At 45.1% G+C, this 115343-nt stretch carries 104 protein-coding genes and 3 pseudogenes (2 of these 107 running past the window's edge); 45 read left to right on the top strand and 62 right to left on the bottom strand.

The genetic code is table 11. The features are described from left to right. Nucleotides 1-1471, top strand: the 3' portion of a protein-coding gene (locus ACVA6Q_RS04490; protein ID WP_353499358.1) for an ATP-dependent endonuclease. 209 nt of this gene lie to the left of the window's left edge; only the last 1471 of its 1680 coding nucleotides appear in the window; the start codon falls outside the window, past its left edge; the stop codon is at nucleotides 1469-1471. Between the two features lie 79 nt (nucleotides 1472-1550). Here ACVA6Q_RS04490 and ACVA6Q_RS04485 read toward each other — a convergent pair whose 3' ends face one another. Both ACVA6Q_RS04485 and ACVA6Q_RS04480 read right to left on the bottom strand, forming a co-directional pair. Further along, nucleotides 1551-2063 (bottom strand): DUF1097 domain-containing protein, encoded by a 513-nt coding sequence (locus ACVA6Q_RS04485; RefSeq protein WP_353499359.1) that lies wholly within the window; start codon nucleotides 2061-2063, stop codon nucleotides 1551-1553. Between the two features lie 126 nt (nucleotides 2064-2189). Then, entirely contained in the window at nucleotides 2190-3095 is a 906-nt protein-coding gene (locus ACVA6Q_RS04480) for a LysR substrate-binding domain-containing protein (protein ID WP_353499360.1), read from the bottom strand. Nucleotides 3096-3489: 394 nt separating this feature from the next. On the opposite strand from ACVA6Q_RS04480, the gene focA reads away from it, so the two are divergent. Next, nucleotides 3490-4938, top strand: coding sequence for a formate transporter FocA (gene focA, locus ACVA6Q_RS04475; RefSeq protein ID WP_446646668.1), 1449 nt, complete (start codon nucleotides 3490-3492; stop codon nucleotides 4936-4938). A 156-nt stretch (nucleotides 4939-5094) separates the two neighbouring features. Here the strand turns inward: focA and ACVA6Q_RS04470 are convergent, their stop codons facing one another. The 4 genes from ACVA6Q_RS04470 to ACVA6Q_RS04455 form a co-directional block, all read right to left on the bottom strand. Next, nucleotides 5095-6177 carry a YadA C-terminal domain-containing protein gene (locus ACVA6Q_RS04470; protein WP_446646667.1) on the bottom strand — a complete coding sequence of 361 codons (1083 nt, stop codon included), beginning with the start codon at nucleotides 6175-6177 and terminating at the stop codon, nucleotides 5095-5097. 332 nt (nucleotides 6178-6509) lie between these two features. Then, nucleotides 6510-7079: a YceI family protein gene (locus ACVA6Q_RS04465; protein WP_418642943.1), complete on the bottom strand. Its 570-nt coding sequence runs from the start codon at nucleotides 7077-7079 to the stop codon at nucleotides 6510-6512. Further along, complete coding sequence (locus ACVA6Q_RS04460; RefSeq protein WP_446646666.1) at nucleotides 7076-7618, bottom strand: cytochrome b; 543 nt, start codon at nucleotides 7616-7618, stop codon at nucleotides 7076-7078. The genes ACVA6Q_RS04465 and ACVA6Q_RS04460 overlap by 4 nt, the downstream gene beginning before the upstream one ends. A gap of 169 nt (nucleotides 7619-7787) precedes the next feature. Continuing rightward, the gene (locus tag ACVA6Q_RS04455) at nucleotides 7788-8024 is read right to left on the bottom strand and encodes a DUF2164 domain-containing protein (RefSeq protein ID WP_353499365.1); all 237 of its coding nucleotides are present in this window, start codon (nucleotides 8022-8024) and stop codon (nucleotides 7788-7790) included. 198 nt (nucleotides 8025-8222) lie between these two features. Here ACVA6Q_RS04455 and ACVA6Q_RS04450 point away from each other — a divergent pair, with 198 nt between their 5' ends. The 4 genes from ACVA6Q_RS04450 to ACVA6Q_RS04435 all read left to right on the top strand — a co-directional run bounded on the left by ACVA6Q_RS04450 (nucleotide 8223) and on the right by ACVA6Q_RS04435 (nucleotide 11548). Then, nucleotides 8223-8867 carry a helix-turn-helix domain-containing protein gene (locus tag ACVA6Q_RS04450; protein ID WP_446646665.1) on the top strand — a complete coding sequence of 215 codons (645 nt, stop codon included), beginning with the start codon at nucleotides 8223-8225 and terminating at the stop codon, nucleotides 8865-8867. 58 nt (nucleotides 8868-8925) lie between these two features. Next, on the top strand, nucleotides 8926-9558 hold the full coding sequence (locus tag ACVA6Q_RS04445; protein WP_446646664.1) for a hypothetical protein: 633 nt from the start codon (nucleotides 8926-8928) through the stop codon (nucleotides 9556-9558). Between the two features lie 109 nt (nucleotides 9559-9667). Beyond that, nucleotides 9668-10456 (top strand): lipase family protein, encoded by a 789-nt coding sequence (locus ACVA6Q_RS04440; protein ID WP_353499368.1) that lies wholly within the window; start codon nucleotides 9668-9670, stop codon nucleotides 10454-10456. Nucleotides 10457-10756: 300 nt separating this feature from the next. Beyond that, a complete protein-coding gene (locus ACVA6Q_RS04435; protein WP_353499369.1) occupies nucleotides 10757-11548 on the top strand; it encodes an EAL domain-containing protein in 792 nt (263 codons plus the stop codon). On the opposite strand, the gene ACVA6Q_RS04430 is transcribed toward ACVA6Q_RS04435, so the two are convergent. Further along, nucleotides 11545-12369: a hypothetical protein gene (locus ACVA6Q_RS04430; protein ID WP_353499370.1), complete on the bottom strand. Its 825-nt coding sequence runs from the start codon at nucleotides 12367-12369 to the stop codon at nucleotides 11545-11547. The two genes, ACVA6Q_RS04435 and ACVA6Q_RS04430, sit on opposite strands and share 4 nt — an antisense overlap. Before the next feature lie 136 nt (nucleotides 12370-12505). Between ACVA6Q_RS04430 and ACVA6Q_RS04425 the strand changes: the two genes are divergently transcribed. The 3 genes from ACVA6Q_RS04425 to ACVA6Q_RS04415 are packed head-to-tail and all read left to right on the top strand — an operon-like array spanning nucleotide 12506 to nucleotide 13996. After that, nucleotides 12506-13198, top strand: coding sequence for an AzlC family ABC transporter permease (locus ACVA6Q_RS04425; protein ID WP_353499371.1), 693 nt, complete (start codon nucleotides 12506-12508; stop codon nucleotides 13196-13198). Beyond that, nucleotides 13195-13515: an AzlD domain-containing protein gene (locus ACVA6Q_RS04420; RefSeq protein WP_353499373.1), complete on the top strand. Its 321-nt coding sequence runs from the start codon at nucleotides 13195-13197 to the stop codon at nucleotides 13513-13515. The genes ACVA6Q_RS04425 and ACVA6Q_RS04420 overlap by 4 nt, the downstream gene beginning before the upstream one ends. Nucleotides 13516-13528: 13 nt before the next feature. After that, complete coding sequence (locus tag ACVA6Q_RS04415) at nucleotides 13529-13996, top strand: DUF3429 domain-containing protein (protein ID WP_353499374.1); 468 nt, start codon at nucleotides 13529-13531, stop codon at nucleotides 13994-13996. On the opposite strand, the gene ACVA6Q_RS04410 is transcribed toward ACVA6Q_RS04415, so the two are convergent. Both ACVA6Q_RS04410 and ACVA6Q_RS04405 read right to left on the bottom strand, forming a co-directional pair. Further along, nucleotides 13989-14387, bottom strand: a complete 399-nt coding sequence (locus ACVA6Q_RS04410) for a nitrous oxide-stimulated promoter family protein (RefSeq protein ID WP_353499375.1) — start codon at nucleotides 14385-14387, stop codon at nucleotides 13989-13991. The genes ACVA6Q_RS04415 and ACVA6Q_RS04410 overlap by 8 nt on opposite strands. A gap of 28 nt (nucleotides 14388-14415) precedes the next feature. Next, nucleotides 14416-14898: a LabA-like NYN domain-containing protein gene (locus ACVA6Q_RS04405; protein WP_446646663.1), complete on the bottom strand. Its 483-nt coding sequence runs from the start codon at nucleotides 14896-14898 to the stop codon at nucleotides 14416-14418. A gap of 128 nt (nucleotides 14899-15026) precedes the next feature. Between ACVA6Q_RS04405 and ACVA6Q_RS04400 the strand changes: the two genes are divergently transcribed. Next, entirely contained in the window at nucleotides 15027-15548 is a 522-nt protein-coding gene (locus tag ACVA6Q_RS04400; RefSeq protein WP_418642941.1) for a DUF4174 domain-containing protein, read from the top strand. Between the two features lie 25 nt (nucleotides 15549-15573). Here the strand turns inward: ACVA6Q_RS04400 and ACVA6Q_RS04395 are convergent, their stop codons facing one another. Beyond that, nucleotides 15574-16233, bottom strand: coding sequence for a potassium channel family protein (locus ACVA6Q_RS04395; protein WP_353499378.1), 660 nt, complete (start codon nucleotides 16231-16233; stop codon nucleotides 15574-15576). A 20-nt stretch (nucleotides 16234-16253) separates the two neighbouring features. Beyond that, nucleotides 16254-16772, bottom strand: a complete 519-nt coding sequence (locus ACVA6Q_RS04390; RefSeq protein WP_446646662.1) for an NUDIX hydrolase — start codon at nucleotides 16770-16772, stop codon at nucleotides 16254-16256. Between the two features lie 182 nt (nucleotides 16773-16954). Here ACVA6Q_RS04390 and ACVA6Q_RS04385 point away from each other — a divergent pair, with 182 nt between their 5' ends. Both ACVA6Q_RS04385 and ACVA6Q_RS04380 read left to right on the top strand, forming a co-directional pair. Continuing rightward, on the top strand, nucleotides 16955-18412 hold the full coding sequence (locus ACVA6Q_RS04385) for a DUF3943 domain-containing protein (protein WP_353499380.1): 1458 nt from the start codon (nucleotides 16955-16957) through the stop codon (nucleotides 18410-18412). A gap of 156 nt (nucleotides 18413-18568) precedes the next feature. Then, nucleotides 18569-18823: a putative hemolysin gene (locus ACVA6Q_RS04380; RefSeq protein WP_353499381.1), complete on the top strand. Its 255-nt coding sequence runs from the start codon at nucleotides 18569-18571 to the stop codon at nucleotides 18821-18823. 131 nt (nucleotides 18824-18954) lie between these two features. Here the strand turns inward: ACVA6Q_RS04380 and ACVA6Q_RS04375 are convergent, their stop codons facing one another. Then, the gene (locus ACVA6Q_RS04375; RefSeq protein WP_446646661.1) at nucleotides 18955-20043 is read right to left on the bottom strand and encodes a beta-ketoacyl-ACP synthase 3; all 1089 of its coding nucleotides are present in this window, start codon (nucleotides 20041-20043) and stop codon (nucleotides 18955-18957) included. Between the two features lie 215 nt (nucleotides 20044-20258). Between ACVA6Q_RS04375 and trxC the strand changes: the two genes are divergently transcribed. After that, complete coding sequence (gene trxC / locus ACVA6Q_RS04370) at nucleotides 20259-20696, top strand: thioredoxin TrxC (RefSeq protein ID WP_446646660.1); 438 nt, start codon at nucleotides 20259-20261, stop codon at nucleotides 20694-20696. 29 nt (nucleotides 20697-20725) lie between these two features. Here trxC and ACVA6Q_RS04365 read toward each other — a convergent pair whose 3' ends face one another. After that, nucleotides 20726-21646 (bottom strand): AraC family transcriptional regulator, encoded by a 921-nt coding sequence (locus ACVA6Q_RS04365; RefSeq protein ID WP_353499384.1) that lies wholly within the window; start codon nucleotides 21644-21646, stop codon nucleotides 20726-20728. 117 nt (nucleotides 21647-21763) lie between these two features. Between ACVA6Q_RS04365 and ACVA6Q_RS04360 the strand changes: the two genes are divergently transcribed. After that, complete coding sequence (locus ACVA6Q_RS04360) at nucleotides 21764-23146, top strand: MATE family efflux transporter (protein ID WP_446646659.1); 1383 nt, start codon at nucleotides 21764-21766, stop codon at nucleotides 23144-23146. Between the two features lie 61 nt (nucleotides 23147-23207). Here the strand turns inward: ACVA6Q_RS04360 and ACVA6Q_RS04355 are convergent, their stop codons facing one another. The 4 genes from ACVA6Q_RS04355 to ACVA6Q_RS04340 all read right to left on the bottom strand — a co-directional run bounded on the left by ACVA6Q_RS04355 (nucleotide 23208) and on the right by ACVA6Q_RS04340 (nucleotide 28938). Then, entirely contained in the window at nucleotides 23208-24125 is a 918-nt protein-coding gene (locus tag ACVA6Q_RS04355) for an alpha/beta fold hydrolase (RefSeq protein WP_446646658.1), read from the bottom strand. Between the two features lie 178 nt (nucleotides 24126-24303). Next, nucleotides 24304-27531 (bottom strand): response regulator, encoded by a 3228-nt coding sequence (locus ACVA6Q_RS04350; protein ID WP_446646657.1) that lies wholly within the window; start codon nucleotides 27529-27531, stop codon nucleotides 24304-24306. A gap of 135 nt (nucleotides 27532-27666) precedes the next feature. After that, nucleotides 27667-28533, bottom strand: coding sequence for a YdcF family protein (locus tag ACVA6Q_RS04345; protein ID WP_446646656.1), 867 nt, complete (start codon nucleotides 28531-28533; stop codon nucleotides 27667-27669). 6 nt (nucleotides 28534-28539) lie between these two features. Then, on the bottom strand, nucleotides 28540-28938 hold the full coding sequence (locus ACVA6Q_RS04340; protein WP_353499389.1) for an OsmC family protein: 399 nt from the start codon (nucleotides 28936-28938) through the stop codon (nucleotides 28540-28542). 127 nt (nucleotides 28939-29065) lie between these two features. On the opposite strand from ACVA6Q_RS04340, the gene msrB reads away from it, so the two are divergent. Both msrB and ACVA6Q_RS04330 read left to right on the top strand, forming a co-directional pair. Next, on the top strand, nucleotides 29066-30199 hold the full coding sequence (gene msrB / locus ACVA6Q_RS04335; protein WP_446646655.1) for a peptide-methionine (R)-S-oxide reductase MsrB: 1134 nt from the start codon (nucleotides 29066-29068) through the stop codon (nucleotides 30197-30199). A gap of 191 nt (nucleotides 30200-30390) precedes the next feature. Next, nucleotides 30391-31488 (top strand): mechanosensitive ion channel family protein, encoded by a 1098-nt coding sequence (locus ACVA6Q_RS04330; RefSeq protein WP_446646654.1) that lies wholly within the window; start codon nucleotides 30391-30393, stop codon nucleotides 31486-31488. 97 nt (nucleotides 31489-31585) lie between these two features. Here ACVA6Q_RS04330 and ACVA6Q_RS04325 read toward each other — a convergent pair whose 3' ends face one another. Next, entirely contained in the window at nucleotides 31586-32425 is an 840-nt protein-coding gene (locus tag ACVA6Q_RS04325; protein WP_446646653.1) for an isopenicillin N synthase family dioxygenase, read from the bottom strand. Nucleotides 32426-32623: 198 nt separating this feature from the next. On the opposite strand from ACVA6Q_RS04325, the gene ACVA6Q_RS04320 reads away from it, so the two are divergent. Further along, entirely contained in the window at nucleotides 32624-33232 is a 609-nt protein-coding gene (locus tag ACVA6Q_RS04320) for a DUF2238 domain-containing protein (protein ID WP_446646652.1), read from the top strand. Here ACVA6Q_RS04320 and cutA read toward each other — a convergent pair. From cutA to ACVA6Q_RS04295, 5 genes are all read right to left on the bottom strand, one after another. Further along, complete coding sequence (gene cutA / locus ACVA6Q_RS04315; protein WP_112462632.1) at nucleotides 33222-33542, bottom strand: divalent-cation tolerance protein CutA; 321 nt, start codon at nucleotides 33540-33542, stop codon at nucleotides 33222-33224. The genes ACVA6Q_RS04320 and cutA overlap by 11 nt on opposite strands. Before the next feature lie 10 nt (nucleotides 33543-33552). Next, a complete protein-coding gene (locus ACVA6Q_RS04310) occupies nucleotides 33553-33804 on the bottom strand; it encodes a hypothetical protein (protein ID WP_353499393.1) in 252 nt (83 codons plus the stop codon). Nucleotides 33805-33806: 2 nt separating this feature from the next. Next, nucleotides 33807-35546, bottom strand: coding sequence for an SgrR family transcriptional regulator (locus ACVA6Q_RS04305; protein ID WP_446646651.1), 1740 nt, complete (start codon nucleotides 35544-35546; stop codon nucleotides 33807-33809). A gap of 63 nt (nucleotides 35547-35609) precedes the next feature. Continuing rightward, on the bottom strand, nucleotides 35610-35843 hold the full coding sequence (locus ACVA6Q_RS04300; protein WP_446646650.1) for a DUF3389 family protein: 234 nt from the start codon (nucleotides 35841-35843) through the stop codon (nucleotides 35610-35612). Next, on the bottom strand, nucleotides 35843-36274 hold the full coding sequence (locus ACVA6Q_RS04295) for a hotdog fold thioesterase (protein ID WP_042495708.1): 432 nt from the start codon (nucleotides 36272-36274) through the stop codon (nucleotides 35843-35845). The genes ACVA6Q_RS04300 and ACVA6Q_RS04295 overlap by 1 nt, the downstream gene beginning before the upstream one ends. Nucleotides 36275-36369: 95 nt before the next feature. On the opposite strand from ACVA6Q_RS04295, the gene ACVA6Q_RS04290 reads away from it, so the two are divergent. The 4 genes from ACVA6Q_RS04290 (at nucleotide 36370) to ACVA6Q_RS04275 (ending at nucleotide 41817) form a co-directional block, all read left to right on the top strand. After that, nucleotides 36370-37158 (top strand): M48 family metallopeptidase, encoded by a 789-nt coding sequence (locus ACVA6Q_RS04290; RefSeq protein ID WP_353499396.1) that lies wholly within the window; start codon nucleotides 36370-36372, stop codon nucleotides 37156-37158. Between the two features lie 235 nt (nucleotides 37159-37393). Further along, nucleotides 37394-38644, top strand: coding sequence for an outer membrane protein transport protein (locus ACVA6Q_RS04285; protein WP_446646649.1), 1251 nt, complete (start codon nucleotides 37394-37396; stop codon nucleotides 38642-38644). 22 nt (nucleotides 38645-38666) lie between these two features. Further along, nucleotides 38667-41072 carry a VolA/Pla-1 family phospholipase gene (locus tag ACVA6Q_RS04280; RefSeq protein WP_446646648.1) on the top strand — a complete coding sequence of 802 codons (2406 nt, stop codon included), beginning with the start codon at nucleotides 38667-38669 and terminating at the stop codon, nucleotides 41070-41072. Nucleotides 41073-41250: 178 nt separating this feature from the next. Continuing rightward, complete coding sequence (locus ACVA6Q_RS04275) at nucleotides 41251-41817, top strand: PhnA domain-containing protein (protein WP_446646647.1); 567 nt, start codon at nucleotides 41251-41253, stop codon at nucleotides 41815-41817. Between the two features lie 83 nt (nucleotides 41818-41900). Here the strand turns inward: ACVA6Q_RS04275 and ACVA6Q_RS04270 are convergent, their stop codons facing one another. Next, nucleotides 41901-42839: an endonuclease/exonuclease/phosphatase family protein gene (locus tag ACVA6Q_RS04270; protein WP_446646646.1), complete on the bottom strand. Its 939-nt coding sequence runs from the start codon at nucleotides 42837-42839 to the stop codon at nucleotides 41901-41903. 499 nt (nucleotides 42840-43338) lie between these two features. Here ACVA6Q_RS04270 and ACVA6Q_RS04265 point away from each other — a divergent pair, with 499 nt between their 5' ends. Both ACVA6Q_RS04265 and ACVA6Q_RS04260 read left to right on the top strand, forming a co-directional pair. Next, a complete protein-coding gene (locus ACVA6Q_RS04265; RefSeq protein ID WP_446646645.1) occupies nucleotides 43339-44574 on the top strand; it encodes an aromatic amino acid transport family protein in 1236 nt (411 codons plus the stop codon). Nucleotides 44575-44719: 145 nt separating this feature from the next. Continuing rightward, nucleotides 44720-46156, top strand: coding sequence for a methyl-accepting chemotaxis protein (locus tag ACVA6Q_RS04260; protein WP_446646644.1), 1437 nt, complete (start codon nucleotides 44720-44722; stop codon nucleotides 46154-46156). Nucleotides 46157-46637: 481 nt separating this feature from the next. Here the strand turns inward: ACVA6Q_RS04260 and ACVA6Q_RS04255 are convergent, their stop codons facing one another. Both ACVA6Q_RS04255 and ACVA6Q_RS04250 read right to left on the bottom strand, forming a co-directional pair. After that, entirely contained in the window at nucleotides 46638-47288 is a 651-nt protein-coding gene (locus ACVA6Q_RS04255; protein WP_353499403.1) for an HAD-IA family hydrolase, read from the bottom strand. A gap of 125 nt (nucleotides 47289-47413) precedes the next feature. Next, nucleotides 47414-47914, bottom strand: coding sequence for a hypothetical protein (locus ACVA6Q_RS04250; protein ID WP_446646643.1), 501 nt, complete (start codon nucleotides 47912-47914; stop codon nucleotides 47414-47416). A gap of 72 nt (nucleotides 47915-47986) precedes the next feature. On the opposite strand from ACVA6Q_RS04250, the gene ACVA6Q_RS04245 reads away from it, so the two are divergent. Beyond that, complete coding sequence (locus tag ACVA6Q_RS04245; protein WP_446646642.1) at nucleotides 47987-48463, top strand: CreA family protein; 477 nt, start codon at nucleotides 47987-47989, stop codon at nucleotides 48461-48463. Between the two features lie 41 nt (nucleotides 48464-48504). On the opposite strand, the gene ACVA6Q_RS04240 is transcribed toward ACVA6Q_RS04245, so the two are convergent. After that, nucleotides 48505-49452 carry a sensor domain-containing diguanylate cyclase gene (locus tag ACVA6Q_RS04240; protein WP_446646641.1) on the bottom strand — a complete coding sequence of 316 codons (948 nt, stop codon included), beginning with the start codon at nucleotides 49450-49452 and terminating at the stop codon, nucleotides 48505-48507. Nucleotides 49453-49659: 207 nt separating this feature from the next. Between ACVA6Q_RS04240 and ACVA6Q_RS04235 the strand changes: the two genes are divergently transcribed. Next, the gene (locus ACVA6Q_RS04235) at nucleotides 49660-50967 is read left to right on the top strand and encodes an inosine/guanosine kinase (RefSeq protein WP_446647180.1); all 1308 of its coding nucleotides are present in this window, start codon (nucleotides 49660-49662) and stop codon (nucleotides 50965-50967) included. Nucleotides 50968-51132: 165 nt separating this feature from the next. Then, nucleotides 51133-52881, top strand: a complete 1749-nt coding sequence (locus ACVA6Q_RS04230) for a formate--tetrahydrofolate ligase (RefSeq protein ID WP_446646640.1) — start codon at nucleotides 51133-51135, stop codon at nucleotides 52879-52881. A gap of 69 nt (nucleotides 52882-52950) precedes the next feature. Here ACVA6Q_RS04230 and ACVA6Q_RS04225 read toward each other — a convergent pair whose 3' ends face one another. Next, nucleotides 52951-53589 (bottom strand): OmpA family protein, encoded by a 639-nt coding sequence (locus ACVA6Q_RS04225; protein WP_446646639.1) that lies wholly within the window; start codon nucleotides 53587-53589, stop codon nucleotides 52951-52953. Between the two features lie 144 nt (nucleotides 53590-53733). Between ACVA6Q_RS04225 and ACVA6Q_RS04220 the strand changes: the two genes are divergently transcribed. Then, nucleotides 53734-54357 (top strand): thiol:disulfide interchange protein DsbA/DsbL, encoded by a 624-nt coding sequence (locus tag ACVA6Q_RS04220; protein ID WP_353499409.1) that lies wholly within the window; start codon nucleotides 53734-53736, stop codon nucleotides 54355-54357. Nucleotides 54358-54368: 11 nt separating this feature from the next. Beyond that, the gene (locus tag ACVA6Q_RS04215; protein WP_446646638.1) at nucleotides 54369-54842 is read left to right on the top strand and encodes an FKBP-type peptidyl-prolyl cis-trans isomerase; all 474 of its coding nucleotides are present in this window, start codon (nucleotides 54369-54371) and stop codon (nucleotides 54840-54842) included. A 73-nt stretch (nucleotides 54843-54915) separates the two neighbouring features. On the opposite strand, the gene ACVA6Q_RS04210 is transcribed toward ACVA6Q_RS04215, so the two are convergent. Beyond that, on the bottom strand, nucleotides 54916-55509 hold the full coding sequence (locus ACVA6Q_RS04210) for a beta-phosphoglucomutase family hydrolase (RefSeq protein ID WP_446646637.1): 594 nt from the start codon (nucleotides 55507-55509) through the stop codon (nucleotides 54916-54918). A gap of 290 nt (nucleotides 55510-55799) precedes the next feature. On the opposite strand from ACVA6Q_RS04210, the gene ACVA6Q_RS04205 reads away from it, so the two are divergent. Together ACVA6Q_RS04205 and ACVA6Q_RS04200 are read left to right on the top strand one after the other, a co-directional pair. Then, nucleotides 55800-57545, top strand: a complete 1746-nt coding sequence (locus ACVA6Q_RS04205) for a methyl-accepting chemotaxis protein (RefSeq protein ID WP_446646636.1) — start codon at nucleotides 55800-55802, stop codon at nucleotides 57543-57545. A 161-nt stretch (nucleotides 57546-57706) separates the two neighbouring features. Beyond that, nucleotides 57707-58498, top strand: coding sequence for an SDR family NAD(P)-dependent oxidoreductase (locus tag ACVA6Q_RS04200; protein WP_446646635.1), 792 nt, complete (start codon nucleotides 57707-57709; stop codon nucleotides 58496-58498). Nucleotides 58499-58522: 24 nt separating this feature from the next. Here ACVA6Q_RS04200 and ACVA6Q_RS04195 read toward each other — a convergent pair. From ACVA6Q_RS04195 to ACVA6Q_RS04185, 3 genes and pseudogenes are all read right to left on the bottom strand, one after another. Further along, nucleotides 58523-59367: pseudogene (locus ACVA6Q_RS04195) on the bottom strand (LysR family transcriptional regulator). Nucleotides 59368-59385: 18 nt separating this feature from the next. Further along, the gene (gene helD, locus ACVA6Q_RS04190; protein ID WP_446647179.1) at nucleotides 59386-61446 is read right to left on the bottom strand and encodes a DNA helicase IV; all 2061 of its coding nucleotides are present in this window, start codon (nucleotides 61444-61446) and stop codon (nucleotides 59386-59388) included. A 151-nt stretch (nucleotides 61447-61597) separates the two neighbouring features. Continuing rightward, a complete protein-coding gene (locus tag ACVA6Q_RS04185) occupies nucleotides 61598-63172 on the bottom strand; it encodes an arylsulfatase (RefSeq protein ID WP_418643006.1) in 1575 nt (524 codons plus the stop codon). Between the two features lie 303 nt (nucleotides 63173-63475). Here ACVA6Q_RS04185 and ACVA6Q_RS04180 point away from each other — a divergent pair, with 303 nt between their 5' ends. Continuing rightward, a complete protein-coding gene (locus tag ACVA6Q_RS04180) occupies nucleotides 63476-65041 on the top strand; it encodes an arylsulfatase (RefSeq protein WP_353499416.1) in 1566 nt (521 codons plus the stop codon). 99 nt (nucleotides 65042-65140) lie between these two features. Here the strand turns inward: ACVA6Q_RS04180 and ACVA6Q_RS04175 are convergent, their stop codons facing one another. The 4 genes from ACVA6Q_RS04175 to ACVA6Q_RS04160 form a co-directional block, all read right to left on the bottom strand. Next, nucleotides 65141-65386: a DUF3297 family protein gene (locus tag ACVA6Q_RS04175; protein ID WP_234496870.1), complete on the bottom strand. Its 246-nt coding sequence runs from the start codon at nucleotides 65384-65386 to the stop codon at nucleotides 65141-65143. A gap of 160 nt (nucleotides 65387-65546) precedes the next feature. After that, the gene (locus ACVA6Q_RS04170; RefSeq protein WP_353499418.1) at nucleotides 65547-65786 is read right to left on the bottom strand and encodes a hypothetical protein; all 240 of its coding nucleotides are present in this window, start codon (nucleotides 65784-65786) and stop codon (nucleotides 65547-65549) included. A 162-nt stretch (nucleotides 65787-65948) separates the two neighbouring features. After that, nucleotides 65949-67232: a peptidoglycan DD-metalloendopeptidase family protein gene (locus ACVA6Q_RS04165; protein WP_446646634.1), complete on the bottom strand. Its 1284-nt coding sequence runs from the start codon at nucleotides 67230-67232 to the stop codon at nucleotides 65949-65951. Between the two features lie 198 nt (nucleotides 67233-67430). Continuing rightward, on the bottom strand, nucleotides 67431-68339 hold the full coding sequence (locus ACVA6Q_RS04160) for an aldo/keto reductase (protein ID WP_418642931.1): 909 nt from the start codon (nucleotides 68337-68339) through the stop codon (nucleotides 67431-67433). Nucleotides 68340-68435: 96 nt separating this feature from the next. On the opposite strand from ACVA6Q_RS04160, the gene ACVA6Q_RS04155 reads away from it, so the two are divergent. The 5 genes from ACVA6Q_RS04155 (at nucleotide 68436) to ACVA6Q_RS04135 (ending at nucleotide 73953) form a co-directional block, all read left to right on the top strand. Then, nucleotides 68436-68831: an XRE family transcriptional regulator gene (locus ACVA6Q_RS04155; protein WP_446646633.1), complete on the top strand. Its 396-nt coding sequence runs from the start codon at nucleotides 68436-68438 to the stop codon at nucleotides 68829-68831. Between the two features lie 350 nt (nucleotides 68832-69181). Beyond that, nucleotides 69182-70438: a porin gene (locus ACVA6Q_RS04150; RefSeq protein ID WP_446646632.1), complete on the top strand. Its 1257-nt coding sequence runs from the start codon at nucleotides 69182-69184 to the stop codon at nucleotides 70436-70438. 414 nt (nucleotides 70439-70852) lie between these two features. Further along, the gene (locus tag ACVA6Q_RS04145; protein ID WP_446646631.1) at nucleotides 70853-72067 is read left to right on the top strand and encodes a porin; all 1215 of its coding nucleotides are present in this window, start codon (nucleotides 70853-70855) and stop codon (nucleotides 72065-72067) included. A 161-nt stretch (nucleotides 72068-72228) separates the two neighbouring features. Beyond that, complete coding sequence (locus tag ACVA6Q_RS04140) at nucleotides 72229-72675, top strand: exoribonuclease R (RefSeq protein ID WP_446646630.1); 447 nt, start codon at nucleotides 72229-72231, stop codon at nucleotides 72673-72675. Nucleotides 72676-72798: 123 nt separating this feature from the next. Next, the gene (locus ACVA6Q_RS04135) at nucleotides 72799-73953 is read left to right on the top strand and encodes a hypothetical protein (RefSeq protein WP_446646629.1); all 1155 of its coding nucleotides are present in this window, start codon (nucleotides 72799-72801) and stop codon (nucleotides 73951-73953) included. 52 nt (nucleotides 73954-74005) lie between these two features. Here the strand turns inward: ACVA6Q_RS04135 and ACVA6Q_RS04130 are convergent, their stop codons facing one another. Further along, nucleotides 74006-74386: an STAS/SEC14 domain-containing protein gene (locus ACVA6Q_RS04130; protein ID WP_353499426.1), complete on the bottom strand. Its 381-nt coding sequence runs from the start codon at nucleotides 74384-74386 to the stop codon at nucleotides 74006-74008. A 271-nt stretch (nucleotides 74387-74657) separates the two neighbouring features. Between ACVA6Q_RS04130 and ACVA6Q_RS04125 the strand changes: the two genes are divergently transcribed. Continuing rightward, nucleotides 74658-75041 (top strand): hypothetical protein, encoded by a 384-nt coding sequence (locus tag ACVA6Q_RS04125; protein WP_446646628.1) that lies wholly within the window; start codon nucleotides 74658-74660, stop codon nucleotides 75039-75041. Nucleotides 75042-75148: 107 nt separating this feature from the next. Here the strand turns inward: ACVA6Q_RS04125 and ACVA6Q_RS04120 are convergent, their stop codons facing one another. The 6 genes from ACVA6Q_RS04120 to ACVA6Q_RS04095 all read right to left on the bottom strand — a co-directional run bounded on the left by ACVA6Q_RS04120 (nucleotide 75149) and on the right by ACVA6Q_RS04095 (nucleotide 81595). Then, nucleotides 75149-76192: a GMP reductase gene (locus tag ACVA6Q_RS04120; RefSeq protein WP_353499428.1), complete on the bottom strand. Its 1044-nt coding sequence runs from the start codon at nucleotides 76190-76192 to the stop codon at nucleotides 75149-75151. A gap of 458 nt (nucleotides 76193-76650) precedes the next feature. Next, nucleotides 76651-78177: an NAD(P)H-hydrate dehydratase gene (locus ACVA6Q_RS04115; protein WP_446646627.1), complete on the bottom strand. Its 1527-nt coding sequence runs from the start codon at nucleotides 78175-78177 to the stop codon at nucleotides 76651-76653. 125 nt (nucleotides 78178-78302) lie between these two features. Then, a complete protein-coding gene (locus ACVA6Q_RS04110; RefSeq protein ID WP_353500208.1) occupies nucleotides 78303-78542 on the bottom strand; it encodes a hypothetical protein in 240 nt (79 codons plus the stop codon). 19 nt (nucleotides 78543-78561) lie between these two features. Further along, nucleotides 78562-79470, bottom strand: a complete 909-nt coding sequence (locus ACVA6Q_RS04105; RefSeq protein ID WP_446646626.1) for a DUF6279 family lipoprotein — start codon at nucleotides 79468-79470, stop codon at nucleotides 78562-78564. 122 nt (nucleotides 79471-79592) lie between these two features. Next, nucleotides 79593-80474 (bottom strand): 6-pyruvoyl trahydropterin synthase family protein, encoded by an 882-nt coding sequence (locus ACVA6Q_RS04100; RefSeq protein ID WP_446646625.1) that lies wholly within the window; start codon nucleotides 80472-80474, stop codon nucleotides 79593-79595. Nucleotides 80475-80608: 134 nt separating this feature from the next. Then, nucleotides 80609-81595 carry a cytochrome-c peroxidase gene (locus ACVA6Q_RS04095; protein ID WP_446646624.1) on the bottom strand — a complete coding sequence of 329 codons (987 nt, stop codon included), beginning with the start codon at nucleotides 81593-81595 and terminating at the stop codon, nucleotides 80609-80611. Between the two features lie 508 nt (nucleotides 81596-82103). On the opposite strand from ACVA6Q_RS04095, the gene ACVA6Q_RS04090 reads away from it, so the two are divergent. The 3 genes from ACVA6Q_RS04090 (at nucleotide 82104) to ACVA6Q_RS04080 (ending at nucleotide 84575) form a co-directional block, all read left to right on the top strand. Further along, on the top strand, nucleotides 82104-82496 hold the full coding sequence (locus ACVA6Q_RS04090) for a glycine zipper family protein (RefSeq protein WP_446646623.1): 393 nt from the start codon (nucleotides 82104-82106) through the stop codon (nucleotides 82494-82496). Between the two features lie 93 nt (nucleotides 82497-82589). After that, nucleotides 82590-83420, top strand: coding sequence for a LysR family transcriptional regulator (locus ACVA6Q_RS04085; RefSeq protein ID WP_446646622.1), 831 nt, complete (start codon nucleotides 82590-82592; stop codon nucleotides 83418-83420). A gap of 141 nt (nucleotides 83421-83561) precedes the next feature. Further along, nucleotides 83562-84575 (top strand): OmpA family protein, encoded by a 1014-nt coding sequence (locus ACVA6Q_RS04080; protein WP_446646621.1) that lies wholly within the window; start codon nucleotides 83562-83564, stop codon nucleotides 84573-84575. 63 nt (nucleotides 84576-84638) lie between these two features. Here the strand turns inward: ACVA6Q_RS04080 and ACVA6Q_RS04075 are convergent, their stop codons facing one another. Continuing rightward, nucleotides 84639-85907: an O-acetylhomoserine aminocarboxypropyltransferase/cysteine synthase family protein gene (locus ACVA6Q_RS04075; protein WP_446646620.1), complete on the bottom strand. Its 1269-nt coding sequence runs from the start codon at nucleotides 85905-85907 to the stop codon at nucleotides 84639-84641. 154 nt (nucleotides 85908-86061) lie between these two features. On the opposite strand from ACVA6Q_RS04075, the gene ACVA6Q_RS04070 reads away from it, so the two are divergent. Beyond that, nucleotides 86062-87030: an ADP-ribosylglycohydrolase family protein gene (locus ACVA6Q_RS04070; protein ID WP_446647178.1), complete on the top strand. Its 969-nt coding sequence runs from the start codon at nucleotides 86062-86064 to the stop codon at nucleotides 87028-87030. Between the two features lie 81 nt (nucleotides 87031-87111). On the opposite strand, the gene yqfB is transcribed toward ACVA6Q_RS04070, so the two are convergent. From yqfB to ACVA6Q_RS04005, 13 genes and pseudogenes are all read right to left on the bottom strand, one after another. Continuing rightward, nucleotides 87112-87420 carry a N(4)-acetylcytidine aminohydrolase gene (gene yqfB, locus ACVA6Q_RS04065; protein ID WP_446646619.1) on the bottom strand — a complete coding sequence of 103 codons (309 nt, stop codon included), beginning with the start codon at nucleotides 87418-87420 and terminating at the stop codon, nucleotides 87112-87114. A gap of 12 nt (nucleotides 87421-87432) precedes the next feature. Continuing rightward, nucleotides 87433-87978, bottom strand: a pseudogene (locus tag ACVA6Q_RS04060) (SbcC/MukB-like Walker B domain-containing protein); the annotation flags it as partial. Nucleotides 87979-88928: 950 nt separating this feature from the next. After that, nucleotides 88929-90480, bottom strand: a pseudogene (locus ACVA6Q_RS04055) (AAA family ATPase); the annotation flags it as partial. A 4-nt stretch (nucleotides 90481-90484) separates the two neighbouring features. After that, on the bottom strand, nucleotides 90485-91633 hold the full coding sequence (locus ACVA6Q_RS04050) for an exonuclease SbcCD subunit D (protein WP_446646618.1): 1149 nt from the start codon (nucleotides 91631-91633) through the stop codon (nucleotides 90485-90487). 107 nt (nucleotides 91634-91740) lie between these two features. Continuing rightward, nucleotides 91741-93033 (bottom strand): ATP-binding protein, encoded by a 1293-nt coding sequence (locus ACVA6Q_RS04045; protein WP_446646617.1) that lies wholly within the window; start codon nucleotides 93031-93033, stop codon nucleotides 91741-91743. Between the two features lie 11 nt (nucleotides 93034-93044). Next, the gene (locus tag ACVA6Q_RS04040) at nucleotides 93045-93749 is read right to left on the bottom strand and encodes a response regulator (protein WP_353499441.1); all 705 of its coding nucleotides are present in this window, start codon (nucleotides 93747-93749) and stop codon (nucleotides 93045-93047) included. A 323-nt stretch (nucleotides 93750-94072) separates the two neighbouring features. Further along, nucleotides 94073-97228, bottom strand: coding sequence for an efflux RND transporter permease subunit (locus tag ACVA6Q_RS04035; protein ID WP_353499442.1), 3156 nt, complete (start codon nucleotides 97226-97228; stop codon nucleotides 94073-94075). A 3-nt stretch (nucleotides 97229-97231) separates the two neighbouring features. After that, complete coding sequence (locus ACVA6Q_RS04030) at nucleotides 97232-98365, bottom strand: efflux RND transporter periplasmic adaptor subunit (protein ID WP_446646616.1); 1134 nt, start codon at nucleotides 98363-98365, stop codon at nucleotides 97232-97234. Between the two features lie 128 nt (nucleotides 98366-98493). Next, the gene (locus ACVA6Q_RS04025; RefSeq protein WP_446646615.1) at nucleotides 98494-99345 is read right to left on the bottom strand and encodes a mechanosensitive ion channel family protein; all 852 of its coding nucleotides are present in this window, start codon (nucleotides 99343-99345) and stop codon (nucleotides 98494-98496) included. Between the two features lie 30 nt (nucleotides 99346-99375). Then, a complete protein-coding gene (gene pepT / locus ACVA6Q_RS04020; protein WP_353499445.1) occupies nucleotides 99376-100599 on the bottom strand; it encodes a peptidase T in 1224 nt (407 codons plus the stop codon). A 510-nt stretch (nucleotides 100600-101109) separates the two neighbouring features. Then, nucleotides 101110-101301, bottom strand: a complete 192-nt coding sequence (locus ACVA6Q_RS04015) for a hypothetical protein (RefSeq protein WP_353499447.1) — start codon at nucleotides 101299-101301, stop codon at nucleotides 101110-101112. 289 nt (nucleotides 101302-101590) lie between these two features. Further along, nucleotides 101591-102538, bottom strand: coding sequence for a TerC/Alx family metal homeostasis membrane protein (locus ACVA6Q_RS04010; protein WP_446646614.1), 948 nt, complete (start codon nucleotides 102536-102538; stop codon nucleotides 101591-101593). 545 nt (nucleotides 102539-103083) lie between these two features. Further along, the gene (locus tag ACVA6Q_RS04005; RefSeq protein WP_446646613.1) at nucleotides 103084-103635 is read right to left on the bottom strand and encodes a hypothetical protein; all 552 of its coding nucleotides are present in this window, start codon (nucleotides 103633-103635) and stop codon (nucleotides 103084-103086) included. A 197-nt stretch (nucleotides 103636-103832) separates the two neighbouring features. Between ACVA6Q_RS04005 and ACVA6Q_RS04000 the strand changes: the two genes are divergently transcribed. Beyond that, the gene (locus ACVA6Q_RS04000) at nucleotides 103833-105887 is read left to right on the top strand and encodes an alpha-amylase (protein WP_446646612.1); all 2055 of its coding nucleotides are present in this window, start codon (nucleotides 103833-103835) and stop codon (nucleotides 105885-105887) included. A gap of 399 nt (nucleotides 105888-106286) precedes the next feature. Here the strand turns inward: ACVA6Q_RS04000 and ACVA6Q_RS03995 are convergent, their stop codons facing one another. Beyond that, a complete protein-coding gene (locus ACVA6Q_RS03995; RefSeq protein WP_446646611.1) occupies nucleotides 106287-107261 on the bottom strand; it encodes a LysR family transcriptional regulator in 975 nt (324 codons plus the stop codon). Between the two features lie 162 nt (nucleotides 107262-107423). Then, a complete protein-coding gene (locus tag ACVA6Q_RS03990; protein ID WP_446646610.1) occupies nucleotides 107424-108665 on the bottom strand; it encodes a DUF1254 domain-containing protein in 1242 nt (413 codons plus the stop codon). 399 nt (nucleotides 108666-109064) lie between these two features. On the opposite strand from ACVA6Q_RS03990, the gene ACVA6Q_RS03985 reads away from it, so the two are divergent. After that, nucleotides 109065-109784, top strand: coding sequence for a hypothetical protein (locus tag ACVA6Q_RS03985; protein ID WP_446646609.1), 720 nt, complete (start codon nucleotides 109065-109067; stop codon nucleotides 109782-109784). A gap of 48 nt (nucleotides 109785-109832) precedes the next feature. After that, the gene (locus ACVA6Q_RS03980) at nucleotides 109833-110189 is read left to right on the top strand and encodes a hypothetical protein (protein WP_446646608.1); all 357 of its coding nucleotides are present in this window, start codon (nucleotides 109833-109835) and stop codon (nucleotides 110187-110189) included. Nucleotides 110190-110630: 441 nt separating this feature from the next. On the opposite strand, the gene gltS is transcribed toward ACVA6Q_RS03980, so the two are convergent. From gltS to ACVA6Q_RS03965, 3 genes are all read right to left on the bottom strand, one after another. Further along, on the bottom strand, nucleotides 110631-111857 hold the full coding sequence (gltS, locus tag ACVA6Q_RS03975) for a sodium/glutamate symporter (RefSeq protein ID WP_446646607.1): 1227 nt from the start codon (nucleotides 111855-111857) through the stop codon (nucleotides 110631-110633). A 111-nt stretch (nucleotides 111858-111968) separates the two neighbouring features. Further along, nucleotides 111969-112994, bottom strand: coding sequence for a hypothetical protein (locus ACVA6Q_RS03970; RefSeq protein ID WP_446646606.1), 1026 nt, complete (start codon nucleotides 112992-112994; stop codon nucleotides 111969-111971). Nucleotides 112995-113027: 33 nt separating this feature from the next. Next, entirely contained in the window at nucleotides 113028-114380 is a 1353-nt protein-coding gene (locus tag ACVA6Q_RS03965) for an anaerobic sulfatase maturase (protein WP_446647177.1), read from the bottom strand. Between the two features lie 199 nt (nucleotides 114381-114579). On the opposite strand from ACVA6Q_RS03965, the gene ACVA6Q_RS03960 reads away from it, so the two are divergent. Next, nucleotides 114580-115343, top strand: partial view of a formylglycine-generating enzyme family protein gene (locus ACVA6Q_RS03960; RefSeq protein ID WP_446646605.1) — the 5' portion only. It continues 46 nt past the right edge of the window; 764 of the gene's 810 nt are visible here — the first part of the coding sequence; the start codon lies at nucleotides 114580-114582; its stop codon lies off the right edge, out of view.

The following is a 115343-nucleotide window of genomic DNA, read 5'->3' as shown; positions in this document are numbered from 1 at the left end:
AACACAACATCTACAGATTGTACTTTCTTTTGTTTCTACTGAACGTAACGAAACCTTGTCGGGACGCTACAGAAAACTCAAACCGATTTGGTTTCAAGACGAAGATGGCACAAATCGCTTCTATTACCGCATCAGTGCAACGCTTGATGGCTATGACATCACTCAGAAATACAATTTCCTAGACCCTGAAGGCGCTCCACTGATGCTGCATCATTCGGAAAAAATTGCACAAGAACTCATGACGTTGCATCCGGTCATACGATTGCGCGACTCACGCCGCTTGTACCAACAGGAAGGCTTAAACAATGGTAATCCCGTCGCTGCAAGCAGCATTAACGGCAATGGCAACGGAAATGGCTTGAACGCTCGTTCTGAAAAACGGATCAATAATACGGTTAGACGCTTAATGGCCATTCCTGGTCACGTCAATAAGGGGGAAATTAAAAGCAGTCTTACATCGATGAAAGCTCTAGTAGAGCATTACTTTTCATTCAAAAGTCATTCACGTAAGACGACCAAAGGACAACGCGACGGAGTGTTTTTCTCTCGCCCTAACAGTGAACAAAATCTTGCCCAGGTCATAGACGAAACCAAAAACCATCAAACACGACTCCTGTTACTTGGTTTGCTTAATGCCTACCTCCAAGCTAAAGGACCGAATGAACTACGCCGCTGTGCGCGTCCGATACTCATAATAGAGGATCCTGAAGGCCGCTTGCATCCTACTCATTTAGCTCGCGCTTGGAGCTTGTTGCAAATGTTGCCGATGCAAAAAATACTGACGACTAACAGTAGCGATTTACTGGGTGCCGTTCCTTTGCCATCTATCAGACGCTTAGTGAGGCAATCTGACAAAACCATCACCAAATCCCTGGCTACCAATAGTCTCACCAAAGATGAACTTCGTAGAGTCGGCTTTCATATTCGATTTCATCGTTCCCGAGCCCTATTTGCGCGTTGTTGGCTACTGGTTGAGGGTGAAACGGAAGTATGGCTGTTCAATGAACTTGCCAACCAATGTGGATATAACTTAGCAGCCGAGGGAGTACAAATCATTGAGTTTGCCCAATCAGGGCTAAGATCGCTCATCAAGGTCGCAAAAGCCTTTGGTATTGACTGGCATGTGGTTACCGATGGTGATGCAGCAGGTAAGAAATACGCGGCAACCGTACTTCATCAACTGGACGGCGAGCATCCACGTCATCACCTAACCGAGCTACCGGACAGAGATATTGAGCACTATCTCTACGTTCATGGATTTGAAATTTTCTTTAGGGATCTTATCAAAATCCCTCATGACCACCCTATCCCTCCTAAAAAAGTGGTGGCGCGAGTGCTCAAGAAGTTTGCTAAGCCTGACTTGGCGCTAGCTATCGTCGCAGAGTGTGAAGAGAAAGGTGTCGACAGTATTCCTGTTTTAATACGGTGGATCTTAAGAAGAGTTATCACAATGGCTAACGGCAACACTTAATCGGTGATGAGTTTAGAGCTAAGAAAAAGACCCTATCAGAAATTCTGATAGGGTCTTTTCAATAGAATACAGGCGTTAATCAATCATTCGCCAATGCCGTCTTAGTGTTGCTCGCCTTTGAATTACTGGTGTCCGAACCACTATTACTAAGCTGTTTGTGCAGCCAAAGGCCGCTCGCTTTCATTGCATAACCAAACAAGCCACCCAATACCAAAGATGGAACCACGAGTTGCCAAGCGCCATCAGCGGCAAATGTGGCACATGCACCTATAAAAGTGCCAGGGATATACTGAAGCCACGCTCGTTTAGCTTGAATACACATGAAAAATGACACCAAAGCGGTCATTACGTACCCAGCGATTTCCATATTGATCAGTGACGAGCCATGAATGATGACCATTGCCCAAACGACGCCCGACATATTAGTCAGTAAGCTTTGCGCAAGCCCCGTTACACCATCTTTTGGTGACGCAAAGTAACTGGTGCATCCAAGGAAACCAGCCCAGGACAACAGCCCCAATGACAAGGCTGCCCACCCCCAAATACCGGAAAGAATGCCTGTTGTAACAGAAATAGCGATTAACGGACTCATATCGTCGACCAATAATTGATTCAATTTCAATCTAAGGTAACGAATATAGACTCATATTTAAGCGATCAAAATCACAACAAAAGACATTGCGTACATTTCATTACATCAAAAAAGTGATCAAAATCACTAAAACACTGATGGTTTGCCCTTCATCATTCTTAATCCCTCACGTTTAACACATTCCACAAGCGGGTTTTCCGTCATGTCAGCGCGCCAAATAAAGGACAGAGTTCGCTCCATTTCCAGCTCAGGTACATTTAATGCGACCAGTTGACCGGATTCTACAAATCGCTCGACATCCAAGTAAGGCAAACACGTTAAGTACTGACCATTGGCCACCATACTTCTCAGTACAGGCACGTGTTCATACTCTCGCCATACATCCAAATCGGCAATAAGATGATGAATTGAACTATCAAAGATCTTTCTCGTCCCTGAACCGTGCTCTCTCAATACCCAGCGCGCTTGCTCTAACTGAGCCAAACTGACACGCTCTCTGCGAGCAAACGGATGATGCGCTGAAGCAACGACGGTTAAGTGGTCTCGACACCAGATTTCTTGGTGAATGCGATTGTCATCGCAGCGCCCTTCGATGATGCCAAGGTCGTATTTATAATCTAAAACGCCTTCGATAACAGAATCTGTACTCTTTACCCCGAGCGAAATACGCATCTCTGGAAAATCGTTATCAATAACGCTGATAAGGTCTGGAACCAAATGTTCAGCTGGCGTTTGGCTGGCACCCAACTTTAACTCACCGCTCAACAAGTGTTGTTCATAAAAACCCATTTCGATTTGCTGAGCATCTTGCAACAAGCGCTTGGCTTTCGGTCTTAACCAAACACCCCAATGGGTTAATGCCATTTGCTTGCCCTGCCTTTCAAACAACGGCCTACCAAGCATTTTTTCTAGCTGTGCCAATGACATACTCGTTGCGGATTGTGTCAAAGCCAATTTGTCAGCAGCTTGACTCACGCTTCCCGTATCCGCTACGGCATCAAAAACGGCAAGTTGTTTTAATGAATATCGCATCCGTTTTCCTTTCACCACTTAAATCTTAAAACACTGTGTTTCATAGCAAATCCTGAACTGTTTCAATCAGTTTCTCTTATGTTGAGGTTTCAACGAAAAATTACTGTTGTTTTTTTCATCGATTGAGAATCTCAACACTCGCTAATCTCTCACCAAAAAACAGTACGTTATGAACTTTAGGCCTTATTCTACCTTGTGCAGACAAGTTATCAATATTTCTGATTTAGATTTTAAATATTATCAATTTTACCACTACCCTCCAATGCCCTTAATCTAGATTCGAACACAGCACGGGGCTCTGTTCTCGCACTTTTATCTCAATCACTTTTGTTTCAATCAAGTAGGGGGACATGAAATGGGCGATTCACACACTAACGAGGTTAAGGAGTAAGGAATGGCATCGGCTAGCTCCGAAAACAATCTGCTCTTCTCGCCATTGGAAATGATGGCAGAAGCTGAAAAGTTCGCATTAAGTAAAGCTAAAAAAACCAGTGGAATGACAATGAGCTTAGCCATTATGGCAGGCGCCTTTATCGGCTTGGCATTTCTTTTCTACATCACGGTAACGACGGGAAGTGCAGATGCGGGATGGGGCTTAAGCAGGCTAGCAGGCGGTCTTGCATTCAGTATGGGGTTGATTCTCATCGTGATATGCGGTGGCGAATTGTTTACCAGCTCGGTGCTCTCGAGCATCTCTTGGGCAAATAAACAAATTAGCTTTAGCAAAATGCTTTCAATTTGGGGAAAGGTTTACGTTGGAAACTTCATTGGTGCGATGTTCTTGCTTTTGATTGTCTCTGCCGCAGGGCTTTACCAAATGGACAATGGCCAATGGGGACTCAATGCTCTGCATATTGCACAGCATAAATTGCATCACACATGGGTACAGGCTTTCGCTCTGGGCGTTCTATGTAACCTATTGGTTTGTCTCGCAATTTGGCTGACTTTTAGCAGCGCAAACGCGATGACCAAAGCCGCAATGACGGTTTTACCAGTCGCAATGTTTGTCAGTAGTGGTTTTGAACACTGCGTTGCAAACATGTTTATGGTGCCACTGGGCATTGTGATTCAAAACTTTGCAGGCGCTGAATTCTGGGCAGCAACGGGCACAACCCAAGCGCAGTTTAGCGACCTAACACCGGTTCACTTTTTAACGAACAACCTTATACCAGTCACGCTAGGAAACATTGTCGGTGGTTCGGTTTTGGTAGGACTTGCCAACTGGAGCATCTACCGCAGACCACAACTAAAAGCAGCAAACGTAACTGCAATTACACAAACCACTGAACTTACGTCAGTAAAGGAGACGCAAATGAACAACAACATCATCGTAAAAGACATCATGAACACTCAACCAGTAACACTAAGCGTAGAAATGCCAACAGCTGTTGCTCTAGATACACTTTTGGATCACAACCTAACAAGTGCACCAGTGACGGACATCGAAGGTCGTTTGGTTGGTTTCTTCTCTGTACACGATGTGATGGTTGATTTGTGGTGCCAAGACTACATCCCTGAGCAAGGTCAGAAAGTGGTCGACCTAATGAGCCGTGATGTTGTTGCTATCAATGCGTCAGAAAAGTTGGTCGACGTGGCTGAGTTTCTTTGTATCGATAAAGAGCAGTTGTATCCAGTAAGTTCAATGGGCATCGCGACAAGCTTCACGACTCTTTCCCTAGAAGAACGTGCTAAAGCGATGAAAGTAAACAAACCACACGTGTTGCCTGTATTAGAAAATGGTGTCTTGGTTGGCGTTTTATCAAGAGCTGAAGTAATGAAAAGTGTCCGCCCTATCTACGGCGAGCGCTTGAATGTTGTTGAACGTGAGCTTGAATCTGCGTAATACAACACACCCTTTTTTGGCTAGGAAATAAGTCGTTTGGCCGAAAAAAGCCCCGGTGTAAAAACCGGGGCAACTTAGTTATAAGCCATTTATATAGTTTTGACGCGTGACGTTGTGTTGCGTTTAGTTCATATTCGCTGAGATAACCAATGACAATTACTTAAAACGGTAATGTACGCCAGCACCTGCAGATAGTTGAGATTTAGAGCGTTTGCCTGCAGTTTCGTAGTTTACTGTTGTCGATGCAGACCAGTTTTGAGAAAACTGATAAGCGCCACCAAGAGCTAGAGCTTGTTTAGAGCCTGCAGCACCAATACCGACTCCCATCGCAAATTCGCCAGCGTTTTGAACCATTGGACGTGCGTTAGTTACAGCATGAGAAGTTGCTACAACACCATCCATACGGTCTTCAAGGTCTAGCATCTTGTCGCCCATCTTCTTCATTTCAGTTTCAAGGCCAGCAATCTTCTTGCTGTTAGAGTTAATCTTACCATCTAGCGTGTTATACGCAGTATCAGCCTGTTTACCAACTTCGTTATAGATGCTGTGCATGTCATCGATAGTTACTGGCGCTTTTGGATCTGGTAGTGGTGCAGGATCGTTGTTTTGCTTTTCTTCAACCTTAACCTTCACTTGACCTTCGCTGTGAGAATCAACTGAAATGTGAGTTTCTTTACCATTTTCGTCGAAGCCAATAATCTTAGCGCCGCCATCTTTAGTAGTAGTGATCTGACCTACTTGTTCACCAGTGCTGTTATTGAAAACTTGACCGTCATCATTAACAGTAAGATTGTTTTCATCTAGATGCTTACGAGTAGCATCTACTACGTCAGCAGCATCAAATACATCGTAATCAGGGTTTGGATTATCTTCGATAACTGTGTTGCGGCCCGGATCAACTGGAAGCTCTTTAGCTTCTGGACGCTTGCCATCGATGTGGGTAATGCTTCCATCTTTGTCCACACGAACTTCGTAAGAATGACGCTCACCATTTTTACCAGCAGGTTCGTTTTGATCAACGACAACGTACTCACCAGAACCATTGTTTTTGATTGTAGCAATGTGGTGGCCGCCTTTAGTGTAAAGGTCAGTATTACCATACTTACCCTCTACAGGTTTAACGTCATGGGAAGCTAAATACTTTTGCACATCTTCAATAGAACCAAATGAGTTAGTAGCAGCCAATGCTGGCGTAGCGAAAACAGAAGTAAGTGCAAGTGCGATAAATGTCTTTTTCATAAAATAGGTTTCTTCGTATCAATAAGGAAAATAGGAATTTGTTATCTGGCGACTCTCCTTTCGCCTTATTCAAACGCGCAGTCATCCATTGAAGATGACTACGTGTTTCTGCATGCCCCCCATTACTGCCCGGTGCTTGCATCCGTCGTGCTCGCTTCGAACACGGAGCGCATCCTATTGATAAAAAAGTTTCGTGAGTAACCTATTGATGTTTGAATTACTTAGATAAGCGTTAGATATGAAATTAGGGCCTGAAGTCAATTGGTTGAATTTACGGAATAAAAAAAGCCCCAAGATTCTACTCGGGGCTTGATTGGAAGTGATTGTCGAAACTACTTCTGAACACCTTCTACATGCAGCTCCATGTCAACGTAGCTTGATGCGCCCATGACTGGGATTTTGAAGTCAGCCAATTCTAGGCGAGTAGTACCGTTGAAGCCTGCACGTTTTCCGCCCCAAGGGTCTTGACCCGCACCAATGAATTCCGCTTCAATAGTAATAGGCTGTGTTACGCCATGTAGAGTAAGCTCACCCATTACATCTAGCTTGCCATCGCCATTGTCTTTTACGCTTGTGCTCTTAAATGTTGCTTCTTTGAATTTACCTGCATCGATAAAGTCAGAGCTACGAATGTGCTTGTCACGCTCGGCGTGGTTTGAATCAAGGCTTGTTGTATCAACGACAACGTTCACTGATGACGCTTCGACGTTTGCTGGGTCGTAGCTAAAATCACCAGAAAATGTGTTAAAACGGCCTTTGATAAAGCTATAACCTAAGTGGCTCACTTTGAAGTTGATTGAAGCGTGAGCACCTTTAGTGTCGATAGCGTAGTCTGCAGCGTTTGCACCTAGTGGCAATAGCATTGCCGCGGCCATTCCAGTAGCGATTAGTGTCTTTTTCATTTCGAAACTCCTAACATTTTCCGAAGAGTGTTGTCTTTGTTTATAAAGTGATGTTTCAACGCAGCTAGTGCATGACCAGCAGCGGCAAGTATGACGAACCAAGCAGCATAGAAATGCACTTCGCCCGCAATGTCTGATTGATTTGGGAATAGTTCCCCCAAACCTGGCACAGTAAACCAGTTAAAAACGTCTATTCCGCGACCGTCTGAGGTTGAGATGAGATAGCCACTCGCAAAAATAACTAACAAGGCAACGTACATAGCGATGTGACCAACTCTCGCACCCACTTTTTCAAACTGATTGCCTTCGACTTTTGGTGCTACAGTGATGTGTTTCCAAACCAATCTAAATACCGTCGCCATCGCAAGCAAAATACCCACCGAACGGTGCCAGTCCGGGGCTGTTTTGTACCACTGACTGTAATAAGTCAGGTCAACCATCCACAGACCTACAGCAAACATGCCTATCACCACGATAGCAGAGAGCCAATGTAATGCTCTTGCTACAGGGTTGTAGTTTTTTACTTCTTTTACCGCCATCGTTAATTCCATGATTCCGCGTGAATTACCCGTTATGTTAACAACTCATCAACCTATAGGACACAGTATTTACTTAAATTGACAGTTTAACGACAACACTCCATTGATGAAGTCATTCAATATTTTTGAACATGTTGAAGCTTCCTTATTCGATGCACACGCTGTGAAGCTATAAGTCATCCGGCATCTCAATTTCGTAAAGCTCATCTGCAATATCGGCAACACGTCGATCCAACACGCCCTTCGCATCTTCGAGTCCTTGGTTGTAAAAGGCGGGTCCAAGTTTTTTTATCAAAAAGTCCAACAGGAATTCGGCATCAAATTGTCCCAATTCAGCTTCCAACTCGCGCTCAAAGTAGTCTTGTAGCTCTGATACAATTGCCGCCCTTTTCTTAGTATCAAACATGCTTAGCCTCGTTTTTTGTTACAAATTTGATTACCAGTTTGGAGGATAACGTAATGATTTCAAACCTAAATGGTAAATTTACATAATGGATCACACACCAAACCTCTAGCACGCATCTCATTTTCAAACATTATTGTATCTCTTGGTTTCATTTCTGATACCCATAAACTACACTATGAGCGAACATATGGAGGAATCATGGATTACGGCTATCAAGAGCGCATAGTAGCGCTGCTCAAGGCAAACAAAATCACCAACCACGAACTTGCGGAAGCCATCGGCAAAGGAAAAGCCACCATTGGTCGATATCTAACAAAAGGCCCTACACGGACATACCCATCCATAGAAGATTTATCGCTAATCGCCTCCTACTTTAATGTGCAACCTCACTGGCTGTGCTTTGGCGTCGGCAATCAAAACACCGACCCGAGTGAACTCAACATGGCTGCAAGCAGCAGTGCGACTATGTTGTCGGTATACAGCCGAGCAGAAGTAAGCGAACTCCTTGAGACAGGCACAGCAGCGAGTAAAGGCTCTATACCCGTCCCTCCTGAATATAAAAACTGTTTTGCTGTGTTGTATCCAGTTGGCGGGGGCGTTTCCTACAAATGGGACTGTGTAGCGTTGGTAAATCGCGAGTTAGAGTGGATCAATGACGATATCGTTCTGGCTCGCTTACCGGGTAATCCACACCCAGACTTTTTTACTTTGGTTAAGGTCGGTACCACTATTCATGTCTGGTATGGTGACGACACGTCGAAGAACGCAATACATCAGGTTCAAGACGATGAAATTGAGATTTTAGGCGTAGTACGTTGGGGCACTTGGGAAAAACGGATTTAGGAAGCCAGTATGGCCTGAGTTCAAATCAGGTCATTCGTGCAAAGACAAGGAATGAGTCATGCTTCTCGACACAGTGGTACAGAGTTTTAAACGGTTCCAAACCGATTGTCAGGCGCTATGTCTTCAGCACTATCCTGCCGTACACAATGGCGGCTTAACGAGTCGCCACCTCTCTGCAGCTTTCGCTCGGCGACTTAAAGCAGACATAGAGCAGCATGCACTTGATGTGAGTATCGCTCCACTCGATGAAGAAGGTAATAGCCAGTTACGTTGCGCCTATCGCGTTTGTACACCTTATGGCACCATTTGGGTATTGGCGTATCACTTTGTAAACGGAAATCAAACCAGTCGCGAGCATGTCTTTTCTTTAGTTCAAGAATGGTTGGCGGAATATCAATACGCCGTCCAAAAGCGCGATCTTTTGGTCGTACTCGCCGATCACTGGCTGAGCCGGTGCCATCAGAGTCGCTCGTTGATTAACTGGTGGAGTGATGAGCTCCCTGAAGACGACAGCCATTACTTAAAACAAGGTGTCAAACTGCTCGGTTCTGACACATCTATGAGCCAAGAACTATCTCAGCGCTGTCAACTGTATCCAAGTTACCTGACCTACCTGCATCCGTTAACCAAACCTTGCTCCGGTGAGCCGGTGATGAAATACGTCCAGCTTTACGCTGTAGCAACACTCTAACTCGCCTGCTCTGCGAGTTATCCACCAACTTTACCTTCGCTCCATTTGTCATTAAAGCTTCATCAAAACTTTTCATAGTGGTTTTACCCATTTGCTCGCTACAAAGATCGTGAAAAGTTTAAAACGCTATCAATACGAAAAGTATGCCGTACTTTGCAATCTCGCTTACCCAAGAGTGTTTAAGCAAACACGATATGGTTTTGACCCTAATGGGCAACGCATAGTGGCAAATCGCTATGGTAAAACTGTGGTGCGAATATTGTGGAGTAAAGACAAAGAAGAAGCCGTCATCGTAATAAAAGGCTCGCATAGCCTGACCGATTGGCTGCTCACATTTGCTATGTGGCAACGCCATTGCAAAGCATTTGGCTTGAATTATCGAATCCACGCTGGTTTTCATTACATACTCAACCAAGAGAGCCAACCCACTCATAAAAAAGATCGCCTTGGCATTAGCTTGTTCGAACGAACCATTGAAATTGCTTCGGCGCTCATTGAAAGTGGTAAACGCGTGACTATCACCGGTCATTCTTCTGGTGGCGCTATCGGCTGTGTCATTGCTGATGCACTGGAACAAAAATACCCAAAATCAATAAAGCGGATCGTTACATTTGGTCAACCAGCTATAGGTAACCATAGCTTTAAAAGGCGTTTTCGGCTCGCTCACAAAACCTATCGAGTCTGCTGTGACTTGGATGTGGTAACCTTCTTACCTCCACTCCCTTTGCTGTATTGGCATGTGGGCAAGGTATTATGGCTCTACAACGGTCGAATCTATGAAAACACTCCTACTCTAGTTCGTCTCGGTCGCTCTTTAGTATCATGGATTATTCGACCGTTTTCTTATCACTTAATGAGCAAATATATTCGCAATAAAGACTTCTTTGATGAAAGGTAAAGTGAGAGCGAGTTCAAACTTTCGGTATAAAGCCGACTGTAACTTAGTGAAATCTCAATTACCCTCATTTTCTAAGCAAACTTGATCTAACTCACTCATCGCACCGATAAAAACTGTAACCATCTAATTTATCAACCTTTATGTCCCAATTTTGAATAATAAACTGTACAGATAATCGCCAGAGGTTAGATTTACTAGAAATTTAAGTGATACCGGTCGAGACTTCTATTCACCGAACAGATTTGACTTGTTTGGCAACCATGACAAGATGTGGAACATAATTAATCGTTTTGTTAGACCATGCTTTTAACCGAAAAACACCAGTTCAACCAATGTATCCGTATCGACGATACCGGCTGTTGCATTGCTCAGTACAAAGACCTGACGCTGAAAAGTGTGTTTCAACCTATTTTTAACGCAGACAATGCCATTATTGGCATGGAAGCACTGGTCAGGTTGGTGGATCTCAATGGTGATCCCATCCCACCTAATCTTTATTTTCAAAACGATCAGATTACCCTGGCAGATCAGCTCAACGTAGATAGATTGAGCCGCGCTATCCATCTTCGAAACTTCAGCATGTCGCAATATCGAGAGCGTCTGATATTCCTTAACTTCTTACCAATTTCTAGCGAACGTCTTGCTGCGGAAGGGATACGTTCTTCGTTATTGATGTCACGTCTAAAGGCATTGCAGCTTGATAGCCGGCGTGTGGTAGTTGAACTCGTAGAGCTCACAGCATTTAGCCCTAAATCTCTAGCTTCTGCTGCAAAACACTTAAATGAAGAAGACTTTTTAATTGCCATTGACGACTTTGGCTGCAAAGAATCCAGCCCAGAACGCGTTGCTCAAGTTAAGCCCAATATCTTAAAGCTCGACAGGCAATTGCTGGTTGATTATATGGGTGGCAACCCTCAGTCACTGCTGAGCGGGATTAAACTGGCAAAAGCGTGTAACGCGAAAACCGTGATTGAAGGCGTTGAGACCGCAGCGCAGCTTGAGGCCATGAAAGCGCTTGATATAGATTTTTACCAAGGGTATCACCTCGCGATGCCGCAAACGCTCTACCCCCGTCTTAAATTAGTCAGCTAGAAACGTTTACCCAACATGAAGGTAAAACCTTCGCGAGTTTTGCCACTTTGAGCCATTAATGACGCTTCCCAATTGTCAGTGAACTCTTTTTGCATACCCACCATGGTCGACCAGCGACTTGACGTTTGCGTCGCGCTAAAGCGGATATCACCCAGCTGACCTTTAAGCTGGCGCTGATAGTCTTGATATTGACCTCCCACCACAATGCGCCAGCCACTGTCACCAATATTGAACCCGATCAGCGGCGTCACCACCAACGCATCTAGACTAACCCCAACACCCGATACCGACGTTGACACGTATTGAGCATCAATGGTTGTGAAGAACTGTTTATGACCATAGGCCAGTGTTGTGCCAACCGCTGTGATAGTTGAAGACGTTGCCATACCGTTTACTTCAAGGCGGGCTAAATTACCATTTGAAAAATCGCTAACGCCAATGGAAATATCCGAAGAGGTCACCGCTTTTCCTATCATGGCGTTAAAGCCCCAAAATGGCAGTATCCAGACGTCACCACGTAAGGCAACAATGCTCGTGGTATTCGTTGTATTGCTGCTACCATCGGGGAGAATGTCATCAACAGGTTCGCCATCGATTTTAAAATCCCCCAATTGCATCAAATCTTCTTGCTGATGGGTAAACAGTGACAAGCCAACTGGTTTTGGCAGTTTAATACCCATATCCCTAACCCTGTCACCAAAGAAAGGCAAAGTACGACCGTAATCTTCGTCCTTAACACCCGTATCATCATTCGATATAACCGGTGACACGTAACTTACAGAGAGCAAGAGAATATAAAAGGGAACTAGGGCTCGTTTCATTGGTTGGAATTCAATTTAAAACAGGGAGCGCGATACTATCAGGGAGTCACGAACAAAAATAATTCTGATTTTGTATGCAAACAACCTTGAAAATCACTGATTTAAATACAACTTAATCAGTTCAAGGAGAGAGTTTATGGAATCATCATCAAGTTATTTCTCGCGAGCACTACAAGGATGCATTGCGATGTTACCGCTGAGTTTAGCGGTTGTACCGTGGGGATTTTTGGCAGGCTCATTTGCTATCGACTCCGGGTTAACGCCTATGGAAGGACAAGCGATGAGCGCGATTTTATTTGCTGGTGCCGCGCAGCTTGTCGCGATGGGAATGATAAAATCCGGTGCCACACTGCTCACTATGGTCGTTACCATCTTTTTTATCACATCACGCCATTTTCTTTATAGTTTGTCGATGCGTAACCACATTGTCGGTCTGCCGATTCGCTGGCGTTTAGCTCTTGGATTTCTGCTTACCGATGAACTATTTGCCCTCTGCGGTCACCATAAACCAGAGAAGTTTGATCGCTGGTACGCGCTCGGTGCAGGTCTTTCCTTCTATATTATTTGGAACATCGCAACTCTGGTTGGCATCGTCATTGGTGCGCAGATCCCTAACTTACAGCAGTACGGGCTTGAGTTTGCGGTAGCCGCGACATTTATTGCTATTGTCGTACCAAACATCACGACACTGCCGATTTTTCTCGCTGCTGCTTCTGCCCTAATCTGTTCAGTTATCTTCGCAGCAATGGGCATCGAACTTGGGCTGGTGATATCGAGTATTGTCGGTATGACGGTTGGGTATTTAAGTGAGGAGAAGCTAAAACGATGACTTACTTAATCATTGTGGTGCTGACAGCCATCGTATTTTTGAGCCGCTATTTGTTTCTAGAACCCAAAGTTCCGCTTCGTATTAGTAGCAGCGCGCAGCGATTTTTAGCCTACGCTAGCCCAGCAGTTTTAACAGCGATTTGGGGACCAATTGTATTTTTGCCTCACGGTGAGCTGGCATTGGAAGATAACCTGCCTTATCTACTCGCCGCGACCTTTGCCATTGTCTTAGCTCGGATTATTAAAGACGTATTAATCACGACCATAGTTAGCATCTTAGTGTTTCTCGTCTTAAACTTGTGGGTATTCAACCACTAATCGCTGAGATGTTATGGAAAACTCATCGCCTAACAGAAGCATCACTTTAATGACGTGGCTTGGCTATCTTGGTCTTATCCCATTTGGTCTTTGCATCGCTACATTCACCCCAGAGGCTACCTTTGTGGGTGCGAACACGAGAATGTTATTCCTTTCTTACAGCGCCATCATTTTGAGTTTTCTATGTGGCATATTGTGGTCGCATGCGCTGACTCACTCTTCGCATAAACTGTCGTTTCCCATTCTCACGCTCAGTAACCTGATTTGTTTAATGGCGTGGCTGGTGATTGTCATCACTCCTGAGCAGTTTCGATTAGGCATAGTCGTCGCGCTTGCTGGCTACGTTTGTGTCTGGTTAGTTGAGAGAATCAAGCTCAATGCGCTAGGGAATGAGTTTCCAAAGGCTTACCAACGACTAAGAAGCCATCTCACCGTTGGGGTTGCGGTAGCGCATATCATTGCTTTCGCCGGCGCTATTTAAGCTTGTCTTTTTGCTTGGCTTTTCGAAGAGCACGGTTCGAGCTACCTGCCTCAGGTTTAGACGGAACATCACGTCGCTCGTGAATGAGGTGGCGTATAGACAAGATTGGATGCGGCAATAACATCCTGGGACCTGCGTAACGCATCACCGCCTTCATCTGCTGTTTTTGCTCCGGCTTATAGCAATGGATTGGACATTTATTACACGTTGGCTTACTTTCTCCATAAGGGCAGCGATCAAGTTTTATTTCTGCGTAAGTGAGTAACGCTTTACAGCTATCACATAGCGCCTTGGAGCCATGCTGCTGTTTGCAATAAATTTCCATCATAGCTTTGACGGTTTTAAACTCGGTTTCTAACGCACCAACTAAAATGTCACTGGCTTTTTTCATAGCAACCTTTTCCGCGAGAGAGCCTAAGCTAACGCGTACCAATTAAAAACGGTTCTTCTATCGCAACAAACTCATTTGCCGCTTCAATTAAGTGATTCGCAGTCAAACTCGCGACTCCAACAACCGTAACCCGAGAGCCGAAGCGTTGCTGAATGCGATCCACTAAAACTTCAAAGTCCCCATCACCGGAAAGTAAAATAACATTTTCGACATCACGTGCCACTTCAAACACATCGAGCGCAATTCCAACATCCCAATCCCCTTTGGCACTGCCGTCAGAACGTTGGATAAAGGGTTTCAACTGAACATCAAAACCGATCCCACGCAAAATATGGTGAAACTGTCTCTGTTTTGGATCGTGGGAAGCAATGGCATAGGCTCTGGCTGATTCAATATTAAATCGTTCACTGGCCCAAGCCCAAAATGCGTTGTAGTCAAAGCGTGCACCAAACGCTTGCCTGGTGGTGTAGTAGACATTTTGTACGTCCACAAAAATAGCTGCTGAATTCATAGTATTGCTTGTCCTTTTATGATGTTGGCAGTGTAACAAAAATATTGTCCGCAAGTGGAACTTAGTGAGACGAATCTCAGTAGCTAAACTTAACGTATAACCTTTTGGTTGTTTGCTTGGAGGCAATTATGAAAGGCATAGGTATCGTAGCCCTTGCGGCACTGTTTAGCGCCACAGCGTGTGGCTACCCAGAATACGCTAAAAAACACGGTAGTGATGTTGACACTCACGGTAGTTACCACAATGACCAGCAAGACGCCGAGTATCATAGTGGCGGCTACTACCAAGGACTATCACACCGTAGCGTTATGTATTTTGCACCCAGCAAGGATGTGCTTGTCGATGAGTTCCTGTTGGGGACACTCATCAATGAATGCGCTCTCGATGAACGAGATGTTGTGACCATGGTGATCACCAAAGACGGCTTTTCATCACCTAGCTGGGTAAAAGACACGTTTGATTACAGCAAGCTGGTTAAAATGTACGACATTCGAGAGGGTGACCATACTGCCGTTTTGATTGGCAAAGATGGGACAGAGAAATTGCGTTGGGGGCCAACCACCAATTGGATTCAAATCAAAAAAACGATTGATGAAATGCCAATGCGAAGAGCAGAAATGGCTCGAGCAGCAAGCCGCTGCTCGATATAGCAAAATCTATTGAATCTAGAGATCGCTACGGAGTCTCTTTTTGAGCGAGATGACTGCTCACTAAGCTCGCAACCATAATGGCAAGGTAAAAACTACCCGTAATCGACTCTAAGAACACGAAGAAACGCGGGATGGCTAGAGCCGGGGAAATATCACCATAACCGACTGTAGTTAGTGTGATAAAACTAAAGTAAATAACATCGAACAGGTTATCTAGCCAAGGTTTCGCCTCCAACCCGTTAAAGGGTTCAACGAACAGTTCGAGTTGGATCAAATAAATGAATGAGAAAGAGAGACCGAACAACAGATAAACGCATATTGAGCCAACAATCTGATTGAGTGTCACTTGCTTCGGCATGATGACCTGCCTGAGCGCTGAAAAAGTCTGAGCTAATACGAAAAACAGTAATGCAAACAAGGTTACCAACGAAAGGTCATAGTCCTCGAACAATGAAAACACGCCAGATGTTACTGCTACTGTGATCATCACTGCATACCAAGATCGGTAAAATGTCTGCTTTCTATGTACACCAACAATCGAAGTACTCATGCAAAGAATAATCAAAGCCAGTACATAGTCTTGAGCATCATCTTTAAACTGATGCACCACAGCGCTCAAAAAAAACAGCACCAATAATGACCCAAGTAAAAAGAAAAAGTTATCGTCTTTACTCATCAATTTCATGAAATAGTTGTCTCCTGACTCTAGAGCATTTCTTTGGCGATTAAATGCAGCAGATACGTTTCTCGCTCAATACTCATGCCTTTCTTATCGCTCTCTGCGATAGTTTTCTCGTTGAAAGCAATGGCTTCATGAATGTTAACCCAGATTGGCTTCATACCATTTTTGACTTCATAGTCTTCATAAGCGGTCTCGCCAAGCTCTCGATCCACTTTGCAAGAGTAACAAAATGAAATCATGTGCATCACATCCGCATCGTCTTTGTACCAAGGACGAAACTCTTCATAGATACCAAATGGTTTAATCCCGTGGATATTTTGAGCGCCCGTCTCTTCTTCTAACTCGCGAACCAAACCTGCAATAACATCTTCGCCCTCATCAATGCCGCCTCCCGGTAGGGAGTAATCATGATAACGCTCGGTATAGAGAAGCAGAATATCTTCACCATCAACGACAATTGCACGAGTCGCGTTTCTTTTTACTATGCCCTTGTTATCAAGATGGTCGATATCTGGGTGAATGGCTGTAGTGAGTTGTCTCATAGTCTTGCTCTGAGTTAGTCTATTTTTCGTGAAGTTTACCACAAAAATATCAAGTTACAGTTCAATCTCAGTTTCTCATCAAATGAGATGAGACAATCATTTACCAGAATGTTAACATCCTCACCTCGCCTAAAGGGATGTTAGGCAATAATAGTCATAACACCTAAAATATCCCAATTATTATGAAACCAAGCATTTTTTTCTTCGTGGCCGCTTTGTCTACCGCTGATGTTGCTCTCGCAGACGCAACTGATACCACGGTAACTGAAGCGGATCTCCTCAAACAAGCAGTACGCTACGATCAAACACTTACCGAACAGCAGCTCAATGCATCGCACCAAGACCCAATGAACGCCCTTGGCTATCGTTCGATTTCAACGAACAGTAGTTTTGAAGAGTTGAGGCAAGACGATACGCTTACTCAAATCGATTTCAACGAGTCACCCTACCGAGTCTCCCTTTTCAACCCTCAAAATGGCGAAGACAGTGAAAGACTTTGGTCTCAAACTAAATCCATTTTTGGTTACGGCGTAGGTGTTGCTGGTGTGCTAGCTTTGATGCCTGAATCGATCACCAACTGGGAAAAAGACGACATCAAACTGATGAACAAGTGGTGGGATAACGTGCGATCTGGGCCGGTTTGGGATCGTGATGACCACTTGATCAACTATGTTGGACACCCTTACTTTGGCGGCGTTTACTATCAGGCAGCTCGTAAATCGGGTTATCGTCAGTGGGATGCATTTATGTACTCAACATTGATGTCGACTTTCTACTGGGAATACGGCATAGAGGCATTCGCTGAGGTACCGTCGATTCAAGACCTAGTAGTTACACCGACGCTTGGTTGGGTTTATGGTGAATGGGCCTTTAATAAAGAAAAAGAGATACGTTTAAGAGGCGGCACGGTAATGGGCTCTGATGCGCTTGGCTCAACCGCCCTATTCTTCCTTGACCCGGTCGACAGTTTAGGTCGCGGCGTAAATAACGTGGCAGGCAAAGAAATTATAAAAGCGGGAACGGGTTTTGTTGGTGTGCATTCAAATGTTCTGCGTAATGGTGATATCGAAACCAAATATCAAATGCAGGTACAGTACGCGTTTGGTGCTGGTGAAACCGCAGATAGCCTAAAGCGCCGTCAGAAAAAAAGCTACCAGCAACATACCGACGACCCTGTCACTTACGGTATTGTTGGTGTGAGCGCAGGCTTCGCCTATCCGCAACTTGATAAAGAGCGCAATCTGAAAAATGATTTTGCACCCGCCTTCACGTTAGGTTTGTACTTTACCAACCAGCTCTCTGCACGACTTGGTTATATGCAAGGTAACTATGAGTCCACAACGGACAACCAGAAGCATATTTATGAAAACTACAGCTTTGATGTGCAGTATTACCTATTCGAAAACTACGCATTTAAGCCTTACTTCAATGCAGGCGTTGGAGAAGCGATGCTCAACAAAGATCGTGATACTAAGAAACTGCAGTGGAATATTGGTACTGGTGTCCATTACACACTCAATGCCAACTGGGCGCTTCAAGCCGATTGGAAGTACAACTATCACCGCAATTCAGGCGCTCGCGATAGTCTATGGGGAACACGGTTAATTTATCGCTTTGGTGAAGGCAACAAATACATTTAACAGCTTTAAATCAAGCGTTTGTAGGAATTCTGGGAACAAGTGGGCATTCACAAGGATTATTTGGTGAATTTATCGATAATTTGACCAAATCAAAACACTTTTTGTTAGAAATCTCCTACACTTAACCAAAAGCCTAACTTCCAACTAGGAGATATAATGAAAAAAGTACAATGGATGATTGGCGCTGTAGCAGTGGGCATTCTAGCAGGCTGTGCCAGCGAACCGGATAAGTATGATGTGGATGAAATTACTGTAGAGAGTGATCCTGCTTATGTCTATTGTGTTGAACAAGGCCACAAGCTACAGCGTGTAACTGAAAACGGAAAGCGCGTTCCTTACTGTGTGTTATCGGAAGAAGAACGTTACACAGTTTGGGATTTTTACGAAAAGCGTAACCAGCAAGATAACTAATACGTATAACAACAGAAAGTACACGTAATAAAAGAAAGTACTCGTGATAATAGAAAGGCCAGCTCATCAACGAGCTGGCCTTTTTACTATTTATTCAAGTGCTATTTACTCAAGTGCTATTTACTCAAGTGCTATTTACTTGGCTTGTTTTTACAATGCTCGATCGCAGTTGCCATAAGCTCTAGTGCAGACGTTTCACATGCTGGCAATGCCGCATCGCTTATCTCAACAGGCGTTACACGCTCACCCCACTTAATGTGGCCGGCACCCCATGTTAGACCTGCACCAAATGCTGCCAATAGCAGATCATCATTCGGCTTAATCTTACCTTGCTCTAGTGCTTCACAAAGTGCAATTGGCACAGTCGCCGCAGAGGTATTGCCGTAGTTCTGAATATTTACGAACGCTTTTTCTTGGTCAATGCCAGACAAATCACACAGTGTTTGAATGATGCGGATGTTCGCTTGGTGCGGAATCACAACATCGATGTCGTCTTTTGTCAGGTTAGAACGAGATAGAACGGTGTTCGCCGCCGCTCCCATGCCTTTTACTGCACGCTTAAAGATCTCTTTACCAATAAAGTCAAATTCAAAGTAACCGTTATCTGCTGCAAAGCGCTCCATAGACGTACCGAACTTAGGCACGGCCAGAATATCACGGCCTTTTGCATCACAGCCGATTTGCGCATCTTGCAAGCCGACTTGTTGCTCCGTTCTTGTTAGAACTGCTGCGCCTGCACCATCACCAAATAATACTGCTGTATCACGTTCAGTCCAATCAATGAAGAAAGAAAGACGCTCTGCACCGATAACAATAGCGTTACGGTAGTTGCCTGACTGAATCAGTTTGGTTGCGGTTTCTAGGCCATAAACAAAGCCTGTACATGCAGCATTAAGGTCAAAAGCCGCGGCTGCTGGCACACCTAAGTTCTGTTGAACGCGCGATGCAGTGTTTGGAATCAACGAGTCAGGTGAACACGTTGCAACAATAATCAGATCAACCTCATCAGCCGTGATACCTGCACACGCCATCGCGTGTTTCGCTGCTACTGTCGCCATATCAGATGTGTTGACATGGCTAATACGGCGATTTTCAATACCGGTACGAGTGCGAATCCACTCGTCTGACGTTTCCATTACTGTGCTGAGGTCATGGTTTGAGAGAATTGCTGGTGGAAGGCACTTACCCCACCCAGTAATTTCGGCGTAAAAAGTTGTCATTGTGTACCTATTTTCTTATAGTTTTCGCCAATCAAGATAAACAAGCCATATCAATCGCTAACTTATGATAATGAGAGATAATTTCTTGCTTATCTTGACTATAGACGACTGAGTATACTCACATTCACGGGTTCAAAGAAGTCTGATTAGTCAATTTTAGCTTCCTAAACCAAGTGCTCGCTCGTCTGTAAATAAAAACAACAGGAGAAAACGTCATGTCTACTATCACCACCCGCTGCCCACATTGCCAAGGTATGAATCGACTACCTGTCGATAGAATCGCCGAATCACCAAACTGTGGTCGCTGCAAGTCGCCTCTTCTTGACGGTGCGCCGATTGAAGGCACTGCAGATAACTTCTCAACGTTGTTGAATAGCGAGCAGCCTATTGTGGTCGATTTCTGGGCTACATGGTGCAATCCTTGCGTCGGTTTTGCTCCAGTATTTCAACAAGTTGCAGAGGAGCGTCAAGGCAACGTCCGTTTTGTCAAAATTGATACCGAAGCGCAGCAACAACTCGCTGCACAGTTTCAAATCCGTAGCATCCCAACCATCATGGTATTTAAAGGTGGTCAAAGACTCGATACCATTAATGGGGCATTGCCGAAATCTCAGTTTGATCAATGGCTCAATCAGGCGCTCTCAAAAGGCTAGCTAACCTTCATAGCACTCGTTGCCAAATACTACTTATCAAAGGTCGGTTTATCAAAGGTCGGTCTTGTTAATTTTTGCTTGCGATAAGCAGAAGGTGAACAGCCGACCTGTTTTGTAAAACGATGGGTAAAGTTAAACGGGTCTCGGTAACCTAGTCGCTCGGCAATCATTGATACCGACCAATCGTTGTTTTCTAGAAGGTCGCAGGCTTTTTCCATTCTTAAATTGATCAGCCTGGCTCTTGGTGAAACGCCGTACAATTGCTTACTGATTCTCGAGAGCTGCTCTTCGCTCAAATAGGCTTTTGTCGCCATATCTTTCACTGTCCAAGGTAGGTGCAACTGTCCCTCTATCTGAGAAAACAGAGCCTGTACTCTCACCGTTGAGTCATTCGTTTGCGACTCAAACCCTGTAATCAAGCGACACAGCTCACTCACCAACAACTTACGGTAGCTCGAGCGCCCGCCAATCTCAACATACAGTAAGGTTATCAACGCCCAAATCCGTTCGCAGCCATTAAAAGGTAAAACCTTTTGACCAATCTTCGCAAACATGGTCCAGCGCTGAGTCGGTTTAGGCAAAAACCAAATCATGCGCCAATGATTATATTGAGGGTTGATTTCAAATCGGAACGAGGTATTCGCAGGCAGCACCACAATAGAATAAGGTTCTATCGCTAACACTTCCGTTTTTGTGATCAGTACTCCTCCCCCTTCAATGGTAAAGAGAATGGTGTGGACATCCACACCCTTACGCTCGACATGGTAGCCATCCAATAGGTTGGCCATTCCAGCCATAAAAATGTCTTCAGCGGCAAACTCAGGAACATCACTGGCAGATAAGAATCGCTCATCACAGTGTTCAGACAAATACACTTCGTCCACCCACTCTGTTTTGCTGTTAAATTGCTCAATGACGGATTTGCACAGGTTTTGTCTATTTTTGAACATGGTTTCACAATGCCGTTTTTTTTATATTAGCCACGTTTATCACCCAGTCACATTCCGTGATTTTCTTTTCTCTAATTCACTCAACTTTTTTCTAGTTCACTTAAATGGGAGGCAGCTATGACAACTCAACACCATCATAAGTCATCTAACGGTGTGGCTTCAAATCAACTCTTGTCCGCCGTTGTAAAACTTGGTTTCCCAGTTGCTATTCAGAGTGCGCTAGTGGCTATTTTGGCACTCGCCGATGTACTCATGGTGAGTGATATTGGTAAAGAAGCAACCGCAGCGGTGGGGATCGCCTCAAAGTGGCATTTTGTGGCGATTATGATCATGGCAGGCATGGCTTCGGCCAATGGTGTGCTGGTGGCTCAGTATTGGGGACGTGGTGACAAAACCAGCGCAAATACCATCACTCGACTATCAATGGTCTTTGGTGCCAAGTTACTTGTTCCCGTTACATTAGTGATTACGCTGTTCTCTAGTTACATCATGATGCTGCAAACCACGGATGGCCGTGTTATCGAACTAGGAGCCACTTACCTTTGGTATGCATTCCCAGTGCTTATCCTGACACATATTGTAATCGTTGCTGAATCCGCTATGCGATCTTCAGGCGATGCCGTAACACCACTGTTACTTGGTGCTTTAACCATTGCCATCAACATTGGACTTAACTTTTGGCTTATCAAAGGTGGCTGGGGTGTACCTGCGATGGGGGTAGCTGGAGCGGCTTTGGCAACAACTATTTCTCGGCTGCTCCAAGTCATTTTTATCTGGGGCTACTTAAATCTGCGCCGTCATTGGTTGATCACCGAACAAGTACTAGACAACACAACACGTCTCTGGAACTCCTACAAATCACTTGCCGTTCCAACCACATTAAACGCCGTGCTGTGGGCAATGGGCACGCTAATGTATCAAGTGATTTTTGGCCATATGGGAACGACGGAACTCGCGGTATTTAGCATGATGGGACCGTTTGAATCGCTATGCTATTCCTTGTTCTTCGGGATCTCTGTCGCCTGTTCGATATTACTTGGACAATCTTTGGGTCGAGACGAGTTTGAACAGGCATTTAGCATGTCGCAGACCTTCATTAAAGCCGTATTGGTGTTTGGGCTGATGATTGGTTGTGGACTCCTGTTGGGGCGTGAAAGCATTTTATCTTGGCTAAACCTAGACACAGCAGAGCTCTACCCTATCGCTTCTCCAGCGATGGCCATCTTGTGCGGGGCAATTTGGCTGCGTATGCTCAATATGATCATCATTAACGGTATTCTGCGTGCGGGTGGTGATAACAAGTTCTGTTTGCGCATGGACTTCATTGCGATGTGGATGGTGGGCTTACCATTAACAGCAAGCGCCGCTTTTGTTCTTGGGCTTGATTTTAAGTGGGTCTACGCGTGTATGCTATTTGAAGAAGTAGTGAAGTTTTCACTTTGCTTCCATCGTTACCTCAAGCGCTACTGGATGAACAACCTCACCCTTGCCAGCGCTTAGTCAAAGACGAAAAAAAGAGCAAAGCTCTCAACAGCTTTGCTCTATTAGTTACCTGCCGTCACTAGGCTCGCTCGAAGTGCGACAGAAGTTTAGGGTTGATCCTGTCATAACACTCATATTGCATCGCGTGACCTGCGTCTTCAAATACTTCGAGCTCGACGTTACTACCCAATAACTCTTTTACCCGTTCAGCATCTGATAGTGGAATCACCTTATCTTCCTTGCCCCATAGCAGTAACTTAGGTATCGCAAGTTTTCCGACTTCAGCGAAGTCATCAGTTGGATCTTTCGCAATCAAATGACGCCCAGTGCTAATTATCGCTCTTCGAAATCCCTTATACATCATCTGTTCACTGAACTTATCAGCCCAGTAAGGAAAACACTCGGGTTGCACTAGATCATTCGCCTGATTACTTGGAAGCTTAGGAATGAACAACAGATAACCGAGCCATTTGCCAATTACAGGCAAAGTGAGAGGGCCAATATCCACCGGTTGATTAAAAGGCGCTACATAGCCGACGCTAAGAATATTACTCGGGTTTTTAGCCACAAAAGCCGAAGTGATTGCTCCCCCCATCGACAAACCAACAATATGGAATGGCTTATTCGGAGCCAATTGCTGTGTAAGCTGTCCAATTTGGTCGACAAACAGCTGCTTGTCATACTTTACATTGGGACGAGATGAATAACCGCGACCATACAAATCAAATGTTAAAACCCGATAACCCGCATTGGCGACCACTTTGGTATTATTGTCCCACATATATGAAGGCGCAGAGAAACCATGCACGAACACAACCAAAGGCGCATCTGGCGAACCTTCTAGTTGATAATGGATGTGGCCAAGCTGAGTCTCGATAAACTGACCAGGAGCTTCCGCACGATGCACCTCATTTAGCGAGTATGTCTCTTTGTTGACCATTAAGGGGAGTAGCGCTAAGAAGCAGAAAATGGCAATCAATGCCACGATTAAAGTCATTGCAAGTCTCGGTTTTTAATACGGAACGGTATTGTAGGAAGCCGAGCTTAATTTACTAGGTGCTAGGATTTCAAAACCATGAAACAAGGGCATAGTTAATCGACGCTACTATACATAATACCGCCACATTCTGTTAGCGGCATTGGCAAATAGGCAACCGAGCTCTTATTGTATTAGCCTATGACAGGTAATTGCTCATTTCATGAAGTAGTTTCTCTCGTCTAACAGGTTTTGGTACATAGGCATCCATCCCTGCATCAAAACATTTCTGGATATCGTCATCGACAACACTAGCGGTCAGCGCAATGATGGGCGTTGGCGTCATTCCTTGCTGCTTTTCATAATCGCGAATGTCTTGTGTTGCTTCAAAGCCATCTTTCACTGGCATCATACAATCCATAAGAATGACGTCGTAGCGGCCGTTGCGCTGAAATAGCTCTACCGCTTCAGCACCATTGTCTGCGATGTCATACTGGTACCCAGCCTTCTCCAAGTGCAAAGAGGCGACTTTCTGGTTGACCAAATTGTCTTCCACTAGCAAAACTTTAGTACTCGATGTTTTTGCTGCTGCATTAATTGGGGCGCTATTGTCATCTTCAAGTTTGGGCTTTCGCTGACTAAGTTCAGTTTCAATATCAGCCACATTAGCAGTCTCAACATTGAAAGTTGGCTCCACATCTTGAGCAGGCACTTGTTGCCCATCTAGTTCCTGTTGTTTCAACTCAATCGCAGTCACAATTTTCTCTTTGAGAATCTCGGCCTTGAATGGCTTAGGAACATAATCGTCCATACCGGAATCAAAGCACTTCTGAATATCATCATCGACCACACTCGCAGTCAAAGCGATAATTGGCGTTCGAGCCAAACCAAGTCGCTGCTCCGTCGCACGGATGTTTTCTGTCGCTTCAAAGCCATCCATCACTGGCATCATGCAATCCATAAGGATAAAGGTGTAATTCTGGTTTTTCTCAAACAGCGTTACCGCTTCTTGACCATCATTTGCGATGTCATACTCACAGCCAATTTTCTTGAGATGTAAGGTCGCCACTTTTTGGTTCACTAGATTATCTTCGACGAGTAACACGCGAATGCGGTTATCAATGCTGGCGATTTGAGTACTCGTGTATACGCTACCCTGTGCCAATGCTTTACAACAGGCTTCGATGGATTTCAGTAGGCGATTGCCAAGCAGTGGATAAGTAATCAACGCACAAATATTACGACCAAAGTCTTTATTGGCGCTATCAAATTGTCTGATAAGGCAAATTGCAGTACCTCTCCCGTTAATGTCCGCGAAACGCTTGCTGTCTTCCTCAGAAGATGTACCGCCACCATCAACATAAATAAGGATGGTTTTTGAGTCTACTTTATCGAGGTTCAACTCAGCTAACGTCGGTGCGACGCTATCTACCGTCATACCATAAAATGCTAAGTCACGTTTGATTCGCTCCTCGTGGGAACTTGAGTTACATACCATCACCAGTTCATCAAAAAGAAGTGGGTTGCGATGTTGGTACTCTCTTTCATCAATGGCTAATGGCAACGTGAAGTAAAAACGGCTCCCAACGCCTTTTACGGAATCAAGTTGAATTTTGCCGCCCATGAGCTCGATCAGCTGGGTACTGATTGCAAGCCCGAGTCCAGTACCGCCAAACTGCCTTGTGGTTGAGTCATCTTCTTGAGCGAACGCTTCAAAGATCTTCGACTGCCTTGCTTTATCAATACCAATCCCAGAGTCTTTCACTTCAAATAACAAGTTCGCCAAATTGTCCGACTCAACCTGATACTGTACGCCGATGGTTACGCTGCCTTCCTCGGTAAACTTGACCGCATTGGACATAAAGTTCATCAATACTTGACGCATACGATGGTCATCGGCAAGCACACGGAATGGTACTTTGGCATCAATATCAACATTGAGCTCAATACCTTTTTCTTTCACTTTTGGTGCCACGATGGAGGCAATATCGTAAATGGTTTCGCGGATGGATGTAGAGTGAGGATTGATTTGCAGCATGCCCGATTCAATCTTAGAGAAGTCGAGTATGTCGTTGATTAGGCTCAATAATAAATGTGACGATGTCTCAATGGTATCCACATAATCTTTTTGAGTTGCGGTTAAATCGGTATCGGAAAGGACTTCAGAAATACCAATTACACCATTCAATGGGGTTCGAATTTCATGCGACATATTCGCCAAGAAACTGCTTTTCGCTTTACTCGCCTGAATGGCATCTTCTTTGGCTTGCTCTGCATCTTCTTTGGCTTCGAGTAGTCGTCTTTCACCTTCTCGTCTTTCATGGGTAAGGCGCTCTACCTCTTTTGCAAAACGGCTGAGTTCATCCTTACCACCAATTTTTCGGCTCAATGACACCGCCTGCGTTTGATCTTCGTCTTTTTGTTCGAGGAAAGTGAGAACCAAACCAAGATTTCGCGTCACCCTAAGGGCTAAGCTAATACCTAAAAAAATCAACATGATAGTAAGCAATGTTACTACAGATAGAAACGCAATCCGTTGTTGTTCAAACCCTGTTACTAAGGTTCTAATCTCTTGCCTCAATTGCTCTTCAATGGCTAAAGAGACACCTTGAATTAGATTGGAACGTAGATTCAGTGCGTCCAAACCTGCTTTGATTTCAGCACTACCAAGAGTAGTAATACCTTCACTGCTTAGCAGAATATTTCTAAACAGGCTGCTCTCTTCAAATGCGGGGTTAGAGAAGGAATCCAGCAGTAAATTAACTTGCATAGGGTCAGCGTTGATCGCGACAAAACGTTCCACAAAAAGCTGCTGATTTTGAACTAAGTTAGCTATCTCCTGCTTACTGTATTGATCTCCTGTTTCTCCATCTTGGTAGGCTTGAACTAAGGTTTGGGTTTGCCAAATTTCTTCATTAGCCCAAAACACCAGCCATTCAAGCTGAGATAGAGCGACCATATGCCCACTGACCACCGGCAAAACGCCCTTCGCAGGTGATTGTTCAATAATCATAATAATCTGTTTATAGGTATCGACCTGCCATTCCACCAGTTCTTGCTTTTCTATAAAGTCGGCAGCTTCGGCAATGGAAACGACACTTTCCTGGTAGTCATCAAGCAAACCAGATAAGCGAACAGCGACATCTGAAGGGAAAATTTCTGGTCCCAGGGATTTTAAGGTTTGCATCGAACTCGCAATATCAACAAGTCCCGCTGTTGGACGAGCGTCATGAGTTTTCGACTGTATATCGGACAACACTTCTGAATATCGAACTAAGCGCTCAACTTTTTCGAGGTCGCTAAGCTGGGCATTAAGGACGCTTATCTGCCTTGTCGCCAAGTAGACAATAAGTGCCATGGGTAATAGCACCAACAACAGCATCTTTTTCTTTACCGACAGGTTATTCCAAAACTCAAGTTTGTTCATTCCGTTGCCCAACACTTGTTAGCACAATAGTTTAGATACAGTAAGTCTAGGAAAACTATTGGTTTAGTCGAGTTAAATGACAAACTAATTTATAAATTGATAGAACTATATGGGTTAGCTCTCATCTTTATCTACTCATTGCTGTGCTTGCTCAGGGTCTAGATAGCGATTTAAGTTTGTTAAAAGCTTGTCCAACTCAGCAAGAGGGAGCGCTAAAGACTTGGGTTCTGTTAGCTGTACTGTCGCTTCTACAAATTGACGGATAGTAGGTAGCTGTTCGTAAAGTGGGGTGAAGAGACCGCTGGTGTGATCAACTTGCTTATCTAGCGCTTCAAGCGATGCTAGGGCAATTCGATACGGCTCTGCTGCCAGTTCGCTCAGTGGTTCAGAAAATACTCCGGTCACCGCTCCCTGAAGATAGACACGATAAATCGTCAATCTATCAAATAAAACAAAGAGATTTCCTTGGGTTTCCTTGTGAGGATAAGGCACAAACACATGCTGAAGCGGATCGTAGGATAGTTGAATAGCAAGTCCCGCTTGTTGGCAGCACTGCACCAAGTACTTTAGCAATCCTTGCTGATCGAGTAACCTCTGAACGGTAAAAACTCGATACAGATGATAATCGTTGGAGAGCAACGTAACCCTAATAGGACGACTGCCAGGAGGGACTATCCCGCTTTCTGTCAGTTCTTTTGCCAATAGTTGAATATTCTCGACCGTGTTCGTCGATGCATCTTCTACTAAAATTGCGCCCATTTCTTGAATGTCTGTTTCAGTCACAAGGCGTTGAAAATATTCAAGCATTGCCGCTGCTTCTGAACGCGACTGTCCTTCGGTTATTCCACCGCAAAAAGCAACGATGGTAGTAGACATATCTTGGTTTTTAACAATTTCGGCAAGGGCTTCAACACGAGACTCGCCCTCAAGAGTTAACGTGTCCTGATTGAGGCGCTTGCCGAGCACGATAAGTAAGTTGTCGAATTCCTTTTCACTTACCATCTTAAATTAAACGATTTCCCATGAGTGAGTCATGGTGACGCCTTCAGCAAGCATAAGACAAACTGAGCAATACTTTTCTAACGAGTCCTTCGTGACCTTTTCGACCAACGCTTCATCGAGTTGATTGCCTGACACAACAAAGTGGATGTTCACTGCAGTGAAGATACGTGGTGCCGTCTCACGGCGTTCTGTCGTCAATTTAGCGGTACAAGCGGTAACATCTTGATTTACCGATTTAAGACCATCAACCACGTCTACCGAGCTGCATCCACCGGCTGCCATCAACACCATCTCCATTGGACTTGGCGCTGTTTCGCCGCCGCTACCGTCCATAACGATGGAATGACCTGACTGAGATTGACCTAAAAATTTGAATCCTTCGATCCATTTCACTTCCGCTTGCATATAAACCTCTGCATGGTAATTGGGAATGACGGCAAAGATAGTAACCCGTCACGTTGTGAATTTGAAAGTTTTTGCGCGTTTGTTGTGTCTTATTAAGAAATTAGACCACCACGTCTTAGGAGTAACTATGACAAACTTAGCCAAACTACTTCTTTCACTCGTTGTCGCGGTACCTGCGCTGTTTGCCCTCACTAGCCATTCAGGCATGGCAAATAGCCAAAAGCCTAATGCAACAGCGCCGCAAGTCGCAACATTAGCAGGCGGCTGCTTTTGGTGCACCGAGTCAGACCTCGAACAGCTCGACGGCGTTGTTGATGTTGTTTCCGGTTACGCGGGCGGGACTTTGGAAAAACCAACCTATCGACAAGTTGCTAGTGGACAGACCGAGCACATTGAAGTGATTCAGGTAACGTTTGATGCTGATGTCGTCAGCTACGAGCAAGTACTCGACCATTTCTTTAGACACATTGACCCTACAGACGACAAAGGATCGTTCGTAGATAGAGGTGCGCAATACCGACCTGCCGTTTTCTACCACAACGGCGAGCAGAAAGCGGTGGCTCAATCATTTATGGCTGAAATCGACGCGCTTGGTGTGTACAAAAAGCCGCTCGCGACAGAGTTGATTGAATATACAACGTTTTGGCCCGCGGAAGATTACCATCAGGACTATTACAAAAACAGCAGCTTGAAATACAAGTACTATCGCTACAACTCAGGCCGAGACCAGTATTTAGACGACATCTTTGGGGACGACCGTATGGACAAACCAGTTACCCTTAGAGAGATGATAAATCGCAACAACCAACCTGCAGCCCAAGTGTACAAGCGCCCTACGGATAAAGATATTAAGGAGACCTTGACGGCATTACAGTTTTACGTGACTCAAGAAGACGGTACCGAAAGACCTTTTGACAACACATATTGGGATAACAAAGCGGACGGTATCTATGTCGATGTCGTGACCGGAGAACCACTGTTCTCTTCTACCGACAAGTACAAGTCTGGTACCGGTTGGCCAAGTTTCACTAAGCCTATTGATGAGCGTTACATTGTCACGACAACAGACTACAAACTTCTTTATCCGAGAACTGAAGTTCGTAGCAAATTTGGAGATTCACACCTTGGACACGTATTTAAAGACGGCCCTGCTCCAACAGGCCTACGCTACTGTATGAACTCTGCCGCGTTGCGATTTGTACCGAAAAAGCTTCTCGCGCAGCAAGGCTATGAAGAGTTCCTACCTTTGTTCGACAAGTAAGTTTGGCGAAGCGTACCTATGCTGCAAGCGCGGAGCTAACATTAAAACTTGAACGCACGCGACATCGATGATCATTCCAGATGTCGCGTTTCTTTATCTGCGCTATACAAATGATTACTATGAAAAATACCCACAATCACTGATAATTAACCTATTGATAATTAACAAGTGTCGTCTCAATGAACGGTTCAATGGAATTTTTACAGCGCTACGTCGAGTCATTTGGCTATGATTGGCTTAGCAATGTTTTGCTCATCACCGCTGGCAGTTTTGTTCTCTGGCTTGCCTGGCGTGTTATTTATGGTCGCTTAGAAGCGATTACCGCAAAAACCCAGCTCGCATGGGATGACCTCGTTATCCGAGCTTTAAAAACTCCCGTCAGTACGCTTATCTGGGTTTGGCCAGCTACCGTCTCCGTTGGGCTCATTGTCGCTTCACATTCTGATAAGGACACCATTTGGCTTGGTAAGATCGACCTTATCTTAGTCATCACCACCTTTATCTGGATATCACTGCGTCTGATTCAAAATGTCGAAGAACATGTTTTAGAGCAGAAAAAGCGCGACGAGACGACAGTACAGGCCATTGCTAAAGTTGCTCGATTGTTTTTTGTGACCATTGGTATTCTTACCATCATGCAAGCTCTGGGGCTGAGCCTCTCAGGTCTACTTACGTTTGGTGGTGTCGGTGGTTTGATTGTCGGTTTGGCCGCTAAAGATCTCCTGTCTAACTTTTTCGGCGGTATGATGATTTACTTCGACCGCCCTTTTAAAGTCGGAGATTGGATCCGCTCTCCAGATCGCGCTATCGAGGGGACTGTCGAGCGCATTGGCTGGCGTATGACCATCATTCGAACGTTTGATAAAAGACCGCTTTACGTACCAAACTCCGTATTTAGTAATATCGTGGTTGAAAACCCGTCCCGAATGTTAAACCGTCGTATCTATGAGAAGATTGGCCTACGTTACGATGATGGTGACAAGATGGAAGCCATTGTCGATGACGTTAAGATAATGCTTGAAGGCCACAAAGACATTGATAGTCGCCAAACCTTGATGGTTAATTTTGACGCCTTTGGTCCATCATCACTCAACTTTTTTATTTATACCTTCACTAAGACAGTGAACTGGGCACGCTACCATGAAGTGAAGCAAGACGTACTACTGCAAGTAATGGGGATAATAAAGAGTCATGGCGCCGATATCGCCTATCCTACGCAAACACTAAAGATCGATCCCGTTGTCATGGCAAATGACGAGGCTCAATCCAAGCATATTATTCAGCCGTAATCTTGCGAAATTGAAAAAGGGCTCATTCGAGCCCTTTTTGCTATTCGAAGCATAAAACCTATCGAAGTGTAAAACTTATCGAAGTGTAAAACTTAAGTTAAATCACACCCAGCTCACGCAAGCGTTCCATAAGATAGCTGTTCGCCGTGTATTTTTCTGAAAGCACTACTTCCGGTTTAGGATGCAAAAAAAGTGGCAGCGAAATACGTGATGTTTCCTGTTTTTCTCCCGACGGATTGATTACACGGTGTGTGGTAGAAGGAAAATACCCACCGCTCGCTTCTTGAAGCATATCGCCGATATTGATAATAAGATTACCAAAATCGCAAGGGACGTCTAACCATTCACCCTCTTTGCTTAGCACTTGAAGTCCTGGCTCGTTAGCTGCAGGAAGTACGGTAAGAAGGTTTATATCTTCATGGGCAGCCGCGCGGATAGCCCCTGGCTCTTCTTCCCCTGTCATTGGTGGGTAATGCAATACGCGAAGAAGCGTCTTCTCACTGCCATTGATCATTTCTGACAGTGCAATAGAGAACTTTTCCTGCACTTCCACTGGCGCATGCGCCTCTACCCAGCCCAGTAACTCTTTAGCAAAGCTGTTCGCTTTATCATAGTACTCAAGAATTTGAGCACGCAACTCTGGTGGGATCTGACCCCAAGGGTATACGTGGAAGTACTCTTTAATGTCTTTGACACTGTGGCCTTTTGCTACTTCCGACACAGTCGGCGGAAAGTAGCCATCTTGCGTTTCTACATTAAATTGGTAGTCGTTTTTCTTCTCCGACATAAAAAACTGATACCAGTTTTCGTAAATAGACTCCACAAGCTGCTGGGGAATTGGATGGTTTTTAAGCACGCCAAACCCTGTTTCGCGTAGCGATGTGACAAACTTCTCTGCGGCATCTGCCGCTTGATAATCGACGGTTTCTAATTTCATGACTTTACTTTCTTATCGTTATAGTGCGACGCCGATGTTAAAAAAAAGTGCGACCTTTTACAAAGATTCTCATGTCACAGTTTGTCATCGAGTTACTCTTTTGTGCACTTGATCGCCAATTAAACACAATTAGTAATTGAACAGCGTTTTATTATACCTATACTAAGCTTACTCCATTCTGTATAGATAAGTTAACGCATGAATTATCAAAGCTCGACCCGTTTTTGTCCTAGCCTTACCTTACTTAGCGGACTCTACTGCTTAGTGTTTCTGTTTTCCGCAATCGCGCCCAGTTCACGGGCAGTGTGGGTCGCCGAAATCATTCCTGCGGTTGGCATTCTTGTCTGTATTTGGTTGGTTTCAAGAAAGTTTCAATTCTCTAAACTGGCTTACCTATTGATGTTCATTTGGCTGTCATTACACACCATTGGCGCTAAGTACACCTTTGCGGAAGTACCGTTTGATTGGTTCAATCAGTTGATTGGCTCGGAGCGTAACAACTTTGATCGTGTCGCCCACTTTTCCATTGGCCTCTATGCCTTTCCCATTGCCGAATATGTCTACCGCACTCGCGTTATGAACAAACTGCCTGCCATGATGTTTGCCCTCTTCGCTATCATGAGCTTAGCGGCGGCGTATGAGATCATTGAATGGTGGTACGCCGCGCTCGCTGGCGGCGATGAAGGAATTGCCTTTTTGGGCTCGCAAGGGGATATTTGGGACGCACAAAAAGATATGCTGTGCGACACGCTCGGAGCGATAACAGCATTAAGCCTGTTTTGGCTTACCTCGCCAACTAGGGATTAACGTGCTGTTTGAGCCAATTGAGGTAAGGTCGATAGCCTGCCTCAATCGGCAGGGCGACCACTTGTGGTACTTCGTAATCATGGTTGGCCACAATGGTTCGTTCTAGCTTTGAATAAGCCTCGTTGGTGGATTTGATAATCAACAGCACTTCTTCATCACAGCACAATTTTCCATCCCAAACATAGTTACTTTCAATCTGTTGGGTTTGGATACAGGCCGCGAGACGCGATTCCAGCAAAACTTTGATCAAGCGGTCTGCTTGCTGCTTAGACCCTACTGTTGTCAGCACCGTAATAGCGTTTGATTTCATCAAATCCTTCCTATTTCATCCGTACTTTGCCACCAATCATTTTGATCGATGGCGCTCCTCGTATCAGCATTTCTCTACCGAAAATAGTGTTGCATTCTGGGCACACACCGACGGCTGTCGTATAGTCTTCGGTAATGCGCTCTCGAAAACACTTTACCAAGGAACCTTTGCCACCCTTTCTGTAGCGATACAATTTGCAGCCACATTTGGCACAGAAAATATCTACCGATTTGGTGGGTAGCTTTTTATTCGGTTTCGCCATGGCTACTCAGACACCTCTTGGTTGTCTGGCTTCACCCATACTTTACTAAAATCAAACCAACCAAGCGCGTTACATTTTGCGTTTTGCAAGCTACCACAATGATCTTTACTAATGCCCAGCCAGCAATGGAACAGAGGTATCACTTGAGCATGCTGTACCAGTTGCTTACCAATTTCTTGTGCTGGGAACTTAGTGTCGGCTTGACTTAACCACCCGGTCACAAGCGCACGCCAACCAGCAAATTCCTCAGGCTTGGCCATTTTCTCAATATCACTGTAATCCAGCAACCAACCTGCAAGGGCATCTTCTCGATTGCTGGCAATACCCATTGGACGAATCCAAATATCAACATCATGAATGTCTGGAGCATCGACTCCATAGCGAATAAATTTTGCGCGTATTCCATCCTTCTTTAACAAGGCGTCAATAGCTACCGAGATTTCTGGGAACGTGGGATGCTCAGCATAATAAGCGATGCGGATCTCGCCATCAAACTCATCTGCTGTGAGGTTTATGTCGGTAACTTTGACATCACCATCGTCTGCTGGAATGTCTATTGGTTGATGATACCAGCCCGGCTTCATACCATGAGCGGGGATCATACCCAGCTCTTTAATCGTATCTTCTGGCAGTTTTTGAAAAATAGCTAACGAGTTCAATCGCTTGGTTAAATAGCGCGCCCACCTATCGTGTTTCGCCACACCAGAAACTCGATTTAACAACAAGTAAGTACAACCTGGGTCGAGATCGATGCCATCTTGAATATCAGAACGAGCGCCAGCGATTGGGTCAGCAAGACTTGGGAAAACCATGGTCGAATGGACTTCATCAATCACCCATACTTCAACTGTATCAAGTAACGGTCGATAGCCAAAATAGCCATCAAAAGCCGTTAAGATAAGGCGCTTGTCGTTGTTGGTAGTGACGGAATAAGGCCCAGTACCGATGGGGTATCGGTCGAAGTCTTCCCCTCGCATTGACTCTGGCGGCAAAATCTTCGCCATATTTTCAGCAAACAACTGAGGCGCGCGATGATCTGGCTGAGTGAAGCTGACATCGATCACCCAAGGTGAAGGTGATACTACCTGGCTTAAATGCTGGAACAAATTGGCGGATTTAAGGGACTCAATACTGCTGATAATATGTTCGAGCTTAAGCAGTTCCCCATTGTGAAACCGCACGCCCGGACGAATGTAGAATCGCCACTCCGTCTTACTGACTTGCTGCCAGTGATGCGCTAAGTCTGGCTGGAGCTCATCGTTTTCATCAAACTTGGTAAGGCCGCTAAACACCTGACGTGCGATATGAATTTCTGATCGGCGCATCGGTTTTTTCGGGTTAAGCATGGATAACGGACGATAATACGGCAAGCGAATGACCTGCTTACCATCCGCTTGAGATACGCCCAGGTAACTTTGGATCACGCTTGATAGACGATTGGCATCTTTATCAAGAACGTTTAGCGCGTGACCAATGCGGCCTTCTTCCAAATAACGACGCGCCAGTGTTTCACTCACATCGTTACGATTTTGTTTAAAAATCAGTTTTGAGAGTTTGCCGCGCCCCGCAGCAGGATGCCACTCGATCCACCCCTCTTCTTCCAGTTTGTTTAAGACAATTCGAGCATTACGACGGGTGCAAAACAAAATACCAGTGACGTCATCAAGCTGAGTATCAGCATTTTCACCAGAAAAGTGTTCAAACAAGATTTCGAATTGCTTTCGAAGACGAGGGCTGCTCATAAAGAGGAAATTCCATTAATGCTTTTGCCATTAAGTTTCCTCTTTATAAACATAATTAGCAAGTTACACGCGCATGATCTCGATGCTACATGCCTCAGAAATGGCCTTTACCTGAGATTCATCGTCCAGTTTGATTGACCATTTACATTCTGCACCGTTTGCAGACAGGATACAGGCAGGCAAAATCAGCTGCAGTGCATCGACTTGAGACTGCAAAGTGATTTGACCAACTTGATAGCGAACCACGACTTCATGCGGGGTAACAATCACCTTGCCCGAGGAAAAATCGATAACCATTACTTGCCCTTTTTATTCTTTTTCACTGCAATCGTCAGGCGACTGGTACACACTAAACGTTGCTTTTCATCGGTAATATCTATTTGCCAAACCTGCGTAGAAACACCAAGGTGCATGGGTTTAGCGGTACCAATGACAAACCCAGATCGCATCGCTCTAATATGGTTGGCATTGATGTCCAGACCAACACAATAATGGTCATCGTCGACGCAAAAATTGGCCGCCAAAGAACCAAGCGTCTCTGCCAGTACCACCGACGCCCCACCATGCAACATACCTAAAGGTTGATGAGTAAAGCTGCACACTGGCATGGTTGCCGACAAGGTATTGTCGCTAAAGTCCGTGTATTCGATTTGAAGATGCTCCATAAGCGTATTCTTAGATGTGCGATTAAGCGCCTCTAAAGAGATATTCTTCTTCCAAATACTCATCGATAAATCCTATACTTAGCTGATTGAATGATAGGAATGATGCCTTCAGTTACCCAGAAAGGCAAACATCTCACAAGGACAAGGGAGTCTTCACCATGAAACGTTGGACAAAGGTGTGCTGCAGCGCTGCCGTAACCGTCGCTATTGCAGCTTGTTCGTCGTCTCCAACTGGACGTAGCCAGATTATACTTTTCTCAGACGCTCAAATGAGCGACCTCGGAGCTCAATCATTCGAGCAGATGAAGAAAGAGCTAAAAATCAGTAACAACAAGCGAGTCAATGAATACGTGCAATGTGTAGCGAAAGCCATCACGGATCATGTCCCACCGCAACCGGACTTTTCTCAATGGGAAGTGGTCGTGTTCGACTCTGAGCAAGTGAATGCGTTTGCTCTGCCCGGTGGTAAAATTGGCGTTTATACTGGGTTATTGGATGTTGCGGTAAATCAAGACCAATTAGCAACCGTCATTGGCCACGAAGTCGCTCACGTATTAGCTGATCACAGCAACGAACGTTTATCACAATCTCAGCTCGCGAACGCTGGCCTTCAAGTAACAAGCGTAGCGCTTGGCGGCTCCCAATATAAAGACGTCACCATGGCAGCACTTGGCGTAGGTGTTCAATATGGCGTGATTTTACCATATGGCCGTACTCAGGAGTCAGAAGCCGATATCGTTGGTCTAGAGCTTATGGCGAAAAGCGGCTTCGACCCATTTCAAAGTGTTGAGCTATGGAAAAACATGGCGAAAGCATCTGGAGGAAACCAACCACCGGAGCTTCTCTCTACTCACCCATCTCACGATACGCGCATTTCAGATTTGAAGGCCAAAGCGGATCAACTCCCTGCATACGACATTTCACACCCTACCTGTAAAAAGGCCTAAACGCTGATTTTCGCCGGGTATTCTTTACCCGGCACTTGTCTCTTTTTGTGAATCCTTCCCCCTTTTTTAAAATGCAACCAGCCTCATAGACAATGACTGTATCATTTTTGAGCATTTCTTCTTTTAATTTACGTAACCGTTACATATAGTTAACAACAGGTCTGACAAGTCGCACTAATTAGTCACTCAAAGATGCGACAGATCAGATCCCCTACATTTATGAAAGGACGACTAAATGAAAAGAAGAATGCTGCTGACACCAATAGCGCTCGCTGTTGCTGCTCCCACCGTCTTTGCTGCTGGATTTCAGGCAAACGAACACTCCGCATCCGGTCTAGGGCGCGCCTTTTCTGGTGAAGGTGCCGTTGCCGATAATGCGAGTGTTTTAGCTCGTAACCCTGCTGCAATGACCTTGTTTGATACCGCACAGTTCTCCGGTGCCATTTCAGTGGTGGATCCGCAGGTTGACGTGACACAAACCTCCCCTATTAATCAAACATCTAAAGATGTTGCGCCAACCCAACTAGTGCCAGGTGCCTATTACATCAGCCCTATTAATGATAATTGGGCGTGGGGACTTGGTTTATTTACCAACTACGGCGTTGCGACTGACTATCCAGATGGCATTTACGCTGGCGATCTCGCGGGTGACACCTCTCTTATTACCGTCAGTCTTAACCCGAATATCGCCTATCGTATTAACGAATCATTTTCTGTGGGTGCAGGGGTGAACCTGACTCACGCCGAGGCTGAACTCACCCGTCATAAAGGCGGTCTAGCTCCAGCGTTTGGCGGAGGTAATCCAAGTGACAACCTTATCGGTCTTAAAGGCGATACATTTGGTTACGGTTGGAACGTAGGCGCTCTATACGAAATTAACGAAAACAATCGCCTTGCACTGACCTACCGCTCTGCAGTAGACCTAGAGTTCAAAGATGGTGAGTTCTCGAGCTACGATTCTGGTATTGCGACCAAACCGACAGTTGATGGACGTTTAGACGTCACCTTGCCATCCATATGGGAGCTATCGGGTTATCACAAATTCGCAGAGAAATGGGCGCTTCACTACAGCTGGTTTAGAACCGAATGGAGCAGCTTTACTGAGCTAAAAGCAACCTCACCCGATTGTAACGATGGAACTGCTGGGCAGTGTTTCTATAAGAAGGAAGACTACGACGACAACGATCGTTACTCACTTGGCTTTACCCATTACCTAAATCAGGACTGGACACTTCGAGCAGGCTTCGCTCTTGATCAACAAGCAGGTAAAACCACATTAAGCATCCCAGATACCGACCGCTATTGGTATTCCGCAGGGTTTACTTATCAGTGGAACCCCAATCTATCATTTGATGCTGGTATCACCTACATCCAAGGTAAATCAGGTTCGTTCACCGAAGAGAACGCCGCTGGTGAAGTGCTAACGTTCGATGCCTCATCATCTGCCGCTATCGGTGCGCTCCAAGTTAACTATGTATTCAATTAATGGCCAGAGAAAGGATTCAATAATGAAAAAAACAATTCTCGCGACTGCACTGTCTGGCGCTCTTATGCTTTCTGGTTGTGGCGGCGAAGCCACACAAAGTGGTGAACCTACACTGCCGACTTATGAGTCGTTTATCACTACATCCCTTGCTCAGCCAACTAAGCTTGAGTTTATCTTAAACGGTGCTAACGCCACCGTACCGGTTCCAAATAACCTACTTTTCAATGCCGTAGACGGAACTATCGAACTACCAACCGATGACAGTGCATTGTCGAACCCGCTCGTGGCGATGGGGCAAATGGATGGTTGGTCGACAACCGCAAGCTTTTTTATTCCTTTTTCCGGACAATTGGATGACGCGACTGCAGCCGCATCGGTAAGTCTTGTTAAGATCTCAGATAAAATGACCGGTAATCCAGCACCGGAGAAGGTCCTGGTATTCCCTACCGATTATTTTGTGAGTGTATCTGGTGGTAACCTTGTGATTACCCCGACTAAACCATTAGAGCCCGCCGCTGAATACCTCGTCGCGGTCAATGACTCACTCTTGGATACTGATGGCGAAAAAGTGGGTATGTCCCAGAGCTATGCCTCATTGAAATCAAAATCACGCCCTTACGAATCAGGTGACTTAGTCGCACCTCAGCAGCTTACCTATGGCGTTGAGGCGTTAGTTGAAGGCGCGACGGCATTGGCTGGAAGCCCTGTCAGCGCTGAGAGCATTGTATATTCAGCTTGGTTTAGTACCCAGTCTGTTGGAGCAACGCTTGCGGCAACCAAAGGTATGATGGCTTTGGCGCAAGGAAGTGATTACAGCTATGCAACGATTTGGAAAGAAGGAGCAAACCCGAACGAAGCAGCGGTAGATACGATTGGTCAAATGACCTTTGGAGCAGGCTCTGATTATGCGACTGTACTGGCAAGCGATGCCAACTTCACAAAGTACATCGCCTCAACCACTGAGCGTGACCAGCTGATTGGCCTATATAATCTAACCGCTCCCAATACAGTTACAGTCAGCCGAGGAACCGTTAACCTACCGTACTACCTAGAAACAGGCGCTAATTGGAATACACAACCGTTTGAATCAGGTTCAACGAGTTTAGCGATCATCAATGATGCAGTAACCGATGAAGCTGAGCTCAATAACTTCTCCGAGCAGTTAGTTGGATACGGCATCAACCCTTCTGAGTTTTTCGCAGATCCCGCGTCGAAGCTTCAAGACATCATTGGCTACACATTTACTAAACTGAATGGGTCTCAGTACGACACCGATCGTTTAGTCACACAATATGCGCCAGTACCTGTGATTAAGTCGATCGAAGAAGTGAATTACCTACTCTTCACGCCCACCGACAAAACAATGAAGGGGCTAGTTATCTATCAACACGGAATCACTTCCGCCAAAGAGAACAGTTATTTCTTCGCCAACAATTTGGTCGCTAACGATTATGCGGTAATCGCTATTGACGCACCAATCCACGGTGATCGCAGCTTAGACGAGCAACGCTCAGCAAATGCGAATGTATTAGCTTATATGAACTTGTCCGTCCTTCCTGTAGCGCGTGACAATATTCGCCAGTCCATGCTGGATCTTATCACACTTCGTTTGGCGTTAGGTACCAACTCATTCGCAGGTACAGCTCTCGAGGGCGTTGATTTAGTAACAAATCCACCTAGCTTTATTGGTCATTCACTAGGCGGAATATTAGGTGTTCCTGCGGTTGCTCAATCAAACACAAAACTTGAATCACCCGTTGATGTTTTGTTCACATTTAAGAACTCATCATTTGTGAATGCGGGGGGACAAATCGCTAACTTATTGCTTGGTTCCGGTGCTTTTGGTCCAGTGGTCACACATAACGTCGCCCTCGGAGGGGTGGACGGTTACGCCGCATTTGCGGAGACAAATTGTGGCACGCCAGGAACTCTGGGATATGAACAACTGTGTCTCATTGCCTACGAGAATGACAATGCCGCTAACTATCTAACACTAATTAATGCGACATCACAATTTAGTTTTGCAGCACAAACAGTATTAGATACAGCAGACCCTATAAACCATGCGAGTGTACTAAATACAAGTAATACGCCGGTTTATATGGCACAAGTATTGGGCGATTCAACAGTACCAAATAATGTACTTGGTCCAAACGAAACTCCTCCAACTAAGTATGCATTAAGGTCACCGCTGGCTGGCACTGAATCATTAGCAGCAGCGCTTTCTCTCACTCCACTGAAAGCAGTTGACGGTACTGGTACCAAACAAAAACCTTTTGTTAAGTTTGATGCTGATGGCCGCCACTCTACGTATGTTATTCAACAAGGTGATACTGATGAAAATCACCACAAGGAGATGCAAGCGCAAGTGAATTATTTTGTAGAATTCAATCAAACAGATGTTACTAACACGGGTGTTCTAGAGTAAAAGTCAATCTGAAGACAAAAGCACGGTTTCGACCGTGCTTTTTTATGCCCAAGATCACATTTTTCCGTAAAACCATGTATAATGCGCGGCTATCAATCCAGTGATACTAAAATTAAGTACCACATCATCTTAACCATCAGCTTGCTGGCTGCTGGTGATATCAAAATAAGGTATATGTATGTCTACTGAAGCAACCATGCTTGAACGCTGCGAAAACAAATGTGAACTTTGTGCTGCCGAAACGGCTCTCACGCCATTCGCTGTTGCCCCTCATACACAAATCACGGTTGATCACGCGATTATGCTTTGCGACACATGTACAAGCCAGATTGAAAACCCAGAGACGATGGACGTGAATCACTGGCGTTGCCTAAACGACAGCATGTGGAGCCAGGTAGCTCCAGTTCAAGTTATGGCATGGCGCCAACTTAAGCGCCTATCTGCTGAAGGCTGGGCTCAAGATCTCGTCGACATGATGTACATGGACGAAGAAGTAGCAAAATGGGCTGAGCTTGGTCTTGATGAGAACCAAGAGAAGCCACGTGACGTGAACGGCGTTGAACTTAAAAAAGGTGACGACGTAACGGTAATCAAAGATCTACCTATCAAAGGTTCTTCTCAAGTAATCAAACAAGGTACTGTGATTCGCGGTATCAGCGTTAACCCTGACGATCCAAAGCACGTCCAAGGTAAAGCTAACGGTCAAGCAATGTATGTTATTGCTGAGTACTGCCGCAAGAAATAATCGAACTATCCTGATGTCAACAAACATCTTGATCAAAAAAAGCGACCTTAATGGTCGCTTTTTTACTCTCTAAAATTCACGTTCTACTCAACATTCAAAACCGTCATAACCGCTGCGTGATCCGAACCCGTGATTTCCATCACTCGTTCTCTTCGACATATCGGTGACTCATTACTATGTTCATTAATTACCCATAAGTGGTCTATCGCTACTATTGGGTAGCTTTGTAACTGCCAGCGCTTAAGAAACATAGGCCAGCTATGAATAGGCTTCGTGCGAAACATAGGTAAAAATTTGTCGAAACGCCGAGTTGTACTCGCGAGGTTAAAATCCCCTACGACTAAATTGAATGCTAACGGTGAGCGAAGCGCTAGTGACTCTATCTCTGCCAGCATGTCATTTCTTTCGTTCCAGTGCTTCTGGTTTCTTGGCGACGGTGGGTGAGCCGCTATCACCATAACATCTCGCTCAAATCGAGTTTGCCAAACAAGACTAATGAAAGCGTGACCAGCAGCCGTTCGATGTGTTGTCATGCCGTAAAGTGGTGTCTTACTCAATACCATTTGCCCACTAGGATAGCCAACCCGGCTCTGACCACCATAGTAATAGGGATAAGCACTAAACAACGCTTCTAACGCCTGCCCATGACTTGGCGAAACTTCTTGAAGCACAACCATGTCTGGCTGAGCCTTGCTCACATAATCGATCAGCGACGCTAACGATGGATTATCAAAAAACACATTGTATTGCAGAACTGACAAGCGATTAGTGACGCAAGCGCTCTGGTTGAAGGATGTGCTGCTCATTCCGATCGTAGAGACTAGTACCGTAAGCAAGAGCCCAGCAGACAGCAGCCAATGGCGCATTACTAAAAATATCAGCGCCAACAGACCAAAATAGATGGGTAATAAAGATAAGAAAGCAGCAAGGTTCTCAAGCTGCCAGGAAGGTTGGAAAAATCTTAGGTAAACGGTAAGAATTAACGGTAGAAGAATGGCCAACAGCGTAAACACTCGTACCATACTCGCTCCTCACTTCGCCGATAATCCCTTCCATTTCATTAGGATAGTCGCTAGTGGGATTATTCACCGCTTTTTCTTACCACTATTTATACAGGACTATTGCTCTTCGCTTTGCTCGTTCACATCAAACTCAGACAACAGCAGACCAATTTCAATCGCATCTAGCCACTCTAGCTCGTGTTCGTTGATGTCTTTTTCCATGCTCGTATTCCTTAATCATGTCTATATGACAATGTAGTAACGCTATATGACATTAATAAGAAACCCAACTCACTCATACCATTTCCTTGAGCAAAGTCATCGTTAAACGATTGCTTCGTGCTCCAATACTTGGGTGTAAATTTAATTTTACACACTTATAAACATTATCGTACAAAGTGCTTGATCGTTAGCTTTTAGCACTGCATAATCGCACAAATATCAGAATTAGCGTCTATAAAGCTAGCTTAATTGGTTTACATATCGCTAATCACCACCAATGCGTAAAGAATTATATACAATGCAATCAAAAGTTCTCGGAAGCACTCTGATCATCGCCGGCACCACGATAGGTGCAGGTATGCTTGCCCTTCCCATTGCCTCTGCCGGCATCGGCTTTGGTACCTCTCTGCTATTAATGGTTAGTCTATGGGCGCTTATGGCCTATACCGCACTGCTAATGGTTGAGCTACACCAATATGCAGACCATTCGGCGACATTACATACGCTTGCAAAACAGATCCTTGGCAAGAAAGGAAAGTACATTGCCAGCTTCGCTATGCTGTTTTTGTTTTATGCATTGTGTGCGGCATACATTGCAGGAGGAGGCGGTCAATTTGCTGAACGCTTAGAGATGGTATTTGGTCTATCGTTATCATCAACCACAGCAACCGTTGTGTTTACGTTGATCGTCGCATTAACCGTCACCGTTGGTACCCATGCGGTGGACAAACTTAATCGAGTCTTGTTCACCATCAAACTGATTGCCATGGGCAGCGTGCTTTTCTTGCTAGCACCGAATGTGACACAAGGTTACTTAACCAGCCTTCCACTCCAGCAAGGATTGATTGTTGCAGCTATCCCAGTGGTCTTTACCTCATTTGGTTTCCACGGCAGTATTCCGGCGATTGTTAACTACCTTAAGGGTGATACCGCTTCGCTTCGTAAAGCGATTATTATCGGCTCGAGCCTTCCTTTGATCATTTACGTCTTTTGGCAATTAGTGACGCTAGGCGTTGTTCAACAACAAACCTTGGTTGAAAATAGCGGCTTATCTAACTTGATTTTGCTACTTTCAAGCACCGTTCATGTAGAGCGATTGGCGACGATTATTGGTGTATTCGCAGACCTAGCCTTAGTGACTTCGTTTTTAGGTGTGAGTTTGGGCTTGTTTGAATACTTGCGAGATCTCGGCCGTAAAGCATCAACAGAGACATCAACTGACAGCACATTTTCTCATCGTGCTTTAGCGGCGCTGATTACCTTCTTGCCACCTTTATGTTTCGCCCTGTTCTACCCACAAGGCTTTATTATGGCGTTGGGATACGCGGCAATCGCCCTAGCTATTCTGGCGATATTTCTACCAACCGTGATGGTAGCGAAAACTCGTAAGGCTAAGTTAGACCAGGCTCAATCTGCGACCCACTATCAAACCGGTGGTGGACAAATTGCGCTATATGTCGCTATGAGTGTAGGCCTGGTTATCGTTATCGCTCAATTACTTGTAAGCTTTCATGTACTCCCAAGTCTCGGCTAGTTTTAGTGATCATCATCACAGCAATGATGTATAGCTATAAAGTTTTTTCATAAAAAGTCGATATCATACCCATTAATTAAGCCCCTCAGGGGCTTTTTCATGTCTATTCAATTCAATAATAACAATATCACTCACGGAGCCGCCCATGAGAGAAGTACAATTTAGAAAAATCGATGCGTTTTTTATTAAGCTGTCGATCAACGACAAAGTATGGATTGTGTTTGCACTGTTTTTTGCCGCACTCACCTACTCGTCCGTCGCTCGCTATCAAGACGCAGTAACCAGTTCTGAATCTCAAGCTATTAGTCAGGTCGAAGCAAGCCTCAATGCTTATCTCGACATGGCACATGCTGCGGGTGATATGACTTTACCTAACAAAATGGGCGTGACAGAAGGATATTCTCAGTCCTCAGGCATCAACAATGGTACTGTTTCTGCTAGCGCGAAAGGCAGCGATGGCAAAAACTACTCGCTTAGCATTTCAATGAACAGTCAACTTGAGCAAGCGAAGTCTGACGCACTAACTAGCTTGGCGCTAACCTACCTATGGGTGATTCCATTTGGTATTTTCAGCTACTGGCTTGCGACTTTCCTTGGCGGTGCTCTTTACACGCTATATACAACAGTAAACAAAATCGCAGATGGTGACCTAACTTCCCGTCTTAACTTTGTCGCTGGACGTGATGAGTTTGGTACTATCGGTGTCGCCCTAGACCAAGCAATGGATACGTTGACTGAGCTTGTTACCACGGTCAAAAACTCCGCGACTAGCCTAGAGGAAACAGCCTCTTCTTTTCATGAAGAAATGGCACGCAGTAACAGCCAAATCAACAATCAATATGCTTCATTGGATTCTGTCGCAACGGCAATGGAGCAGATGACGGCTTCTGCGCAAGAAGTGTCTAACATCTCTTTGCAATCAAACCAACAGGCGGAAGAAGATAGCAAACAAGTTGAGCAAAGTTATCAACGTGTACAGCAAGCTATTGCAGATATTAACCAACTGTCTGCCTACATCGAAGAAGCATCGCACTCTGTTGCAGCGTTAACCGACAACACGACGCAAATCAATGAAGTGATCACCACGATCAATGCGATTTCAGAGCAAACTAACCTACTCGCACTTAACGCCGCAATCGAAGCGGCACGTGCTGGCGAACAAGGCCGCGGTTTTGCCGTGGTAGCTGATGAAGTTCGCACCTTGGCAAGTCGTACTCAGGCTGCCACTGTGGAGATTCAAGCTATGATTGAAAAGCTGCAGTCAGAAAGTCAAAACATTGCCGAAATCACCCAACAAACTGTTGAGCAAGCTCAGTCTAGTAGCAGTCTCATCGGTGACATTGGCGGTGACGTAAACTCAATTGCTGACTCTTCACGTGCGGTCATGGACATGAGCACCCAAATCTCGACGTCTGCTGCTGAGCAAAGCAGCGTAGCATCAGAAATTGCCACAGAGCTTAGCGATATTCGTACCCAATCAGCAACAATTCGTGAAGTTGCGGAAAACAGTGAAATTGGCGTCGCGAACCTATCGAAAGCAACGAAGGTGCTGAGCGAAGTATTGACTCGCTATCGCACTTAACAAAAAAACGCTCTTAAACAACTAGAGCGTTTTAGTCAAAAGAATGTTTAGCCAAAATGCAAAATAGACCAGTTCACCTGGTCTATTTTTTTATGCACACGCATTGATACAAATGATGGTTTCGAGTCATTCACTAATATTAGTGATATAAGTCGCATTACCTAGTTCAATTCGCGGGTAATGTAAGTGAGTTGCACTGAAGAGTATTACAATCATAAAAACAAGCCTATCCTCCACAACAAGAGGGGTTTTATGAATAAAACCAAACCTTCGCATCAACCTCTGGGTCTATGTCCAGTGTGTGGGTCTGATGAAGGACTATTATCTGAAGATGCAGAAACATTTATATGCGCAGATTGTGGCTACTTTACCCGCCAATTTTCTCATCATAGTCTCGTGGTATACCAGAGCACGCATTTTCAAAATCATGTTCCACGCATCAAACATATCCACCTGATGCACTAACGTTTCACTGCTGTTACTACTCTGCCTTCTCGATGTGTTTGATTACTTCACTCATCGAGGTGAGGCAAGTACTAGAATTTTGTTGGTAATCACAGGACAACGCAAAGTGGATGGTTTGAATCCCAGCGGCAACACCCATCTTAACGCCTTTGGCCGTGTCATCAATGTACAAGCATTCGTCAGGCAGAAAGCCCATCATAGTCACTGCATATTGAAGTAAGTCTGGCTCTGGCTTCCAGCTATTAGCGTCAAACGCTGAAATCACACGATTATTAAAGCGCTGCTCCAATCCCACTGTCACCAACATCTTTTTGGCTTTGTGGGTAGGACTATTTGTCACCACACAATATTCGATACCGGATTGATCCAAGAAATCGAGGAGCTCAACGGCTCCTTCCATTGGTCTTAACTGCTCTTCAAACAGACGTTGAGTTTGCTCGCGATAGATAGGCTCTAACAGATCGAGTGATACGTGGCTCCCCACCAGTTCTTGAGCGGACGTTAATACGTCTGCTATCTTTCCGCCAACAAAGTTATCCATGACGGCGTCTAACCTAAGTGTCACCCCAACTTGCGCGAACGTTTCTACTATTGCAACACAGCACAAACGCTCGCTATCAACCAAGGTTCCATCACAATCAAACAATACACACTTAATACTCGCCATTATGTATTCAACGACCTTTTACACTTAATTTTCGTTGAATATTAATACACTTCAGCGACTCAGAAGGCGATGGATTCGAAAGTTTAGATATTTGAAGAAAGCAAAATTCGAAACTCAGTGATTGATCACCGTTTTTCTAACCAAACCTGTGAATTAGTTGCAATCTGCGCACTTTGTATTAGGGAAGCCACGGTAGAGGCTAAATTCACCTCGTTCCATACGCCTGAAGTTGTGATATCTGAAATCAACACCGTATCCCCTTCCATCGATACCATAGCTGCCGCCGCGACCTCACCATGCTCAAAACCAACGTACAGCGCGTGACTAGGCTCAACGATGATCTGCGTAAGAAACTCTACAATGAGTTGCTGGTGCTCATCATTTGCCCAACGTTTGGAGTGCAACAGTGAGAACATGATGGTTAGCCGATGGAAGTCGACCAAATGCCACTCAATGTTAGTTATTGAATCACTTGGGGCTTCAAACGGCTCCAAGTAACAGCTAGTAATAGCGCCGAGATAAAGATCGCGACCTTTGAGGCTTTCTTTGGTTGGATACCCACCTTCTACTTGGCTAGCCAGCCATTGATTCTTTTCGTTGTGGAGGCGTGTGGCTATATCTTTCATATTAATCCTATTCGATTTTTCGGGTAACCTTAGTTATGGTATACAAAAGCCTAATTTAAAAAGGAATCCTTTATGCTTAAAAAGCTTTTGCTGGTCCCGCTTGTCACGTTGGCCTTATCGGGTTGTGGTGACAAAGAGGTGGGAGATGTATCGCTCGGTATGTTCACATTAAAAGATATTAAACTCAACACTCTTGATGACCCGATAATCACTGGCGTAACCTGCCACGTAGCGAGCATCGAGGCAGATTTGAGTCTAGCTGATCCAAGTGACAGTTCTATCTCATGCCGCCAAACAGGTGAAATCACGCCTGAGATGATCGCTCAAATAGACAAATCTAAATCCGGCGAAGTGGTTTTCAAGAAATCCAAAAGTATCTTTTTCAAGAGCATGAAGGTTCGTAGGATTTACGATTCGGACAACCAGACCCTGATGTATCTGTCATACTCAACCAAAGAAACATCAGGCAGCTTTAAACATAGCTTGTCGACCGTTCCTTTGTGGGGAACTAAAGCCTACGTAGAATCTCCGGTAGACGTTCAACAGTAGTCTTCGACATAAAGTCAGCTCTTTTCTTTAGAGCTGACTTTTTAGTGACAGGTTCGCTTCAACTTGCATCGATCACACTCGGCAATGTGGCCTTGTTTGTCACAATAGACCAACGTCATGTTTTTTCCTTCCCTTTCACGTTTCACCGTCATTAACGCACCATCCGCTTGGGCGACAAGTAACCCCGTATTCCCATCAGTAAGCTGAGAAACCCCAAGACTAATATTGATGGTAAACTTTTGACCTTCTGAAGAAACAAATTCATGCTCGGCAATGCTGACACGAATTCTCTCCGCCACCCTATATGCAGCAAGTAACGATGTGAGGGGTAACAACAAAGCGAACTCATCACCGCCGAAACGGAAACAATAGTCTTCTTCGCGTACCGATGACTCCATTAGCTTGGCAACATTTTTAAGAACATAGTCGCCAATGCTGTGACCATAGCTGTCATTGATGTGTTTAAAATTGTCGACATCGAGCATGACGTATGAAAGTGGCCTATTATGGCGAACGTGAGCGGCAATTTCTCGCTTCAATTGCAACTCTAAGTAACGGCGATTGTAAACGCCAGTCAGAACATCTCGAATGGCTAAGTATTCATATTCATCTCGCTTGGCGATAGACTCTGAAATGTCGATAGCCAAGCCAAAAATTCCCGCCACATTGCCTTCGTTATCATAAATCGGTGTTTTGAGAATTTGATAGTGATGCGTCTCACCATGAATATCCGTGCTTTTTTCAACTTGTGACAGCGATTGTCCCTCAAGCACTTTTCTGTCGTGTTGAATAAGATCATGGCACTGTTGGAGATCAAAAAACTGGGTGTCGTCACCACCAACAATCTCTTCGGCAGGTTTACCAAATAAACGCGATACTGCGTCGTTAACGTAGGTGTAGCGTGCATGTTGGTCTTTGACAAAAAAATAGCAATCTAAGCGACTTAATACCGCTCTAATTTCGTCGACTGTCAGATTCTTCATGTCCATAACCTGCGCCCTAAACCTACCCTAACAATGAATAGTATTGCATATTGACACACTTTCCGTACGGCAATCGGTTCAGTTTGTGACCGCTGACCTAGATAGCATGCGCCCCAAAACTGAAGCAACTCACACATTCAATGCAATTTCATGAAACACAAATAAACTTCTTGTGATATCATGCCGCCAAATTTTGAGCCGCTAGCCTTTATTATGAAATTTCCTGGACAACGTAAGTCAAAACACTATTTCCCTACCAGCAAGAAAGATCTATCGGTCAGTCAAGCGCAGTCAGCGCCAAAACTGTATCGCCCAACGATTGTTGGTGTCGGTCAAACCATCGTTGATATCGAAGCACGTGTTGATGACGACTTCTTAGCGAAATACGACTTGAGTAAGGGACACTCGCTAGTACTAGAAGAGAGCAAAGCGGACGCTCTTTACGCCGAACTAGTCGAGAAAGAACTGATCACTCACCAATTCCCGGGGGACACGATTGGCAACACTCTACACAACTATTCGGTACTTGCTGACAGTAAGTCTGTGCTGCTTGGTGTCATGTCAAAAAATATCCAAGTAGGTTCTTACGGCTACCGTTACCTTTGCCGTACTTCTTCAAGAATGAACCTTAACCACTTGCAAACTGTCGATGGTCCTATTGGTCGTTGCTATACCTTGATCACCGATGACGGCGAACGCACCTTCGCAATTAACGAAGGCGAAATGAATCAGCTACGTCCAGAAAGTATCCCTGAATCAGTGTTCAATAAAGCGTCTGCACTAGTCGTATCTTCTTACTTGATGCGTGGTAAACCCGAAGACCCGATGCCACAAGCAGTTGCTCGTGCGGTTGAACTCGCCAAGCAGAATTCAGTGCCAGTCGTGCTCACACTTGGTACTAAATGGGTAATCGAAGGCAACGAGAAATTCTGGCAAGACTATATTCAAGAAAACGTCACTATTCTGGCCATGAACGAAGAAGAAGGTGAAGCGTTGACCGGCTTTGCCGAACCACTTAAAGCGGCAGATAAAGCGCTAGACTGGGTTGACTTGGTATTGTGTACTGCAGGCCCTAACGGCTTGTACATGGCTGGTTACTGTGACAACGTGACTCTACGTGAAACCACCCATGATTTGCTATCATCTGAGCACTTCAGCGATTTCAACCAATTTGAGTTCAGCCGAGCTATGCGCAAGCAAGATTGTGCCGATCCGCAAAAAGTGTACTCGCATATTGGCCCTTATCTGGGTGGTCCATTGGAGATCAAAAACACCAATGGTGCTGGTGATGGCGCTCTTTCTGCATTACTACATGATATGACGGCTAACTCATTCCACAGCAAGAACGTATCAGACTCAGACAAACACGTTGCACCATGTTTAACGTACTCGTCGCTATCACAAATTTGTAAATACGCGAACCGCGTAAGCTACGAAGTACTCACCCAGCATTCTCCTCGCCTAACACGCGCTCTTCCAGAAAGAGAAGACAGCCTAGAAGAAGCATACTGGGATCGTTAAAAAAGGGCTTCGGCCCTTTTTTTGTTTCTGAATCATACAACTATTGAGGAACTGGTTAAGATTAGTACAGGCCGCTGAATATTTAGCTTTACAAAGCATATTTAACCAGTATTATCCTGACGCAAACGTTTTCCTCAATAATTTTGTGGCTTTTAAGGACCGTTAATGCTTTCCGATATCGATATCTGTCGTACGACGTCACTCTCCGCTATTTCTGACATTGCCAAGCAAGCAGGCTTGCTCGAGCATGAATATCATCCGCAAGGTTATCACAAAGCTAAAATCACTTTGGACGCGGTCTTTCGCCTCAAAGACAACCGTGATGGCAAGCTAATCGTTGTTACAGCAATTACCCCTACTCCTCTTGGCGAAGGCAAAACCGTGACAACTATCGGTTTGTCTCAGGGTCTAAAAAAGCTCGACAAGTCGGTGATGGCTTGTATCCGCCAACCTTCTATGGGACCCATTTTCGGTGTTAAAGGTGGTGCTGCTGGCGGAGGCTATTCGCAAGTTGCCCCAATGGAAGAGCTAAACCTTCACTTAACCGGTGACATTCACGCGGTCACGGCGGCGCACAATTTAGCGGCCGCCGCTATCGATGCACGTATCTATCACGAGCAGCGTCAAGGTTTTGAAGCATTTGAAACCCGCACTGGCTTAAAAGCACTAAAGATTGATAGCAAAAATGTGGTTTGGAAACGCGTTGTAGACCACAACGACCGTGCGCTGCGTATGGTTACGGTTGGTCAAAACGAAATCAACAAGACCATCAACGGCTACGAGCGCCAAGATGGTTTTGATATTTCGGCGGCATCGGAACTGATGGCTATCTTAGCACTATCTAAAGATTTGAAAGATTTGCGTGCGCGCATCGGCAAGATTGTTATCGCCTACTCTATCGACGGCACGCCAATCACGACAGAAGACTTACAAGTCGCGGGTGCTATGGCCGTGAGCATGAAAGAGGCGATTGAACCAACTCTGATGCAAACACTGGAAGGTGTCCCAACGCTTATCCACGCTGGACCATTTGCAAACATTGCCCATGGTAACTCCTCAATCATTGCTGACAGCATCGCCACAAAGCTAAGTGACTACACTGTTACCGAAGGCGGTTTTGGCTCTGACATGGGATTTGAGAAAGCTTGTAACATCAAAGCGTCAGCGACTGATAAAAAACCAGATTGTGCCGTGATTGTCGCGACTCTACGCGGTCTAAAAGCTAATTCAGGCTTATATGACCTTAAGCCGGGTGCGCCAATCCCAGATAGCATTTATGGTGAAGACAGCGCTGCGCTTGAAGCTGGTTTTGAAAACCTGAAATGGCACATCAACAACGTTGCTAAATATGGTGTTCCGGCTGTCGTGGCAATCAACCGTTTCCCACAAGACAGCAAGCAAGAGCTAGAGCTATTGAAACAATGGGTAGAAGCGCTCGACAGCAATTGTCGCGTAGCGATCAGTGAAGGTTTTGCTAAAGGCGGCGAAGGAACGGCTGCTCTGGCTGAAAAAGTAATTGAAGCCTGCGAAACAGAGGCGAACTTCAAGCCACTATATACCGCAGAGCAATCCATTGAAGAAAAGTTAATGACAGTGTGTGAAGCCGGCTACGGCGCAGCACGTGTCACTCTATCTTACCAAGCTCAGCAGCAGCTTGAGATTTACAAGAAACACGGCTTTGACAATCTTGCCGTCTGCTTAGCGAAGACCCCCCTATCTATCACGACCGATGGCAGTGTCAAAGGCGCGCCAACCGGCTTTGATGTCGTGATTCGCGAGTTGCGCCTATGCGCTGGTGCAGGTTTTGTTTACGCTCTGTGTGGCAATGTAATGACCATGCCGGGTCTGCCAGACAAACCCGCCTTTATGAGCTTAGATCTTGATGACGATGGCAATATTGTTGGATTGAGTTAACGCTAGACTATTAAGAGTCAGATACCAAAAAGCGACGGATTTTCCGTCGCTTTTTTTAATGTTTCGAGATTACTGAGCAACAATCAATGTCAGTTCCACTCGACGATTGCAGGCTTTACCAAACTGGGTAGAGTTGGTACACGCCGGAACGTATTCTCCGTAACCGCGAGTGTAGATCATCTGTTGTGGGACCTTATTGCCAACCAGTGCTCGTTTAACCGATTCCGCTCGCTTATCTGCCAAGGAGTCATTGAGTTTCACTGTACCGGTATTGTCGGTATGACCACCAATGACAACATCCACCCCGTTTTGATTTGACAAAAAGCTAGCGAGCTGACTTAACCACTGAGCAGAGCCGTCTGCAACGTTGGCAGAGCCCGTATTAAAATGGATTTTTTGCTTAAGACGAATCATCACATAATCACCGGGGATCAATTCATAATCCAATCCGTGATTCACCAAATACGTCTCCAACTCATCCCATGACTGAGTTCGATATTGACCATTAGGTCCACCGACTCTCGCACTCGACATGATCGGCGCCTCGGCCCAATCGGCGTGCATCACATCGCTTTCACCACGCGGCGCAGTCTCTAGCATTGCTGGGAACATTTTACTGGTGGTTGCGGACATCGAACTGCACCCTGACAAAATGATCGCAGCAGCGCCCGTTACAGCAACAGCTACGATTTTTTTCAGTTTCAACATCACCCACTCCTCACTTTTGAACTTACTCTTTTATCGACCGAAATAGTCAAAGCTTTACAATAAATCTTTCGTCTTTTCCCCTCTTGTGTGGTTCACTCATTCAACGTTACACTCTTTGGGTTAAATTCATTTAGAAGCATTATTATGTTAAAAACACTTTCTAAGTCATTATCTATATTAGCGCTGGTTGTGGCTGTTGCTGCTTGCAGCGAGTCATCTACTCCAGTTGAAGGCAAACAATACCGCACGCTCGACACCAACTTAGCGACGTATCGTCTTCCACAAGTCACTGAAATCTTCTCTTTGAGCTGTGGCCACTGTCGTAACCTAGAACCAATGTTACCCGCTCTAGAAGAACAGACAGGTGAAAAACTGGGCAAACTGCACGTCATGTTCAATGACAGTGCTAAAATTGCCGCAATGATTTTCTACACTGCGGTAATGCAATCCGAAAACGGTAAAGTGCCAGCTGATATGAAAGATAGCCTTTTTGCTTTGGTTCAAGATCGCGACCTTGATGGAGAAGCAAAAAAAGCGGAACTTGATCGTATTTTCCACTCTCGCGACATGGTAAGCCCATACGAACTCGATAAAACGCAACAAGAGCAGCTATTTCGTTATCTAGAAGTCGCGGAGTCAGTCTCTGTTGAAGCGCAAATTAATGCGGTACCGACATTTATTGTTAACGGCAAGTATGAAGTCATGGTCTCTGGTCATCAGGGAATCGATGAAATCGCTGAAACCATTAATTATCTAAAAACAAAATAAAAGGAAAGCTTGTGTCTAAAATTCTTATCCCTGTTATCGTTCTGCTGCTGGCAGCTTTCATGATTTATCGCACTTGGAACAACAGCAAAGCAGGTGAAGAGAACTTCCAACAAGGTCAGGCATTTTTACTAGAGAATGCCAAGAAAGAAGGTGTGATTAGCACTGAAAGTGGCCTTCAATATGAGATCCTTCATAAAGGTGACAATACTGAAACGCCAACGGCTAAGAGCAAAGTAAAAGTGCACTATCACGGTACGCTAATCGATGGCACTGTTTTTGATAGCTCCGTTGATCGTGGGACACCAATCAGCTTTGGTCTTAACCAAGTGATCAAGGGCTGGCAAGAAGGCTTGCAATACATGTCAGAAGGCGACAAATTCCGCCTGTACATTCCTAGCACGCTAGGTTACGGAAAAAGCGGTAGCGGCCCAATTCCACCTGCAGCAGTGTTGATTTTTGATGTTGAGTTAATCGAGATTCAATAAATCCTCACTCTAATAAAAGATTGAGAAACACCCTAACAAAACGCCCTATCATCATTGATAGGGCGTTTTTTCATTACACAGGATAGAATTCAAAGCTGGTTTCAGTCACTAAATAGCAGTCCATGCCTGCCGCGCGGGCAGCTTGCAGTCCCAGTTTCGTGTCTTCAAAAACGACACAGCGCGAAGCTTGCTTACCCATTTTCTCCGCTGCCATTAAGAAAGTATCTGGATTCGGTTTATGGCTGTTCACCTCGGTTGCAGACACGACACAGTCAAACGCCTCCAACACACCAGCTTCAGTGAGCAACTTTATTGCAGAGTCACGTTGGCTACCGGTACCAATCGCCATCGGCTTCTGACCTCTGTATTGTTTGAATACTTCATAAGTATGTGTGATTGGGGCACCATGAAATGGCAACGTAGCAAACATCTCCATTTTGAAAGCCGACACGGTTTGCTGATCCAAACTCAGGCCGTAGCGCTGGTTTACCTCACCTGCAATCTTATAGCTCGGCATGCCTCCAAGTGAATGCAGCCAAGTCCGATCAAATGGAAACGCAAAGTATTCTGCAGTTAACTCCCATGCTTTTACGTGGTTCGGCATGGTATCCAAAAGCGTACCATCCATATCAAAAATAATTGCATCGTATTTTTCTAGCTGTAACAAGACGTTAACCTCTAATGTTCATTTTTGTGCTCTAAAGCCTACACCGTTCGCTAAAGAACGGCATACTATTACCGATATAAATATCAACAAAGAGTTTCATCAGGGCGATTTATATGCACTCGATTCCATTTCTTTTTCTTGCTATTGCAAATGAAGACTAAAAATCAATAACTTGCTATATTGCGCACCCGAAACGGTTCCAAGTTCAAATAATAACAAAACTTTACGTCTACTGATCCCCCTTCAGTCAAGGCGTTTCAATACGGATAGATAATTAGTTAAGGCTCACTATGAAGATTAAGCATCAACTTCTACTCCTAGGATCGCTGTCACTGTTGGCGATACTTGCGGTACTGGGAACCAGTACCTACTTCGCCCGCACTACCGATAACCTTTCCAATGCTGTTACGCAACTTGGGCAACTAGAAGTCACGCTTCTCAACCTTCGCCGTAATGAAAAAGACTTCTTACTCCGAAAAGATGAAAAGTACTTAGATAAGTTCAACACTAATGCTGGTTTGTTCAATGAGCAAAAAAGCGCGTTAGAACAAACTCTCGAAGCATCCAATGTTCCACTACCGAATCAACTCGATCGAGAGTTGGCTGATTATCGTAGCGCATTTACTAACTTGGTCGCGGCCTATAAAACATTAGGCTTGACGCCTAATGACGGCATTATGGGGCAGTTCAAGCAAGAGTTAGATAGACACCAGCGTAATAATCTAACTCTATCGCTTATCGAACTAGAAGATGCCGTGCTTACAGGTTCTGCTCTCTCTTTGAACAAAAGTGGCATCGCGCCGCTAGATCGACTAGGCCAAGAGACGTTAACACAACGCTCCATCATTGGTTTTAAATACGACCAAGGCTTGCTAGGTGAAACCCGCAGCCGCTCTCACAGTATTGAATCAGATTTCAAAGCCTTTAATCAAACCGTTCACAACGCGCTGGATCAAGCGATTGCCACACTAACAACAATCAAATGGGTTATTTCTGGTGGGCTTATCTTTGCGATCGTCGCATTAATTGGCATTATCCTTCGCTCCATCAGCCGTGACGTTGATACGTTGCAGACCAATATTTCCACTATTGCTCGCACAAACGACCTTACAACGCATGTGCCGTCGGAAGGTAAAAACGAAATCGCTTCGATTGGTCGCGCGGTCAATAGCCTACTCGACAGCTTTAGAGCGCTGGTCGCCGATACACAGCAGCAATCTAGTCAGCTAAAACACAGTAGCAGCAACATGAGCTCCGAGCTGCAACTTGTGGTAGAACAGTTCCACAGCCAAAGCGATCACACCAATTCAATGGCGGCTTCCGTTCAGCAAATGGTGACCACTATCGATGAGATCTCTCAAACGACGCACAAAGCTGCGGATGTCGTTAACCAAGCAGCAGACAATTCTCAGCAAAGCCGTACTTTTGTTGATGACACCGTAAGTAATATTCAATCCTTGTCTGCTGTGCTAGCTGAAAGTAATGATGAAATACGTTCATTGAGTGACCATGTAGGCAAAATTGGAGGTGCCGTACATATCATTCAAGATATTGCTGAGCAAACCAACCTCTTGGCGCTCAATGCAGCCATCGAAGCGGCGCGCGCGGGTGAGCAAGGCCGAGGTTTTGCCGTAGTTGCTGATGAAGTTCGCGCGCTAGCAAGCCGAACTCACCAATCCACAGAAGAAATCACCAATTTGGTCACCGCTATTCAATCTCAGATGACCACGGTCGTTGATGATATTGAGCAGTGCAACACACAAGGCGCGGCAACGCTATCCGCCTCAGCCAAGTTAGATACAGCACTGCAACAAATCTCTACTGATATGTCTGAGATCCAAGCAAACTCAGAGCAAATCGCTGCCGCCATTGAAGAACAAGGCATAGTCATGAACCAAGTTGGCGAGTCGATTACCGAACTGAATGAGATCTCCACTGACAATATGAGCAATGCCAATGCTTGTATTGAAGAGGTTCAAAAGGTCTCGGGGCAAACTCAACATATGGATGATGTTGTATCGGGCTACAAAATCTAGTCCTAGCTCAAACACAGATTAACCTTACCAAGCCTTTGCCCCGCGCAAAGGCTTTTTCTTATTATCAACCAAAACTAAAAACTGTTTACTAGCCTAGCTTCTTGGCGAGTTGCATTCTAACGCCTAATCTATAGCTGTTCATTCATCAGGAGACGACACCCATGCAAAAAACACTTTTATTAACTGGCGCGACCGATGGTATTGGCTTAGAGACAGCAAAAAAACTCGCTCTACAGGGTCACCACATCCTAATGCATGGGCGCAATGAAGCGAAACTCAATGCCGCAGTAGAAGAAGTAGCGGCGTTAAATCGCAATGCCAAGATTGAAAGCTATGTCGCCGATCTGTCTATTCTGAGCGAAGTCAGCCAGCTGGCTACGCAAGTTTCAGAGATGCACGGCAAGCTTGACGTAATTATAAATAACGCCGGCGTGTTTGCTACGCCGAACACACTGACAAAAGACGGCCTAGATGTACGTTTTGCAGTGAATACCATTGCCCCATACATTCTGACTCGTCAGTTACTGCCGCTATTGAATAGCGATGGCCGTGTGGTGAACTTATCATCAGCCGCACAAGCACCTGTTGATGTTCAAGCTATGGTTGGTCGTCCGGTACTTTCTGACAATTGCGCATACGCGCAGTCAAAACTGGCTATCACCATGTGGACACAAGCCATGGCGGCTGAGTATCCAAGCGGACCTGTGTTTGTTGCCGTCAATCCGGCATCCTTCTTGGGCAGCAAAATGGTTAAAGAGGCGTACGGCGTAGCTGGTAACGATCTGAATATTGGTGCAGACATTCTCGTCAGAGCCGCTTTGTCTGATGAGTTTGAAAATGCCAGCGGTCTTTATTTTGATAACGACATCGGCAAGTTTGCGAAACCGCACAACGACGCGCAGAACACCGAAAAGGTTGCAGCAGTCATGTCTGCTCTTGATCAGTACCTATGAGCATTCGCTCAAAGAGGATCTGTGTCATAAATCCCAATATGGCGGCGTACCAAAATAGTCGCTAAAGAAATCAATAAAAGCTCGGACTTTTGGGGCTACGAGTCTTGAACTTGGGTACAACACCCAGATAGCGGTATCCGATTGGTAAGGGGTTTGCTGTAAAATTTCCACCAGCTCCCCATTTTTTATTTGTTGATACACACTCCATGTACTGCTCATCGTAATTCCATGACCTGCCATACAAAGCTCACGTATCGCATCACCATTATCTGAACGAATTTTGACCGCAATCTTAATGCTGACATCACCATTCGCAGTTTTGAAATCCCAATGATCGATACCGGTAATTCTGATGCACAGATGATCTTTTAAAGCCTGTGGCGAATCGGGCGTTCCATATTTAGCCAGGTAATCGGGTGAAGCACAGATGATACGATGATCTGGCGCTAATTTTTTGGCAATCAAACTGGAGTCTTTTAGTTCAGCGTTACGAATGGCTACATCAAAACCGCCATCCACTAAATCAACAATCGAATCAGAAAAGCGCAGGTCGACTGAAAGCTCTGGATTTTGCTCCATAAATGCATTCATAGCTGGCAGTAAATGCATACGGCCAAAAGACGAAGGCGCTGTCACTCGCAACGTGCCGGAAGCCAATGCGCCCTGCCCGCCAATAGAAGCTTTGGCGAGTTCAACACTATCAACCACATTTTCTGCATGAGGCAAAAACGCCTCCCCCTCCTGCGTTAGAGATACTTTTCGAGTGGTGCGATGGACAAGACGGGCGACAAGCCAAGTTCTTGCCCTGCTTGGCTGATGTTATGGGTACTTGCTAGACGAATAAATAAACGTAGATAATCGATGTTCATAGCCAATAATCCACAAAGTTATTTTTTCACCATGACCAAATCATGATCCATCAGTTCTTTAACAAACGGTGAAGGTGACGATTGATAAGTAATCCACACTCGACTTTTCGCACGGGTCATCGCCACATAAAATAGGCGTCGCTCTTCTGCATGAGGATAGTCATCTGAGCCTTTCGTTAGTGCATCACTTAAGTGAATAAACTTACGCTTAGCCGGGAACTGCCCTTCATCGGCATTGACGATTATAACAAAATCGGCCTCTTTACCCTTACTCGAGTGACAGGTCATAAACTCTAATGACAGATTAGTAAATAGCTTCTGCCAATCATGAAACAGCTCTGGTTTGTGATAATGATTACGGCCAAGCAGTAGCACCGATTTGGCACTCTTTGCCTTGCTGTTGATATCATCGAGAATTTTTTCTACTCGATTACCATGTTCAATCACAACCGCTTTTTGCTTCACAGCTTTGTGGCTTTTTATCTCTTTACTGATTTGCGCAGGGTTGGCCTGAATAAAATCAGACGCCACTTCACTGAGTTTGTCACTGAAGCGATAAGTGGTATCCAGTAAATGCACCGATGAATGAGGGAAACGGTCGCTAAACTCGGTGGTCAAATCTACATCGGAGCCAGTAAACTGATAGATTGACTGCCAATCATCCCCAACAGCAAACAGCGACGCTTTATTGTCAGGCTGTTCACATAAAGACTGCACTAAGGCTAGGCGATCGGGTGAGATATCCTGATACTCATCAACCATGATGAACTTCCACGGTGAAGTAAACTTCTTCGAACTCACTCGCTTAGTTGCGTTGGTAATCATCGAGGTAAAGTCAATCTGGTCATTGTCTTTAAGCATCTTTTGCCAAGCTTGATAGCAAGGCCAGCACAATGCTAGCTCACTATTCAAACGTGTGTATTCGGCATCATCGATAAGCCGTTCTTGAATCGCTTTTTTGCTCAGCCCTGTTGCGATCAACTGGTCGAGTTGCTGCTCAAGCCAAGCAATCAACTTAGGGTTTTCGCTCTGACTGCCAAGTTCTTCATCGCCTTTTAGGTAAGCAATAGGCCATTTGGATAAGTGCTTTTGCCAACGCTTGAAGTTGGTGGGCGTCATCCAGTGTTTTTTCAGCCAATCAATACACCACCCATTTTTCTGTGCTGACTCTGTGGCGAGCGGGGTAAGTTTCGGCGGTTGAATTTCTGTCTCTTTGAGGATTTGCAGGCCAAGCTGATGAAAAGTCAGTACCGCAATGTCATCAGCGGTTTTACCAAGCTTTCTCTCTAATCGCTCACGCATTTCATTGGCGGCATCACGACCAAAAGCGACAAGGAGTATCTGCTCTGGATGTGCTAAATGACTTTGCAACAAGTACGAAACCCTTGCCATTAACACACTGGTTTTGCCTGAACCTGCTCCAGCTAGAATCAAATTCTGATCATTGTTATGCAAAACGGCCATTTGCTGCGAATAGTTCATTGGCGACGATTCTGATTGCGTAAACAGCACCTGCCAGTTTTCGCGCTCATCAACCAACCAGTTGGTGTTGCGTTCTTCCAGTGCGTGTTGAGTCTCATCTAGCCATGGCAGCAACTTTTGGATTCGATTCGGCATAGTACGCATTGCCTCGGAGATAGACATGTTCATCTCCAGAAACTGACTGTTTACCTCATCTACCCACCCTGTCATCAATGAATGCGGCAGGAACTGAGGTAATGTACGCAGTCTTGTCAACTCCTGCTCCCACTTTGGCAAGTAGGTTTTAAGCATGGCACTTTGTTCTCGATGCCAGTTTTGGTACACCGATACAGCATTCTTGGCAAATCGTTGCGCTTCTTGCCATGGCAAACCTTGTACGACCCAGCATACCTGCTTATCGTCACTCTCATGAGCATGAACCGTAATCGAAGACCAAATTAAGCCCCGCTTAACGCTAAGCTTGCCGCTCCATTCACAGAAAGGTATTCGTACCTCCGCTCGAACAGAATGCAGTACTAAGCAGTGCGGTTGCAATTCAATGGTTCGGAACTCATGTTGAGTAAAGATTTCAGCGGTCGGAGTGGCGGTTAGCAGCATGATAAATCGAGATAACGTGGTATTCATTGTGAGTTATAGTAGTCAGTCTACTGTATCAACTCGCTAAATCCATCCAAGTTTATGTAATAAGTGTGAAAAAGAATCCAAATAAAAACGCTCCCAGTCGTTGGGAGCGCTTTTTAGCATCAATTTACTTGTTGGTCGGTGTCTGTAGCTTCTCCATCACATCATCCAAGTTAAAGCTCGCTGCTTTTTGCCTTGGCGGAAATTCTTTGAAGGTCTCTAGGAACTTACCTACATATACTTGCGCCGGTACCAGTAGATAAACCCTATCGATCATCCAGTCATAGTAAGTGTTGGACGTCACGTCAGCGACTTCATAAGGGTCCATTCTCAGGTTGAAGATTTTCGGTACACGAAGCGTAACAAACGGTTCTGCCCAAATACGCAGTGTTCCTTCTACGCGTTGCTCCATAAACACCACTTTCCAATTGTTATAACGCAGTGCGGTGAGATCGCCATCATCAGAGAAGTAGAAAATTTCCGCACGTGGAGACTCTTCAGTTTCCCCTGTTAAATACGGTAAGAAGTTATAACCATCTAAGTGAACTTTGAAGCTCTTGTTACCGGCTTGGTGCCCTTTAAGTAGCTTCTCTTTCACATCTGGCTCACCCGCTGCTGCTAGGAAGGTTGGTAACCAATCCATGTGGTGCATGATGTTGTTAGACACACTACCCGCTTCGATTTTGCCTGGCCACTTAACCATTGCAGGCACTCGGTAAGCACCCTCCCAGTTGGTGTTTTTCTCGCCACGGAAAGGAGTGAGACCCGCATCTGGCCAGGTGTTCATGTGAGGGCCATTATCTGTGGAATAAAACACAATGGTATTGTCTTCAATACCTAGCTCGTCAACTTTCTTAAGCAGCTCTCCAACATGGTTATCGTGTTCAATCATGCCATCTGCATAATAACTGATACCTGATTTGCCTAGGTTGCCATCTTTAACATGGGTACGGAAGTGCATGCGCGTTGCGTTCCACCAAACAAAGAACGGTTTTTTCGCCGCGACAGCACGATCCATAAAATCGAGCGCAGCTGACAAGGTTTCTTCATCCACCGTTTCCATACGTTTACGAGTTAAAGGTCCTGTGTCCTCAATTTTACCGTCAGCAAATGATTTGATGACGCCGCGAGGACCAAACTGTTTACGAAATTCTGGATCTTTCGGATAATCGATGTTTTCTGGCTCTTCTTCAGCGTTCAAGTGATAAAGGTTACCAAAGAACTCATCAAAGCCATGGGCGGTGGGTAGAAACTCATCTTTATCACCCAAATGGTTTTTACCAAACTGCCCGGTCATATAACCGTGAGGCTTAAGTAGCTCTGCAATCGTGGCATCTTCCGCTTGCAAACCTAAATCTGCACCAGGAAGACCCACTTTACTTAAGCCTGTTCGAAGTACGCTTTGACCTGTTATAAATGTCGAACGCCCAGCCGTACACGACTGCTCGCCATAATAATCGGTGAACATCATTCCACCTTTAGCAATGGAATCGATGTTAGGCGTCTTGTAACCCATTAAACCAAACGTGTATGCACTGACGTTGGATTGACCAATGTCATCGCCCCAGATTACGAGGATATTGGGTTTATCCTCGGCATACGCACTTGCTGAAACACCAATTAACGCGGTAGCCAATACAGCTAAGCTCCGCTTAAACCTTGTTGTCGTTGTCATGTAAACCTCTACGTTAGTTGGTTGCATCCCGCCCATTAACATATAGTCGCTAACATGCATAACTACCACTAACACAACGGTTTTTCTTGAAAATGTCATCAGGTTATAAAGCTGAATTATTCGACAATAATCACATACCATTCGGTAAGCTTTTTTGTTTCCATATATAGCTAAAACTATTAGATATCAGTTAGATAAGGATGGTTATAACTTTTCTTTATAGTCTCTATAAGACGACTTCCGCCTGCGACTCGCCTAAAGTGCCAAACATCCGGATACCTTTGGGTGTCTCGTTCAAATCCAATAAGTTAAAAAACGATGGAGTCTAGAATGGCGAACCACTTAAGTAAGATCGCAATGGGCGTAGGCCTTGTTGCTACATCTTCCGCAGCTATCGCAGCAGACCAACCAAATATCCTAGCGATTTTTGGCGATGATGTTGGTTACTGGAACATTAGTGCCTACAACCAGGGCATGATGGGTTATGAAACCCCAAACATCGACCGTATTGCTAATGAAGGTGCCTTGTTTACCGATCACTATGGTCAGCAATCATGTACTGCTGGTCGTGCAGCATTTATTACGGGTCAAGAGCCTTTCCGTACAGGTCTTCTTACCATCGGTATGCCAGGTTCGACGCACGGTATTCCAGACTGGGCTCCTACTATTGCAGACTTGTTGAAAGATCAAGGCTACATGACGGCTCAGTTTGGTAAAAACCACCTGGGTGACCAAGATCAACACCTACCTACAAAACACGGTTTCGACGAGTTCTTTGGTAACCTTTACCACCTAAACGCTGAAGAAGAGCCAGAGACTTACTACTACCCGAAAGACCCAGAATTCCGTAAGAACTACGGTCCACGTGGTGTAATCAAGTCATACGCAGATGGCAAGATTGAAGATACCGGACCTATGACTCGTAAACGTATGGAGCACGCGGACGAGGAGTTCCTAGAAACATCGTTGGCATTCATGGAAAAAGCAGTAAAAGCCGACAAACCTTTCTTTATCTGGCACAACACAACACGTATGCACGTTTGGACGCGCCTACAAGAGAAATATCAAGGTAAGTCTGGAGTATCTATCTACGCTGACGGTATGTTAGAGCACGATGACCATGTTGGTATCTTGCTAGACAAACTCGATGAGTTAAAGATCGCTGACAATACCATTGTTATCTACTCGACGGACAATGGTGCAGAAACTGTGACATGGCCTGATGGTGGTGCAACACCTTTCCACGGTGAGAAAGGGACAACATGGGAAGGCGGTATGCGTGTTCCTCAACTTGTTCGCTGGCCTGGGGTCATTGAACCTGGAACGAAGATCAACGAAATGATGGCTCATCAAGACTGGCTACCAACACTTCTTGATGCTGCAGGCGTTCCTGACGTGAAAGAGCAACTTGCCAAAGGCTACAAAGCAAATGGCAAAGACTGGCGTGTTCACATCGACGGTTACAACTTTAAACCATTCTTTGAAGGTAAAACGGACGAGGCACCACGTGATTCGTTGCTTTACTTCACCGCAAATGGTGAGCTAAACGCTGTTCGTTGGAATGATTGGAAGCTAAACTTTGCTGTTCTTGAGGGTGATATCTCGAACGCTATCCGTTTCTCGCCAAACTGGCCACAAATTATTCACCTGCGTGCAGACCCATTTGAAAAAGCACCACACGAGTCGGGCATGTACCTTCGCTGGATGGCTGACAACATGTGGCTATTCGTACCGATTCAAGACGTGCTAGGTGACTTCTTCAAAACATTGCCAGACTACCCAATGCAGCAAGGTCAGATGATGAACCCAGCAGCAATTGATTACCAGTCACTGGGCCTAAAAGGCAAAATGCAACAGCTTGATCAACTTCAGAAACAAGTAGAGCAAATGAAATAACGCTTCGTTTGGAACAAGCAAGCTAAACCAAGCGCTATAAAAAAGGCCAGCCACTTCGAAAGTGACTGGCCTTTACTGGCCTTTTCTCTTAGGTGTCAATTAAACGTAAAACGCTTCAACTGTACCTTTAAGTTTGATCAGCATAGGTTGACCCCAACGGTCTTTTGCTTTTGGAGAAGGGATTTTAACCCATCCTTCGCTGATGCAGTATTCTTCAACGTCTGTGCGCTCTTTACCGTTTAGGCGAATGCCAATTTGGTGTTCAAAACACTCAGCCACGTGATGTGGGCTACGAGGGTTGCCTGATAGATGATCTGGTAATTCTGGCTTTGCGTTGTCGCTCATGGTGATAACCTGAATGAGTTAGTGAAAAGTGGCTCATTGTAGTCAATACGTCCCACCTGCTCAACTAGTCTCTGACGATGTCACGCTATTTTCACGTACAATCTCTACAACACTGATCGTTTGCCCATCAATTGGACAATTAACAACCCAGTAAAACAAGTTATTCCACGTAATCCTCGATGATCTTAGTACCGCACACCTCGCAGACGCGGTGACAGGAATAGGCGTGGGTGGACGTCATCAATCCACCAAACACCCAGCCTTTTAATAGGTTAGCCAAAAATGCACTATTGTCTTGTGAATGTTCACCTTCCGCTAAAGCCGGTTTTTCAACCAGTACCACAATGTGTTTCGTTTCAGCGCAACAAACACTGCATACACAGTTTTCAATCCTTTGCATGAAGGCACTCCTGATAATCAAACCATTGATTTGGGGTCGATTGTAATTCAAGAAAACCACAAACTATGTTAACCAGGTAGCATATTCAAGAACAGTTTTTGGCTAATTTTCAAACACCAGTACATCAAACTATTTCAAGCGCTATTGAAAAAGTCCAAGACACTAAACATCACTGTCTTTCACGGGTTGCTCTTGGTTTGCCATGCGTTTATTGGCAACTCGGCGATCAAAATCTGAAATACGCGCTAAGAACTGGCTCTTTTCCTCCTTTGAAATAGATGTCGCCAAAGGAAGGTCTGCCGTCAGTGGGTTTACGGCACGATTTCGCACCAGCACTTCAAAATGGAGGTGTGGACCTGTCAATCGACCTGTTGCACCCGCAAGCGCAATCTTCTGGCCGCGTTTCACTTGTTGTCCTTGTCTCACCAAAAATTTAGACAAATGTAAGTAACGTGTGGTGTAAACATTGTTGTGTTCAATGACCACATACTTGCCAGCGTAAGGATGGTTGCGGATGGCTGTTACCTTACCATCACCAGTTGAATAGACCGGTGCACCCACAGGTGTCGCGAAGTCGGTGCCGTTGTGGGGAGATATTCTTCCTGTTACCGGATGCTTACGCTTAGGGTTAAAGTGGGAGGTTACTCGGCGATAGGCCTTGCCTATAGGGTAGCGGTCAAAAGCTTGTTCTAAGCTATTGCCATCACGGTCATAGAAGCGACCATCATCAGCTAAGAACGCTGCAACCTCTCGATTACCCAATGCAATGGAAATACCTTGAACTTCAGCGTTACCCGTTGGGTGATTACCCAAGTATTGGTGATTAACCAAAATCTCGAAACGATCACCCGCACGTAATTCTCTGGCGAAGTTAACTTTGTCCCTCAACACTTGAGTAATATTTGCAATCTGCCTTGTCGAAAGACCAGCTCGATGCGCAGAAGTAGAAAAGCTGCCGTGAACCTCTCCGGAATACAAGGTTTCTTTCCAGTCACCCTGCTCCTCTTCAAAGCGATACTCAAACGACCCATCTGATTCTTTACTATAGATAGCGCGTTCTACCAAGCTCTGATGGAAGATCATCGACTGTAACTGTTTTGATTGTGAATCGATAATAAGCTCGAGATGATCGCCTGGTTTGATAGTGTCGAGTTTTAATACATTCAGGTCAGCTTCTAGAACATGCTGAAGAGTTGAGTAACCAAGGTTCCATGATGAGAAAACGGAACTTAAGGTATCCCCTACTTTGACAAAGTAGTGAACTCGAGTTGAATGGTCTTTTGGCTGGTCTAGATTCGAAAAAGAATCCAAAACTGTCTCTCCTAGATAAGGAGTCACCTTTATTTCAACAGACTCTGGTGTCGGTTCAGGCAGAAAGCTAATTAAAGAAGCAATAGAGAGAGCGATGACAGCAGTAGTCATCAAGATAGGACGAAGAAGCTTCATAATGGTGATACGAAAAACAAACAATTGTTATGTTATAACATCTTTCATCAAGTAAAGAAAACATAACTATTGCCCAACTTTATATCAAACGGTGAACAGAAGACTACGCCATCATACTATAAAACCTAATCACAAAAGAAAAACGCCACAAAATCTTTCAATTTTATGGCGTTTCTTGGTTCAAAGTATCAGGACGGTCTATGGCACACCATGACCTTTAGATGCTACCCAAACTCGATACCACTGCTCACGAGTTAGCTCAATGTCTAACGCCGAAATAGCGGCTTTTACACGCTCAATCTTACCAGAGCCAATGATAGGAAGCGGGTTAGATGGCAGACGTTTCACCCAAGCGTAAATCACTTGGTCGATGCTTGTCGCGCCGACTTCTGCTCGAATCGCTTCAAGTTCACTGCGAACACGCTGGGCTTGTTCAGATTGACCATTAAAGATCTCACCACCAGCAAGAGTAGACCAAGCCATTGGCTTCACTCTTAGTTGCTGTAGCTGATCTAAAGTACCATCGTGAGCAACTTCAAAGTTAATTGGGTTGATTTCAACTTGGTTAGTGACCAGAGACTTGCTTAAGCGCGATTGCAGTAACTCATACTGACGCGGCGTGAAGTTAGATACACCAAAGTGTTTCACTTTACCGATTTTATACAACTCGTTAAATGCATCGGCGACTTCGTCAGCATCCATTAAAACGTCTGGACGGTGAATCAGCAGAACATCAAGCTCATTCACACCCAGTCTCTGTAGAGAGTTATCTACCGATTCGTAAATGTGCTTTGCACTGGTGTCATAATGGTTGATCTTGCGATCTGAGAATTTGTCACTACATAGCTTAATATCGCACTTTGAAACGATCTGGATTTCCTCACGGACTGATGGATCCAGTGCCAGCGCTTCACCAAATAGTGTCTCACACTCATAGTTGCCATAAATATCGGCGTGATCAACGGTCGTCACACCCAGTTCGATATGCTGTTTAAGGAAGGTCAAACGTTCTTGCGGTGTCATTCCCCAATCAGCCAAACGCCAATACCCCTGAACCAGCTCGGAAAATTCCGGCCCATTTGGCGCCATCGTTACTTTAGAAACCATGGGTTATCTCCTTATTTAAATCTGCCCACATCCTAAGCTTGTTTACCAAGGCTCACAACGGGTAAAATTCGAAAAAACGAACTGGAGTACGAAGTTGTGAGCTTTGCTGAAAGACTTAAAGAATTGATTGGACAAGAAAGCGTCAGTGGCTTCGCTCGCCGCGTTGAACTCTCTGAAGCACTTATACGCAAATATCTTAAAGGCAGTGAACCAAGCTTAGCAAAAGCTAATCAAATCGCGATGAAAGCCAACTGCTCACTTGAGTGGCTAGCCAGTGGCTGCGGCTATTTATATCGTCAAGCAGAAGTGGTTGATATGCCCGCCTACCAACTCGCCCACGAAACCGTACTAGGTAATAAGCTCGCTGAAAGTGACACCCTCACCCATCGCAAACTCATCATCGCCTATCAATACTTACGTGCTACCAAGAAAAGTGATGGGCATTTAGATGCTCATGGCATGAAAAGATTGCTTGCTAACATCAGTAACTAATAAATTACTCACTAAAAACTGCAGAGTATTTACACCAGCCCAACCTTACGCAACATTATCGCAACATCCATCAGAAACGCACAGACTAACCCCCTGCAATGTATTGAGATATCAAATAGATTGTCATTCACTAATTTGATAAATGTGACCAAGGTTAAACACACGTTTGAATAAAATATCTTACACTAATATCAACAAACAGATTTATTAAGAGCGACGGAATATTCCCCCAACGCGAATACAACCAACTCTCAAATAATGTCCCCCAATAGTGGTATTCAAAAATTTAAATATTTTTGAAGGGGGTTCTTATATCCAAAAAACGGAATAAATATAAAAAAGGAATACATATGAAAAGTCTATTCAAACTTTCTACTTTGGCAGTGAGTGTGTTTGCTGCATCGCAAGTTGCTGCAATTGAGTTGTATAACGCAGAGGGTACCGTTGTAAACATGACGGGTGCTATTGCGGCTCAGGTAAGCAAATACAATTACGACGAATCGACAATTATTGGAAACCCAGCTGGGCTTGATTACAACAGTGACGCTACGCATATCGAAGATCCAGGTTCATATTTTGGATTTGATGTAACTCATACCTTCGGTCCTTGGTCTGCAGTAGCAAGATTAGAATGGGATGTAAACTTCGGGACAAAAACCGATATAAATGCTGACTTTACTGAGCAAGAAGCACTGAGTGACCGTATTACATACGCTGGATTCGGACATGAAAGTTTCGGTACTGTGACCATAGGTCGTCAAGAAAGCCCTTATATGAAAACCGATAAGGGCTACTACGCTTACTGGGCAGGTGGTCTAAACATGATGCAATCTGACGAACTGGGTAGCCGACGTTCACCAAACACTGTTGTTTGGCAAAACGACTTCGATAATCTATACGTGGGTTTACAATACCAAGCAAAACGCTCTGTAGACAACATTAAGTTTGGTAATGGACTTAACTTTGGTTCTTTCTTAGTGGGCGGAACTCTCTCACTTGATGACCAGGGCAATCCAGTACTAAATTACGGCCCTGCAATTCAAATCGACAACGGATTTGGTGGCGCTCTAGCATATACAATTGAGAGTACTGGTACCTATTTGTCTGCCGCATACAACCAAGCTGATGGTATCAATGGTAGTATGTATGACTACCTGTCGGAGGGCAGCGCAACCTCTGGAAACCTCACGGCTACAGACGCAGAAGTTAAACAATATGCAATCGCTTTGGAACAACATCTACTTGAAGGTGGGCTATCTATTTCTGCCCGATTTGAGCAATTTGAAGCAAAAGACGGAAATGGAGCCTTTGATAGTAGCACGTATAACTTCGGCCTAGGCGCGAATATGTATGTTTCAGAGACCATACGCATTTATGGTGGTTATGAAATTGCTAAAGAGACCGATAACTTGACGGACTCGACTTCATCCGAAGTAACAATGTTTAACCTTGGCGCTGCTTGGGCTCCAGTTCCATGGGGTGAAGTATATCTAGAAAGCTATACAGACGATCTAAAACTAAACAACGCTTTCAACTATGAGACTGAAACAACAGGTGCAGAATCCAAAGGCACTCACTTCTTCCTAGGTGCTGCAGTATTCTTCTAATGCCATCTTGAGTTAGACACTAACTAGTAAGTTTCCTTTAAAGCCCTTTGTACATTTCTGTGCAAAGGGCCTTTATTTATCCCTAATCACTTCTCTTAGCGACTCGATCAACAAAGAAGCTTTCAGCTCAACAAACGAGCACAATTTATCCCTCAAAAACCAATTATACAAATATCTAATAGTTGACACCCCAAACCATTCATAATCACAGTAAATAAAAATTAATAAAAATATAAATTGTGATTTAAACCCGACATTCATAGTCATTTTACTCATAGAATCCAATGAAAATTAATCAGACAAGGAATCAACTAAGTACCAATTAAGATTTTATTCAGTTGATGAGACCTATTCATTAGCAACGTTATACCAATACATATACCCATTAACCTACTACCACCATAACGAATACATATGAACAGACATTGCATTAGACTTTTAGCGTTTTCATTTACATTGACGTGTTTTCCTGCCCTTGCCGCTGTCGAACTGTATAACCAAGAAGGTACAGAGCTTTCCGTTTACGGCGCTATTGCCGCGCAAGTGAGCCAATATGATTATGACCAATCCTCTGCGATGGGAAGTCCTGAAGGTTATAACTACAACAGCGATATTGTTCACATTGAGGATCCAGGTTCTTACGTCGGTATCGACCTCTCTCACCAAGTGGGTTCAATGCGTGGACTTGTAAAACTCGAATGGGATGTGAACTTCGGTACACAGTCCGATACATCTGACGAGGCACTACAACAACGTCAAACCTACGTTGGGTTTGCGCATGACGATTACGGCCAAGTGACCATCGGTAGACAAGAGAGTCCCTACATGAAAACCGATAAGGGCTATTACGCTTATTGGGCTGGCGGACTTAACATGATGCAATCAGATGAACTTGGCAGTCGTCGCACTGCTAATACCGTGGTTTGGTCAAAACAGACCGATAGCTTTTATTTGGGGCTTCAATACCAGGCGAGTAGGAATGTTGAACAAATTTCTTTCGGTAACGGGCTCAATTTTGGTTCTGTTTTTCAACCAACTGAAGACACGCCAAATATCTCAATAGACAACGGCTTTGGTGTTGCCGCTACCTACACATTCGATTTTGGTACCTATGTGGCGCTTGCCTATAACCAAGCAAATAATATTAATGGTAAATTCATCGACTTACTGGGCATCCCTGATCCATCATTTAGCCTTGTCGCGAGCGATGCCAAAGTACAACAGTACGCTCTGGCGTTAGAGCATCACTTCTTTGACGGTCAGCTTTCTGTATCCGGACGCTATGAGCGCTTCAACGCGCAAGATGGCACTGCGGCACCCAGTTTCGATGGTACTACCGACAATATTGGTGTTGGTGCCAACTGGTTTATCACCGATGCCGTGCGAGTTTACGGCAGCTATGAGTGGGCACTCGATAAGAACAACCTAACGCAAACCACAAATACTAAAGTAGGTATGATCAACGTCGGGGCAGCTTGGGCTCCGGTGCCTTGGGGGGAGCTGTACATAGAAGCCTACCACGATGATGTGACGCTAAATCAAACCCTAGATTGGCAATCAGGTGCTGCTCCGTCTGATTTTCGCGGTAACGCAACTCACATCTTCCTCGGTGCGGCCGTATTATTTTAGCCATCTCAACCTCTAGAGACTAAACACAGCCACTAAGGTGCTTGATGATCATATCAGGCACCTTGCTTCGATAATTTCGACACTAAAAGACGAACAATGGATGGCAAATCGAGTTACAAAGCTTACAATGCACCATCAAATACATAGCTAGATGACTCACCATGATTCCTGATTACACATTCGATACCCTCAACACCATGCCACGACAAGAGCTTGAAGAATTTGCTGCGCGTATGATAAGCCGCATGGTACCCGAGGACGTAATGACCGAGCTGTTCACCTTCGAGCAAGAAGAAGTGGATAACGAAGAACGTATGCTAGCAACCCAGCTTGACGCCATTTTAAGAATGACCGCGATTGCTCTGTGTGAGATTCAACAAGCATTTGACGATTCAGACAATGCTATCCAGAACAGTGAGCGTATGACGCGTCTCGTCTTATGGCACTTCTACGCCGTGTCATTCAACCTAGAAAAAGCGATCCCGTTGCAGACCCACTGTAACCACGTCGAAGTGTTGCTGAATAACCGACCTAAAGACGTACTAGGCTGGGTAAAGGAACTGAATGACTTGTTGCACTCTTACGCAGAGATCAACACTGAAAACTAAACATCAACTGTTCGGTAAAACCTAGATTCTGAGCAAATCTCTCCTAACCTATTTTGAGTGATGTTGTTGCATATCGTGATAACAACATCAATTCATAACAAGTCGTTAGGGAGACGTTATACAATGTATTCAGATTTGCTTGAACCTCAGCCGCAGCAGAAAAAGAAACAACATCAACCATCGATCACCCAGCGACGTGCGGCTTCCACTAAGGCTTTGTCGGATCAGCGCAGCAACTCTGAACAACCCAACGTAGCTCAGCGTCAAACCAACCTCCAAGATAATCGTCTACTCCACGCTGCGAACTCTCCCATTCAACACCACTCGGAACAAGGTTCCCAACCACAAACCCCAACAACCAACGTGATGCAACGAGCGAAAGTGCCTGATGGTTTCGATCCCGATGCTTGGGAGAGCCTCCCCCCTCATGCTCAAGCTGTTTATAAGCTCATCGCACAATCACCTAACTTCGACATACTTCGACACGATATGGGTGAGAACAAACTCATTGCAGAATGTGCAAACCTGGGTATGGCTCTTGAACTTGCTGAAAGGTCGGTCAAATCGCTGACCGATTACGCCACTATGGTGAACAAAAACGCAGCCAAAGCAAAAGCAGTCGCTAAACAAGCTGTAGGGTTTGGTGTCGGTGTCGGTACGTCATTTGGCAGCATGGCTCTCAAACCCGTCGCAAATGGCGTTGGTAACCATTTGGCGGGCTACGCAATCAAGCAAGGTATTAGTGGAACCGGAGTAGGCGTCAAAAAAGGCAGCCAATGGGCTGCTGGCAAACTTGCCAGCAAAAAAGTTGGTTCTGAAGATATGGACATCGCTGAAAACCTAAGAAAAAACACGGGTAAAGCCGTTCACAACCGAAACAGTGCGACAGAATGGGTCGCTGAAAAAGCACAAGATATTCGAGATGACAAATATTGGGTTGCCGCTGGCTTTACGCCCGTTCTGTTAACCACACTACTTACAGCCACCACTGTGCTTACTGGCGGGCTAGCGCTTATTCCTGGCATTGCCTTATCTGGTATCCTAGCGATAGCCAAAGCGGCCGTCGACGTTGATAGTGTTGACGAAGTTGAACGTAAGCTGGTTCTGCAAGGTGAGACCAGACTTCGTAGCGTCCTCAAAGACATCGGCCTTGCCTATGTACTATTCAACAACTGTAGGTTTGGCAATGAAGATAAAATCATACAAGTGAAGAACGCCATGTTGAGCTCACATACTATTGTTCAACACGCGGTCGACCATATATGCACCCAAAGATAATCAAGAATACCCTTCAAACGGCAATCGATGCCGCTCATTCGGCTTCTAAACCTCAATCCGTTAACCATTCAATGGCGTCTTGGTAGTTGCCAAAAGATGCCATGTCTCCAGCAATAAACCAGCTACCTATTTTACTCGCGAGTTCCTGCCAGTTTTTGTCACCGTAAATCGCGATCTTTTCTATGTTGAAGCCTAGTTTTAACCCTAACTGAAAATCATCCCAGGCGGCTCTTAACTCCCAACCAGAAAACTCGGTAATGTCGACCAGCATTTTCATGTGCTTGGCAGATATCCCCTGCAAACTCGACTCAAGTACTGGCGTTATCGCTTGGTAGTCTTCATGAGTAAGCTTGCCTGTTGCCTTGAGAATCAGCAGTGATTCGCCTTCAATGCGCTCTATTCCAATCGTAATTCCGTGACGTTGTGTGTTCATAGTTTTCCCCTACGCTTCCATCACCTGATTAAACAATAGAGTAAATCTGAAATGAAAATGTTGAAGTCACAACCAAACTTCACCAAATCCTTACGAAAGAGTGCAAAAAGCTAAAACGTACGTTAGCTGTTCATAAGAGACTGTTAGTTTTCGCCCGCCAAATACGGCAACTTTTCAACCCAACATTAACCTTATTAAGAACCCCATTTATACCTACAATGATGATGTAACAAATCGTAAAACATAACATTAACAAGACCTATAACTAACCATGAACTATAAAGCTCAGCAACTCCTACAGCATCTTTGTTCTCAATACGACCAAATTTCAACAAAATATCAGTCAGAACCATTTCCGGTTTTTGCCGAAACATTTGAAAGTGAATATGGTCATTGCTTAGTGAGAAGCCCAGCGGGAAGTCACCGTTTTAGTATTGTTTCAGTGAATTTTGTCCCTTCAGCTAGAGGACAAGGTGTGCTCACGCAGTTTATTCACTACATTAAAAATAACCCCTACCACTACCAAGGGGTAGAAGTAGAGATTATCGAAAACCAATGCCTGGCTAAAAAGCTTCTTTCGCTTGGCTGGGAGTACAAATCGGTCTTTAATCGGTGGTTTTGTTCAAAGACGCCTAGTTTGGTTAAGAATTTCTAAAGATGTTCTATTGCGTTTGTTCAGCAAGAATTTAAGCAAAAAAAGAGCCGCTAATCAGCGGCTCTTTTTAGATATCTAACTAAGAGTAGTTGCTAGCCAATAGCTATTTACTCTTTACCAAATACGTTGTTCTCTTGCTCTTGTACACGGATGAACGTGGTACGCTTTGTTAGCTCTTTAAGCTTAGCTGCACCTACGTAAGTACAAGTAGAGCGCACACCACCAAGAATATCGGAGATGGTGTCGTTTACATCACCACGGTATGGAAGTAGTACAGTTTTACCTTCTGCCGCGCGGTACTGAGCAACGCCGCCAGAGTGCTTGTCCATTGCTGATTGAGAAGACATGCCGTAGAACTTCATGAATTTCTCGCCGTCTTTTTCAAACACTTCGCCGCCAGATTGCTCGTGGCCTGCTAGCATACCGCCAAGCATGACGAAATCTGCACCGCCACCGAATGCTTTAGCAACGTCACCCGCACATGCACAGCCACCGTCACCGATGATCATGCCGCCAAGGCCGTGTGCTGCGTCTGCACATTCAATGATTGCAGAAAGCTGAGGGTAACCAACACCAGTTTTAACACGTGTAGTACATACAGAACCTGGGCCGATACCAACTTTAACGATGTCAGCACCCGCTAGGATTAGCTCTTCACACATGTCGCCAGTGACAACGTTACCTGCAGAGATAGTCTTGTTTGGGAACTCTGCACGAACTTTTTGTACGTACTCAACAAGGTGCTCTGAGTAACCGTTCGCGATGTCGATACAGATGAACTCTAGATCTTCGCTAAGCGCTAGGATTTCTTTAGTTTTCTCGAAATCACGCTCAGACGTACCCGTTGATACGAATACTTTGTTTAGCGTCTCTTTTGATGCGCCTTTAACGAACTCTGCCCACTGCTCAACAGTGTAGTGTTTGTGCATAGCTGTCATTACGCCGTGCTGCGCAAGAGCCGTTGCCATTTCAAAACTACCCACTGAATCCATATTTGCAGCGATAACTGGTGTACCAGACCATTGACGACCACTGTGCTTGAATGTAAAATCGCGCGTTAAATTTACTTGAGAACGACTTTTCAGTGTTGAACGCTTAGGGCGAAACAGTACATCTTTAAAGCCTAACTTAAGTTCTTGTTCGATACGCATTGTAAAAATTCCTCGATTTATTAGTACATGTTCCAGTGGGCATATGTCTAAACATAATGCGTTGGCTTTCCGTTGGCAGACGGTTCACCTTTCTTCGGACACAAAAAAACCGGAGCGTTGGCAGACGCTCCGGTTTTCAGCATTATAGGTCGCGAAAACTTTCTCGCAAGACTGATATTACAATTTTTTTTGTGGTACTATTCCGAAAAGCTACAAATTCGCCCGCAGCAAAACCTTCCGCCCTCTCAAATAAACCATCAATTTTCCTATAAATCAGGCAGTTAAGAAAAACCACCCTACATATTCCCACTCTAAACTTCCAAAGCAAACGTTTATCTATTGATGAAAATCTCATCGTTCAACACAAATCCAAGCAAAAACCTGTCATTTTAGCGCTCAAAAATCACTCAAAGCCTCTTTAAAAAGATCGTTTTTTTGAAAAAATCTTGCTGAATTTCTCAATCCCACCACTTTTTCGCACTACAAACGTAACGAATATCATTCAGCACATCAGAAGCCAACATGCCAACTTCTCCTTTCATCCGCGCATTTCTATCCGCCGCGCAGCTATGAACGAGTGTTCCAAGAACTGCAGCTTTAAAAACAGGGTAGCCCTGAGCCAAGAGTGAAGCGATGACACCCGCAAGCACATCTCCCATTCCTCCCGTTGCCATTCCCGGATTCCCAGCATGGCAAACAACGGTCGTTGAGCCATCGCAAATAATGGTTCCAGCACCTTTGAGCACAACAACGCCACCAAACTTTTGCTGCAAGTGGCGCGCGGCAGAAAAACGATCGTGTTCAATCTGGGTGCTTGTGATACCTAATAGTCTTGCGGCTTCACCTGGGTGGGGCGTTAATACTCGGTTGTCCATATGCTCTGGGGCAACACTTAACCAATAAAGACCATCGGCATCGACAACCATTGGCTTATTGAACTTGGTGCTAAGTAGCATGGCGGATTTATAAACACTCTCTCCCCAATGATCCCGTCCAAGGCCTGGACCTATGCATAGCGCGCTCGCCCAATGCGATCGCTGCTCAAGCAAAACAGAATCAGCCGCGCTGCCACTAACCATAGCCTCAGGAAGCAAAGCACGAATAGCCAAACAACTCTCCGGATGCACATAGGTTGCTGCTAAGCCCGCTCCTGATTTTAAAGCCGCACAAGAAGCAAGATAGGCTGCGCCGCTCATTCCATCGTTTCCCCCAACGACAAGCACACTACCTTGTCTTCCCTTGTGGGTATCACGCGCTTTTGCTTTCAATATCTCAAGCCAAGGCGATTGCGCTAGTAACGCGTTTGCTGTGTTTTGCTTTGCAAATACCTCATCGACACCTAGACCTGAAAAGCTCAGCACACCAGTGTGAGCTCTTGCACTCCCTGTCACTAAACCTTGCTTCACACCAATAAAGGTGACCGTGTAGTCAGCGACAATCGCGCTACCCGACACTGCGCCAGTATCCGTGTTTAACCCACTTGGTGTGTCTATCGCGACTATTGGCGCTTTCGCTTGATTAAGGCGTTCGATAAGGTGAGCAAAATAAGGCCTGACCTCGCCTTTAATCCCGGTACCTAGCAGTCCATCAACAATCACATCCACCGAGCTCGGAACCGTATTTTGCTCAGAGCTCATCACCCCGCCCGCTTTAACGAATGCATCATGCGCAGTAGCAGCATCCCCTTTCAACTCCTTTTCGGAGCCTACCTGCCAAAGAGTCACTGCAAGATCACGCTCAAGAGCAAGCTTGCCGACAACATAACCATCCCCGCCGTTATTGCCCTTTCCACAGCAAATCAGGATATGTTTAACGTTTGGGTATCGATGAAGTAGCTCATCAAAAACAGCTTGGCCTGCACGCAGCATCAGGGAATACATGTCAACATGACATGCTCGTGCTGCAAGCACTTCGCCTTCACGAACTTGATTGGAGGTATAGAGGTTCTCTGGGAGAGATGAATGACTTGAGGGTGTTGAAATCATAGCGCGTCCCTTTTCTGTGCTTGCATCAACAAGCGTATCAGAGAGTCCGCGCTGTAACTGTGAACTAGAGTGAGTGAACGCGAAAATAGAAACGCTCGCTGCACACATCTCATAGTAAGAATTAGCTAATACTGAGGCCAGAATATATGAAGAGCAAAACGAAGGACGATAGCAAAGATGATCAACGCGACTCCGAGCCTGTAACGCTTGTATTCAGCGACACTCATTGGAACACGTTTATAAAACATGGTCACCACACCTTTCCAGTCGTGGCTGCGGCGTCCATATTGCACAATGCCAGTCAAAATAAACAACGCACCGACTACCATTAGTGCTTTTTCCGTCCAGAATAGTCCTAACTCCATCATAGGGATACTCACTCCTTTATATTAGTACCCGTTTAGTGTATGCGGTAAGTGCAAGAATTTCTCTTGGACTATGGTCTAATGTCATTGAGGTCATTAAGTCTTTTGCGATATCACGCCAATCATCAATCTCAGAGGCCAAATGCGCCTGCTGTTTGGCGTTAATGCTGTTGATCGCGAGAGCGATATATTTTCCGGCGAGCTGCTGATTGTGATCGATTTTCGCTTGAAGCTCTGGTGAGTAATAGCTGTCTGAGTCATTGAGGAAGCGTTGAAACTCTGGCTGATAGTAAGCGAGGTCATTACGCCGATTAAGAAGCTGTCGCATATAATAATTCATCTGCCTGCGATGCTCCTGCCAGTCGAACACCGTCACTTGCATATTAGACGCCCATTCTCTAGCAAAACCTTTTTGCTCATTCGTGACCGTCCCGAACCAGCGTTCAAAGTTCTCTTCAATACGCTCTTGATAGATTTCTCGAACATCATCGTCATTCATGTCTTGATATTTTTTTACGAACTCACGGTTCTTCTCTTCAAAGTTTTCGATAAGCTCCTTTACTTGCTCATCGCTCATTTGCTGAGTCAACGCATACAATTCTGGAGTAACCTGCTCGACAAGTCTCTTGGTATGTGCCCTCACATCATTCATTTGTTGCAGCACATAAGCGCTATCGACCTGCTTGGGATCTTTCGCGCGAATCGCCTCCAGTTGTTTTACGTATTGAGGAAGCTCGTTCTCTTTGTGCCATTGGCCGAGTAACAAAATCCGCTCACTTAGGATGTCTTCCTGACCGTCACTGAGCGTGACGTAATCGTCAATATACTCAACTAGTAACCAATCAAGGTTACTGTAAAGAAATTTTGTTGTGCATCCGGTGATTACCAACAGCAATCCCACCAGCCATAGCCTTGATTTCCTGAACACTTTTCTCTCCATGTCGAACGCAGATAAACTCAATTCCGTTATACGCACAATACATCAAGATTAGATTGAAAATACAAAAAACGCCCATTTAAGGGCGTTTTTTGAGAAAAGAAAGTCACTCTTTAAGTGCGAAATGCCATGGCACCTTTGCCGACCCCTTCGTAGGCGATCACCTGCAGTGTTTGATTGTCAGTCAAGGTTTTGCTCACCTCATCCGCAATACAGTTTGCTAGAAGCTCAACGGTTGTATCGGTATCAAGAATTTCTGTCTCTAGCTTAGAAATAGCAAGCTCAAACTCACCTTGTGGTGCTGTATAGCGAAAGCCGTAGTGCGTATCGTCGGTAATATCGGTGGCATTGTCACTTAAACTAAGCTCAGCAAGATTTACTTTATCTTCTAATGAACCAAGATAGATATCCTGCCAACGCGCAGCAAACGCGGCTTCACGCTCCACATCACGCTGCCCGTTAACTATAAGCTCGATCGGAGAGCGATGGCCATGTGCAATACGCTGACAGTTACCATCGTGTTTTTTAAGGCCATGAGTGTAATGATAAAACGCGCCATTAATCATCTCGTGGCGCAGTGTAATCTCAAGCCCTTGTACATTGTCTGGTAAGTTGCCTTTTAAGATTTCATAAATATAGTCCGTTACTGATTCTATGGTTATCTCGTCAGTGTCAATCAAGCAAAACGCTTGATCAGGGCTGTGAAGATGTATGCTTCGCTCGCCTCTTAGGAAATCTAACTTGGCATAGCCTGGTTTTGAAGCTTGGTGGCTTACAGCGCCGCTTTTCATAGGAACGAGTAAGCGATGGTCAACATACTCATCAATTAGGTGTTTAATCTGTTTCTTTACTTTGCCAAAGTCGAGCACCATGCTCATCTCATTGAGTTCACCGGACAAAACTACATCCACAATCCAACTCTCTCCGACCATACCACGCTGTTCGCATAGGTAAGAAGAGTCGATAACGGTGAGATCTCTGACGAATAAATTCAAACTGAATTCCTTATTGATATTAGTTGTCATTACGCTGAACTGCGCATTATACCTATGTCACAAAAAGAAGCATCAATTAGAACCAATAAAGCCCCAGCTAGGGGCTTATCAATAAGTAAACAAATCTAAATAGATTAGATCTGAGGACGCGCTGTACCATGAGTTGATGGCGGCAAGTGTGGTAATGTCACTTGAGGCTGCTCACCTGTTAACGTTGTCAAGAATGCCGTGATCTTCTTAGATTCTTGTGGGGTAAGCGTTTGACCTAGCTGAATGTCAGCCATGATTTCAACTGCTTTTTGTAGATCCCACTCTGAACCGTCATGGAAGTACGGGTATGTCAGTTCAACGTTGCGAAGCGTTGGAACCTTAAACACGTATTTATCAAAATCGTTGCCGGTCACAGCTTTGCGACCAACATCTGGATTGTCGGTCTTAAACGCCTTCACTAGACCCATTTTCTGATACATTTGACCACCAGCTAATGGACCACTGTGACAGGCTGTACAACCTTTTTGCTTAAACAGTGCGTAGCCTTCCACTTGCTCTGTGGTTAACGCTGAATCATCGCCTTTTAGCCACTTATCAAACTTTGAGTTGGGTGTACGAAGCGTTTTCTCAAACGTCGCGATCGCATCCGTCACTTCAGTAATCGTGAACTCTTCTTTACCGTAAGCTTCTTTAAACCACTCACGATACTGTGGAATCGACTTTAATGTCCCAATCGCTAACTCATGAGAAAATGCCATTTCAATCGGATTCTCAATTGGCCCTGCAGCTTGTTCTTGAAGATCTTTAGCACGACCATTCCAAAATTGAACGAAGTTTAAATCTGAATTAAGTACGGTTGGTGAATTAATTCCACCCACTGCCCATTTGTGACCAATCGAAGTTGGCAAATTATCAACACCACCCGTAGCAACGTTATGGCAAGAGTTACAAGAAATAGTGTTTGACGCTGACAGCCTTGGTTCAAACCAAAGCGTTTTTCCTAGCTCAACCTTTGCTGTATCTAAACCCACAACAGGTTCAATCACTTTAATTGGCTCACTACTTTGACGCGCTGCATAACTACTGCATGACGCTACCGCAATCAGCGATACGATCAACATTTTCTTCATACGACTTCCTTTTATGTATTCAATAAATATTTAGCAAGCATACGGTAACCATAACGAATTATAATAACTCGCCAGCCTTTAATAATTATTTAGCTTAACGCTTACTTTGGCTCGTAAATAATATTTTACAACTTACATTTTATATAATGCAAAAACTCGATTGAGATGATGAAAAAAAGGAATGTTAAAATCCAAATGCCGTTGTACGCTTTGTATTTACAACAACACCCAGGATTAGTGATAGTTTTAAAATCACAATTAACAAACAAAATCTTTACGCAATCAGTTGATTAAAATCAAGTTTCTTCACCCGTAACGCTAACTGCAAAAATGCAGTTTGATTTTGTGACTCATTTTGAAAATTCACACTGTAAATACCACCTACAACGGGCACTTTATGGCCTATCTCCCTTCGTCATAACAGCAAAATTCCAGAGGTAATAAAGGATATTCCAAACTCAGTTTTTCAATGGTTTACCATGGTGCCCTAACCAATTGGAGCACGATTATGAAAAAAACTGTCTATACCTTAGCGCTAACTCTGTTCGCATCAATGCCAAGTTTCGCGAACATCATTGTCGATATGGAAGGTGTGGATGAAAAGGATTACGTCTACGATTTGCATAAATGTGAAGAAATGGCTGGCCAAGTGCAAAAACAACAAGCCTCCGGCGGTGCAATTAGCGGAGCAGCGAAAGGTGCAGCATTAGGCTCAGCCGGCGTTGCGATAGCCGGTGGTTCTGGTACAGAGGGAGCTAAAAAAGGCGCCGCGGTAGGTCTTGCTGCAGGCGTCCTAGGCCGTGGCCGAGCGAACCGAGACAATACCGAGCAGTACAAGCAAGATCAGCAATCCGTTATTAAAAACTGTATGACAAACCGTGGTTACGTTGTTCTTAACTAAGAATAAACTGGCTTTATAGATACAAGGCATTGAGAAATCAGCCTATTTCGTTTAGGTTTTAGCTATGTCCAAATTTCACTGGTGTGAACCGATATGAACGATCTCAATGCCCTACGTGTCTTCCTAACCATAATGGAAACAGGTTCCACCTCTAAAGCCGGGTTGGCGCTGGGTCGTTCTCAATCCTACGTCTCCAAAGTATTAGCACAGCTAAGAGACGAGCTCAACGACCCCCTTTTTATACGCAATGCCCAAGGTCTAACTCCAACCAGTTATGCGATTACTATAGAGCCCAAAATAAAACACGCTCTCAATCAGATAAGCGAAGCACTAACTCCTGACCACTTTTCTCCTTCAGCACTAGATAAAATCACCCTGCATTTAATTGAGCCTTATCTCATTTCCTGCGGTAAAGAGATCATTCAAGCTATTCGTAAGCAGACCCAAGCACCAATAGAGATTAGGCAATGGACCAAACTTTCTGAATCTCTACTTCTCACAGAAGAGGTCGACCTTGCCGTGCATGCATTGACAGATAAGCCACAATCTATCTATCAAAAGTACATTCATACCGGAACAGGTGAGTTGTTTGGCAATAAGCAAGGTGAGTACGTTAAATACCTAATTGCTGATTTAAATGAACATATAGATCTCTACAAATTGCTTAAAAGTGATGCTCAAGCGACGATTTTCGTCGATAACCACGCATTAATGACACAACTTCTCGATGACTGCTACACGATACGTTATCAAACCACAGAAGTAACAGAAAAAGCGCCTGTACAACTCGACTTAGCGATACTCACCAAAGCCTCTCGTAAGAATGAGCACAAGATACAATGGCTGATATCGATAATCGATCCCATACTCCGTCGCTACAAGCCCCTCTCTTACACTCAAAATTCAGGGGTTTCTGTCAAGTAGCAGGCGAAAACGGTCTGTAGACGCGCTTTGGGCTGCAACAATATGAAACTTATTTGTTTATTTTTGAAAATACACAAAAGCTAACCTATTTTTACTGGTGATGTATCTAATCGCATCGTTAACGATTAAAAGGACGTCATTATGAGAAAAACAGTGGTAGCAGCATCAATATTAGGCGCACTGACGGCAACAGCACCCGTCTTCGCCGACGAAGGTACATATATAGGCGCTCGTTTAGGGGGTTCGCAACTCTCCGACGCTTGTAACATCTCCGGAGCACCTTGTACAGATAGTGGTTTTAGTGCAGGTTTCTTTGGCGGATACGATTGGAATGACTATATCGCACTTGAGTTTGCTTATGACTGGCTAGGTAGCTACGAAACGTCGTTCATCGACGGTTCTACAGGTTATCGCCAAGATTCAAACATGAGTGCATTCACTTTAGCACCTAAGTTCTCTTATCCATTTACCGATGACTGGGCTGTATTTGGTAAGATTGGTGGTGCATACACAACTTATGGCGACCGCACGAATACTGCACTTATGGGCGGTGTAGGTGTTGAGTATGACTTCGCTACAGCATGGTCTGGCCGTCTTGAGTATCAACGAATCAATGGTGTCAAAGATGGTTGGTTTGACACAGATGTCGATACTTTCTGGCTAGGCGTGTCTTACTCATTTGGTAATGCGGCAGCAGCAGCGGCAGCAGCGGCGGCAACACAAGCTCCAGTGGAAGAGCAACCACCTGTTGTTGAAGCGGTCATTTTGACTAAGACCTTCGAGCAAGTTCAAGGTCAAGAAACGTTTGCCTTCAATAGCGCTAAACTAGAAGAGAGCAAGAAGTCTGACTTTGATCCTCTCATCGCGCTAATGAATGAGCACCCAGAAGCGACAGTTACCATTGTCGGTTACACCGATTCTTCAGGTCCTGAAGAAGTGAACCAACGCATTTCTGAAGAGCGTGCAGAGTCTATTGCAGCTTATCTAGAGTCTCAGGGTATCGACCGTTCGAAAATGTCTGTAAGCGGTATGGGTGAAGCGAACCCAATTGCGGACAACTCTACTAAAGAAGGCCGTGCGCAAAACCGCCGCGTTGAAATCACGGTTCCAGAGTTTGAGTACACTGTTGAAGAAATGGTAGAAAAAACACAATAAGTCATAGCAAGACTTAACTAAAAATCGGGCCAAACTAAAGGCCCGATTTTTTATTGAACAAACTTATGCTTTCAAAGCTTGTTCAAGGTCGGCAAGAATGTCATCAATATGTTCAATACCCACAGACAAGCGAATCATCTCGGGCCGCACTCCGGCTTCACGCTGCTCCGTTTCACTCATTTGACGATGCGTAGTGGATGCAGGGTGACAAGCAAGGGATTTAGCATCTCCAATATTGACCAAACGTTTGAAAATGGCCAAGGCATCATAGAAACGAACCCCCGCTTCATAACCATCTTTCAAACCAAATGACAAAATTGCAGAAGGTTTTCCCTTCATATACTTTGCCGCTAACTCAAAGTGTGGTGAGCTTTCTAGGCCAGCATAAGATACCCAACTCACCTTCTCATGATTTTGCAAAAACTCAGCGACCTTAATGGCATTTTCTGTATGGCGCTCCATTCGCAGCGATAACGTCTCTAAACCTTGAAGTAGCATAAATGCATTCATCGGTGACAATGCAGAGCCAGTGTTACGAAGTGGCACCGTTCGAGCACGGCCGATAAATGCCGCCGGGCCAAAAGCTTCGGTGTAAACAACGCCGTGATACGAAGGTTCAGGCTGATTGAATACTGGGAAGCGATCTTTATGTTTATCCCAAGGGAATTTACCGGAATCAATAATAATGCCTCCCAAGGAGGTTCCATGGCCGCCAACATACTTAGTTAACGAGTGGACAACGATATCTGCGCCAAACTCAATCGGCTTACAAAGTACTGGCGTCGCAACCGTATTATCAACGATAACAGGCACACCCGCCTGATGTGCGAGTGTCGAGATACCTTCGATATCAACGATATTGCCCGCGGGGTTACCAATCGATTCGCAGTAGACGGCTTTGGTATTCTCATCAATAAGCTCTGCAATCGACTCAGGGCTATCATCTTTAGCAAATTTCACCTGAATCCCCTGCTTTGGCAGCATGTGTGCAAACAGAGTATAGGTTCCGCCATAGAGCTGTGGCGTCGATACAATATTGTCTCCCGCCTCTGCCAGCGTCAAAATAGCGTAGTTAATAGCCGCACTACCCGCGCTCACGACAAGCCCTGCAATACCACCTTCGAGCGCAGCCATTCTTTGTTCAAGCACGTCGTTAGTCGGGTTCATAATACGAGTGTAGATATTTCCCGGAACTTCGAGGTTAAAGAGGTCAGCACCATGTTGGGCACTGTCAAACTCATACGCCACTGTTTGATAAATAGGTGTTGCAACCGATTTGGTGGTTGGATCCGTTTCGTAGCCGTGATGTATTGATAAAGTCTCGTCTTTCATCGCTCTTCCTTTCACATAAGTTCCGTACTGAATAAATCTCATGAGGCCCGTAGCCTTATTCGAACACTAAGGCCGTAGCGCAGAAATTTGCGTTAGCCCCAAAAAAGTCTACCCCAAAGCGCCTACAATAACAGACTCAAGGATTACTTCTGTGATGTATGGACACGAGATGAATAGTGAAAATAATCGAGCATTAAATTCCGTGATTGGCGCCTTGGTCGCCGATGCTGCGTCTATGGGCTTTCATTGGTTATATGACCAAGTCGCCATCAAAACCCTCTCAAATGGCACTCCAGAGTTCCACGCGCCAAATGCCAAAGACTACATAGATAAAGGCTATTACGCCCACGAAGGTAAAAAGCCCGGTGACTACTCACAATATGGAGTCCAAATGATAGCGATGCTAGATGCTATCGCAAAGCATGGGCAATACGACGAAGCGCAGTACATTCAAGCGTTTCGAGAGTGGTTTGATATGGGAGGCAAATGGCGTGGTTACATAGATAAGCCGACCAAACTCACTCTGCTTAACGCTCATGCACTTGAAGCTGAAGATAAGCCATTGTCGAACCTGGGAGCAGACGATACACAAAACCCCGCGATTTCCAAGCTGCCACCATTGCTAGCCCTTCATCACGAGGATAAAAACCTAAACCAACTTGTTGAATCAGCAGTGCGCGTTACCAACAATAATGACGCGGCAGTCGCTTATGCCCTCGCCTCTGCGGCCATTTTGAAAGCTGCATTATCAGGTAAAACGCCAATAGAATGCGTGCATAGTGCTAAAGGCCTGTCAGATCTAACAGACGAAGCGATTAAGCTCGCCGAAGAGCGAGTTTTAAAACCCTCTAGTGAAGTGGCTACAGAGCTAGGCATGCACTGCGGTTTAGAAGCATCATTTCCAGTGACTGTTCATTTGCTACTGAATGCCACTAGCTACGAAGCCAGCATTCGCGAAAATATACTGTGTGGTGGAGACAACTGCGGCCGCGCGATACTGCTCGGTGCTGTATTGGCAGCATGTTACCAAGGAACTGAGCAAGACATCCCAAGAGTTTGGGAACTGAAGGTATCACTGCCTAAATCGCTGTTGGCGTGTCAGCGACTGTTATTTGGAAAATAAATAGAGCGTTAGGTAGGAAGAATCAAGCCTATATCGAACACCCCGCAGCATCGCGCTAGCGGGGAGTTTGTCTTTGAGGTGCTATTCCACCACAAACTCAATCACATACAACTCATTCTCACCCGGATAAATCTCGCTAATCACCTCACGCAATTGCGGGATAGTCATGTTCTCTTGCTCAGCGTGTATTGCGTTGATGTCATCGAATGAAATTGGTGTGATGGAGCGAATGTTCAAGTTACCGAATACTCTTCCATCTTCGAATGTGGCCACGGGAATGGTGCGGCCGAGTTCGAAATCTATCTCCGATTTATCGCGAATCGTGATGGTCTTTTTCCCCGCCATGATATCGGCTTCGAAGCGTTCAAAAAAAGTGATTTGGTCGCGCATTTTGTTTTTCTCCTAGTTGACCAAACTAACCGTACTACCGACGCGTGATGCATGCACATCTAATCGGAGCGGCATTTGTTCTTTAAGCTCAGACACGTGGGAAATGATCCCAATCGTACGGCCAGATTGTTGAAGCTCGACCAGCATTTGTACCGCTAGGTCAAGAGATTCGGGGTCGAGGCTACCGAAGCCTTCGTCAATAAACAGAGTATCAAGCCTTATACCACCACTGTACGACTGCACAACGTCAGACAGACCTAACGCCAGTGACAGTGCGGCCATGAAGGACTCGCCTCCTGAAAGCGTTGCGACATCGCGCCATTTTCCGGTATAGGCATCTTCAACAATAAGGTCAAGGCCAGAGCCCGCATTACCTTTAGTACGCGACTCTTTACGTTTCAAATCGTAGCGTCCTTTGCTCATTAATCTTAGTCGTTGCGACGCTTGGATCAGAACATCATCGAGCAAAACACCAAGTACAAAACGGTGAAGACTGATTTTATTGCCAGTGCGCCCATTGGCAACGTCACTCAAGGTGCCTACCACTTGGTACTGCTTGTCGAGTTCTTCATTTTGCGCTCGCAGGGTTTCGATTCGTTTGCGCACCTGCTCCAAACTGTTCTGCTGAGACTGACAGGTTTGATACTGCTTGAGCGCAGCTTGATAAACCACATCAGCTTGCTGTTTATTCTCGGTGACTTGGTCTATCGCTGGCATTGACTGTTCACTGAGCTGCGCTTTCAGTAAATTCAGTTGCTCTGATAGTCGAATGCCTTCATGCTGATAGTGCTCAATTTGTTTTGCCATTTGCTCGGCACTCTCTGAGCTGAGTTTGGCAGTTAAGAACGCCTGTTTTGACTCAAAGACACTCCCATCAAGCGCCACGTTCCACGTTGCCGAAGCGCTCTCACGAGCAAGCTCTAACTCTTCGAACTGTTTTTGCAACGTATCGAGATGAGATTCAAACTTAGCGAGCGTTTCACTTGCCTGTTTCAATACTTGTTGCGCCTGCTCTAACGCTGATGCTTTTTGAGAAAGCTCTGTCTCAATAGCTTGCTGACGGCCAAGTACCGCTTGTGCGGTCGCATAACCAGTATTATTGCTCGACTCTAAAGCGCCAACTACACCACTCAACTGCTGAATTTGGTTAGTAGCCTCATTGACTAGAGTCGTCGTTTGTTCGAGCTGTTGAGATAGCTCTACACGCTTCGCTACTGCTTGCTGATATTGTGTCTGCAATAACTCGATGTTCAGCGCTTGCAAAGTGGCAATGCGCGCAGATAAATCGGCAATCGTCCGCTGCACATCTTGAGCAAACTGACCAAGATTCTGCTGATGATCAACACCCAGAGAATCCATCCACTCCTGTTTGCGTGTGATTAGCGTAGCGATTTGACTGTCCAACTCAGCGAATAACTGTTGATGGCGAGTGAGTTCATCTTTCGCAGCGGTTTCTATTTCTCTTAACCGATTAACCTGCTCAAGCGTCACCACTTCACCCGAGAACGTGGCAACATTCGGATGCTCTACGCTACCGCATACCGGACATGGTGCATCTTGCTCTAGAGAAGCAGCGAGCAAAGCCGCTTGCCCACTGTGCCAAGCTATTTCTGCTTCAGTACGCGTTTGACAAGTCTTGCTCACAACGGATTCTTTTGAGGTAATGGTACCCGTTAACTCCGTTCGCTGTTTGTGTTTGCTCTCTAACTGCGCATCTATCTGCGCGATTGCCTGCAGCGCCTGCTGCTTCTTGTTCTCTAGATCCAAGGACAAAGTGAATTCGCTAAGCTGTGACTTCTGTTTTTCAGCATCGACGACAGCTACATGCAACGACTCTTCTTGTTGCGTCATCGCTTTGATTTGATCGGCAAGTGTGGTTTGAGTTGCACTAATGCTACTGAGGTTTTGATTTGCCTGTTGTAGCTCGACTTTCTTACTGTCGAGTTGTTTTAGGCGCTCAACTAAGGCGTTTAACTCAAAACGCTCTTGCTTTAACGGCTCAGCATTATCACTCGCTTTCTTCGCTTCATCATACGCAGCCTGAGCCTGTAACTGGTTTTGCTTCGCAGCGGCAATTTTGCCTTGCCCAGTTTTCAAGCGCTCTGCCAATGTAGCGGACTCTTTGGTCAAGCGCAGTTGGCTATCATACTCCGATTGGATAGCAGCTGCCGCCTTATGAGCATTAAGCTGGGCCTTAACCAATTCAATGGATTCACTACCTTGTTGATGTTTTAGCTGCGCCTGTTCAAGCTCTGCTTTGGCCGAAAACTTTTTGCTTAGTTCAAGCGCATTATCTAGCTCTTGCTGCGCTTTGGTTCTCACGCTTTCTGCTTGATTAAGTTCGCTCTCTACCCGTTCTAGCTGCGGTGCTAACTCAGTGAGCGCTTGCGAAAGCTGCGACTCCGACTCCACCGAGGCGACATCCAGCGCGCCTTTGATTTGGTTATCGAATTCTTCTTTAGCCTTTCTAATGCCCGCAGCCCGCTCAAACAGCACTCGCTCAATCGTGGTGTAGATTTGAGTTTGGAATAGTTGACCGAAAATCGCTTCACGCTCTTTCGAACTTGCCGTTAATAGCTCGCGAAACTTACCTTGTGGAATAACCATAACCTGACGAAACTGTTTTACGTCTAGCCCCATGAGTTCCTGGATAGCTGTCGCCACTGGTTTAGGTTTATTGGCAATAAGCTCGTCGTTATCAAGGTTAATAAGCTGCGCTGTATGGGATCTTTTTGTCATCCCTTCACCACGCTGCTTTGGTACCTCTTGATCTGGGCTTCGTGTGATTTGGTAACGAACCCCGGCCAATTCAAACTCAAACGTAATGGTGGTTAAAAGCTTGGCATCAGCGTAGTCACAACGCATCTGATCGCCAGTACGCTCACTGCCTGTCGTTTCACCATAGAGCGCATAACAGATAGCATCTAAAATAGAGCTCTTGCCTGAGCCAGTCGGGCCGTTGATCAAAAATAGCGGCGAGTCGCCCAAAGTGCGAAAGTCGATATGTTCAACACCAGAAAAGGGACCAAAAGCTTGTAGAGTCAGCGTTAACGGTTTCATCGAATTACTGCTCCTGTTTCGCTGTCTGAAGGGTGTTTAGCACATCCGAGATCATCTCGGTCTGGTTCTCAGTCATTTCGTCACCCTGCACTTCTAAAAAGAAGTCCTGAAACATATCAAGTTCCGAACGGCCCAATCGAGCCTGCCCCATTTCGGTTTCGACACCAATTAACATACCCGGCTTCTCTAGGTGCAATACATTTGGGTATACCTCACGAAGCTTTGCCATAGGATCGAGTATCGCGTGTTTGTCGGTAAGGCGAACGAGCAAGTAATCGTCAGCTTTTGGATCGTTTTTACCTTGCTCCAATAGATCCGCCAAGTCACCTTCGATGATTCGCATATCATGTGGACTTGTAAGCGGAACACTTGTGATGACGGGTTCAGATGTTTCGGAAAAAAACTCGACGAGCGTCATTGCTTTATTGTGGTGCTGCTCAGAGAAGGAGTATTTCATGATAGAACCAGAGTAGCGAATATGTTCCGCACCGCGCTTTTGCGCTTGATGAAGATGTCCCAACGCAACGTAATCAAACTGCTGAAAATGCTCATAACTGACGCGGTCTGCTCCGCCGATAGAGAGAGTACGTTCAGACTCACAGGTTTGCGCACCATCGATAAAGCAGTGGCTAAGAAGGACATTGCGCTTTGTTGGGTCTAACACCGTGTTCAACTGCTCTGCAAGATGTTGGTGCGCTTCATCATGGTTGCTCACCGAGACTTTATAGTGATGTCGTACTTGCTCTGGATCGGTGTATGGAAGACCATAAAACAACACCGATTCGCCCTTTTTGTCTTGAATCTCAATTGGCGTGGTAATCTGTTCTAACGAACTGATAATGTGCAGCCCAGCTTGACCAAATTGCCTTGAGCCGAAGCCTAAGCGTTTCGCGCCATCATGGTTTCCTGAAATCATAATCACAGGAATACCAAGCTGCTGAATAACGTGATTAAGAAACTCATCGAGTACTTCGATTGCAGCAGTTGGCGGCACAGAGCGGTCATAAACATCACCTGCTATCAACAAGGCATCGATGTCATTCTCAGAAAGGTAATGTGTGATTTGCTCAAGAACGTGCTGCTGGTCTTCTAGCAGAGACACATTGTGAAATTGCCGGCCGAGGTGCCAATCAGAAGTGTGGATAAATTTCATTCAGTTCAGTTTGTTATGTCTAATCCATAGCGCGAAGTATATCACTGGACACCGACGCTCGTCTGCATTCAAGCAGACGAAGCGGCAACAAACTAACAAAAGGGAACTTAAGACTGAGAGAAGTGAGGCAACACCAAGGTAAAACAAGCGCCACCAAGTTCGCTATGGCTAACGTCGACGTTACCGCCATGACGCAACATGATGTGCTTAACAATAGCGAGCCCTAAACCATAGCCACCAGACGCTCGGTCTCGAGACTTATCGACGCGGTAAAATGGATCAAACAAACGATCCCAATGCTCTGGGTCAACGCCAATGCCATCATCGTGCACTTCAATAGCAATATGGTCGTCATCTTCCACCAACTTCACCACAATACGCTGCTCAGTGTAGCGTTTTGCATTGCTGATTAAGTTAACTAAGGCTCGGCATAGTAAGAAGCGATCCATGTTTGCATTCACGCTTTCACTGGCCACTTGTAAGTCGAACGTATGCCCGATATGCGTTTGCCATTTCACGTGATGCTCTTTTAGCCAGGATGCAATATCAATTTGCTCGAGCTCAATAGCGGCATCTGGGCGCTCTACTCGTGCGTAGTAGAGTAACTCATCCACGAGGTGTTCCATCTCTTCCGTATCTTCAATGATGCTGGCTAGCTGCTGCTTGGCTTCCGGATCGCTAAGCTGCTCCATCAACACTTCACTTTGCCATTGAATACGGAAAATCGGTGTACGTAACTCATGAGCAACGGCATTCGTTAGTGCCTTATTGCTCACCATAAGATTGGCGATTTTCGTTGCCATGTGATTAAAAGATTTATTGAGTTTGCCAAGGCGAACCCACTGTCCGTCAGAAGCTCTTGCTTCAAAGTTACCACTCGCAAACTCATTGGCCGTTTTTTCCAGCACGCGCAAGCGACGACTCAGGAACCAAATCAACAAAAAGCTAAAGGCGACGAAGCCAGCAAAAAAGAACAGCCAAACCACTTGATTGGCAAACTCAAGCGCTTTAATGAGCTCAGAATCGGGGTCGTCAGTGAGATGAAAGTAATTGACGTTGTTGTCGAACTTAAGCCACAAGTGATCGTTTTCATCGAGTAGAAAATGGACTTCTGGCTGTTCTTCAAAGTGGCTAGCAACCTCTTCCGGTAAATCAGAAGGTGTATGAGAATCTAGCAAACGGTGCGTCTTCTCAGCAAATGCTTCAAGCAACTCAATCGCCTGTTCGTCACTTTCATTAGTCGCAACATGATTCATGATGTCACGAAATGCTTCTACTCTAAGATTAGCATCAACCAAATCGGGATCAGTTTTGCCGTAAATCACATACTCGTAGCCGTAAATACTTGCGGTAAAGAGCAGTGTTACACCAATTAAGCATTCAAGAAATAGTCTCCACAAACCAGTCAGTCCTATGCTTTCCAGCCATCAGTGACAAACAGGTAGCCCTTGCCACGCACCGTAATAATCCCTTTGGGATTCGTTGCGTCATCAAATAGTTTTTTGCGAAGGGTAACAATGCGGTTGTCGATAGTACGATCAATGCCATCGTAGTCGATGCCACGAAGCTGTCTGGTGAGGTAGTCACGAGATAACACTTCACCTGCAGATTTAGCAAGTAGCCAGAGTAAATCAAACTCACTGTCCGTTAGAGAAACATCACACTCACCGAGTCGACAACTGCGGCTGTTTTGACACACTTTTAAGCGGCCAACTTGAATATTGTTCGCTTCCATAGCAATCGCGTCTTCGGTAGGGCGTCTTAGAAGGTTTCTGACACGAGCAAGTAATACGCGAGGTTTGATGGGCTTAGAGACAAAATCATCAGCGCCTGTTTCCAATGCGGCAACATGATCAAAGTCGTCATCACTTGCCGTCAGCATCAGAATTTTGCCGTTGTAGCTGTCACGAACATCGCGACAAATAGATAGGCCATCTTGACCCGGAAGCATAAGGTCTAAAATGGTGATATCAGGCTGGAAGGATTCAATTAAATCGACAGACTCTCCTCCATCGTAAACTGTCTTTACATCAAAGCCTTGGGTCTTAAAATAGTCACCTAGCATTACATTTAGTTTTGCATCGTCTTCTACGATCAACAGTTTTTGGTTTACCATCGTCCAATCCACTACATCTATCGAATCGGCCGCAAAGATACATAATTTTACAGAATACTACAAACGCAAATTATTATGTTTTTGTAGGTGTATTCCTAATGAGACTTTTGTTACAAGCTGCTAACAATCACCAACTTAGTCTTACCAAACAGATAGTTACTATACGCCAACCACACCTATAAACCGTACATCAACTTCAATAATTGTTATTAATAGTTCAAACACGGAATGTAGAGATTTGTCAGGATGTCGTGACAATTTAAGACATACAAAAAGCCCCTCGCTTGGAGGGGCTTGATCATCAATTAATGGCTCGAAAGCCGTTACTCGTCATCTTCCAGCGGTACTAACTTGGTATTACCACCACGGATTTTTTCGCGGCGATGCTGAATCAGAGCATAGAAGCCTGGAATCAAGAATGTACCCGCAAGAAGTACACACAACAGACCACCAACGAGCGAAATACCCAGCGAGTTTTGGCTAATGTGGCCAGCTCCCGATGCAAAGATGAGTGGTATCATACCTAAGATAAACGACCAAGATGTCATGTTTACTGCTCGGAAGCGCAACATACCACCGCGCACGGCGGCATCATCAATCGGAACATCTTTTTCCTCGCGTTCAATCTTGGCAAATTCCACGATAAGAATCGCGTTCTTTGCCGCCATTGCTATGAGTAGGACGAGACCTATCTGAGCGTATAAGTTCAGCGGAATGCCCGCTAGGTTCAACGCGACAAATGAGCCAAGTGTCGCCACCGGAACCACGAGTATGATAGCAAGTGGGATACCCCAACTTTCATACTGAGCAACCATGAATAGGTAGATGAAGATCAGAGCCAGCGCAAACGCATAAATCGCTTGGTTCCCCGCCAAGATCTCTTGGTAAGCCATACCTGTCCATTCGTACTGATAACCCATTGGCAGAACTTCCGCCGCTACGCGCTCCATTGCTGCGATCGCATCACCACTAGAGTAACCAGGCGCTGGTTGACCTTGGATTACCGCACTACGGTACATGTTATAACGCCATGCGACATCTGGCTCAAAGACTTGCTCGTAAGACACTAGCGTGCTCAGAGGAATCATCTCACCTTTAGACGAACGAACATGGAACAGTTGAAGATCGTCCATACCACTACGATATTCAGCGTCTGCTTGCATTGTTACGCGGAAGTTCTTACCAAACATGGTGAAGTCGTTCACGTACAACGAGCCTAAGTTACCCTGTAGCGTTTGAAAAATCGACGACAGTGGAATTCCCAGTTGCTGAGCTTTCTCACGGTCAATGTCTACGTAGTAGTGCGGTACATTGGCACGGAAAGTACTAAACGTATAAGCGATCTCTGGCTGTTGATTCGCAGTTTGAATCACATCCTGCATCACCAATGCTAGGTCTGTTCGGCTTCGACCAAGTGTATCTTCCAATACAAATTCGAAACCAGAAGCCGCACCCATACCAGGAACCGCCGGAGGCCCCATGGCGAATACAACGGCGCCAGGGATTTGTTGAGCCGCCATACCATTGATACGAGCCGCAATGGCGTTCGAAGAGTGCTCCCCTTCAAAGCCATTACGGGTCTCCCAATCTTTTAGCTTGATAAACAGCGAAGCGCCATTTGAGGCCGCCGCACCTGTCATAAACGCGTAGCCGTTAGCAACGGTAATGCCATCGATGCCAGGCTCTTGCTCAACCAAGTTAACCAACTTGTCCGTTGTTTCGGTAGTACGAGAAAGAGACGCTGAATCTGGAAGCTGAACGTTAACCAGCAAAATACCTTTATCTTCCTGCGGTACAAACGCCGTAGAGGTATTTTTCGCAAGGAAGCTTACCGCACCAACCGCAATCACAAAGAAGGTAACTAGTAGCAGTGCCTTTTTCACCAGGAATCCAGCAACTTGACCGTAGCGCAGTGTAATACGCTCTAATGCGCGATTGAATGTTTGGAACCAGCGCGCTGTATTGCCACCACCTTTCTTCAGAACCAACGAACACAGTGCTGGAGACAGCGTCAGTGCGTTGATCGAAGAAATAACAACTGAAATACAGATGGTCAGAGCGAACTGACGATACATAATGCCGGTGATACCTGGTAGCAGCGTTACCGGGATAAATACCGCAAGCAGTACTAACGTCGAGGTGATGATTGGTCCCGTCACCTCTTTCATCGCAATTAAGGTCGCTTTTCTCGGTGACATATCCGGATTGCGTTTCATGATGGTGTCAACGTTCTCGATAACGAGAATCGCGTCATCCACCACGATACCAATCGCGAGGATAATACCAAACAGGGTTACCGTGTTCACGGTAAAGCCCGTCATGTTCATGACAGCAAAGGTACCGATAAGCGATACCGGAATCGCGACAACCGGAATAAGCGTTGCACGCGCACTGCCAAGGAACAGATACGTTACCGCGATAACGAGTATTATGGCCTCGATTAGAGTCTTAACTACCCCTTTGATCGACTCCGCAACGAACACAGTGGTATCGTAACTGGTTTCGTATGCCATACCTTCAGGGAAGTTCACACTCAAGCGCTCAAGCAGATCCATCACCGCCTTGCCACTTTCGAGCGCGTTGGCGTCCGATTGTAGGTTAAGCGCAACGATTGAAGCATCTTCACCTCGGAACTGACCACTGCCATCGTAGAACTTCTTGCCAAGCTCTACGCGAGCGACGTCTTTAAGGTATACCGTAGAACCATCTGGATTCGCACGAAGAACGACGTTCTCAAACTCACCAATTGACTCTAGACGACCTTTGGTGACTAGGTTGAACTGTACCTCTTGTGGGTTTGCATATGGCGCAGCGCCTACACGACCGGCAGCAACCTGTACGTTTTGCTCCGCAAGAGCAGCGTAAACGTCGGAAGTGGTCATCTTAAGGTTGGCTAGCTTGTCTGGGTCTAACCAAACACGCATCGCGTACTCACCGCCACCAATTACGTTAACTTCACTGATGCCTTTAACACGAGCAAGTTGATCCTTAACGTTCAAGTTGATGTAGTTAATCAGGAACTTGTCATCATAGCGACCATCAGGTGAGTAGAAGTTCAGCACCATCAATAGATCTGGCGAACGTTTTTTCACCGTTACACCGACCATACGAACTTCTTGCGGAAGTTTCGACTCAATTTGTGACACGCGGTTCTGTACGTTGACCTGAGCCATGTCGGGGTCGGTACCGATGTCAAATGTCACATTGAGGTTGTATGAACCGTCATTTGCACTCTTTGAAGACATATAAATCATGTCTTCAACACCGTTCACCGAGGTTTCTATCGGGTCGGCTATCGCCTCCTCTACGACCTCTGCACTCGCACCTGTATAGAATGCCGTGACACTGACCGATGGCGGGCTGATTTTAGGATACTCAGCAACCGGCAACACCATCAAAGAGATGGCACCTGCCAGCGTGAGTATTATTGAAATGACCAAAGCAAACTTTGGTCTTTGAATGAAGAAACGACTTAGCATCTATTACGCACCTTGATCTGCTGGCTTCGACTCATCGATTCGAACAGGCACGCCATTCCTTACACGCTGCAAGCCTTGAGTGATGACAACATCAGTCGGTTTCAATCCTGATTGGATGATGACGCCAGTTTCTACTTGTGTACCTAGTGCAACATTACGTCGCTCCGCCACATTACCTTCAGTCACGACCATAACAAAGTCGCCTTCGAGATCGGTTTGAACAGCGCGACGCGGTACCGTCACTACGTCGATTGCTTCTTTTTCCATAAGCTCAACACGCACGTGCTGACCCGGAAGTAAGCGCTGTTGTGGGTTATCAACGACAGCACGCATCGCCAGTGTACCCGTGTTGAGGTTAATTCGGTTACCTAAGAAGTCGATTTTGCCTTGCTGTTCGAACACTCGGCCATCTTCAAGAATGATGTTCACCGCCACGCCATTTGACTCATCCGATCCGTTGCCTTCAATAGTATCCATGCCTAGAGCTAAACGCTCACGCTCACTGATACTGAATGACGCGTAAATAGGATCCATGCTAACCAGTGTCGTTAATACACCAGAAGATGGAGAAAGAAGATCGCCTTGGCTGACCTTACTGTCAGAAATTCGACCGGTAAACGGCGCAAGAATGGTGGTGTAAGACAGGTTAACGTCAGCCACTTTAAGCTGAGCTTTGCCCGCTTCCAGTTGAGCGCGGGCACTCATCAGTGTCGCAGTCAACGCATCAAATTCTGCTTGAGAAATGTTGTTCGATTTAACAAGGTTTTTGCCACGCTCAAAATCAAGATCGGCTTTTTTCAGTGCTGCCTCCGCTTCTGACACTTTGGCTTTGGCACTCGCGACTTGAGCTTCAAATGATGATGGCTCGATAGAGTAGAGCTTTTGACCTTTTTCGACGATCTGCCCTTCTTGGAAATGGCGTTCCATCAAATAGCCCGTTACTTGTGCAGTAATGGCTGTATCTTCAACCGCATCCATGCGTCCAATATAAGACTTACTTTGTTGATGTGGGACGACCTCTACAGCAGTAGTTTGCACAAGAGGCGCTGGTGCATTTTGGTTGGATTTTGTTGCTTCGCCGCATCCTGCTAAAAATAGTGCAGAGATAACGCTGGCAACGATTATTTTTCTAGGCATTGAAACACCCTATTCTCTTCTGATTGGAACAAGCTTTGGCAGACTAACAAATCACAAGTCAGCTGAATGTCCGAGAAGTATTAATAGTTATGCTAAAAGTGTTTCAAAATATAACGGACTGATTTTTATCAATCTTTTGAAATTTCTTCTGGAAACGACAAATCGTGAAGCATCATAAAGTCAGCGCGAATTTCTTGCTCCAAATGAGTCGCAAGTTCAGTCGGGCAAAAAATCATCACGTGCACTATTTGCTCACCTGTCACGCCACTTGCTATGTGGATATGCGGCTCAGAGCCAGGCAAATCTACACCGGCATGTTTTTCGATGACTCCGTTATAGCGCCTAGCAACATCGATAAAGTCTTCACTGTGCTTCTCTATTCGGATAGTCAACTCAGGGAGTAATGGAAATAGGTTTTTGAAGCCAGGAACCACTATAGAAAAGCTGTGGTAAACGTAGCGTTTCATGAAGTTGAGGTTCTTAACAGCGTAGGTAAAAAACATGCTGTTAGGCAGTGTGATAGTTTTTCCTGTGAAATGATATTGACCGTGGTACAGGTCAATTTCTTGTATCACAGTGGCCATTAGATTGTGCTCAATTACTTCACCACTGGTCTTTCCTACCTCAATCCAGTCACCGATACGAAAAGAACGCGAACTCGCTCGCTGGATTGAACCAGTAAAACAGAGGATGATCTCTTTGGAGGCTACAACGATAGCAACGGCGATAGCGGTTACTGACAGTGCGAACTCACTGATTTCTGATTTCCAAACCAGAAACAGAGTGATAACAATGATCGCGAACGAGCCGTTTTTAGTTCGCGACATCCATTTACGCTGATCTTCAGACAAAAACGCCACATCCCCTCGAATTCCCGAGAGTGTGATGCGGCGTATTATCAAAATCAGTGTGATGACCAGGACGCTCAATAACAGTTTGTTTTCAATTAAAAACGCGATGATTTTTTGAACATCTTCCATGGTCGCCTACTACTGCATTAAGAATGAGTATTAACGATAACGAATCGCGGTGTCTTTCGCAATTTGCACGATCACTTTTACCGCCAACTCCATGCCTTGAACAGTAATAAATTCATGAATACCGTGGAAATTATAACCACCTGTAAACAGGTTTGGACAAGGTAAGCCCATGAATGACAAACGAGCGCCGTCGGTACCACCACGAATTGGCTTAATGTTTGGCTTCACCTCGCAGCGTTCCATAGCCTGCTTGGCAATCTCGATAATGTGTGGATGTGGCTCTACCATTTCGCGCATGTTCGAATAGTTATCTGTGATGGTTAAACTCACCTTATTGCCCTGAGCATTAAACGTGGCCACTTTATCTTCTAGGTAGGCTTTTTTGCGTGCCAATTCGTCTTTGTCAAAATCACGCAAAATGTAGTGCAGTGATGAGTCCGTCAAAGACATTTGTGCATTATGAAGGTGATAGAAACCTTCATAACCAGACGTGCACTCTGGTGTTTCCTCAAGCGGCATATCCGCGTGGAATCGTGCTGCTGCGGTCATAGCATTGACCATTTTACCTTTTGCTGTACCTGGGTGGACAGACACACCTTTAAACTCAACGAGCGCCGCCGCTGCATTGAAGTTTTCATATTCAAGCTCACCTACCGGACCGCCATCTACTGTGTACGCCCATTTAGCAGCAAACTTATCGACATCAAACAAATCAGCACCGCGACCGATTTCTTCATCAGGAGTGAAACCTATTTTAATGTCACCATGGGGGATCTCTGGGTTTGCCATCAGAAACTCAACCGCAGAGATGATCTCGGCTATTCCCGCTTTATTGTCTGCTCCAAGCAATGTCGTGCCATCGGTCGTAATGATATCGTGACCATGCAAAGCGTGCAGATCGCGATACTGAATTGGTGAAAGCACCACATCACCCTTTCCAAGCGCAATATCACCGCCTTGATAGTTTTCTACCAACTGAGGTTTAACATCTTTGCCAGAAGCGTCTGGCGCCGTATCCATATGGGCGATAAAACCAATCGCTGGGATATCAGCCTCTACATTCGATGGCAAGGTCGCCATGATATAACCATTAGCATCCAGCGTGACATCGGATAAACCCAATTCGATCAGTTCTTGTTGCAGAAATCGAGCAAACTCAGTTTGGCCTGGTGTGCTCGGGCATGTTGCCTGCGACGGGTTAGATTGCGTGTCGAACGTGACATATTTGAGAAACCTGTCGATAAGACCTGTCATAATTTTCACCTTTATAGTGGTTGTGAACCCAAGTCATCCCATAATACGGATCGAAGCCAGTGGAATGTTGCGATGAATCAGTTTTATCTGATTTGACGAGCATTTTGTAAGGTCGATATAAGCCCAAACACTAATCCGTAGCTAGCCCTGAAACAAGGGTATACGCCCAATACACTACGCCCCACCGATTCAAATTAAGGGGGATGTGATTGATAGTCCAGCCTGAAATAATGATGTTAAGTTAACGTAGAGAAGATGAGATTAGACACCATGAAGCGTCCACATTTTGTTTCCACACCTATTTTTGTTTCAGCTCGAGTCGCTGATAAAAAAGTGACAACAGCTACTAAGAGTGGCCTGGCAACCCAAACAACGCTAGCAAGTCCGCTCGAGCGTGATCGAGTCGCATTGGTTAAACAACGACAGCAACGTGGTGGCTTCAGCGCTTAATTTTGCTTACGCCAGATACAAAAAAAGCACCTGTCAAAGGTGCTTTTTATCATGCTTGTTTTATCGGTTAATGCCGATATCACGCTGCATGTGGCCAGATAGCTCATTCGCGTAGTAAGTTGTTTCAACTTCACCTTTGCCGAACAGAATATCTAGTAAGTGTGCAATCAATCCTTTGAAGTTTACCGCGTAGGTCTTCTTATCCATAGAGGGTGCGATAGCGATGGTTTCGATGTTCACTGCTTGTGCCATGATTGCCTCTCTTGAAATTTGGTAACTCGTTGTTGTTGGTGACAATATTAGGCAAAAAAACGCTGTTTAAAAAATGACAAAATTTGGTATTTCAGATTAGATTTTCTAATAAAACAAATCTTTAACAACCTCTATATGCGCCTATTTATTTGTGGTGAATTTTTATACCCAAAACAAACAATTTGGTGAATAAACATTCCATACGGCACTCTATAAGTATAATTTGTTAGAAAAATGATAAACAAAAACCTCCCAAAAATTGGGAGGTTTTACCCATTTACCGTTAGCTCTATTTATTAACAAGTTTGAGCTGTTGTTTTTCTTTGTACAGTGATGCAATTGATGCCGCTGTCATGGTGAATAAAATCACACACAAGGAGAACCAAGTTGGAATTTCCCAAGGCGATCCTACCAATGCCATCTTGATACCGATGAATATCATAATGAACGACAGAGCAGGTTTGAGATACACAAATCGATTCATCATCCCTTCAAGAACAAAATAGAGCGAACGCAGCCCCAGCAGAGCAAACACGTTTGCTGCCAACACCAAGAATGGTTCACGGGTCACAGCAAAGATCGCCGGGATAGAGTCGAGCGCGAACAAAATATCCATAAAGGCAATCACACCTATTACCACCAGCATAGGGGTAAACACTCGCTTGCCATTTTCAACAATCGACAAGCTATTGCCATGATACGAGTCCGTCACCGGCAACAGTTTTCTAATCAATCGCTCTGGAAGTGGATTGATCTCATCGTCACCATGGTCACGCGCTAGTTGAATACCCGTCCAAATCAAGAAAGCGGCAAACAGATACATGACCCAGTGGAACTGAGCAAGCAACTGAGCACCGACACTGATCATGATGGCACGCAATACCAACGCACCAATCACACCCCACAGTAGCGCACGCGGACGCAAGTGCTGAGGTACAGAGTACTGGTGAAAGATGATAGCGAATACAAATAGGTTGTCGACGCTGAGCGATTTTTCAAGCAAATAGCCAGTTAGAAACGATACCGTTGCTTTTTCTGCGCTGTAATCGCTGTCTGGCGCGTACACATGCCAAAATAGATAGATGGTTGCAGCAAACACGAATGCCAAGACAAACCAAAAACCGCTCCAAATCGCCGCTTTGCGAATGGTAATTTGACCGCCGCGAGTCTGATAGATATCCAATGCGACTAACACAAGAGTCAGCAGCAGGAAGCCAAGATAGATAGATGGGCTCATAAGTCCTCCGGGCGGAAGGACGGGACTGTTTTAGACGACCTTCCGCAAACCAATAACACACCAGCACACGAATGCACTGAGCCTTTGATTGCGTTGGTCTCGTCAAAGCGTTATGAAAACACTTATATTTGCCGGATAAGTTGATTGCTATAACAGCACTAACTTAACGAGATGACGACAAATAAACGGGTGACTACTCCCCAAAACGAGGCGATTGTAGGGCGAGATGAGAATGCTGTCTATAAGAAAAACCCCAAAAACGAAAAAACCAGCATAATTAAGGATGCTGGCTTCACGTCTTGGTATGTAAAGTATTGATTATGCTTTATCTTTGCTCGTCGCTTTCTGGTTCGTTTCTTTCCAGTACTGGATACGACAACGATGCAGTTGTGCACGTCTCATCTTTTTCATGGTTAACTCCTTCTAAACTTTACGCATCTCACGTTACGTTTCTTATGTAACAGTGAAATGACAACCGTAAGACCGTTGTGTGACACTCTGTGAATAACATCGATGAGCTTGTTGTGTTGAACACACTTGCTCGGCTAACGATTCCAAATCAAATGAATGCGCTCAGCGTCACTGGTCATTAATAGCGTCTTTGTTGCTAACGTATTCTGAATCTCATTTTTCCTGATCCAGGTAAACTGTTTGGACACAAAAGTGGGATGTAAGTTCAAAAATTCAACCAGTTTCTTATCCGCAGTTTGAGCCGTGCCCTGATTGATCAATTCTTCGACAGTGAGTGTTTCATCACCAATTTTGACCTCAACCAAGTGATAGCTGTCTTTGCGCAAAGCGGTTTGAACATAGGTAAAGTGATAAACGCTATAAGGAAAAGAGTAGTTAACCTCGGTGACTTCACCTTCTGAATCGACCGCAATAACCACATCAAGCTCAATGCCACGATAGCTTTGCTCAAAAGCACAAAACGTCTCCCGCTCTACTTCTCCACAGTCATAAAGCTCTGTAAGACTTTCAACATCAGCAAGCGTCTTGATAGGCTGTAGACCCGCAACATATTGGCTTGGCCAAAGCTCAATAGCGAGGATGTTATGGCTAAAGGCAAGCAGCAGTAAGGCGAACAATGGCTTCATTTCAATCTCACGGGGTTAACTCTGATACCCAAGACTAGCAAGATATACCGCTGCTCCCCTCCTCCCCCTGAATTACGCCCACACTAAGGTCATTTTGTGAGCAGGCGCAAATTCTAAGGCGTAGGCGATGAGAAGGATGTGACTGACATGGATGCGTTTTATATTAGCCTCGGAAAACTACAAAAAATGGAATGAGCATGAAACAAAAGACCCTACTTGCTTGCATGCTACTAGCCTCGCCTGGGCTGCTAGCATCACCTAATATCACGGTTTCAACTTCAACCACCAGCCGTGACTATCCTATAACGGCAGATGAGCCGTTGGTGATACCACTAACCAAAGATAAATACCAATTAAAAGTGTCGGGCATTGATGGCAATTGCGATCGTCAACTGCCTAGCAAAATTAAGTTCAATACACCGATTCCTCTGTTGTGTGGCGAAGACTCGGTTCTGCCTCTCAACATCCGTTTTACCGGCGATTATGCTTTTGCCTATGACGATGACACTAAGTCTCTGGTATTCAAAAGGCAACCTAAGAAAGTCGCCAAGAAAGAGTTCAAACGCCCTATTCCCAATGTTCAATGTGAAGCATTACCAAACGAGGCACAGACCATTGCTGTAGGAGATACCTATGCCGATGGCACTAAACTAAAAGACGTCTTCACTGGTGATGTTGTCACAGTCAATGAAGGCAAAGTGACGGTTGTGCCAAACGCAGCGTCAGGGGGCTTGACTCTACTAGAGCCTGTCGACACTGCTGACCTGTCTGATGCCCTAAACTATCGCAATGCCAACATCTACTTTGTGATGGTAGATAGATTCAACAATTCCAATCCGGGTGAACCGCAGCCATATGGGCGTCAATCTGATGGTAAAGACAACATAGGTACTTTCCACGGAGGGGATCTAAATGGCATCACCGAAAAACTCGATTACATCCAATCTCTTGGCACCAATGTAATTTGGCTATCACCGATTGTCGAGCAAGTGCATGGATTTGTTGGCGGCGGCGACAGCGGTTCATTCCCATTCTATGGCTACCATGGCTACTGGACTCGTGACTTCACCAAGATCGATGAAAGTTTCGGCAACGATGATGACTTAAAACGTCTTGTTGATGAAGCACACAAACGCGGCATCAAAGTGTTGCTGGATGCAGTCATTAACCACCCTGGCTATTCAACACTCGCCGACCTTCAATATGATGACCTCAATGTACTCAAGCCAGAGCACCAGTTACCAGCGATGTTCGCCAAGTGGCAACCCAAACCCTCTGAAAACTGGCACAGCTATCACAGCAATATCGACTACCAAAGCAAAGAATGGAGTCAATGGTGGGGAGCGGATTGGGTTCGTACCGGTTTGCCAGGCTACGACAAACCAGGTTCGAGTGACATTACCCTATCGCTCGCAGGCCTTCCTGACTTTAAAACCGAGTCCACTAAAGCGGTAACCCCTCCGCAGTGGCTGCTTGATAATCCCGGAACTCGTGTTGCCAAACGCGATAATTACACCGTCGCCGATTATCTGATTGAATGGCAAACGGATTGGGTAAAACGATTTGGTGTTGACGGCTATCGTGTCGATACCGTGAAACACGTAGAAGGCGAAGTTTGGAAGAGGCTAAAAGCACAAGCTACGCAAAGCCTAGAGCAATGGCGAAAAGACAACAATCAATCAGGGCAACCCTTCTGGATGATGGGTGAAGTATGGGGACACAGTGCGTATCGCAGTCCTTATTTTGACGACGGCTTTAATGCGCTCATCAACTTTGATATGCAGAAAAAACTGGATAAAGGCGCGTCATGTTTCAGCCAAATGGCGGACACCTACCAAAGCTACGCCAACTCAATTCAAGAGTCGGAAGACTTTAACCCAGTGAGCTACATGTCTTCCCATGATACCGAGCTTTTCTTCAGCCGTTTCAAAGACTACACCATGCAGAAAAACGCAGCGAATGCCCTACTTTTAAGCCCTGGTGCGATTCAGGTGTATTACGGTGATGAAGTCGGTCGAAATATTGGCCCATATGCCGACGACTTCCACCAAGGCACTCGCTCCGACATGGTGTGGACACTCACTGAAGATAAGAAAGCACTGCTCGAACATTGGCGAACTGTTGGTCAATTCCGAGACCGTCACCCTGCAATTGGCGCAGGTAAACATACCGAAATTGTTAACGACAATGCTTATGTATTCTCTAGAGAGCTTGATATTGACAAGGTGATTGTTGCTTACTTTGGTAAGTAGTTGCCTCTGACATGAGCAAACACGAACCGAGGTAAAACATGTCCTTTTCTGCGGTTTTAAACTAACAAATGAACTCAAACGCCTCAATAGACAGTCTCTCTGGATCTATTGAGGCGTTTTTTGAAGCCGAGAGTACTTTCATGACACTTCGGCATTGAGTAATGACCGTTGATTGGACGTTAGTACGCTAGGCTCCAGTTGTCGTCATTCCGCACTTGGTGCGGAAACTACTGAACGCGCACACCTAGAATTAAAAGTTGGTTATCTGTGATTTTTATTCCCTAGCAGGGGTTACTCATTTTGGGACAGAAATGAGTAAGCGACCTCACTAAATTAGTAATTCATAAATTAATTTAAGTGAGGAAAACTCTTACAGGAAAAAGGTTAGACCTGTCCCCGTTATTTTTTAGAACCGACTGTTCTTTTATCTTCGCTCTGTTCATTGCTTTCCAATAAGTCATTAATGATAGAAGCTACGACATCATTAAGCCACTGAGTGTAAGGAGAATTGCGCGCTCGGTGAGAATAAAAACAACCAATGGAATACTCTGGAATACCGTCTAAATGAGATAAAGGTAAAATGGTAAGATCGCTGGGTAAAATATGTTCAACAATTTCAGTTACGGGGAGAAGCCCATTATGATTTCTCAACGCATCAAAACACAACTCCATCTTATCGGAACGCAATAATATTTTGGGTGTTAACCCTCTGCTTTTTAAATAGATGGCGGCGTAATTTTCTCCAGGATTATAATCTGGCATGAGCATCAAAACGAGGGGATGCTGAACAATGTCTTCTGCAGTAAATTTAGCTTGAGTAGTCAGTATGTGGTCCTTACGGCAACACATCCTTATTGTGGAGATACGCACTGGCTTTTGAATGATTTCTTTCGATAGAGCAATGGGTTCAAAGTTGATCCCTAAATCGACTTGGTTGTTTTTGAGCTTGTGCTCAGTCTCGCCTGACCAGTTTTCAAAGCGAATCGTGGCATTGGGGGCAAGCGTTGTAAGTTGATTGAATAAAGCACCCATAAGAGGATGATAAAGCACCGTATTAAGGTGAATACTGATTTCTCCCGTATAGGTGACTGGATCAAAGCTCTTTCCTTGCTCGAACAAAAACTCTAGCCTAGAGAGAATATCAGGAAGTTGAGCAAGCAGTTCTTCACACTTTTGCGTAGGCTCCAATCCATGTAGTCGACGCGTAAACAAGGGATCATTAAATTGCTCTCGCAACTTTTTGAGTGACTTACTCACCGCTGGCTGGCTAATAAAAAGCCGCTCTGCCGCGCGCTTGGTGTTTTTTTCTTCACCAAGAATTTTTAGTAACTTCAAGCTATTAAAATCAAGCCTTAGCATTTCAATATCTTTCATGAGTGACCCCTACAGCGCAAGTTCGAATAGGTTATCACAGTTCGGTTCGGAGTGAATAACAAAGGTAGGCTCACGGCCTACCAGTTGAAAATAAAGAGGCCATCACCATTGGTATGCAAAATATGGCTCTGCTGGTGATGGCTTAATCGAAGTCAGCTTACTTTAAAATGAAGCCTTTGGCGCAAAGATAGCTTCTAGCGGCGTGCCTTCGTACATAATACTTGCTGCTGTTTTTCCCTGTAGACCTTCACGTGGCCCGTAGTAGCGTGCGACAAAGTAATATTGTTCTCCTTCGATCACTGGCATCCAATAAGTACCATTTTGTGGATCCTCTGCACTGAAGGTGATGGTTACCATCCCATTCTCGTCTGGCATCGTATTGTGCAGTGCAAATGCCTGACGGTTACTGCCATCAATAGTGGCTGGATCCAACGGTAAACGTGTAGCCGAGCTGTAACGAGTGACAGACCAGAAGTAATCAAGATCTAAGTTGTGCTCCATCGTCAACACAAACGGCTCAGATCCATTCAAAGGCTTACCCTCTGGAGACATTGGAATGTTCTCATAGTAAGCATGGTATGCAGGGAAGCCTAGGTGACCGATATGCGTAATGGCGGCGCGAGTTAGGTTGTCACCATTAGCGTCAGGGTGCGTTGGTGGCTCAAATCCGTGTTCATTATTGACTAATACACCGTTGGCAATTTGTGACGTAATGTAGTCTACGGTTTTCTCATAACGCTCATACGTATAAGCAGCAGATGCATTCAGCATGTAAGGTTCTGTTTCTTTCCAGCCATCGTTTAATGACATCGCAAAGTTGATCACTTCGCGTGGATCTTGTGTGCTAGGGAGTGTTATAGGCTCTGCTGCAACCACTGGAGTTAGTTTAAGTTGACGGCGATTTTGGTCTGCGTAGCCGTCGTCGCGATACATTTTAGTTTCAGTACGGATGAACAAAAATGGCAGATCGTCATTCACTTCAATGATTTCAGTGAAGTCCCCTTTTGGTATGCCGTAATCTGCACCTTTACGAGTAATCAGGTATTTGCCGCCCTCTTGAGGTGACGCCTCAGCGTATAGAGTAAAATGCTCTGAATCGATAATTTGAACCGAAGCGTAACGGTTGTCGCGTGGCGGGGTTTCTAAGATGACAGGGCCATTACGTACATCTAGCACAGCCTTTGAGTACAAATGATCAAGCGCAGGGGTGATAACAAAGAAGGTATGGTCCGCTATGTCTGGGTGCTCAAACTCATTAATGCCGTTAGCCTTAATATGTTCAACCATGTTTTCCATATGATGGTATACGCGTAATCCAGTAAAATCTGTATCGTCTAGAGTAGTGCTAGCATTAGTAACCGTTGTTAGTAGTGCTAGAGATGCCGCTAGTAAAGTCTTTTTCATAATTTGCCTCTGTTGTTTAGAAGGAGTTAATCAACTGGGGCAATAATAGGGAAGTCAGTGAGCCTTACTGAAATGATTTAGCGTACATTAAAATATTCCAATTGGTTATATTTAGACTTGCTGATCTAGGTAACAACGCGATCAAGTCATGATCATAAACTACAATTTAATGGTTTATCCGGCTGTGTAATAGCCTGCATTTATGTTTTGGTATCCCATTACGAAAAACACAAAGGTATAAAATAACCAACAGTAATTTATTAACGCCAATCTAGTTATTTCATTACTCGCCTTAGAGTCATTAATATTTGCAACCAGTTTGATGCTTTGGATAAGCGTCGCAAATAGAAAACGTGTTGACCGCTCAATGACGAGTAGTAAGCATAAAAAGGCATCGAAATGAAATCACAATTGCTCACAGCATTAATTGCTGTACTGCCCAATACTATTGCACTTGCTTCTGATTCAACTGGTTCAGACGGCCTTCAGGACATGAGTGATCCTATGGCCGTTTACACGCAAGTAGGCAGCGGGATCACCAACAAAGGGCTCAATGTGAAACTTGGTAGCGCATACGACACCATGGACCCAGAAACAATCGCAATGCATGTTTTAGAGCTTAAAGGGGCGTTGGGTGATTCTTTAAGTTTAGAGGGAAATGATTCCATTAACGAAGGACGGTACCGTCACTTTAAAGTCAACACCTCAAACGGTATGGGTAGTCAAATTGATTTTAACTGGAACTTTGAGCAGCAAAGTGGGCTCGCATCATACTCTTTTCTCCAAGCCCTGCCCGCATTTGGACCACTAGAGCTCTACCCTTTAGCGGGAGCAGGCATTGTTATTCGAGACAATGAAGGTTATGAAATACCAGCCAGCTTTGCCACTGTTGGGCTCTACTCTAAGCTTGCCATCAGTGACGATGTCTGGATGAACTACAACCCTACCTATTCTTCCCAATTAGGGGGAGATAATCAGCTGAAATCAATGTTCGGTTTTTTACATGAAGCTGCAGTCAGTTATCAAATTGACTCTAAGCAAAACGTACGTTTTTTTGTTAACTGGGGGAAATCATTAGATAGTACAGATGTTCGCTTGGAATACAATTACCAGCTCTAAACATATTTATTACAATGGCTTAGTTACGATTCCAGGTGGGAGAAAGCGGTGACTTCAGCAATCAAAAATCAAACGGGTAAATGGATCCATCATGCATTTACTGCCACAAGTATGGCATTTTATTTTGCGATTGTCGGGGATGCCGCCCTCATCCAAGACTCATTAGCCCTCAAAGTCGCGTCTATTGGCTTTACTCTTTCAATCATTTTTAATGGGATTTGGGCATTTTCATATTTTGAATCAGAAGCAAGATCTAACCTCATTCATCGACTCTTACAAATGAGTATCTTCGCCAAACTTAGTCATTGGATTGCGATTTTTTCGTTCATAATCTCTGCAGCTTGTATCATCATTTATGTCTTACAGACTGGGCACGTTTTGGTTCAACCATATTGTTTTCAATAACGCTTAACGTTGGCAGATTAGGACTTCCGTTCTTTTAAGCCACTGTAATGCATGTAATCTACTTTGTAAAAAGTGATGCTAACCCTAACCCACTCTATGAACTTTATTAGTGCCAACATAAAATGCTTGAATTAGCAACTTGCAAAAGAGTTCATACACTAACGTGGAACGGGGCAATTTCATGTTAAGTGCCCCGCCAGAAAAAATCTGGACAAATGCTCTACATCCCTTCATTTATTACATACCAATACAGCCGTCATTCTCACGAAAGTGAGAATCTCACAAAGCGCATAGCCAACTGAAAAATAAAGACTAAGTCACAAATAATATCTCACTGCTCGCCGATGGAGATTCCCTTTTTCAAGGGAATGACGGAATCTTTAGCTTTATGGTGCAACGCCTGAAAACTCAGGCGTCTTTTTATTTGGGTTCCAAACACGTTTAAGCCAAAACCCCCATAAAGTAAGGAATAATGAACGCATTAGCCAAGTCGATAAAGAACGCACAAACCAACGGCACCACAATAAACGCTTGATGCGAGTTACCGTATTTCTGTGCCACGGCAGACATGTTGGCCATTGCTGTTGGTGTCGAGCCTAGTGAAATACCACCAAAGCCTGAACAGATAACCGCTGCATCGTAATTTTTACCCATCGCTGGAAAAATAATGAACAGGTTAACCAAAATCGCGACCACAAATTGGGCGCCGAGAATGGCAAATATTGGCCCTGCCAAATCTACTAGCGTCCAAAGCTGCATACTCATCAGTGACATCGCTAAGAACGCGCCGAGCGACATGTCGGCAATCAACGCCACAGCCGGTTTGTTCGCAGGCCATGTTGTACCAGTAATGCGTGGATAGTTGTGCGGGACAATGTTCGAAAGGATGATACCTGCAAACAGACAAGTCACGAACAGAGGCAGTTGTAGGCCAAGATACTCTACCCCTTCATTGAGGAACACGCCCACAATAATACAGGTATGTATAGCAAGCATCGCATCGAGGAAATCATAAGAGGTGATTTTTGGTTCTGGTTTGTTGTCAGCAACACCCACATCTAAGTGTTGTTCTTCAGCAGGCTTAAGGTCATAACGTTTGATAAGGAACTTAGCAATTGGACCGCCCATGATACTGGCCAATATCAAACCAAAGGTAGCACTCGCGATACCAATTTCCATCGCTGTATTCAGACCAAACTGCTCTTGAATTTTTGGTGCCCAAGCGATCGCAGTGCCGTGTCCGCCAATCAGAGATACCGTACCACTGAGAAGACCTGCCACCGGCTCTAGACCAAAGGCTGTTGCCACGGTAATACCCGTGACGTTTTGGATCAACATATAGCTGACGGTGATCGCGAGCAAAATAATGAGTGGCTTACCACCTTTCATCAGGTCACCTAAGCTGGCGTTAATACCAATGGTGGTGAAGAAGTAAACCAAGAGCACGTCGCGCGCCATCAAATCAAAAGAGACTTCAAGCGACGTTGCCATGTGGAAGAGTGCGAACAATACTGAGAAAACAATACCACCCGACACAGGCTCAGGGATACTAAACTCCTTTAGAAACCCCACAACCTGGTTAAGCCTGCGCCCCACAAACAAAACAATAATGCCCATGGTTACCGCTAAGAAAGAATCGATATGAATCACACCGTCTTCAATTATCATAGTATCTACATCCTGTAACAATATAATAACTACAGGATGCCTGTATTCAGTACGCTATCCAACTCTTTTGTGGTGAATTTTTTATTTTGTTACATATCGTCGAGAAATTGCTCAAAGATTTTGCTTCGCTTTTAGTTGCTCAATCACGTAAGGCGGTGCCACCTTACCTAACTCATCTAAACACGCCTCTGTTTTCGCGTTGTTGTGGCGAACGTACATATCGCACACCGCATAAAGCTGCTCTGGTGCACCCGAGATCAAATAGGCTTTTTCGAACGACTGAGTTGCTTTTGCTACGTCTAAAGGCTCTTGCAACACCCCATTTAAATACCAGTAGTAACTGTTGTCCGGCGCAAGATCTGTCGCCTTCTCTATAGCGCTCGCAGCTTCTGATTTATTCTCCATACGAACTAAAGTTAGCGCTTTCGCATATTGAAGCTGCGCCGAAGCATTGTCTCGTTCGATAGCTTGGTTAAGCACATTTAACGCCTGTTTGTCGTCAGATTGAGCACGATAATTATCAGATAAGCTAAGTGATGCTTGTGTCGTCAGCTCCGGATCATCTATAAGTGCAAGATACTGCTGCTCTGCCTTCTCCCACTGCAATTGCCAACGATAAACGTCGCCCAATAATAATTGACTGTGCTTGCCAGATTGCCTTTCCAGGTAGTTGGTGACTGTAGGATAAACCTTATCAATCGCCTGCTGCTGTTCGTCGGCCATGGTCGAATAATCTGGCAATAAATTGATTGCCGCCGCTATTTGTACTGACTGCTCACTATCAGAAAGCAGAGGCGAGACTAGCTTCCATCTATATTCAAACTGATAAGGTTTTACCCCGACAATCGCTGCTTCCCTGACATCAGGATTACTGTCTTTCAGGGCACGCGTAACCGCCACCAAAGCATTCTGATTAGGATATTGGCTGAGTTCATGCAAAGCATCGACACGCGCTCCTGCACTCTCCGCTTGATTTTGTGCAACATAAGATAAGCGTTGAATACGCTGCTCGGTAGACTCTTGCGCGGAAGACGCCGCCTGTGCGTGTGATTCGCCGATCACAGTATTATCTGCAATTACGTAATGGCTGATTGATGCCAGTAACAGGCTTGCCAGCGCCAAAGGTTTGATATTCATGATTCGCTCCTAAAATGGATACTGAGTGGCTTGCTAGAATTTTGGATTAAAGCCGGTTGCATTGGCGTCCTGAACAACACTTTGCATGGCCATCTTCCTTTGCTCAGCTACTGCTCTATCACTAAACTTGCCATGGGCTACTGGATTTCCTGTTGCGCGCAGTATGTACGCTAACGCCTTGTCTGCGTGAGAGAAAAACTTTTTCCACCCCGCACACAAATAGTTCAAACCAGGCTCTCCATTTCGAGTTTTGATGAAACGATTTTTTGGACACTCTCCGTAACAAGCAAATTGGTAGTCACATTGCTGACATTGGCTCGTCAATGTACGAGATTTCGCAAAACCAAACTCTTGCTGACCTTTGCTATAAGCCATATTTTCTAGGCTATCGGTATTAATGTTGCCAATCTTGTATTCTGGGTAGACATAGTGGTCACAGCTAAACACGTCGCCATTTGGCTCCATTGCCAACCCTTTTCCACACAATGACCCTAGAGTACAAAGTGGATTTTTGCGGCCCATCCAAGTCTCGACACTGGCTTCAAAGTACTGAACAAACACCTTACCAATGTCTTTCTCAACCCATTCATCAAAGACCGCGATAAGAAAATTACCCCAAGCCTCATCCGATACACACCACGGCTCCATAATAGAGTTGGCATTACCTGGAATAAGGCGCTTATCACCTTGCCTCAACTGCTCACTCGATTGCCCTGTCTGTGGTGCATCGGTTCGAAACGTCTTTTGCTCAACAATAGGAATGAACTGCATTTGCGGCGAACGAACTTCATCGCGCAAAAAGCGGTAAACCTCCAGAGGGTTTTTGCTAGTTAGGTTGTTCACACAAGTTAGCGTGGCAAAACTCACTTTGTATTTATGTAATAGCTCGACTGCCTGCATGACTTGTTTGTGGGTACCACGACCCGCACGGTTGGTACGATAAGCATCATGCAGCATTTGCGGCCCATCAATGCTTAAGCCGACGAGGAAGTTGTGCTTCGCTAAGAACTCACACCATTTGTCATCTAACAAGGTGCCGTTGGTTTGCAAATCATTGGAAATTTTCACACCCGATGGCTGGTACTTCGCCTGTAGCTCGACGATTTTTTTGAAGTAGTTCAGACCCAGCATAGTCGGTTCACCACCCTGCCAAGAGAAAATGATCTCCGGGGTGTTCTGACCTTGAATGTAGTTTTTGATGTACTGCTCGAGCATGGCTTCGTCCATCTCTGGTGAACAGCCTTTCTTATATTCAAGTAAGTCTTGTTTGCTCAAATAGTAGCAGTAGTTACAGTCGATATTACACACGGCACCAATTGGCTTCGCCATCACGTGCATTCGCTTAGAGGGTCTTCCTTGAAACTGTGGTCCTTGAGTTAGCTGCATCGGTGACTCGGCGTTAGAAGATGCCATAGGAGTTGTGGTCGCGTTAGCGCTAGAAACCATAGAAATAGACCTTATATCGGATAACGAGCTCAGTGTATCTCAAGTGCAGAGTGGTGGTTGTTATAGTGCATATAACCAAAAGGAAAGTGCGCTGAGGTTACCATTTCATGGATACTTTTGACTGACAAGAGCAACGCACATGAACCATCACACAGAGGAAAAGCAAGCATGGAATGCGACCAAACTATTAGTAGTCTTCGCTATCATCGCGCTACCTATCCTACTTTCTGGCTGCGCAACTAAGCCAGATCACCCAATAGCCCTCAAGATCAACCAAGACATGGTGCTCGTTGAAGGTGGTGAGTATGTGATGGGATCCGATGCACCAGAAGCCGCCAAGTCGGAGCGCCCCGCTCACACTGTAAAAGTAAACAGCTTCTACATTTCCAAATTTGAAGTCACTCAAGAGCTATTTGAGTCCGTTATGGGTTCATCGATGAGCTTTTTTGCCGACCCTAACGTGCCTGTGAACAACCTAAGCTGGCAACAAGCCAATTACTTTGTCGAGCGTTTAAACGAACTGACGGGTGAAAACTATCGCCTACCTACGGAAGCAGAATGGGAATTTGCCGCAAAAGGCGGAAACGAGTCTAAGGGCTACACCTATGCGGGTTCTAACAAAATTGACGACGTCGCATGGTATGTTGAAAACGCAAACAATCGCGCTCACCCTGTAGGACTTAAACAACCAAACGAACTTGGGCTCTATGACATGACAGGTAACGTCGGCGAGTTCGTTCAAGATGCCTATGACGACGGCTTTTACCGTTTTTCCCCCATCGATAATCCCAACAACGCGAAACACTCAGATTCTGGCTTGTCACATAAATCCGTTCGAGGTGGAAGCTTCTCCTATGACGCTGATGAATCAGAAAATTTCCGTCGTGACTTCGCAAGCCAATC

This window comes from Vibrio sp. DNB22_10_4 (assembly GCF_052879755.1).
Note: the sequence above shows the minus strand (reverse complement) of the source record. Positions and strands in the feature narration are given on the sequence as shown.

Excerpts from the sequence above, each read along its gene's own strand:
- ACVA6Q_RS04220 (WP_353499409.1), top strand. The coding sequence starts at position 53,734 with ATGTTAAAAACACTTTCTAAGTCATTATCTATATTAGCGCTGGTTGTG.
- ACVA6Q_RS04290 (WP_353499396.1), top strand. The coding sequence starts at position 36,370 with ATGAAACGTTGGACAAAGGTGTGCTGCAGCGCTGCCGTAACCGTCGCT.
- ACVA6Q_RS04460 (WP_446646666.1), bottom strand. The coding sequence starts at position 7,618 with ATGGCGGTAAAAGAAGTAAAAAACTACAACCCTGTAGCAAGAGCATTA.
- ACVA6Q_RS04135 (WP_446646629.1), top strand. The coding sequence starts at position 72,799 with ATGTATTCAGATTTGCTTGAACCTCAGCCGCAGCAGAAAAAGAAACAA.
- ACVA6Q_RS04160 (WP_418642931.1), bottom strand. The coding sequence starts at position 68,339 with ATGGTTTCTAAAGTAACGATGGCGCCAAATGGGCCGGAATTTTCCGAG.
- ACVA6Q_RS04070 (WP_446647178.1), top strand. The coding sequence starts at position 86,062 with ATGTATGGACACGAGATGAATAGTGAAAATAATCGAGCATTAAATTCC.
- ACVA6Q_RS04245 (WP_446646642.1), top strand. The coding sequence starts at position 47,987 with ATGCTTAAAAAGCTTTTGCTGGTCCCGCTTGTCACGTTGGCCTTATCG.
- ACVA6Q_RS04205 (WP_446646636.1), top strand. The coding sequence starts at position 55,800 with ATGAAGATTAAGCATCAACTTCTACTCCTAGGATCGCTGTCACTGTTG.
- ACVA6Q_RS04410 (WP_353499375.1), bottom strand. The coding sequence starts at position 14,387 with ATGAAAAAAGCCAGTGACATTTTAGTTGGTGCGTTAGAAACCGAGTTT.
- ACVA6Q_RS04250 (WP_446646643.1), bottom strand. The coding sequence starts at position 47,914 with ATGAAAGATATAGCCACACGCCTCCACAACGAAAAGAATCAATGGCTG.
- ACVA6Q_RS04360 (WP_446646659.1), top strand. The coding sequence starts at position 21,764 with ATGACAACTCAACACCATCATAAGTCATCTAACGGTGTGGCTTCAAAT.
- trxC (WP_446646660.1), top strand. The coding sequence starts at position 20,259 with ATGTCTACTATCACCACCCGCTGCCCACATTGCCAAGGTATGAATCGA.
- ACVA6Q_RS04175 (WP_234496870.1), bottom strand. The coding sequence starts at position 65,386 with ATGAGCGACAACGCAAAGCCAGAATTACCAGATCATCTATCAGGCAAC.
- ACVA6Q_RS04305 (WP_446646651.1), bottom strand. The coding sequence starts at position 35,546 with ATGAGCAGCCCTCGTCTTCGAAAGCAATTCGAAATCTTGTTTGAACAC.
- ACVA6Q_RS04110 (WP_353500208.1), bottom strand. The coding sequence starts at position 78,542 with ATGGAGTTAGGACTATTCTGGACGGAAAAAGCACTAATGGTAGTCGGT.
- ACVA6Q_RS04040 (WP_353499441.1), bottom strand. The coding sequence starts at position 93,749 with ATGGTAAACCAAAAACTGTTGATCGTAGAAGACGATGCAAAACTAAAT.
- ACVA6Q_RS04380 (WP_353499381.1), top strand. The coding sequence starts at position 18,569 with ATGAAAAAAGTACAATGGATGATTGGCGCTGTAGCAGTGGGCATTCTA.
- ACVA6Q_RS04145 (WP_446646631.1), top strand. The coding sequence starts at position 70,853 with ATGAACAGACATTGCATTAGACTTTTAGCGTTTTCATTTACATTGACG.
- ACVA6Q_RS04180 (WP_353499416.1), top strand. The coding sequence starts at position 63,476 with ATGGCGAACCACTTAAGTAAGATCGCAATGGGCGTAGGCCTTGTTGCT.
- ACVA6Q_RS04450 (WP_446646665.1), top strand. The coding sequence starts at position 8,223 with ATGGATTACGGCTATCAAGAGCGCATAGTAGCGCTGCTCAAGGCAAAC.
- ACVA6Q_RS04030 (WP_446646616.1), bottom strand. The coding sequence starts at position 98,365 with ATGCCTAGAAAAATAATCGTTGCCAGCGTTATCTCTGCACTATTTTTA.
- ACVA6Q_RS03985 (WP_446646609.1), top strand. The coding sequence starts at position 109,065 with ATGAAATCACAATTGCTCACAGCATTAATTGCTGTACTGCCCAATACT.
- ACVA6Q_RS03970 (WP_446646606.1), bottom strand. The coding sequence starts at position 112,994 with ATGAATATCAAACCTTTGGCGCTGGCAAGCCTGTTACTGGCATCAATC.
- ACVA6Q_RS04430 (WP_353499370.1), bottom strand. The coding sequence starts at position 12,369 with ATGAAACGAGCCCTAGTTCCCTTTTATATTCTCTTGCTCTCTGTAAGT.
- ACVA6Q_RS04470 (WP_446646667.1), bottom strand. The coding sequence starts at position 6,177 with ATGAAAAAGACATTTATCGCACTTGCACTTACTTCTGTTTTCGCTACG.
- helD (WP_446647179.1), bottom strand. The coding sequence starts at position 61,446 with ATGCTGCTAACCGCCACTCCGACCGCTGAAATCTTTACTCAACATGAG.
- ACVA6Q_RS04395 (WP_353499378.1), bottom strand. The coding sequence starts at position 16,233 with ATGAAATTGATGAGTAAAGACGATAACTTTTTCTTTTTACTTGGGTCA.
- ACVA6Q_RS04365 (WP_353499384.1), bottom strand. The coding sequence starts at position 21,646 with ATGTTCAAAAATAGACAAAACCTGTGCAAATCCGTCATTGAGCAATTT.
- ACVA6Q_RS04295 (WP_042495708.1), bottom strand. The coding sequence starts at position 36,274 with ATGAGTATTTGGAAGAAGAATATCTCTTTAGAGGCGCTTAATCGCACA.
- ACVA6Q_RS04090 (WP_446646623.1), top strand. The coding sequence starts at position 82,104 with ATGAAAAAAACTGTCTATACCTTAGCGCTAACTCTGTTCGCATCAATG.
- ACVA6Q_RS04035 (WP_353499442.1), bottom strand. The coding sequence starts at position 97,228 with ATGCTAAGTCGTTTCTTCATTCAAAGACCAAAGTTTGCTTTGGTCATT.
- ACVA6Q_RS04400 (WP_418642941.1), top strand. The coding sequence starts at position 15,027 with ATGAAAGGCATAGGTATCGTAGCCCTTGCGGCACTGTTTAGCGCCACA.
- ACVA6Q_RS04320 (WP_446646652.1), top strand. The coding sequence starts at position 32,624 with ATGAATTATCAAAGCTCGACCCGTTTTTGTCCTAGCCTTACCTTACTT.
- gltS (WP_446646607.1), bottom strand. The coding sequence starts at position 111,857 with ATGATAATTGAAGACGGTGTGATTCATATCGATTCTTTCTTAGCGGTA.
- ACVA6Q_RS04185 (WP_418643006.1), bottom strand. The coding sequence starts at position 63,172 with ATGCAACCAACTAACGTAGAGGTTTACATGACAACGACAACAAGGTTT.
- ACVA6Q_RS04125 (WP_446646628.1), top strand. The coding sequence starts at position 74,658 with ATGAACTATAAAGCTCAGCAACTCCTACAGCATCTTTGTTCTCAATAC.
- ACVA6Q_RS04240 (WP_446646641.1), bottom strand. The coding sequence starts at position 49,452 with ATGGACATGAAGAATCTGACAGTCGACGAAATTAGAGCGGTATTAAGT.
- ACVA6Q_RS04005 (WP_446646613.1), bottom strand. The coding sequence starts at position 103,635 with ATGAAGCCATTGTTCGCCTTACTGCTGCTTGCCTTTAGCCATAACATC.
- ACVA6Q_RS04150 (WP_446646632.1), top strand. The coding sequence starts at position 69,182 with ATGAAAAGTCTATTCAAACTTTCTACTTTGGCAGTGAGTGTGTTTGCT.
- ACVA6Q_RS04310 (WP_353499393.1), bottom strand. The coding sequence starts at position 33,804 with ATGGCGAAACCGAATAAAAAGCTACCCACCAAATCGGTAGATATTTTC.
- ACVA6Q_RS04270 (WP_446646646.1), bottom strand. The coding sequence starts at position 42,839 with ATGGTACGAGTGTTTACGCTGTTGGCCATTCTTCTACCGTTAATTCTT.
- ACVA6Q_RS04425 (WP_353499371.1), top strand. The coding sequence starts at position 12,506 with ATGGAATCATCATCAAGTTATTTCTCGCGAGCACTACAAGGATGCATT.
- cutA (WP_112462632.1), bottom strand. The coding sequence starts at position 33,542 with ATGAAATCAAACGCTATTACGGTGCTGACAACAGTAGGGTCTAAGCAG.
- ACVA6Q_RS04075 (WP_446646620.1), bottom strand. The coding sequence starts at position 85,907 with ATGAAAGACGAGACTTTATCAATACATCACGGCTACGAAACGGATCCA.
- ACVA6Q_RS04300 (WP_446646650.1), bottom strand. The coding sequence starts at position 35,843 with ATGGTTATCGATTTTTCCTCGGGCAAGGTGATTGTTACCCCGCATGAA.
- ACVA6Q_RS04235 (WP_446647180.1), top strand. The coding sequence starts at position 49,660 with ATGAAATTTCCTGGACAACGTAAGTCAAAACACTATTTCCCTACCAGC.
- ACVA6Q_RS04095 (WP_446646624.1), bottom strand. The coding sequence starts at position 81,595 with ATGAAGAAAATGTTGATCGTATCGCTGATTGCGGTAGCGTCATGCAGT.
- ACVA6Q_RS04345 (WP_446646656.1), bottom strand. The coding sequence starts at position 28,533 with ATGGTAAGTGAAAAGGAATTCGACAACTTACTTATCGTGCTCGGCAAG.
- ACVA6Q_RS04165 (WP_446646634.1), bottom strand. The coding sequence starts at position 67,232 with ATGAAGCTTCTTCGTCCTATCTTGATGACTACTGCTGTCATCGCTCTC.
- ACVA6Q_RS04255 (WP_353499403.1), bottom strand. The coding sequence starts at position 47,288 with ATGGCGAGTATTAAGTGTGTATTGTTTGATTGTGATGGAACCTTGGTT.
- ACVA6Q_RS04325 (WP_446646653.1), bottom strand. The coding sequence starts at position 32,425 with ATGAAATTAGAAACCGTCGATTATCAAGCGGCAGATGCCGCAGAGAAG.
- ACVA6Q_RS04200 (WP_446646635.1), top strand. The coding sequence starts at position 57,707 with ATGCAAAAAACACTTTTATTAACTGGCGCGACCGATGGTATTGGCTTA.
- ACVA6Q_RS04130 (WP_353499426.1), bottom strand. The coding sequence starts at position 74,386 with ATGAACACACAACGTCACGGAATTACGATTGGAATAGAGCGCATTGAA.
- ACVA6Q_RS04390 (WP_446646662.1), bottom strand. The coding sequence starts at position 16,772 with ATGAGACAACTCACTACAGCCATTCACCCAGATATCGACCATCTTGAT.
- focA (WP_446646668.1), top strand. The coding sequence starts at position 3,490 with ATGGCATCGGCTAGCTCCGAAAACAATCTGCTCTTCTCGCCATTGGAA.
- ACVA6Q_RS04115 (WP_446646627.1), bottom strand. The coding sequence starts at position 78,177 with ATGATTTCAACACCCTCAAGTCATTCATCTCTCCCAGAGAACCTCTAT.
- ACVA6Q_RS04465 (WP_418642943.1), bottom strand. The coding sequence starts at position 7,079 with ATGAAAAAGACACTAATCGCTACTGGAATGGCCGCGGCAATGCTATTG.
- ACVA6Q_RS04385 (WP_353499380.1), top strand. The coding sequence starts at position 16,955 with ATGAAACCAAGCATTTTTTTCTTCGTGGCCGCTTTGTCTACCGCTGAT.
- ACVA6Q_RS04015 (WP_353499447.1), bottom strand. The coding sequence starts at position 101,301 with ATGGCACAAGCAGTGAACATCGAAACCATCGCTATCGCACCCTCTATG.
- ACVA6Q_RS04420 (WP_353499373.1), top strand. The coding sequence starts at position 13,195 with ATGACTTACTTAATCATTGTGGTGCTGACAGCCATCGTATTTTTGAGC.
- ACVA6Q_RS04140 (WP_446646630.1), top strand. The coding sequence starts at position 72,229 with ATGATTCCTGATTACACATTCGATACCCTCAACACCATGCCACGACAA.
- ACVA6Q_RS03995 (WP_446646611.1), bottom strand. The coding sequence starts at position 107,261 with ATGAAAGATATTGAAATGCTAAGGCTTGATTTTAATAGCTTGAAGTTA.
- ACVA6Q_RS04445 (WP_446646664.1), top strand. The coding sequence starts at position 8,926 with ATGCTTCTCGACACAGTGGTACAGAGTTTTAAACGGTTCCAAACCGAT.
- ACVA6Q_RS04010 (WP_446646614.1), bottom strand. The coding sequence starts at position 102,538 with ATGAGCCCATCTATCTATCTTGGCTTCCTGCTGCTGACTCTTGTGTTA.
- ACVA6Q_RS04435 (WP_353499369.1), top strand. The coding sequence starts at position 10,757 with ATGCTTTTAACCGAAAAACACCAGTTCAACCAATGTATCCGTATCGAC.
- ACVA6Q_RS04000 (WP_446646612.1), top strand. The coding sequence starts at position 103,833 with ATGAAACAAAAGACCCTACTTGCTTGCATGCTACTAGCCTCGCCTGGG.
- ACVA6Q_RS04080 (WP_446646621.1), top strand. The coding sequence starts at position 83,562 with ATGAGAAAAACAGTGGTAGCAGCATCAATATTAGGCGCACTGACGGCA.
- ACVA6Q_RS04405 (WP_446646663.1), bottom strand. The coding sequence starts at position 14,898 with ATGAATTCAGCAGCTATTTTTGTGGACGTACAAAATGTCTACTACACC.
- ACVA6Q_RS04230 (WP_446646640.1), top strand. The coding sequence starts at position 51,133 with ATGCTTTCCGATATCGATATCTGTCGTACGACGTCACTCTCCGCTATT.
- ACVA6Q_RS04355 (WP_446646658.1), bottom strand. The coding sequence starts at position 24,125 with ATGACTTTAATCGTGGCATTGATTGCCATTTTCTGCTTCTTAGCGCTA.
- ACVA6Q_RS04085 (WP_446646622.1), top strand. The coding sequence starts at position 82,590 with ATGAACGATCTCAATGCCCTACGTGTCTTCCTAACCATAATGGAAACA.
- ACVA6Q_RS04285 (WP_446646649.1), top strand. The coding sequence starts at position 37,394 with ATGAAAAGAAGAATGCTGCTGACACCAATAGCGCTCGCTGTTGCTGCT.
- ACVA6Q_RS04025 (WP_446646615.1), bottom strand. The coding sequence starts at position 99,345 with ATGGAAGATGTTCAAAAAATCATCGCGTTTTTAATTGAAAACAAACTG.
- pepT (WP_353499445.1), bottom strand. The coding sequence starts at position 100,599 with ATGACAGGTCTTATCGACAGGTTTCTCAAATATGTCACGTTCGACACG.
- ACVA6Q_RS04280 (WP_446646648.1), top strand. The coding sequence starts at position 38,667 with ATGAAAAAAACAATTCTCGCGACTGCACTGTCTGGCGCTCTTATGCTT.
- ACVA6Q_RS03990 (WP_446646610.1), bottom strand. The coding sequence starts at position 108,665 with ATGAAAAAGACTTTACTAGCGGCATCTCTAGCACTACTAACAACGGTT.
- yqfB (WP_446646619.1), bottom strand. The coding sequence starts at position 87,420 with ATGCGCGACCAAATCACTTTTTTTGAACGCTTCGAAGCCGATATCATG.
- ACVA6Q_RS04330 (WP_446646654.1), top strand. The coding sequence starts at position 30,391 with ATGGAATTTTTACAGCGCTACGTCGAGTCATTTGGCTATGATTGGCTT.
- ACVA6Q_RS04275 (WP_446646647.1), top strand. The coding sequence starts at position 41,251 with ATGTCTACTGAAGCAACCATGCTTGAACGCTGCGAAAACAAATGTGAA.
- ACVA6Q_RS04050 (WP_446646618.1), bottom strand. The coding sequence starts at position 91,633 with ATGAAATTTATCCACACTTCTGATTGGCACCTCGGCCGGCAATTTCAC.
- ACVA6Q_RS04260 (WP_446646644.1), top strand. The coding sequence starts at position 44,720 with ATGAGAGAAGTACAATTTAGAAAAATCGATGCGTTTTTTATTAAGCTG.
- ACVA6Q_RS04225 (WP_446646639.1), bottom strand. The coding sequence starts at position 53,589 with ATGTTGAAACTGAAAAAAATCGTAGCTGTTGCTGTAACGGGCGCTGCT.
- msrB (WP_446646655.1), top strand. The coding sequence starts at position 29,066 with ATGACAAACTTAGCCAAACTACTTCTTTCACTCGTTGTCGCGGTACCT.
- ACVA6Q_RS04340 (WP_353499389.1), bottom strand. The coding sequence starts at position 28,938 with ATGCAAGCGGAAGTGAAATGGATCGAAGGATTCAAATTTTTAGGTCAA.
- ACVA6Q_RS04480 (WP_353499360.1), bottom strand. The coding sequence starts at position 3,095 with ATGCGATATTCATTAAAACAACTTGCCGTTTTTGATGCCGTAGCGGAT.
- ACVA6Q_RS04415 (WP_353499374.1), top strand. The coding sequence starts at position 13,529 with ATGGAAAACTCATCGCCTAACAGAAGCATCACTTTAATGACGTGGCTT.
- ACVA6Q_RS04120 (WP_353499428.1), bottom strand. The coding sequence starts at position 76,192 with ATGCGTATCGAACAAGAACTTAAGTTAGGCTTTAAAGATGTACTGTTT.
- ACVA6Q_RS04485 (WP_353499359.1), bottom strand. The coding sequence starts at position 2,063 with ATGAGTCCGTTAATCGCTATTTCTGTTACAACAGGCATTCTTTCCGGT.
- ACVA6Q_RS04265 (WP_446646645.1), top strand. The coding sequence starts at position 43,339 with ATGCAATCAAAAGTTCTCGGAAGCACTCTGATCATCGCCGGCACCACG.
- ACVA6Q_RS04375 (WP_446646661.1), bottom strand. The coding sequence starts at position 20,043 with ATGACAACTTTTTACGCCGAAATTACTGGGTGGGGTAAGTGCCTTCCA.
- ACVA6Q_RS04170 (WP_353499418.1), bottom strand. The coding sequence starts at position 65,786 with ATGCAAAGGATTGAAAACTGTGTATGCAGTGTTTGTTGCGCTGAAACG.
- ACVA6Q_RS04350 (WP_446646657.1), bottom strand. The coding sequence starts at position 27,531 with ATGAACAAACTTGAGTTTTGGAATAACCTGTCGGTAAAGAAAAAGATG.
- ACVA6Q_RS04455 (WP_353499365.1), bottom strand. The coding sequence starts at position 8,024 with ATGTTTGATACTAAGAAAAGGGCGGCAATTGTATCAGAGCTACAAGAC.
- ACVA6Q_RS03965 (WP_446647177.1), bottom strand. The coding sequence starts at position 114,380 with ATGCAGCTAACTCAAGGACCACAGTTTCAAGGAAGACCCTCTAAGCGA.